A 113,955-nucleotide genomic window follows, 5' to 3' on the forward strand; every position below is an offset into this window, starting at 1 on the left:
AGATGCTGAGCACGTGCGGCGAAGACCAGCAGCAACTCGGTATCCACCGCCATCGGCTCGTCGGCCGGGGTGAGAAGCAGCTCGCGGATACGCTCGGCCAGCGGCGTCCCACCGGGCTCACGGGTCAGCACGACATCCACGCCACATGCGCGCAGGCGCTCGGCGAGATATTCACGATTGGTGCTCTTGCCGGCCCCTTCAGGGCCTTCGAGGGTCACGAAGAGTCCTTTCATTGTACGTTTCCGTTGTCCGCCGGTGCCTGCCGTGGCGGCGGGCTGGAGCGGTAGTCGGCACGGCGCTTGAGCTGATACTCGCGCACCGCACGGTTGTGCTGATTGAGCGTATCGCTGAAAACATGGCTGCCATCGCCACGGGCGACGAAGTAGAGACTGGTGCCATCCGCCGGATGCAGCGCGGCGTGGATCGCCTCGCGCCCGACCATCGCGATCGGGGTCGGCGGCAGGCCGGCATTGGTGTAGGTATTGTAGGGTGTCGGCGTGCGCAGATCGGCGCGGGTGATCCGGCCCTTGTACTTCTCACCCATGCCGTAGATAACGGTTGGGTCGGTCTGCAGCAGCATGCCCCGCGCCAGCCTGCGCACAAAGACGCCGGCAATCTCTCCACGCTCGCCGGGCACGCCGGTTTCCTTTTCGATGATCGAGGCCATGATCAGCGCCTGATAAGCGTCCTTGTACGGTAGCTCCCTGGCACGCTGCTGCCACTCCTCCTCGAGGACCTGCTCCAGCCGGGCGTAGGCACGGCGCAAGAGGTCTGCATCGGATGTGCCGCGGGTGAAACGATAGGTATCTGGGAAGAAGCGTCCTTCCGGGTGCTGGCCCGACGCACCTATGCGCGACATGATTTCGGCATCAGTCAAGCCATCCAGGGTTTGCTCCAGCTTGGGCTGATTCTGCAGGGCGCTACGCAGCTGGCGGAAGTTCCAGCCCTCGACCAGGGTCAGGCTGTATTGCACCACTTCGCCACGCTGCCAAAGCCCGATCATGTCCCGCGCCGTCATAGTGGGGGTCAGGCGATACTCGCCGGTGTGCAAGCTCTGCCCGGACAGGTTCAAACGCCAATACAAACGCAACCAGAAGGCATCCTCCAGTACGCCTTCGGCCTCCAACCGCTGAAGCACGCCACTGGGCGTATCGCCCGGACGCACGTCGAGCAGCAGGGCCTCGTCGGTAACGGCCAGAGGCTGCTCGAGCGCAGCATGCTGTTTCCAGGTGAACAGCCCGAGCGCAATCGCCGCCAACAGCAACACTGTCAGCAGCAGAACAAGAATTTTACGGATCACGAATCACTCAACAGGTCGGCGACAACGGACTGCAGTTTACGGGTCAGCGGACCGACGGGCCAGACGCACTCGGCCAAAGCTGTCACGGGCCAGATGCCGTAAAGGCTGTTGCAGAGGAATACCTCATCGGCCTGCACAAGCTCGGCATAGCTGATGTCGTCGATCACGACCGGGAGCCCGTGCTGTGCTGCGCGCGCAATGATCTCCGCACGCATGACCCCAGCGACTCCGCAACGAGTCAGCGGCGCGGTACGCAGTTTGCCGGCTTTCACGATGAACAGATTGCTGAAAACGCCCTCCACCACCCGGCCGGACATATCGCGCATCAACCCTTCCGCGTAGACCGGATCATGCCACTCGGCACGCGCCAACACCTGTTCCAGGCGATTCAGATGCTTGATGCCGGCGAGTCGCGGTTGCTCGGCAAGCCGGGTCTCGCACGGAAACAGCCTGATGCCGGTTTCAGCATGCTGTGGCGGATAAGCTGGAGAGAACGAGCCTAACAGCAGACGCTGCGGCTGACACGGCTGTGGCGTTGCATAACCACGCTGTCCGGCGCCACGCGTGACGATGAGCTTGGCGACGCCCTGCCCCAGTGCCCGGCAGAAGCGCATCAGCTCATTGCGCAGCAGATTTGCATCAATGGGAATGGCGAGGCGCTCACACCCATCTTGCAGCCGCTGCAGATGACGTTCGACCAACCGCGCCTGGCCACCTGCGACGCGAATAGTCTCGAACAGCCCATCGCCGTAGGCCAGTCCTCGATCATGAATGGGCAGCCCATCACAGGGCTCCCCGTTCAGCCAGCTCAATGTCACTCGGCGAACCGGCGGAATACCAGCGAACCGTTGGTTCCGCCAAAACCGAACGAGTTGGACACCGCCACTTCGATCGGTCGGGGCTTGGCCTCGTGCGGAACGAAATCGAGGTCGCAGCCTTCATCCGGCTCATGCAGATTGATGGTCGGCGGCGCGACCTGATCACGAATAGCCAGAACACTGAAGATCGCTTCCACCGCACCGGCAGCACCCAGCAGGTGGCCGACCATGGATTTGGTCGAACTGACCGACAGCTCATAGGCGTGATCACCAAATACGCTGCGAATAGCAGCAGCCTCGGCCTTGTCACCTGCGGGAGTCGAGGTGCCGTGTGCATTGATGTAATGCACCTGATCGACATTCAACTGGGAGTCCTTCAGCGCATTGCGGATGCAGCGCGCAGCACCGGCGCCGTCGTCGGGCGGCGAGGTCATGTGGTACGCATCGGCGCTCATGCCGAAACCGATCAGTTCGGCGTAGATGTGCGCCCCCCGGGCCTTGGCATGCTCCAGCTCCTCCAGCACCAGCGCACCGGCACCATCGGAGAGGACGAAACCGTCGCGCCCCTTGTCCCACGGCCGGCTCGCAGCCGCCGGGTCATCGTTGCGGGTGGACAGTGCGCGTGCTGCCGCAAAGCCTCCGATACCAAGCCCACTGGCAGCCATCTCGGACCCGCCGGCCACCATGACATCCGCCTCGCCATAGGCGATATTACGGGCGGCCATGCCAATGCAGTGGGTGCCCGTGGTACAGGCGGTAGCGATCGCATAGTTGGGGCCCTGCAATCCCAGATGGATCGACAGGAAACCAGACACCATGTTGATGATGGAGCCCGGCACGAAGAAGGGAGATATACGCCGCGGGCCTTGCTCGATAAGTGCCTTGCAGCTGTTTTCGATATTGGTCAGGCCGCCGATACCGGACCCCATCGCGACACCGATGCGCTCCCGATTGGCATCAGTGACCTCCAGCCCGGAATCACGCACCGCCTGGAAACTCGCGGCAAGGCCGTACTGAATGAAGAGGTCGAGCTTGCGTGCCTCTTTTGCCGGCAGATACTGCTCGACATCGAAGCTTTTGATCGACCCGCCAAAACGAGTGGAATAGGCAGAAAGATCCATGTGCTCGATCAGGCCGATACCACTGCGGCCGGCGAGAATTCCCTGCCAGCTGCTTGGCACATCGTTACCCAGTGGCGATAGCATGCCCATCCCGGTGACTACGACGCGTCTACGCGACACAGCGATTACTCCTATACCTAAACGTACTTGGCTCGGTTCCCGCCAAGACAGGAACCATCCCCGGTTGGGTGCAATGGAGCCCCCGCGACCTGGATGAATCCCTCTCAAAGAAAAGCCGCACTACCTCGTTCAAAGGCAGTGCGGCTGTTCCTGTTTCTGAAGCAGATTACAACTTACTGCGCGTGCGCGTTGATGTAATCGATGGCTTCCTGAACGGTGGTGATCTTCTCAGCTTGCTCGTCCGGGATCTCGGTCTCGAATTCCTCTTCCAGAGCCATCACCAGCTCAACGGTGTCAAGAGAGTCGGCACCCAGGTCTTCGACGAAGGAAGCGCTGTTGGTTACTTCCTCTTCTTTAACGCCAAGTTGCTCGGCAACGATTTTCTTGACGCGTTCTTCGATGGTGCTCATACCTTGTTTTCACTCCTATGGAAAAATCAGGCAGCTGGTTTGCGCGGTAGTGTATAGAAAGCGTTTTCCGCATTTCAAGCTGGAAGCAGGCAAGCATGACGCCGCCTTCAACCTTCTGTCTATAAACCAGCTGCGGTTTTATAGCTAATTTGAAGACAGCCTCTAAGACTGTCCTCCTGCGTAGGGCGTCACACTCAGCTCATGTACATGCCGCCATTCACCGGAACGGTAGCACCGGTGACGTAGGCAGCGCCGTCCGAAGCGAGAAACGCAACGACCTTTGCAATTTCTTCGGCCTGACCGAGACGTCCCAGGGGAATCTGCCCCACGAGCGCATCACGCTGGGCTTCCGGCAACTCGCGAGTCATGTCGGTATCGATGAAACCAGGCGCCACGGAATTCACCGTGATACCACGAGAACCGACCTCACGAGCCAATGCACGGCTGAAACCCTCCAGACCGGCCTTGGCTGCCGCGTAGTTTACCTGTCCGGCGTTGCCCATGGCACCAACCACCGAACCGATATTGATGATTCGACCCCAGCGAGCCTTGGTCATACCACGCAGCACGGCCTTGGAAAGGCGATACAGGCTATTCAGGTTGGTGTTGATGACGTCATGCCACTCATCATCCTTCATGCGCAGCATCAAGTTATCGCGGGTAATACCGGCATTGTTGACCAGAATTGCCGGCTGTCCGAGATGCTGCTGAATGTGCTCAAGAGTGCTGCTGACAGATTCATCGTTGCCAACATCGAGCACCAGCCCAGCGCCTTCGATACCGTTTTCCTTCAGTGTCTCGGCGATGCGCTCGGCGCCGTTTGGCGTGGTCGCAGTACCAATTACGATCGCGCCCTGGCGGCCCAACTCAAGGGCAATGGCCTGGCCAATACCGCGGCTCGCGCCGGTAACCAACGCCACCTTACCTTGCAGATTCATAGCATTCTCCTTGTTCAAGCCAATGCGGCACGAGCGGCCGCGAAGGCCTCGGGGGTATCCAGATTGTAGGTGCTGACGCCCTTGACGCAGCGTTTGTTGAGGCCCGACAGAACCTTGCCGGGGCCGCACTCGACCAGCGAGGTGACGCCACGGTCTCCCAGAGCAACCATGGACTCGACCCAGCGCACCGGACTGTAGAGCTGTGCCAGCAGATCACGCTTGAGCACTTCCAGATCCGCGACGACTGCTGCGCTGACGTTCTGCACCAACGGAATCTGCGGCGCTTGCCATTCGATCGACTCCACCGAGGAAGCGAAGCGTTCGGCAGCCGGGCGCATCAGATCGCAGTGAGAGGGGACACTCACCGGCAAAGGCATCGCACGCTTGGCACCTTTGGCCTTGCACACTTCGATCGCGCGCTCTACCGCCGCCGCACTGCCGGCAATAACCACCTGACCCGGAGCGTTGAAGTTGACCGCACTGACCACCTCACCTTGCGCGGCCTCGGCACAGGCGGCCAATACATCGGCATCTTCCAGCCCGAGAATGGCGGCCATGCCGCCCTGCCCGGCCGGCACTGCCTGCTGCATCAATTGACCGCGCAATTCAACCAGCTTGATGGCGTCAGCGAACGGCAGGCTGCCCGCCGCCACCAGAGCGGAGTACTCACCAAGGCTGTGTCCGGCAACGAATGCGGGCTGCGCGCCGCCTTCTGTCTGCCACAAACGCCAGATTGCGATGGAGGCGGCAAGAATCGCCGGCTGGGTCTTGTCGGTCTGATTCAGCTGTTCTTCCGGACCGGTCTGGGTCAACGCCCAAAGGTCGTACCCGAGCGCCGAAGATGCCTCGGCAAAAGTATCGACGACCACGCTTTGCTGGGCACCCAGCTCGGCCAGCATGCCAAGGGACTGAGACCCCTGACCGGGAAAGACGAAAGCAAGTGATGCGGACATGAAACGACTCTCTTGTGGTTCTGTTCGTCTGAAGAATACGCCAGGGACCGGCGTCGCGAATTTCAGTTGGATGGCTGGCCACCACCTGCGGTCACATCATCCACATCATCGTACGGATGAGGCGGCCGCAGAAAATGCCCCAGCCTGCTCCTCAGTTGCCCAGGGAGATCATGCTCGACATCCTGCGCCGCGCGCCGGATCGCTGCTTTGAAGCCGTCCGCGCCGGCACTACCATGACTCTTGACGACAATTCCCTGCAGCCCGAGAAAGCTCGCACCGTTGTACTGAGCCGGATTGAGATCCGCCCGCAGACGGCGCAACAACGGCAATACGACAGCACCGACAATGCGCGCGCCAAGCGAACGTTTGAAAAGCGCCTCGACTCTGGCGACCAGCATCCCAGCCAAGCCCTCGCTGGATTTGAGCAATATGTTGCCGACAAAGCCATCGCATACGACCACGTCGGCTTCACCGCGATACAGCCCATCCCCCTCGATGAAGCCCTGATAGTTGAGATCAGCGGCCTGCTGCAACAGCAGCGCGGCTTGCTTGACCTGCTGATTGCCCTTGATCTCTTCGGTACCGACATTCAGCAGCGCGACCCTAGGCTGCTGTCGCCCCAGCGATTCGGCCGCCACAGCCCCCATGACAGCAAACTGGAAAAGCTGCTCGGGCGGGCAATCGACATTTGCGCCCAGGTCCAGCAGCAGGCATGGGTCAGCCTGCGTAGGGAGCGCTGTCACCATCGCCGGCCGATCGATACCTGGCAGCGTTCTCAGAACCTGGCGCGCCAATGCCATCAGCGCGCCGGTGTTACCGGCGCTTACACAAGCATTAGCCTTACCGTCGCGAACCTGCTCGAGGGCAATACGCATGGAAGAGCGTGGCTTGCCACGCAAAGCCTGAGCCGGGCGTTCAGCCATACCAATGATTTCAGGCGCATCGACGATTTTCAGGCGCGAACGATCGACCCCAGGATGCTGGGCGACAAGCTGTTCGAGAAGGGAAGATTGGCCGACAAGGACCAGATGCAGCGAGGGGCTTTCAGCCAGACAGGACAGACTGGCCGGAACAATGCAGTGGGGACCGAAGTCCCCACCCATTGCATCGATCGCGATGACCGGAGCGGACAAGGATTACTCGTCAGCGCCCTTGTCGATCACCTTGCGACCACGGTAGAAACCGTCCGGGGACACGTGGTGACGCAGGTGAACTTCACCGGTGCTCTTTTCCACGGACAGAGCGTTCGGCTCGAGAGCGTCATGGGAACGACGCATGTCACGGGCGGAACGGGATTTTTTGTTCTGCTGAACAGCCATTTGGATCAACTCCTAAACGTTTGGGTCACGCTTTAACTGCGCCAGTACGCTGAACGGGTTGGACCGCGTTACCTCGTCCTCACTCGGTGAGGGCTCATCTGGCCCAACCGGCGGCTGGCAAATTTCAGGGTCATGGAGTGGAACAATCGGCAGAGCGAGCAACAGCTCGTCTTCGACCAGCGCCAGCAGATCCAGAGGATCCTCTCCCACTTCCAGCACGTCATACCCTTTGGGCAGGTGCTGGCTGCTCGCCCCTTCATTCACAACCGCGTAATCGCACTCGCTGTGAATCGGCAGAACAACCGGCTCCAGACAACGCTGGCAAATCATTTTGACTTCAACGTCGAGCTGACTACGGATAACCGCAGTACGCTGCTCGTCGCGCCCAAAGGCAAAACTGGCGCGCACCACACCCTGATCATCCTCAAGAGGATCGGCGAGCCGCTTCAGCTGCGACAATTGCAGCTCACCGGCTAGGGTGGCCGCTCGGTCGGCGAGCTTGCGCGGATCAACGTGCGGTGGTATCGGTCCTTTCAACATAAGCGCGGCATTCTAGGGACGCGCCCGCAGCCTGTCAAAGGAATTCCGCCCAGCTTCACGACGCAACGCATACAATCTCGCACCTATATATAAAGGAGGAATCATGCGCCGCCTGCTGCTTGCATCCAGCTCACCCTATCGACAGGAATTGCTCTCCCGGCTGGGGCTGCCGTTCGAAAGCTGCGCCCCGGATATCGATGAAACCCATCTACCCGGAGAAAGCGCCGAACAACTCGTAAACCGACTCGCCGAACAGAAGGCCAGAGCGCTTGCCGAGCGGTATCCGAATCACCTGATTATCGGCTCCGATCAGGCTGCAGTATTGGACTCGAAGATTATCGGCAAACCGCACACGTTCGAGCGGGCAAAACAGCAACTGCAATCCGCCAGCGGCAACAGCGTCCGATTTCTGACCGGACTGGCGCTCCTCGACAGCGCGACAGGCAGAATTCAGGCCGACTGCATACCGTTCACCGTACACTTCAGAGAACTAGATGAAGCCCGAATCGAGCGCTATCTGAGAATCGAAAAGCCCTACGATTGCGCGGGCAGTTTCAAAGCCGAAGGACTAGGCATCAGTCTTTTCCGCGCCACCGAAGGCGAGGACGTCACCAGCCTGGTAGGCCTTCCGCTCATCCGCCTGGTGGACATGCTACTGAACGCAGGCTACGACGTTCCGTGAGCGCGAGCCGGCTGCTATCGCAACACCGGCCCCTGCACCCCAACCAGAACAGCCAAGCGTTCGGCGACGCCAGCACCAAGTTTCTTGGTAAAACGATCCAGCGGCGACTCTTTGACAGTGAAGTCCACCAGCTCGGGCTCACCAATCACCTCGCGCGCCACATGCGCCGTACTTCCCAAACCATCGATCAGCCCGAGCTCCAATGCCTGCTCCCCAGACCAGATCAGACCTGAGAACAACTCCGGATGCTGCTCCTCCTGAAGGCGATCGCCGCGACCACGCTTGACGCTGTCGATGAACTGCTGATGGGTGGTAGCCAGCACGCCTCGCCAGAACTGGGTCTCCTCAGGTTTTTCCGGCTGGAACGGATCCAGAAAAGCCTTGTGCTCACCCGCCGTATAGACACGCCGCTCGACGCCGAGCTTTTCCATGGTATCAACGAAGCCAAAGGTGGCCGCGGTTACACCGATCGACCCCACCAGACTGGACTTGTCAGCATAAATCTCGTCCGCAGCGCTAGCGATGTAGTACGCACCCGACGCCCCCAGATCGGTAATCACCGCATAAACCTTGATGGCCGGATATTCGCCGCGCAAACGCCGGATTTCGTCATATATATAGCCCGACTGCACCGGACTGCCCCCCGGGCTGTTGATTCGCAGCACCACACCCTTGGTATTGGCGTCCTCGAAGGCCGCCCGCAAGGCACCGACGACGTTATCGGCGCTGGCAGGCTCTTCATCCGCGATCATGCCGCGCACATTGATGACCGCCGTATGACTACCCTCCGCGCCCTTGCTGGAACCAAACTGCAGCGCCGGGGAAAACAGTACCAGCGCGCCGAACAGGTAAATGAAGGTCAATAACTTGAAGAAGATACCCCAGCGCCTAGCGCGCCGCTGCTCCTGAACCCCTGCAAGCAGCGTCTTCTCCAGCAGCTTCCAGCTATTACGATCACCCTTGGACTCGTCTACCGGAGCCTTCCACTCATCCGACATTTGCATTCACCTCAGAAACCGCCAAGGAGCGCAGCCAATCACCAAGCTCCGAAAAATGATTGATCGCAGTGCGCGGCTTGCACTGTTGCAGGATGTGCAGTGGTTGTGCGCCATAAGCGACAGCTACGCCATCCACACCCGCGCGATGAGCCATCTGCAGGTCAAACACCGAATCACCGACCATCAGCGCCTGCTCCGGACGAGCACCGCAGTGAGAAAGAATCTGGTGGATCATCAGTGGATCGGGCTTGCTTGCCGTCTCGTCCGAACAACGGGTGATATCGAAGAAGTCCTCCCACCCCTGCCCAGCCAAAACGCGATCAAGGCCGCGACGCCCCTTTCCAGTCGCGACAGCGAGCATATACCCGGCGTCACGGAACTCGGATAGCGCCTTGGCGACTCCCGGATAAAGAGCCGAAGGCTGGGTCTCCAGGGACAGATAATACTCGCTATAGCAGTGACGAAAATCCTCGATCAGCGCGACATCCGCCTGATCCGGATACAACACGCCAATCGCTTCCGGCAAGGCCAACCCGATGATGCCTTTGACCGAGGCATCATCGACCTGCGGCAAACCACAATTTTGCGCCGCAACATGTATCGACTCGACAATACGCCCGATCGAGTCGACCAGCGTGCCATCCCAATCAAATATCAGAACCCGGTACTCACTCACCGAGACGCTCCAGCGTTCGCGCCCACATTTCGTCGACGGGCGCCTCCAGGGATAACTCACCGCCATCAGACAGCGGAACCTTCAGCGCGTATGCATGCAGGAACAATCGCTTGCCGCCTAGTTCGCGAATCTCGCGAGTGAACTCCTCATCACCGTACTTGCTGTCGCCGGCGATGCTGTGCCCGGCATGGCGCGCGTGCACACGAATCTGGTGCGTGCGACCGGTAACTGGCTTGGCCTCCACTAGCGTTGCGAAGTCACCGAAGCGACGAAGCACGCGAAACAATGTCAGCGCTTCCTTGCCGTCCTCGGTCACCTCGACCATTCGCTCACCAGAGCGCAACGTGTTCTTCAGCAACGGCGCATTGACCTGCTTCTTCGAGGTTTCCCAGCGACCACGCACCAGAGCCATATAACGCTTGTCTACACCGTCACCGCGCAACGCCTGATGCAGATGGCGCAACATGCTGCGCTTCTTGGCGACCATCAGCAGACCGGAGGTATCGCGATCCAGTCGATGCACCAATTCAAGCTCCTTGGCATCAGGGCGCAGCTGCCGCAAAGCCTCGATCACCCCGTAGCTGAGCCCGCTACCACCATGCACAGCTATGCCGGCCGGTTTATTCAGTACGATGAGCGCCTTGTCCTCGTGCACGATGGCCTTTTCCAGCCTTTCCAACAGCCCTTGAGCAAGCGGCTCAGGCTCGTCGCGCTCGGCCAGGCGCAGCGGCGGCACGCGCACCAGATCACCGGCTTGCAACTTGTACTCAGGCTTGATGCGCCCTTTGTTCACACGCACCTCGCCCTTGCGCAAGATGCGGTAGATCAACGTCTTGGGCACGCCTTTGAGCTGGTTGCGGAGAAAGTTATCAATGCGCTGGCCGGCAAGTTCCGGCGCGACCTCGAGTATTTGCACACCGGAGGTCTGGGAGGGGGTATTGGTCATCGCGGCATCATATCAATTTTCATGGAATTGAAGCACTTAAACATTGCTGTTATAGTCGCGAACGCCGCCAAAAGCGGTCAGGTCCAGGGATGCCAGCGATACCGCCAACCCAGACCGGCAAAAAAAATGTTCTAGGACGTGAGGCCGTCCGACGGAGCTTCCCTCAAGTAGCGGAGAAGTTGCGAAACAAGCCTTGAAGACATGATGCGTGCCCCCTATGGGAATCGCGATAATCGACAACCCGCTCCCCGGATTCTGCGAGCGGCACCCGATTTTCAAAGTATGCGTGTTGGGTGGAGATGCACAGCATCGGATTGCGTAGCAAAGGCTTTCACAGACGCTTCATTCCGTCCGCTACCGATGCCTGATTCCTCCTCCCGAACCATTGCTTCTGTTCCGACAGCAAGCAGGAGACGTCGTCGCGACGCCGGCCCATTTGGCCGCACATCGCTGGACACTGGAGTGCTTTACAACCATTCCTGACTCACCTGACACCGACCGCGAGAGTCGTGTGTGCCGAACGCCGTTTCCGGATGCCACGGAAACCGACGGTACTACATGAAAAGAATGCTAATTAACGCAACTCAGCCCGAAGAGTTGCGTGTCGCACTGGTCGACGGCCAACGTCTGTTCGATCTGGACATCGAATCAGGTGCCCGCGAGCAGAAGAAAGCCAACATCTACAAGGGCAAGATCACTCGCGTCGAGCCCAGTCTCGAAGCTGCTTTCGTCGACTTCGGCGCCGAGCGCCATGGCTTCCTCCCCCTCAAGGAAATTTCTCGCGAATACTTCAGCAAGTCGCCTGAAGGCCGCGTGAACATCAAGGACGTCCTGCGCGAAGGCCAGGAAGTCATCGTTCAGGTCGAAAAAGAAGAGCGCGGCAACAAAGGCGCTGCACTGACCACCTTCATCAGTCTGGCCGGCCGTTATCTGGTCCTGATGCCGAACAATCCGCGTGCTGGTGGCATTTCGCGCCGCATCGAAGGTGAAGAACGCAATGAATTGCGTGAAGCCCTGAACGGTCTCGATATCCCCGCTGACATGGGTCTGATCGTCCGCACGGCAGGCCTGGGCCGCTCCAGCGAAGAGCTGCAGTGCGACCTCGACTATCTGTTGCAGCTCTGGACCGCAGTCAAGGATGCGTCCCAGGATCGCCCCGCGTCATTTCTGATCTATCAGGAATCCAACGTCATCATCCGCGCCATCCGCGACTACCTGCGCCAGGACATCGGCGAAGTGCTGATCGACAGTGTCGAAGCACAGGACGAGGCATTGAGCTTCATCCAGCAGGTGATGCCGCAGTACGCCAGCAAGATCAAGCTGTACGAAGATTCCGTACCGCTGTTCAACCGCTTCCAGATCGAAAGCCAGATCGAGACGGCCTTCCAGCGTGAAGTAAAACTGCCTTCCGGCGGCTCCATCGTCATCGATCCGACCGAAGCACTGGTATCCATCGACATCAACTCGGCTCGCGCCACCAAGGGTGGCGACATCGAAGAAACCGCCCTGCAGACCAACCTGGAGGCGGCCGAGGAAATCGCCCGCCAACTGCGTTTGCGCGACATCGGCGGACTAATCGTCATCGACTTCATCGACATGACCCCGGCCAAGAACCAGCGCGCAGTCGAGGAGAAGATGCGCGAAGCACTGGAAGCCGACCGTGCACGTATCCAGGTCGGCCGTATCTCGCGCTTCGGTTTGCTGGAAATGTCCCGCCAGCGTCTGCGCCCCTCTCTGGGCGAGACCAGCGGCATCGTCTGCCCACGCTGCAACGGCCAAGGCATCATTCGTGACGTCGAATCGCTGTCGCTGGCGATTCTGCGCCTGATCGAAGAAGAAGCCCTCAAGGACCGCACCGCCGAGGTTCGCGCCCGCGTGCCGTTCCAGGTAGCAGCATTCCTGCTCAACGAGAAACGCAACGCGATCACCAAGATCGAGCTGCGCACCCGTGCGCGCATCTTCATCCTGCCGGACGATCACCTGGAAACGCCGCACTTCGAAGTTCAGCGACTGCGTGACGACAGCCCAGAAATCATGGCAGGCCAAGCCAGCTACGAAATGAGCCCGACCGAGGCCGAAGAAGCTCAGCCGGTCAGCTCCACACGCACCCTGGTTCGTCAGGAAGCGGCGGTCAAGACCGCACCGCAGCGCACCGCACCGGCGGCAGCCGCCGCAGCGCCAGCCGAAACACCCGTTGCCGCGCCGGTGCAGGAACCAAGTCTGTTCAAGGGCCTGATCAAATCCCTGGTCGGACTGTTCGCAGGCGAGACGAAAGAACCGCAGGCCACAGCCGAAGTCGAGAAGAAGCCCGCCTCGCCGCGCCCGCAGCGCAATGACGAGCGCCGCAGCGGACGCCAGCAGAACCGTCGCCGCGATTCGCGCGGTGGCCGTGATGAGGAGCGCAAGCCGCGCGAAGAACGCCAGCCCCGTGAGGAGCGCCAAGCTCGCGAGGAGCGTCAGCCCCGCGAAGAGCGCCAGCCGCGCCCACCACGCGAGGAACGCAAACCCCGTGAACAGGCCGAAGTTGCCGAAAGCCAGCCGCGCCGCGAGCGAGCCCCACGCGAGGACCGCAAGCCCCGCGAGGAGCGTAAGCGCGAACTGCGAGCACCAATCGACGAAGCTCCGATCGCTGTAGCAGCAGAAGAAGAGCAGCCCGAGCGGCAACCACGCGCCCCGCGCGAAGAGCGCAAGCCGCGCGCCGAACGGCAAGCCCCGGTAGCCGCCGATGAGCTGCTGCAGCAAACCGAGGATGCGAACGAAGCCGAGGACGCCCAAGACTCCAACGAGGGCAGCGAAGGCAACGACGGCGACCGCCCACGCCGCCGCTCCCGCGGCCAGCGTCGTCGCAGCAATCGCCGTGAGCGTCAGCGTGACGCCAACGGTAACGAAATCGACGAGGTCGACGAGAGCAACGCCCCGGTGAAAACCGAGGAAATCGCCGTCGCAGCAACAGCCGCCGCCCTGGCCGCGAACACCGCCGACACCGAAGCGGCTCCACAGGCCAAGCTCGCTGATGACGCCGTGATTCAAACCAGCACCGATGGTGTAGCGACGATTGTCGAGCATGCGCCAAGCGTGGAAAGTACGGACGAGCAGCGCACTGTGGCCGAGCAGTCGATAGCTATCGAAGCTGCAGACGAGACATCGACACACGCTGCCGAAGTTGCGCCGAGCGAAGCACCACAGGTCGTCCAAGCCAACGACACCCCACAGCCTGCCCCGGAGCCGGTGGTCGAGAAAGTCGAAGTCGCACCGACCCTGGCGCCAGTGCTGACGCCTAGCGGACGCGCGCCTAATGATCCGCGCGAGGTCCGTCGCCGTCAGCGTGAAGCCGAGCGTCTGGCCAAGGAAGCGGCAGAAGCCGACGCCAAGGCCGCAGCGGAGCAACCTCTGGCCAGCCCGGAGATCGTCGCCAGCGAGCCAGTCGTCGAAGCGCAAGTTGAACAAGTTGCGGAACCGGTGCCTGCCGACGCCCAGCCTGAGCAGTTCGCCGAGCCAGTCACCACCCTCCACGAGCAGCCGCTCGCCGAGGCTGACGAGCCCGCCGAACAAGCACAGGTGTCGACCGCTGAAGTAGACGAGCAGAAGCCAGAAGCACCGACAACTGAGGAAGTGGTTCAGCCATCACCCCAGGAGTCGGAACAAGCTGCAGAAGGTGACCAGCCAGATAACCGTGAGAAGCCGCAAGGCTAAACACCGCTGGCCTAAAAAAGGGATGCTTCGGCATCCCTTTTTTTTGCATTGTCCCGTCCTGAATAAGGTTTACACCTTCGTCTTATTCATCGAGAGAACGCTCATGGCAGAAGGGGTGCGGCGCAGTCAGCAAGGCTATTCACTGCCCCATCTCTCCCCGAAAAAGCCGTCACTGCAAGCTTGAGAAGCCGGACCGGCTGCAGGTCGAAATTGAGCTCGCTTACATCCGACGCACATCGCAGGTTCTGCTTGGTTGCCGCGCTAGCCCGCATTTCTCACAGCCCTGCGCATTGGGCCGTTTTGACGGACGCAGGTCGTCGCAGGTGGCGCAGGCTGCCGACAGCGCTGATTTCGGGCAAGCGCCTGCGAGCGCGCTTGAACAAGGCGCTTGCGGCAGGGTGGACGGGGTGTGATGTGGAGGGGGACGGTGGGTGTGCGGCTGTCAGCGCGCCGCGGCGCTCAAGACATCGAAGGCGTGATCGAACACCTCCTGCTGCGGGAAGGCCGAACTCATGGCCACTTTGACCCGGCGCACGCTCACGGTGATGACCGCGCCGATCTTGAGCAGCTTCAGGCGGATGCTACCGGCCGTGGCCTGGGCCAGTTCGGTCCCCGACAGCGCCAGCCTGCGCAGGCTTTCGAGCAGCACGTAGGCGAACGAGGACAGCCACAGCCGCAGCTGGTTGCTGCGCAGCGTCGCGGTGGAGGTGCGGTCGGCGAACAGGTCGAGCTGACACTCCTTGATGCGGTTCTCCATCTCGCCGCGCGCGCAGTAGAGATCCTCATACAGCGCCTTGTCCGGCCAGTCCCCGACCGCAAGCGTGGTCACCACGAAGCGTGGGTTGGTCTTGCCCGGCAAGGCCTCGGCCTTGGCCACCACCCGGCGCTCGGCGCTCCAGCTTTTCCTCGTGCGGTAGTGCAGTTCCTGGAACACCCGTGCCGGGACTCCCGTCGCTTCGCACTGCGCCTGGGCCTGCCGCAGGCTCGGGCCGATGGCCCGGGTCAGGCGCGCGTTGCGCGCCAGTCCGAAGACATAATCGACCGACTGTGCTTCGCACCAAGTCATCAGGTCATCCCGGCAGAACCCCGAGTCGGCGCGCAGCACGATGCGCGTGTCTGGCCAGCGGGCGCGAATCTGCTTGACGATGCGTTGCACCTCTTCCAGCGCCCCGGCGGCGCCATCGACGTTGGCCGGGCGCAACTTGGCGCACAGCAGGTGACGGCCGCAGAAGATGTACAGCGGCAGGTAACAGTAACCCCCGTAGTAGCCGTGAAAGAACCGGCCCTCCTGCTGCCCATGCAGCGGATCGTCGGTGGCATCCAGATCCAGGATGATCTCCTCTGGCGGCCTGCGGTGGGCGTCCAGAAACAGATCGACGAACAGATCCTCGATCATGCCGGCCTGCGGCCGGATCTTGTGATAGCGCGAACTGCCCTGCGCCTGGAAGCGCTCCAGCCGGTTGAGCGTGCTCTTGCCGGCCAAGGGCGCACAGCGCGCACGTCCGGACTGCAGCTTGCCGATCACCGCGCCCAGCAGCGGGTCGTGGCGCAGTTGCTCGTGATCGTTGAGATCCTCGTAGCCCAGCGCGATGCCCATCACCCGCTGCGCCACCAGCGTGCGCAGCGGAAACTCCACCGCCTCGGGCATCCGATCGTCCTGGAAACAGCCGGCCAGGCGATCGAACAACCCCACCGCTTCATCGGTTTGTTTGAGCAGCAACGCGCCGCCATCCGAACTCACCCGACCGCCATCAAATCCGGCTACCACCGCGCGCCGCCCCACCCCTGAAAACGTGTACTGCTTCGGATTACACTGTGTCTGCATCGGGCCGCTCTCCGTTGTCGCGCTAAATCGTTCTTTGCACAACAATTTTCGCGCATCCGACGGCCCGGTGCATCTCTTCCTGTGAGAAATGCGGGTTAGCTTTGAATTCGGTTGTCCTTGGTCTGTCCCGGAGCTGCGGGAGTTGGCGACGTTGTTGAGAGAATAGGAGCAATGGCGGCGGTGCCTGCCGTAGGTAGGCCACCTGACCCCGCACAGACACCTAAAATCGACCTCTCCTTGTGTTCTCTCCAAGCGCCCTGTTCCTTGCACCGGTCGGTGGTTTCCCTCGAGGCAAGCTCAAGAGTTCTCCATGGGCTGCTGCTTTGCGCGTGAAGCACGGCAGGCCGTCTATTCGGAGCTGAACGCCCGCTGAACGAGCTCGCGATTCACCGACGCGAGCTTGCCTTCGCACAGGCGGAACACTTGATCGGCAACATTGACGAGTGCCGGTCTGTGGGACACCGCAATGATGGTGATAGCCGGCGTCAGTCGTCGAAGGGTCTGGCTGATGGCTTCCTCGGATTCCGGATCGAGCGCACTGGTGGCCTCGTCCAGGATAAGCAGTCGCGGGCCGTGGGCGAGCGCACGGGCGATGGCGATCCGCTGTCGCTGGCCTCCCGAGAGCTTGCCGCCCCGCTCGCCGACGACGCTGTCCATACCGTCGGGCATTCTCTCGACGAACTCCCAGGCGCCGGCCTGCCGCAGAGCACCCTCGGCCTGCTCCCGGGTCAGTGCGGGATCACCCAGGGTGACGTTGGCCAGCACGCTGTCATGCAGGAGAAGGGTGTCCTGTGGCACGTAGCCAATGAAACGCCGCCAGCGCCGGCGGTCCAGTGTGTCTATCGGAACGCCATCGACGAGGATCCTGCCAGCTTGTGGCGCCAGCAACAGGCTGAGCAGGTCGAGGATGGTGGTCTTACCGGCGCCCGAAGGGCCAATCAGGCTGGTGAAAGTGCCCACTTGAAGCCGAAGATCGACTGTATCCAGAACCAACCGGTCGCCATAGCCGAACGACACCCCCTCGAAGACGATCGCCTGCTCCAATGTGGGCTCACGCTCGCCGCCCCGAGGCTCAGCATCAGCCGTCGCCGTGTCGATCGCGCCCTGCAGCGCCCAATAGGCGGCTTCCTGCGCGGCCATCCGGTGGTAGCGTTGCTGGGCCTTGTGCAACAGGCCGAGGACGCGCACCACAAGAAAGATCAGCACCATCACCGATGAAAGCGGCAACTCGAATACGATCAGTCCGGCGTACAGGCCACCGGCTGCCAGCATTGCCAGCATCGGTTCCTGCAAGGCCCGTAGGGCCTCCCGGCTCATCACCTCCCGCTCCATAGCGGTGTTGAGTTCCGCTGCCTCGCGGCGCAGCAGCGAGTCGGCGATGTCCTCTCGCGCCATGGCCTTGAGCGGCTTGACCGACCCCAGGGTATCGGTGAGGCGGGTGAGCAGTCCGCGCATCAGTCGGGTCTGGCTCTTGCCCGCCTTGCGCGAGGCCGTGACCAGCCGGCGCAGGGCGACCAGCAGGAACAGCCCGAGCAGCAGCGAAATCAGTGTGGCGGGCCAGGATACGAAGAGCGCGATGACCGCATAGACGAGGGCTTGAATGACCAGCGCCACCATGTTCGCCGCATGCTCGTAGCCCGTGGACGCGCGGTAGGCTTCGGTGGCCACCGCATTGGCCAGGGCTCCGGCGGGCTGGCGCAGGTAATACTCCCAGCGGCTGCCGAGCAAGGCGCGGATCAGCGCCAGCCGCAGGTCGGTGGCGACGTGCGCCACGGTGTAACCGACCTGGCGATTGCCAAGCAGCACCAGTGTGCTGCTGGCGGTCATTCCTACCACGATGATGACCAGCATGGTGACGATGGTCGGCTCCAGGCCCACCGCATGCAGCGCGTCGATCACCTTGAGCGAAAAGCCCGAATGGGTCTGGTCGCCGAGGGTGATCGACAGCAGCGGGAGCAAGGTGGTCAAGCCGACCCCTTCCGCCAGGCCGGCCAGCAGCAGGCTGACCAGCATCAGGGCCGTGCGCGTCGGATAGGCGCGGCCGAAGGCGAAGAGCATGCGCATGGTCAGGGCTCGTGGCGTTCAGGTGGCACGGCGGCGGCGGGCGACCCAGGTGCCCGGTCCTTGCCCGTCCCGGTTAACGCCTGCCTTCCGTGCGTCGAGCCCCCGGTAGCCACTGTCAAGCCAGGCCGCCCGTATGCACGCGATGATCGGTCACCGCAGCCGCTGGCGGCAGGCGATCGCGCAAGCGGGCGAATGCCTGGATGATGCGATCGATCTGCTCGCCGCTGTGGGCCGCGCTGACGCTGCAACGAACCAGCGCCTGGCCGCCTGGTGTCGCCGGCGGCAGCACCAGGTTCACGTAGACGCCCAGGTCGATCAGGCTCTGCCAGAACGCCATGCCTTCCTGGGCGGAGCCCAGCAACACGGCGATCACCGGGCTCGGCTCCGGGCCAGTGCGATAGCCAAGGCCGGCCAGCCCCTGGTAGAGGCGCTGCGCATTGGCCCACAGGCGCTGGCGCAACTCGGGGCGGGCCTGCATTACCCGCAGCGCGGCGCGCACCGAGGCGATCGACGCCGGGGACGGTGAAGCGGTGAAGATGTAGGGCCGGCTCGCATAACGCAGCAGTTCCATGTCGCCATGCTGGCTCGCGGCGAAACCGCCGATCGCCCCGAGGCTCTTGCTGAAGGTGCCGAGCACGATGTCGACATCGGCCTCGACCCCCAGCTCCTCCGCCAGGCCGCGGCCGTTGGCGCCGAGCACGCCGACCGAATGCGCCTCGTCCACCAGCAGGTACCCGCCCAGCCGCCGCTTGACCTCGGCGATCTCGCGAAGCGGCGCACGGTCGCCGAGCATGCTGTAGATGCCCTCGACCACGATCAGGCACTCGCGCGCCCGTTCGCCGAGGCGCAACAGGCGACGCTCGAGGTCGGCCGCATCGTTGTGGCGGAAACGGATGACCTGCGCGCCGCCCAGCCGGCAGGCGTCATAGATGCTGGCGTGGCAGTCCGCGTCGAGCAGAACGATGTCTGACGGCCCCGCCAGGGTGCCAATAACCCCAAGGTTGGCGAGATAGCCGGTGGAATAGACGATCACCGATCGGCGCTGCATGAACTCGGCAAGCTCGGCCTCCAACGCTATGTGGCTGCCATAGCTGCCGTTTGCCATCCGCGACCCTGTCGTGCCCGTGCCTTCTTGCGCCAGCGCCTGCTGCCCGGCCTGGATGCAACCGGGATCAAAAGTCAGCCCCAGGTAGTTGTTGGTGCCGGCGAGGATGACTTGGCGATCACCGATGCGGCCTACAGTCGGCGAAAGAATCTCGTCGATGCGAGTACCGAAGGGGTTCAATCCGCTCTGCCCCAGCGCAGCCCGTTCCTGGGCCAGCTTGCTGAACTTATCGAACAGCGCCATCTGCATGCTCCATCAGGGTAAAAACGGCTTGCGCCAGTTGGGCAGGCGTACGGACGTCGGTCAGCACATTGAGCGGTATCGAAATATCGAACTCATCCTCGAGCTCCATCAGAAGGTCCATGACCTTCATGGAGTCCAGCCCAAGCTCATCGACCAGCGCGATGTCCGGTCGAACCTCGGTCCCGGGCGGGGCAAGCCGGCGGATCTGGAACAGGAGCCGCTCCAATATTTGTTGCTCGGCGATCATCAATAACCCCTCGGCTTTCATCGGTGGCTCCTTCAGAACAGTCGTTCTTCAAGGGCCTTGTTCAGTGTTGTCTGTGGATGCCATCCAAGCGCTTCCCGCGCTGGACGGCTGTCGCAGGACCAATCAGGGTGAGCCAGTTCGCCAACCTTAGACAAGGTCAACATGGGCGAGTAGCGGCCAATACGCGCCAGCGACATATTGATGTGGGCAATCGTCTTCAGTAGCCCGATGGGAACCGCGACGCAACGGACCGGCCCATTGCGTACCCGTGCTGCAATGGCCGCAATGGCGCTCCAGTTATATCCGCCTGGGTGGCAATCATCCAGCTCATAGGTGGCCGGCGGGGCCGGCGCGGCTTCGAGCCAGCAGACCGCGGCATCGGCCAGGTCGTCCACGTGCAGGAAGCTGAGCCGGGCACTCGAACGGCCCAGCGCGAATAACCAGCCGCGCATCAGCCATTCCAGCAAGGGGCGCACGTCACGGTCGCCCGGCCCGTACACGGCGGTGGGCCGGAAGATCGTCACGGCGATGTCGCCGGCGGCCTGCCTCACCTGCGCTTCGGCCTCGTACTTAGATAGCGCGTACCAGGAGAGCTGCGGGTGTCTGGCTGCCAGCGACGAGATTAGGAGAAACCGCTCGCACTGCCCACCGCGCCGTGCCGCCTCGATCATTCGCAGGCTGCCCTCGACATTGGTTCGAAGAAAATCTTCCTTCCGCCTGCCGCGCACCGCGCCGGCACAATGGATGACCGAGTCCGCCCCGGCAACCAGCGCAGCCAGCGCACCGCGGTCCTCCAGCGTGCCGACTACCCATTCGACGCCATCAATCGGCGGCTGGTGCTGGCGGCTCAATGCGCGCACCCGTGCGCCTGTACGGACCAGCCGCTCACGGAGCACGGTTCCAATGAATCCGGTCGCCCCAGTCAATGCTACGGTTCGCGGCACAGTCAGGTGATCGCCAGGCTCAGCCCGGAATCGGCCGGGATCTGCCCGAGAAAACGTTTCCTCGCTTCTGCACGCGACGGCTTGCCGGAAGATGTTCGCGGCAAGGAATGCGGCGGCACCAGTTCGACAGTCACCGTGATGCCGATTTCGGTGGTGATCAGGCTAATCAGGGTACGGACCAGCAGATCGCGTTTTTCCGGCTCGGTGACGCGGCACTGCACCTGCACCACTACAACAGGATCCGGCTCTGCCGGAACGACAAACGCGATGGCGTCCCCAGGGCGGATCTCCGGCCGCGACTCGACCAGGTACTCGATATCCTGCGGCCAGATATTGCGACCCCTGACGATGAGGACGTCCTTTTGTCGACCGGTAACGAATAGCTCGCCCTCGCTGAGGTAGCCGAGGTCGCCCGTGTCCAGCCAGCCACCGGTATCGATCACCTTGCCGGTAGATGCCGGATCCCGATAGTAGCCGGACATGACGCTCGGCCCCTGCAGCACCACATGGCCCACATGCCGCTCAGGCAATACCTTGCCCTGCCCATCACGAATCTGCAGCCGGTGTCCGGGAAGGACCGGACCGCAATTGACAAAGCGGCTAGCCTGCTCGCCGGCAGCGGCCGCCACTGCGACTGAGCAGCGTTCCATCGCCCGACGATCCACCGTCTCCACCCGCACCCCGCTATTGCGGCGACCGAAGGTGACCCCGAGCGTGCTCTCCGCAAGCCCATAGCAGGGAAGGAACGCCTTGCGATCAAACCCCGCCAGTGCGAACTGCTCGGCGAAGCGTTCCAGCACCTCGGCTCGAATGGGCTCTGCACCGATGCCGGCGATACGCCAGCTGCTCAGGTCCAGTTGTTCGGCGTCGCTGGCCCGGGCCCTGCGCACGCAAATGTCGTAGCCAAACGGCGGGGCGAACGAAATTGTGCCTCCATTTTGGCCGATCAGGTTCAGCCACTGCCTGGGACGCATGGCGAAGTCCTGGGTCCGCAAGTAGTCGACCGAGAGTTGCGATGCCATTGGGCCAAGGACGAATCCCACCAGGCCCATGTCGTGATAGAACGGCAGCCAGGATACGCAGCGATCCAGCGGACTGACGCCCAGGCCATGCTGGATCATGCCTTGCAGGTTGGCCATCACGGCTCGCTGAGTAACAACGACCCCGCGCGGGAAACGCGTGCTGCCAGAGGTGTACTGCAGATAGGCGATCTCGTCGGGGCGCGAGGGGGTCAGCTCGACCTGCGGTACCGGCTGTGACTTGAGCTCGCCGACCGAGCCGATAAAGGCGAGCCCTGCAGGCGCCGCTTCCCGAGCCAGAGCGAGGAGTTCCTTCGGGGCGAGGACAGCGCTCGGCATGCAATTGGCGAGCATCCCGCGAAGCTTCTCCACGTACGGCGCGCGATTGCCCATTCCGGACGGGATGGGGAGCGGAACGGGTACGAAACCGGCGTACTGACAACCGAAGAACACCTCCATGAAGCCTGGTTCGGTGTCTGCGATCAGCGCCACCCTGTCACCTCGCTGAAGACCCAGCCCGCGCAGCTGTCTGGCGATCGCCTGCGCCGCCCGGCGCAACGTCGCGTACTGCACAACGGCAGTGAGACGGCATCGGCCATCGTAGAAATTCAGCCCAGTATGCCCGAGAGCGGCGTAATCGAGAGCGTTTGAAAGCGTGGGGAAATCTGCGAGTCGCTGGGGTAGCGCATGTCTAGTACAGGTTGCAGACATATAAAGTTCAGCCATCAAACGGTCCTGATAAACGCAACGGCAATCCGGCAGCGCAACTGTCGACAGGACTTGTCTCCGAAAAAAGTGAAACGAGCGGGATTGGATCGGAAAAAGGTCTGAGCCAGTTTAGCGACTGAACAAGACACCGGCACGGGTGTAGCAACCATACCCTATACAACCTGGGAAGCTAAGGCAGCCCTTTAGTTCCTTGGCTGCCGTCATGCGCAGGCTTTCGCAAGTTCGTGAATCGACGGCTCGCCGGCCGGCATGGCTGAGTCTAGACCGCAAGCAGCTTACCTTCCTATCATCGGCCGTAGAGTCTGGAGAATCGTACATGGGAATACCCACAAATGGAAATACGCCTGTCATCATCGAACCGGTATCGAACAAGAAGGACCTGAACACCTTCGTTCGACTTCCGGGCTTGCTTTACCGAGACGATCCTCACTGGATCGAGCCGTTGCACTTCGAACGCCGCATGCATCTCGCGCGCAAGAATCCCGTTTTCGCCCACGTCGACTGGCAGGGCTGGATCGCCTGGTCGCAGGGCCGTCCCGTCGGCCGCGTCTCGGCCCAGGTAGATCACCTGCACCGCGAACTGCACGGAAGCGACACCGGACACTTCGGTATGCTCGAGGCGGTCGACGATCCTGCGGTATTCCAAGGCCTGCTGAATGTGGCCGAGCACTGGCTGCGGCAGCATGGCGCGTCTCGCGTGACTGGTCCTTTCAGCCTGACCATCAACGAGGAGAGCGGCCTGCTGGTGAACGGCTTCGACAGCCCACCCAGTGCGATGATGGGTCACGGCAAGCCCTACTACGACTCACGCATCGCCGCACTCGGTTACCAGCCAGCCACAGACCTGTTGGCCTACTGGATGCGTACTGACGAGCTGAATTTTCCGCCCGCGCTACGACGCATGATGGATCGCTGGCAAGGCCGGATACGGCTGCGCACGCTCGATCGCAGCCGGTTCGGTGAGGAGATGCAGCTGCTCCGGGACATCTTCAACGATGCCTGGTCGGCCAACTGGGGCTTCGTCCCCTTCACCGAGGCGGAATTCGAAGAACTTGGCAACAACCTCAAGCTCCTGGTGCCGAAAGACCTGCTGTACATCGCCGAGGTCGACGGCGAGCCGAGCGCTTTCATCGTGGCGCTGCCAAACCTGAACGAGCTGATCGCACCGATGCGGGGGCGGCTGTTGCCCTTCGGCTGGCTGCGGCTGCTTTGGCGGCTGAAGGTACGCGGTGCGAAGACCGCGCGCGTACCGCTGATGGGAGTGCGTCGGGCGCATCAGTTCAGCCGTCTGGGCCCCACCTTGGCCTTGTGCCTGATCAAGGCGCTCAAGCCACCCTTCGTCAGGCGCGGAATAGAGGCGCTCGAAATGTCGTGGATCCTCGAGGGTAACGCGGGGATGCGCAATATTCTTGAGCACATCGGTGCGCGCGAGTACAAGCGTTATCGCGTCTATGAAAAGCAGATCTGAGATTCACGGCTAACGCTACTGTGCGATCCTCTTGCCATTGGGAATAGACGAATTGGAAGACGTTCACTACATCGCGCTCGTCCTGGCGGCTGACAGGCACGCCGGCGACGCGGTCGCCCGCGCGGCCGGCGTGCCCTGCAAGGCGCTGGCCCCGGTCGGCGGCATCCCGATGCTCCGCCGGGTCGTGAATGCATTGCAAGGCTCGTCTCATATCAGCCATACGATGCTGATCGGCCCAGATCGTGAATTGCTGCGCCTGGACCCGCAAATCGAGCAGTGGCTGCAAGCCGACGCGCTCGCCTGGCAGGCGAGCGCCAGCTCGCCCAGCGCGAGTGCCCTGAATGCGCTGGAGCGCATACCCGAGCAGCAGCCGGCTCTGATCACGACGGCGGATCATGCGTTGCTCAGCTCGGTCATGGTCGATCACTTCCTGCGGGAGGCGACCGCCAGCGAATACGACTTCGTGGTCGGCGTCGCCCGGCTGGACGCCGTCCAGGCGCGCTTCCCCGACACGCGGCGCACGCCGATACGCTTGCGCGGCGGGCCCTACTCGGGCTGCAACCTGTTCGCCGTAACCACGGAGCGCGGCCGCAGACTGGCCGATTTCTGGCGACGAATCGAGCAGGAGCGCAAGCATCCACGGCGTGTCATTTCCGGGGCGCTTGGTCCGGTGGCGGTGATGCGCTATCTGCTTGGCCGTCTCACGCTGGACGAGGCACTGGCGCGCCTGTCGCGTCGTCTTGATGTCAAGATTGGTGCGGTCGTCATGCCGTTCGCCGAAGCGGCCATCGATGTCGACTCGCCAGCGGATCTGGCGCTGGTCGAACGCATCGTGGCCGAGGTAGCCGGGACGGCTCCGATTCAGGCGTAAGACAGGGCCGGCGACTGGCTCCAGGAGCGAACCTTGGCCTTCGCCGCCTCCAGATCATGCGGAAAGTCCAGTTCTCCCCAGCTCAGGCCGGCGATGGACTGGACGAATACCTGACCGGTGGTTTGCGCCAGCTGGTCGATGATGCTCAGGTACCAGCGCTGCAACGCTTCGGGCGTGCGCATGCTGGCCTCCAGCGCCTGGCGAAAAAGTTCGGCTCCCTCCGGCTGGAAGCGCATCATTCCGATCGACTCGCCGTCGACGCTGGCCAGCGGCAGGGTCTTGCCTACCCGCATGAGCCGATCACCCTCCAGACACACTTTCATGTCGTCGCTGTCGTAGCTGCTCTTCTGGTCAACGGCGAGCGTAACGGGCCGAGACGGCGCTGCCAGCAAGCGCTCGAGCACCGGCAGATCGAACAGGGTGTCACCATTGAGCAGGAGGAACTGCCCCTCCATCACATGCCGCACCATCCAGCAACTGGCCAGGTTATCGGCCACCTCGAAGAATGGGTTGTAGTGGATGGAAATGGCGCCGTGACCGTAGCGCTGCGTTAGCAAGGCTTCGACCTGGCTGACCCCGTATCCGGCAACCACGTTGATATCGTCGAATCCGGTCGCCCGGAGTGCGTCGATCTGCCACTCGATGACGGTCTTGCCGCCTAGCTCGATCAAACATTTGGGGCTGCTTTCGGTATACGGAAGTAACCGTCTACCTTGGCCAGCAGCGAGGATTACCACACGATGAAGCCCGTTCCTCTGCGTCATGCCGTCTCCTAGTAAGGGAACCGGGACAGATCTGCCCAGTCGATAGCCCGTGCTTTTGCGCGTACAGGCCATGCTAGCCGATTGTTTCGCGTAATGGGCGAACCGGTTAGGCTAACCAGATTGGAACCACTGTAGGCCCTTGAGTTCATGCTGCTCATCGAGCGATACGTCATTGCCGAAACACGTCGACCGCTTGTGATCATGCTCGGAATCCTAATCTTCGTCTTTGCCACCTATTCGGCGCAACGTTATCTGGCACAGGCGGCCAATGGCAGCCTTGCCCTGAACGTCGTGTTCAACATCGTTTACTACAAGGTGCTTATCGCACTTGAGGTGCTGATTCCGGTCGCGGTGTATGTCTCGGTCGTGCTAGGCCTTGGCCGCTTGTATCACGACGCCGAGATGACCGCGCTCAGCGCTTCGGGCATGAGTCCGTTACGAATCTACCTTGCCGTGGCGCTTCTTGCATTACCCGTTTCGCTCCTGGTGGCAGCGATTTCCCTGGACGCGAGGCCCTGGGCCTATGCCAACGCTTTCGATCTTGAGCAGCAATCCAAGACTGATCTGGATGTCAACCATCTGCTGCCGGAGCGGTTCAACATCAACCGTGAAAACGGCCGGATGATCTGGGCGCGCACCATCGACCACGGAACAGGCAAGCTGCACGACGCCTTCATTTACGACACCAGTCAGCGCCGTACACACGTGTTTCGCGCCGACCAGGCGTGGATCGCCGACCCGAACCCGGATGACCCGGTGATAAAACTCGCCAAGGGCAACGGGTATGCCCTCGAACATCTCGGAGCGCGAGACGAGTCGGTCGCGTTCAACGCGATGACGATGCACCTGGCGCCCATCGAATCGTCGAGCGAAACCCGCCGAAAGGCCGCCCCCACGGCTCGGCTCCGGCAATCCACCGCACTACCGGACCGGGCCGAGTTGCAATGGCGCGAAACCCGCGGCCTCAGCACGCTGCTGCTTGCGCTGCTGGCGGTTCCCTTGAGCAGGACGGCGCCCCGCCGGGGGCGTTTTGCCAGCCTTCTTCCGGTGACGGCGGTCTATGCGCTGGTCTTCTTCGGCGGGGATATCTGCAAGAGCCTTGTCAGTCACGGCAGCTTGCCTGCGTTGCCAGGGCTTTGGCTGGTCCCGTCGATCATGGCGATCTCGTTGATCATCTTGTTACTGCGCGACATCGTGAGCATACGGCTGCGATGAGGCAACTCGACCGCTACCTGCTGCGCAGCCTGTGTGTTGGCTTCATAGCCGCCGCGGCCCTGCTGCTGCCCCTGTTTGGTACGCTTGATCTGGTCGAAGAACTGGACGATCTGCAGGAGGGCGGTTACCGACTGGCGCAGGCATTGACTGTCGTGCTCTTCACATTGCCCCGTCGAGCGGTGGAGCTCGGCCCCTTCATCGCCTTGCTGGGCGGAATAGCCGCCCTTGGGCAGCTGGCCGTCACTCAGGAGCTGACCGTGATGCGCGCTGCTGGGGTTTCCATGACACGCATCGGCCTCGCTGTGCTAATGGCCGGCGTGCTCCTGGCCTTGGTTCTGGCAGCGACTGACGAATGGGTGGCCTCGCCGTTGCAGCAGAAGGCCCTGCGCATACGGACGCTGGCGCTGGCAATGACCGACGACCGAGCCGGAAAGGACCACAGCATCTGGGCCATGAAGGAAAACCAGGTGGTGCGGATCGGTGGTCTGGATTCGAGCCAGTTACCCAACCAGATCGAGATATTCACCTTCGAGCCGAACCATGCGCTGAGCCAGTACATCCAGGCACAACGCGCGGAGGTCCAGGCTGGAAATCTCTGGCAACTGCATGAGGTTACAGTCAAGCGCTGGGCGGGCGATCAGGAAACGGTCGAGCGGCTCGACATTATGCGCTGGCAATCGTTCGTTCCGGCCAATCGTTTGAGCGAAGTCAGCTTGCCGCCTGAAAGCCTTTCATTCGTACAACTGAATCGCTACGTCGATTTCCTCCAGCGCACCGGCCAACCGGCAGGTCAGTACCAGGTAGCGCTCTGGCAGAAGCTCGGCAATCCGATACTGACGCTCGCGATGATTCTTTTCGCGGTACCGTTCACCTTCGGGCAGAGCCGCTCGACCGGCCTTGCCGGCAAGCTCGCGGTGGGCGCGCTGGTAGGGTTGCTGGTCTACATGGTCAACCAGATCCTGGTCAATCTGGGCATTCTGCTCAAGCTCAATCCACTCGCCGTAGGTATTCTGCCTGCCGCCGTACTGCTGGGCGCCGCCATGCTGGTGGTGGCCCGTTACGACCGGAGCGCACACGGATGAGGCAACTGGACACAGCGATACCTATTCCACAATCGAGGGTGCGACACGCATGACGACAAAAGTCCATTTGGTGGGCCAGTGTACGGTGAAATTATGGGGATTGACCTCCAGGGAGAGATTCCGGCGCGTACTGCGAAGATTGCCCGACGTGCAGCTGATGGAAGCCGAACAGCCGCTGCCCCGCGACGGCGTTGTGCTGTTGTTGCGCGAGGACTACCTGTACGACGAGCGCGTGCTGCGTGGGCTGCTGCGCAGCGAAGGGGTCGCGTTGCAGGATCCTCACAACGGGCACGTCATAGCAGCGCTACTTCCGGCCGACCGGCTCGACGAGAAAGCTGCCCGGCTCGAGGGTCCGGTCATAACCAGCTTGCCGACAACCTTGCCAGAGACCGTCGCCTCCGGCCTGCAGACCCAACTGCGCAAGCTGGACGTGCCCTGGGTCGCGCCGATCTCCGAGGCCAACCGCGCACAGCTGGAAAAGGCCCTGTTCAACGGTGCCTACAAGGGCGTTACCGACTTCATTACCCGGGGCGTGTGGCCGGTGCCGGCACGCTGGGTGACCGGCCTCTGCGTACGCTTGGGGCTGAGCCCGAACCACGTCACCGGGGCCAGCTACGTACTGGCGATCCTCGCCGGATGGTGGTTCTGGCACGGCCAGTTTGGCGCAGGTCTGCTAGCGGGCTGGGTGATGACCTTCCTTGACACGGTCGACGGCAAGCTGGCCCGGGTGACCGTCACCTCGACGCGTTTCGGCAACCTCTTCGACCACGCCCTGGACCTGGTCCACCCGCCCCTGTGGTACATCGCCTGGGGCGTCGGGCTGGCGGCGAGCTGGGACCATGCCCTGTCGCTGAGCGGCGTGTGCTGGGCGATCTTCGTCGGCTACGTGGCCGGCCGGCTGTGCGAAGGCGCGTTCAAGTTCGCCGCGCCCTTCTCGCTGTTTCTCTGGCGCCCGTTCGACTCGGTCAACCGCCTGTTCACCGCGCGGCGCAACCCCAACCTGCTGTTGCTCAGCCTAGCCTGGCTGGCACAGGCCAACGACATCGGCCTGCTGCTCGTCGCACTCTGGACGCTGATCTCGACGCTGGTACTGGCGGTGCGGGTGATCTGGGCGATCGCCCTGCGCCAGCGTGGCGCCGACCTGCAACCCTGGCTCAGCCAGGTCGACCTGAAGGCCGAGCGGCACCGGCCGGTCGTTCGTCTGTTCGCGCCACGCTCGGGGCTCAACGATGCCTGAACCAACGGGCCGTCCCCGGCACGTCGCGTTGCTGCTGAACCCGCAGAGCGGGCGCATGCAACGACGGCTGGCGACCCTGCGCGGCCTCGCTGCATCGATACCGGGCGTGTCGGTCCGCGAAGCCTCTATGCCTGCCGCGATGGCCGAGGCCGTGCGCGAGTGGCGTGCCGACCCGCCCGGGCTGATCGTGGTCATCGGCGGCGACGGCACGTTGCAGGGCTTGCTTACGGCGCTGCTGCGGCAGCCGGACGGCGCAGTGCCGGACCTGCTGGTCATCCCTGCCGGCACCACCAACATGAGCGCCGCCGACCTCGGCGCGCGGCACAAACCCGAGCCCGCGCTACGCGCGCTCGCAGCCTGGCTGGACGGCGGCGGCGATACCCCGGGCGCGACCGCGCGGCCGGTGCTGCGCATCGACGCCGGCCCAGGCTTCGAACCGCAGTTCGGCCTGTTCTTCGGCACCGGCGCCGTTCTCAACGGCGTGCGCTACTACCACGAACAGGTCCGCCCCACCGGCGTGCGCGGCGTCGTCGGCCCCGCGTTGGCCTTCGGCCGGCTGCTGCTGTCGCTGCTGCGCAACAAGCCTAGCCGCTTGCTGCCGCCGATGCCGGCGAAGCTCGAGATGGCGGACGCCTGCCGGAACGGCGACTGGCTGCTGGTGCTGGCCTCCACGCTGGACCGCCTGCTGATCGGCTGCCGGCCTTACTGGGGGACGGAACCGGCCCCGCTGCACGTCACCGCCGTCGCCCATCGCCCGCGGCGCTTGGCCTGGATGCTGCCAAGACTGCTCAGCGGGCACGGCGGCGGCGTCGCCCGGGAGCAGGACGGCTACGTCAGCCACAATGTGGAGACACTCCAGCTGACCGGCCCGCAGGAGTTCATCCTCGACGGCGAATTGTTCCGGGCGGATGCCCCGATCCGCATTGCCGCGACGCGCCCGCTGCGCTTCCTGAGCTTCTGACCGCCGATGCGCAGCCTCCGCACCTTGCCCGCCCCGCCACCTGAGCTGGTGGAGGAAATCGCCCGCCAGGCGGCCCTTCCGGTGGCCGCGGTGCTGCAGCCGTTATGCGATGCGCTTCACGCACGCTTCGGCGAGGCGCTGGTGGCGGTGCTGTTCTACGGCTCCTGCCTGCGCAACGTCGACCCGGCGGAAGGGCTGGTGGACCTCTACGCCATCGTCGACGACTACCGGCACGCCCATCCCGGCCGGGCCTTGCGCCTGGCCAACGCCTGGCTGCCGCCGAACGTCTTCCCGCTGCGGGCCGACACGGCGACCGGCCAAACCATCCAGGCCAAATGCGCCGTCCTCTCGCTGGCCGACCTCGAACACGGCACCGCGCTGTGGTTCCAGAGCTACCTGTGGGGACGCTTCGCACAGCCGTCGCGGCTGGTGTACGCCCGTGATCCCGACGTCGAGCGGCGCATCCTGCAGGCCATGGCGCGTGCGGTGGTGACCTTCCTGAACCAGGTCGTCCCCTGCCAGCCCGCACGGCTCGACAGCCAGCTCCTCTGGCAGCGCGGGCTCGCCCTCAGCTATGCGACCGAGCTGCGCCCGGAGGCCGCCGACCGGCCGGCGCAACTGGCGCAACATGACCGGGATCATTATCGCCGCATCACCCGCGCGGCCGCTTCGGCGGTCCCGGGCCTGCAGGCGGAGGCCGGCCGCGACGACGGCTACCTCAACCTGGCCACCGCAACGGTTCGCCGGCGCGCGGCACGCCGCTGGAAACTGCGGCGCCTCCAGGGCCGGACGCTGAACGTGCTGCGGCTGGTCAAGGCGGTGTTCACCTTCGAAAATGGCGTGGACTACGTCGTCTGGAAACTGCAGCGCCACCTGGGGCACCCTGTGGAGATCAGTCCGCGGATGCGACGACACCCGCTGATCTTCGGCTGGCCATTGCTCTGGCGGCTGCTGCGCGAGCGACGGCTGCGCTAGGTTTAATACGGTGGCCGCCGCAAGGCCTTCATCGCATCGCATCATCCGAAACGTCTTCCGGAGGATTCATGAGCCAAACGAACAACCAAATCGATGCAGGCCGGCCCAAGCGCAAGCGCAAGCGCAAGCATCGGCCCAGCGTGGCCGTGGGCCTGTGGCTCATCAAGCGGCTGGAAAACGCGATCCGGCGCTACTCGAAGGTGGGTGTGACGCCCTTCTTCGAGCCTGCGCAGTTCGCCTGGACGGCCCCGCTCGAAGCCCAGTGGGAGGTGATACGCCGCGAGCTGGACCAGGTGCTCACCCGCCAGGACGACATCCCCAACTTCCAGGACATCTCCCGGGACCAGCTCAACATCACTCAGGACGATCGCTGGAAGACGTTCTTTCTCTACGGCTACGGCTACAAGATGGACGGCAACTGCGCGCGCTGCCCGGAGACCACCCGGCTGGTGGAGTCCATTCCCGGCATGTTCACCGCGTTCTTCTCGATCCTGGCGCCGGGCAAGCACATTCCGCCCCACCGCGGGCCGTACAACGGCCTGCTGCGCGCCCATCTGGGCCTGATCGTGCCCGAACCGAGGGAACAGTGCCGCATCCAGGTCGGCGATCAGACGCGGCACTGGGAAGCGGGCCGGTTCCTGATCTTCGACGACACCTTCCGCCACCAGGTGTGGAACGACACCGACGGCACCCGGGTGGTGCTGTTCCTCGATGTGCGGCGGCCGCTGGCGTGGCCCGGCGCCTGGCTCAACCGGGTGGTGCTGCAGCTGATCCGCTGGTCGCCGTTCATCCAGGACGCCCGCCGTAACCACCGCGCCTGGGAGCGCGGGCTGCAACGCTGAGCGGGTCCGAAGGCTCGCGGATCAGTCGTCCAGCAGCTTGTGCGCCTGGTCCCAGGCGGCCAGGTTGCGCCGCGCCTCCTGCACGAAAGGGCTGCACCGCACCGCGCCGAGGAACAGGTCGCCGAGCAGCCGGCCGGGCAGGCGCAGCGGGCGCTTGAACTGGATCAGCAGGACCACGCGGGTCTGCTCGGTGTCGTTCCACACCTCGTGCGGGTAGGTGTCGTCGAACACCAGGCATTCCCCTTCGCACCAGTGGCGCGTTTCCGGGCCGACCTGGATACGGCAGCGCTCGCGCGCCGTCGGCGTGACCACGCCCAGGTGGCAGGTCATGATCCGCTTGGTCACCCCGGTATGCCGGGGGATGTGGGCGCCGGGCTCGAGGATGGAGAAGAACGCGCTGTTGAGGCCGGGCACCACCGCCAGCGCTTCGGCGGTGCGCGGGCAGCGACGGCAACCTTCGTCGATCCGGTAGCCGTAGCCCCAGAGGAAGAACGAGCGCCAGCTGCCTTCGGCAATGCGCCGGTGATCGGGGGATATGTCGCGCAGCGCGGGGATCGCCGTGCCCTGTCGGAGCAGCGCGTCCAGCTCCGCGCGGATGACCGGCCAGTGGCGTTCCAGCTCGGCCGTCCAGGGGAACGCGGCCTTGTCGAACACCGGCGGGTCACCCACCAGCGAATGCTTCGAGAGGAACCGGTTGAGCAGCGGCCGCAGCTTCTTGCCGGTCTGGTAGAGCATGCTGCGCTTGACCTTGTCCTTCTTGGGAACCGCACTTGCCATGTCGTTCATCCAGTACTCCTCGTGCCGCCCCGCTCGGCCGGTCTTCGGCCATCATGCGGCGGCTTCGCGCCTCAAAGGGGCCGCTCGCCTTCGATCAGCTCCCGGATCGCCGTCAGCGCCCGAGCCCGGGCCTGAGCCAGTTGCGCGGGTGACAGTCCCGGCGGCTGTTCCAGTCCTTCCGGCAGCGGTGCTACGCCCAAGGCCAGGTGGACTTCCTCGGTGCGCCGTTCACGCTTGATCCGCCCCGCCGCGACCAGCCCGTCATAGATCCGCCCGACCCGATCCTGCTGCCGCGGCGTGCCGCGACTGCCCGCCGCCCGGTCGATGATGCCCAGGCGGCGTTCGAGCGCATGGTGCAGCCGGGCTTTCATGTGGCGGCGGACGGGCAAGGGAAACACCGCCACTGGACGCCCCGTCATGCAGGCCTCGGTGAGCATGGAGACGCTCTCGCCGGTGACCACGAAGGCATCGGCCAGGGCCAGCAGGGCCCGGTAGGGATTCTCGTCGCCACTGCCAAAGCGGTAGCTGAACACCGGCGTCTCGACCGCCGCCAGCAACGCCTGGCTGGCGGCGGCCGGCGTGCGCGGGCTGGTCGACACCAGCAGCGACCCGCCGCGGGCGGCCACCGCCGCACTGGCCTGCCGGCCCAGCTCGGCGGCGACGGCGGCATCCAGCCGATAGGGCGTGCTGTCGCCCCCGACCAGCAGCGCGACCCAAGGCCGCGGCAGTTCGGCGAAGCGCTGCCGCCAGGCCTCGAGCGCCGCGTCGTCCAGCGGCCGCTCGGTGGTGAAGGGCGCCGGCATGTCCACCACGTTGCCGCGCAGCGGAAGGCCATACTGCGGCGTGGTGAGCACCAGGTCGAAGTCGCCCAGCGGCGCCCGCGGCCGCCCTACCACCACCGAGCGGGTGTGTCCGCCGGAGCGCTGGCAGATGCGCCGCGCCAACGGCGCCGTGCGCCGTCCCGCACTGATCACCAGGTCCGGCCAGGGCGGGGCCACCGCTGCCTGCGAATCCTCGTCCGCCGCGGGCTGCTTGAGTTCGTAGGGCCAGCCGAGCGCCTCGGCGATTGCCGTGATCTGGGCGTTGTCGCCGGCATGCTGGCCCAGCAGCACCCAGACCCGCGGCTGCCCGTTCTGCTCGGCCGAACGCAGCGGAAAGTCGGCGCGGAAGCGATGCACGCGGCCCTCGGCGTCCGTGCAGTCGAGCTGCCAGCAGCGCTGTGGATAGCGCAAGGCGATGCGCCGCAGCAACAGGCGCCATTCGGAGACGCTGCCGAGCTGCGACATCGGCGGCCCGAGCGCCGCCTTCACGTAGACCCACTTGCCGGCCTGCTCGAACAGCCGCGCCAGCAGCCAGGGAATGTCCTCCACCGGCAGACGCTCCAGGCCGTGCGCCGCGACCGTCTCGCAGACCGGCAGGTCGTCCCGGCGCAACTGGTCGAACGACCAGCGCACCGTCGAGTCTTCAGCCCTGCCGGCGTCCCACGACCCGACGAGCGCCAGGCGGTTGGTCGTCCCTGCCTCCCGATCGGCGCCGAGTTCGGCGGGCAGAGCCGTGAGCGAGGCTGGCGGCCCCGGCTGCCGGCAGGCCGCGGCGAAGCCCGGACTGGGACGGGCAGCCGTGTAGATGGCGTAACCCGCCGCGTCGGCCGCCTGCTCGAGCCCGAGGAAATATTCGGCGTACGGGTGGATATGGTAGGAGTACTGCTCGGGCGTAGGGCGCCATGGCTGCAGGTGCAGCGTCGTGTAATGCAGCAGCCGGGACTGGCCATGCCGGTATTCCAGATCCCGCGCGTGCCACAACGGATCGAGTGCGCCCCATAGTCCCGGCTCGGCGGCGGCCTCGGCGTGCAGCGCCTTCTTGCTCTCCCGGCAGGCCTTGGCGAAGGTCCAGCAGCGCGCCATGCGCTCGCAGTCCATCAACATGACCGCGGTGTCCTGAGTGGACAGGGCCAGGTAGGCGTGGCCGTCCATCGACTGGTCGAACAACAGCGCGGGGTCGGCGGTGTACAGCTGGTCGACGTCGTTGTAGATCGCCCGGCCGTGCCGGCCGGCCAGGTCGGGGATGGCGAACCGGTAGTTGGTGAAGCCGGTACGCCAGCCTTCCTGGCGGAAACCCGGCAGGCCGGTCATCCGGTAGACCTCGTAGCGCCGCAGCGGATCGCGCACGCGCTCCAGTGCGTAGAAGAAGATCCGTTCCGCACGGTGCTGGGCCGGCTCCGTGCCGAGGAACAGGCGCACCGGGGGCCTGGCCGGCGCTCCCGGGGCCGCCTCGAACACCACCGGCACGATGACCGGTACATCCTGCCCCGAGGCGCCGGCAGTCGCATCGGGTTTCGTGGCGGCGACCGGCTCTGCCGGTTCGCCTGTGGAGCGTGAAACGAAAGTCATGCGTCCCTCGTGTGTTCGAACATGGCGCCTGTTTGGCGGGATCGGCTGCGGAAATATATAGTCCACGGGCGCTGGCTGCGCCTGTTTGTTCGAATCCTGCACCATCGTCCGGCCTCGGTCGATGGGCCTACTGCCCGGACTGCCACCCCCCATGATCCGTCTCCTGCACATTTCCGACACCCATTTCGGCACCGAGCAGAACGCCGTTGTCGAAGCCCTGCTGTGCCATGTGCAGGAGCAGCCGGCCGACCTGCTGGTGCTGTCGGGCGACATCACCCAGCGCGCGAAGCCCGGCCAGTTCGCCGCGGCGAAGCGTTTCGTGGAGCGAGTGCAGGCGCTTGGCGTGCCGGGCAGCCTGATCATTCCCGGCAACCACGACCTGCCGCTGCACAACCTCGCAACACGCTTTCTCGCACCCTACGGTCGTTACAGCCGCGCCTTCGGCGAGGACCTCGAGCCCGTCTTCGAAAACGACGAGCTGCTGATGATCGGGCTGAACACCACCCACCCCAGGCGCCGCAAGGACGGGGCGGTCACCGCGGCGCAGGTGGCGGCGGTGAGCGAACGGCTGCGGCGCTGCGAGCCAGGCAAGGTGCGCGTGGTAGTGGCCCACCAACCCTTTGGCGCCATGGCCGCCTCGGATGTGCGCAACCTGCAGCACGGTGCCGAGGAGGCCCTCGACCACTGGGCAGACGCCGGGCTGGATTTGGTCATGGGCGGGCACATCCACCTGCCCTATGTACTGCCGCTGAGCCAGCAGTATCCTCGCCTGAAACGCGAAGTCTGGATCGTGCAGGCCGGCACGGCACTGTCCACGCGCCTGCGCGGCCATACGCCGAATTCGTTCAACCGGATCGTCATCACCGGCGGTCCGCAAAAGCAGGTGCGCGTCGAACGTTGGGATTACCAGGCGCAACTGGACCGCTTCCTGCTCGGTTCGCACTTCGACCTGCACTGGCCAGCCTGCTCAGCCGGCTGGACGGGTACAAGCCGGGCAAGCGGAGCACTGCATGGACACCGTCGAAAAGGAGGCATTTCATGAACAAGCGTGTCGACCATCCCATCTCGCCCCTCGTTGCCCCTGGCACGGTCGAAGCCCGGCTCGGCGTGCTCCGTCACAGCGATGCGGGCGCCCACAAGGCGCAACCTTTTCCGCATCTGCGGATTGACCAAGCCCTGGATACCGCAGACTACCAGGCGCTGACAGCAAGTTTTCCGCCCCTGGAGCACTTCCGGCCCGATGCGGCGACCCTGAACAACCGGGTGCTGCGCCTGTCGGCCTCGCAGGTCATCGCCGAGGAAGGCTTTTCCACGCAGTGGAAAGCCTTCATGGAATAGCACACCTCACCAGCGTTCTGGCGGGACGTGCTGACGGTCTTCGGAGCGCAGATCCGCTCGCGCTACCCCCACCTCGAGCGCAAGCGCGGCAAACCGCTGGAGCAATGGTCCGTCGTTCGCCGCGGCGAAGGGGACTCGGGCGACGTCGCGCTCGACTGCCTGCTGGTGGTCAACACGCCGGTCACGGCGAAGGCCTCGCATGTCAAGGGGCCGCACGTGGACATGCGCAAAAAACTGTGGACGGGCCTGTTCTACATGCGTCCCGAGGAGGACCCGACGCCCGGCGGCGACCTGGAGCTGTTCGCCCCGCTCGGCGCGCTGCGCTTCGACCGCCACGCCGTTCCTCGCCAGCAGGTGCGACAGGCCGGGCTGGTCGGTTATGCGCCAAACCGCTTCATAGGCTTCGTCAATGGCACCGATGCCTTGCACGCCGTCACCGCCCGACCGCCAACCCCTTGGGCACGCCGATACGTGGATTTCGTGATCGAACTGCCGGACCCGGTCTTCTCGGTGCCGCAGATGATCAATGGCTGAAGCCGCCTGTCGTCTGGCCAGAGCCCGCGGGGGTTCGCTGCTGGTGGCCACCGGCCCGCGTACAGCGCCTGACGTGGCAGACGCCTTCTTTGCCGGCATCGAGGTCCCCAGCTATCGCTATGCTTGGCACAGTGATGACGGCACCGATAATCCTTCCCGCGCTTACCTGGCGCTCTGCGATGAATTCATCGTTTCCGGCGACAGTGAGTGTATGATGCAGGCCGAAGCCATTCCTACCGGCCGGCCGGTGCATGTCTTTCCGCTCGCTACACCAGCGAAGTCACGAAGCCGTCTGGGCCACCGGCTTGAAGCGTTCATGCATGGGCGCACGCGCGAGACCGGCACCCGCGGCACCCATCGCCAGCAGGACTGGAAAGGTCGGCTGTACGATCGCGCCTTCTGCCTGGGCCTGGTGCCTGCACCGCGCAACGCCGAGCGCCTGCACAATGTGCTCGCCATGCGCAATCTGGTTGAGGATGTCCGCAATGGATCGAGCGATACATCGAACACTACCGCGCCACGCCGTCAGCGCATCGCAGTCTCCGACGAGGTGAGCGCTACGGTAGAGAGAATTCGCGAACGCGCCGGCGAGCATTACTGGCGCGAGCGAGTCAGTGCCAAGGACCACGCGAGTGACAGATGACAATGATGGATAGAACCGGAACTGACGGAGCCCTCATGAACATTATGGTATTCGCTGCTGCGCCAGGGACACGATAAGCATGGCCACAACGCCGCGCGTGACGGTCTTCATTCCGGTGCATAACCGTCAGCACTACATCACAACGGCCGTCGATAGCATACTGGCGCAGACGTTCGAGGACTTTGAACTGTTGATTGTCGACGATGGTTCGACCGACGCGACCCTCGACGTGCTGGCACGCTATCAGGACCCGCGCCTGCGTGTGGAAAGCAACCCGCGTAACCTGGGCATCCCGGCCACCCGCAATCGCGGCCTCGAGCTGGCGCGCGGCGAATATATCGCCCTGCTCGACAGCGATGACATCTCCTGGCCGAACCGGCTCGCCCGTCAGGTCGAAACGCTGGATCGCCATTCCGACCTGGCTCAGATCGGCAGTGCCTGCGATTTCATGGATGCCGAAGGCCAGCGAATCAATCGTGTACGCCGCCAGCCGTTAGCGGCCGATGACGTCGCCGCCAGCCTGGCGTTCTACTGCGCGCTGACCAATCGCACCATTATGGCGCGCACGGCCATCCTGCGTGATTATCGTTATCGCGAGGACTTTCCGCGCTGCCAGGACTACGAGCTGCATCAGCGCCTGTCGCGAACGCAACGCATGGCCAATCTCGCCGACGTGCTGGTCTGTGGCCGCGAGCATGGCGGTCGTTTCACCAAGCAGACCGATGCGTTGGGGCGCGAGCGCAAGCGTGAAATCTGCCGACGTGCGCTGATCGAGATTGGTATCACTCCAGGCGAAGAAGACCTCGATCGCCACTACGCGCTGGCGCGTCCGAAGAAGCTCGGCGCCGCGCTGAACAAGGACTATCTGGCCTGGGCCGAACAGTGGCTGGCCCGGCTCGACACCGCCAATCGGCGCAGTCAACGCCATGTGCCCGAGGCGCTGTCACGGGTCATGACCGAGCGCTGGGTAGAGCTATGCTGGCATGCACGCCGCCAGCTCGGAACAGGGGCATATCTGCACCTGATGCGTTCGCCGCTGGCCAGACGCGTACCTGCAGCGCTGTGGCGCCGCTTGCGAACGCCGCGTCCAGCGGCATCTTGATGCCAACGTGAGCGCGACAACACCATCACTGTTACGGCAGGATATGTAACCTGCTCATCGACGAGGCATAAGGGAAGGAGCACGTAATGCGCTATCTGGATTTCGAGGCGCTGGCGCGCATGGATGCCAAGGCGTTCCAGCAGCAGCATCCCTACCCGTGGGCCAATCCGGCGGGCCTGCTGACCGATGAAGGTTACGCGGCGCTGCGTGAAACCCTGCCCGCCGCCGAGCGATTCGAGAAAGTCTTCGGCAAGCAGCGCCGTCACGGTCAGCAGCCCCATGACCGTCTGGCGCTGGAGTACTCGCCGGGGCTTGAACTCTCGCCGCATTGGCAGGCGTTCATGCAGGAGCTGACCGGCCCGGACTATCGACAGTTCATGGCGCGCATGCTCGGCACGCGTGCCTTCAATCTGCGCTTTCACTGGCACTATACGCCGGCCAGCTGCTCGGTCTCGCCGCACTGCGATGCCCGCGAAAAGCTGGGATCACATATCTTCTACTTCATACCGAAGACGACTGGCAGCCGGAATGGGGCGGCCAGACCGTGGTACTCGATGACGGCGGCCGCTTCGATAGCAAAAGCGCGCCGGCATTTGAGGATTTTGAAAGCGCAACCGAGTCGCATGCAATGGGCAACTACAGCCTGCTGTTCACCCGCCGCGGCAACTCCTGGCACGGCGTGCGTGAGATCAGCTGTCCGCCGGGATATTACCGCAAGGTTTTCATCGTGGTCATCAACGAACGCCGCCCGCTCAAGCAGCTTTCCAAGACGCTCAAGAGCCTGTTCAAACCCGCCGCCTGACTACGCTCAATCAGCGCGTCGTGGTCATCATTTCATCGATGGAGGCAATCAGTCGCTGCTCCTGTCGCCTAGCAGTTCCGGACACATGCGCGGCAGGCGCTGACGGGCGGTGCTGTGACAGCTTCAGCAGGCGCTTCTCGATAGCGTCGAGCTTGAGCTTATCCGGCCCATGCCGTAGCAAGCAGCGTCTTGAGAACGGCTTTTTGGTCGAGTGGCGCACCAGCAGCGGTAACAGCCGTTCGGCGGTGGCAAAACCGGCTTCGGCGCCCACAAGCCCATACAACAGCCTGCAAGCGCCGTCCTCAAGCTGCGATGACGGCGAGGTGCACTTGCCGTTGAGTTCATGCAGAAACACGCCAAGATGAAGCGCCGCCGAGATGGCAGGGTCGGCTTCCATGCTCATCTGCCCGCAATCGATCGCCCGCAGGGGAGCCTGTAGATCGGGTGAAACCATGACATTGCCGGGATGAAGATCGAGATGACTGATGCCGGCATCGCGCAGCGACACAAGCATGTCGAAAAACTGTAACAGCAACGTCCTACGCAGCGTTGCATTATCTTCATGCAACTTCCAGACAGCATTGAACGGCTGCCAATCCACCAGATATTCCTGTAGCAGTACCTGCTGAACAGGCAGGCCACCACGGAAATATTCGCCAAAGGCAAAGGTTCTGACACCGTGCGCCGTCTGCTCGTTCAAGGCCAGGTTGTGTGACAGTTCCGCCGTGCCATGGCTATACCCTACCAAAGGGTTGCTGCGGCCCAGCAGTGCGCCCAAGCGCTTGCGCGGCGGCAATGTCATCTGCTTGGCAAAATAGTGCGGTGAATCCGGCAGGGTCGTCGGCGCGATACGATAGAAGCGACGCGATTTCGCCGCTTTCTCACGTAATAGCGTAATGCCGGACGAATCCCCGGTACGGAAATAATGATCGATCGTCCGGGCCGGTAGCGCTGCATGCCCTTCGATAAGCCACCAGCGCCATCCCGAATCGGAAAATGCCACCGGCCCGTCGCTCCGTGCAGTCAAAAACTGCGGCCGGGGCCACCGTGTCCCCTCTCGCCTTGCACCCGTTATCATTCCATCGACTCTTCGCCGGATCAGTAACGTCTTAATGTTTCCTTAATATACAGCTACCGACGGGCACAAGCACGCCGCCCTGAGGGCAGCCGCACAGGGGGTTGCATGGCACAAGAGATAACCGTTCAGCGGGAAATCATCAGCTTATGACGATTCCCCGCTGAAGGGATCACGGAAGGACATGAAGAAAAATCGACTTGAATCCGTGACTTCGCTCCGAATATGCCCGCCTGAGCACCATTTCAGCCAGACTGTGAATCATTTCTGATGGGCTCAGATGATTTTGGGCAAAAACGCGTGATTCGAACACTGATGGCCACCCACGACTGATCGGTTTGTGATCAATTTACGGGCTTCGGGCAATAGCCCATCGTCCCGACCGGGTTTGTCGGGTGTTTTCAGATGGCAGGGCTTCTCGGATGACTTATCCAGTAGAAGCAAGACCTCGATACAGGTCACGGTAAACCGCAAAGCCCGGACAATGGTGGCCAAAGCGCAGTACCCACTGCCGGCCGCTGTAAACCAGGCGGCAGGCCATGATCATCAATTCCTGCATCACGGTTCTCAGGCGTCGGCGCTTGGCCGGGTGGCGCACCGGCGCATCCGGCCCGGTGAGTCGCAGGCCCATCCAGCGCAGCAGGTTGTAACCCAGTGTGGCGAAGGCCATCACCAGGTTGTTGGTGTCGAACTTGCCAGAGGGCAAACGTTCCAGATCCAGGTCGGTCTTGAACTCGCTGTGGAATTGTTCGCTGGTGGCATGGTCGCAGTACAGGTCCATAACCTGCTGGGCGCTGGCCACGCTTGCGGGCAGGGACGTTACCCAACCTTCAAAGCTGACTTCCGGTTCCAGGTACAGCTGACCCTGAGCATCGCTGGTACGTACCGTGACTTTGACGATCCGGCGAACGCCGGGTTCGTCCGGCAGGTCTTCGGACAAGACAGCTTCCATTTTACCGTCCCGTTCCAGTGACCAGGCTTTTTGTTCCTGGGCTTTGTCTGCCCAGGTCAGTGGATCCTGCTTGCGGGGGTTCCACTTGATCAGGCAATCGATTGGGTCCTGCTGGCGCAGGAAGTCCCGGTTGGCGCGGGCATCATGGGCACTGTCCAGGCGCAACAGGATCGGCGAAGCGGTGAGCGTTCGGGCACGAGACAAGACACGCTTGAGCGTTTCCAGAAACCCGTTATTGGCGTGCTGGCTGCCGGGGCGAAGTTCACAACCCATACACCAGCCTTCCTGGCCCAGGTACGCGGCAATGGGCGCATAGCCCGCATTTCTCACAGCCCTGCGCATTGGGCCGTTTTGACGGACGCAGGTCGTCGCAGGTGGCGCAGGCTGCCGACAGCGCTGATTTCGGGCAAGCGCCTGCGAGCGCGCTTGAACAAGGCGCTTGCGGCAGGGTGGACGGGGTGTGATGTGGAGGGGGACGGTGGGTGTGCGGCTGTCAGCGCGCCGCGGCGCTCAAGACATCGAAGGCGTGATCGAACACCTCCTGCTGCGGGAAGGCCGAACTCATGGCCACTTTGACCCGGCGCACGCTCACGGTGATGACCGCGCCGATCTTGAGCAGCTTCAGGCGGATGCTACCGGCCGTGGCCTGGGCCAGTTCGGTCCCCGACAGCGCCAGCCTGCGCAGGCTTTCGAGCAGCACGTAGGCGAACGAGGACAGCCACAGCCGCAGCTGGTTGCTGCGCAGCGTCGCGGTGGAGGTGCGGTCGGCGAACAGGTCGAGCTGACACTCCTTGATGCGGTTCTCCATCTCGCCGCGCGCGCAGTAGAGATCCTCATACAGCGCCTTGTCCGGCCAGTCCCCGACCGCAAGCGTGGTCACCACGAAGCGTGGGTTGGTCTTGCCCGGCAAGGCCTCGGCCTTGGCCACCACCCGGCGCTCGGCGCTCCAGCTTTTCCTCGTGCGGTAGTGCAGTTCCTGGAACACCCGTGCCGGGACTCCCGTCGCTTCGCACTGCGCCTGGGCCTGCCGCAGGCTCGGGCCGATGGCCCGGGTCAGGCGCGCGTTGCGCGCCAGTCCGAAGACATAATCGACCGACTGTGCTTCGCACCAAGTCATCAGGTCATCCCGGCAGAACCCCGAGTCGGCGCGCAGCACGATGCGCGTGTCTGGCCAGCGGGCGCGAATCTGCTTGACGATGCGTTGCACCTCTTCCAGCGCCCCGGCGGCGCCATCGACGTTGGCCGGGCGCAACTTGGCGCACAGCAGGTGACGGCCGCAGAAGATGTACAGCGGCAGGTAACAGTAACCCCCGTAGTAGCCGTGAAAGAACCGGCCCTCCTGCTGCCCATGCAGCGGATCGTCGGTGGCATCCAGATCCAGGATGATCTCCTCTGGCGGCCTGCGGTGGGCGTCCAGAAACAGATCGACGAACAGATCCTCGATCATGCCGGCCTGCGGCCGGATCTTGTGATAGCGCGAACTGCCCTGCGCCTGGAAGCGCTCCAGCCGGTTGAGCGTGCTCTTGCCGGCCAAGGGCGCACAGCGCGCACGTCCGGACTGCAGCTTGCCGATCACCGCGCCCAGCAGCGGGTCGTGGCGCAGTTGCTCGTGATCGTTGAGATCCTCGTAGCCCAGCGCGATGCCCATCACCCGCTGCGCCACCAGCGTGCGCAGCGGAAACTCCACCGCCTCGGGCATCCGATCGTCCTGGAAACAGCCGGCCAGGCGATCGAACAACCCCACCGCTTCATCGGTTTGTTTGAGCAGCAACGCGCCGCCATCCGAACTCACCCGACCGCCATCAAATCCGGCTACCACCGCGCGCCGCCCCACCCCTGAAAACGTGTACTGCTTCGGATTACACTGTGTCTGCATCGGGCCGCTCTCCGTTGTCGCGCTAAATCGTTCTTTGCACAACAATTTTCGCGCATCCGACGGCCCGGTGCATCTCTTCCTGTGAGAAATGCGGGCTAGGCGAACCGAAGTGCGAGATCAGTACAACTCAAGCGACCGGAACCAGATATCTACACCACCGCACGGCCTGGCTTTAACGCAGCCAGAGCTGGCCGTACGAGTCGTAGTCAGAGCACATTTGGCTCGATCTCAAGGCTGACGCCGAAGCGCTCCAGCACATCGACCTGGATACGTCGCGCCAGGTCCAGCAGCTGCACCCCCGTGGCCAGGCCATGATTGACCAGCACCAACGCCTGCAGCCGATGAACCCCTGCGTCGCCGTCACGAAATCCCTTCCAGCCAGCCTTCTCGATCAGCCAGCCAGCCGCCAGTTTCACTTGACCGTCGGCTTGCGGATAACCGACCAGCTCGGGGTAACGGTCGCGCAGCGTCTGAGCAGCGGCAGCCGGCACCAGCGGATTCTTGAAGAAACTCCCAGCATTGCCCAGCTGCTGTGGATCCGGCAGCTTTTCACTGCGGATGGCACAAACAGCTCGGCTCACATCCTGCGCGGAAGGTACGGTAATCCCCTGCTCCGCCAAACGCTGGCGGATCGGCCCATACTCAAGATGCAGCGCTGCCTGGCGACGCAACGCGAAACGCACTCGCAGAATCAGAAAACGCCCTGGCTGCTGTTTGAACAGACTGTCGCGATAACCGAATGCGCAGTCGTCCTGGCTGAACTCACGGAGGATCCCAGTTTCACTATCCAGTGCAGTGAGTCCTGCAAATACGTCCTTGATCTCGACACCGTAGGCACCGATGTTCTGGATTGGTGATGCACCAACGGTACCTGGTATCAGGCTCAGATTCTCGAGGCCCGCCAAGCCTTGATCCAGCGTCCAGAGCACGAATGGGTGCCAGGGCTCGCCTGCCTCGGCCTCGACCAGAACCTGCTCGGCAGACTCATCGATGATGCGTTTGCCACGGCTGGCCATATGCAGGACAAGCGCCGGCACGTCACGAGTCAGCAGCAAGTTGCTGCCTCCACCGATCGGCAGCAGCGGAACGTCGAGCCGACGCGCCTGGGCGAGCGCGTCACGAACATCCTCATCGTTATGAGCGGCCGCGAAGTAGCGCGCACGCTGATCGACAGCGAACGTGTTGAATGCCTTGAGTGATCGGTTTGATTCGAGGGTCAGGCTCACAGTCGTCCCTTCAATTCCACGAGCAGCGCATCACAGGCCTCCTCGAGGAGATCCAGTACTTCCTCGAAGCCATCTGTCTCGCCGTAGTAAGGGTCTGGCACCACGCCACGCGCCAGGTCGTAGCGGCGTAGCAACAGATCAAGCTCCGCCCTGCTCGCTTCGGGGCGCAAGGCCTCCAGTCGAGCCAGGTTGTCGTGATCCATCGCCAGAATAAGGTCGAAACGCAGGAAGTCCTCCGGCTGCACCTGGCGCGCGCGCAGCGCTGTCAGCCGATAGCCGCGTTTGCCGGCCGCGGCGCAAGCACGCGAGTCCGGAGCCTTGCCTACATGCCAATCGCCGGTCCCAGCAGAATCGATCTCGATCCGACTGCCGAGCCCAGCCTGCTCGACGCGCTGGCGAAACACGCCTTCGGCGGTGGGCGAGCGGCAGATGTTACCCATGCAGACGAACAGGATTCTCATCTCAGCCGCCCAGCAGACGACGGACCCGCTCCAGGTCTTCCGCGGTATCCACCCCCGCAGGCGGTGCCTGTACCGCGTCTGCAACGTGAATACGCTGGCCGTGCCAGAGCGCGCGCAACTGCTCCAGACACTCGGTATCCTCGAGCCAGCAAGGACCCCAGGAAACGAAATCAGCGAGGAAACCGGCGCGATAGGCGTAGATACCAATGTGCCGGCGGTACGGCACGCCAACAGGCAGTACGCTGCGATCGGCGGCAAACGCATCTCTTGCCCAGGGAAGCGGCGCCCGGCTGAAGGTCAGCGCCAGGCCATTGGTGTCCGAGAGCACCTTTACCACGTTTGGATTGAACAGCGCTTGCACATCGCTCAATGGTTCGGCGAGCGTGGCGATGGCCGCCTCGGGGTGCGCAGCCAGATTGGCGGCAACCTGATCAATGACTGCCGGGGGAATCAGCGGCTCGTCGCCCTGCACGTTGACCACGATGGCGTCACTCGGCAGACCAAGCTGCTCGCACACCTCAGCCAGCCGGTCGGTGCCGGAGTTGTGGTCGGGGCGGGTCAAAACAACCTGCGCACCGAATGCCGAGCAGGCATCGACGATGCGCGAGTCGTCGGTGGCGATGACCGCGCGCTGAGCCGTGCTCTTGCTTGCCTGCTCCCACACGTGCTGGATCATCGGCTTGCCGGCGATGTCCTGCAACGGCTTGCCAGGCAGGCGGGTCGAGGCATAGCGGGCGGGAACCACGACAGTGTAGGCAGTGCTCATTTGTCGAGGCGCTCATCCACGTCCAGCGTACGGGCCTCGCTCTCGAGCATCACCGGGATGCCATCGCGCACGGGAAACGCCAGGGCGTCGGCCTTGCAGATCAGTTCCGACTTGTCATCGGTCAGCTTCAGCGGCCCCTTGCATAGTGGGCAGGCCAGTATGTCGAGCAGTTTGGTATCCATGCGCAGTCCTTGGAAGCGTTCGACTGCGATGGCAGTGCGAGCGGCTTAAGAGTGATCGGGCAGCAATCGCGCCAACTGGCCGTCGAACCAGGTGACGAAAGCCGCAGAAGGTACGGCGTGCACCTGAAGATATGACCAACCCGGCGGTGCGAATGCCCGGCATTTCACCGCATCCTTCTCGGTCATCACCAACGGCAGGGCTGGGCTGAACTCCAGCTGCTCCTGGCTGTAGGCGGCGTGATCGGCGAAGGGGTGCGGAATCGGACGCCAGTGTAGCGTTTCGAGCGTGGTGAAGAAACGCTGCGGGTTGCCGATGCCAGCCACCGCGTGCAGCAGCTGGCCGGCGGGAAAGTGATCGAGAGGCCAGCGCTCGCCGGAGCACAGTTCGACCAGCGCGACCGGCTTGAGGCTGAACGCATAGCCGTCGGCGGTATCCGAATCGGTGCCGTTGACCAGCACAGCATCCACGCTATTCAGGCGTTCGGCCGGTTCGCGCAAGGGGCCAGCCGGCAGGCAGCGCCTGTTGCCCAGCCCGCGTGCCGCGTCGATCAGTACGAGTTCGAGGTCCCTGGCCAGCCGATAGTGCTGCAGGCCATCATCGGAAAGGATCAGGTCAAGCGATTCGGTCTCCAGCAGGCACCGTACCGCGCGTGATCGGTCGGGATCTATCATCAGCGGTACGCCGGTACGCTGCACGATCAACAGCGGCTCGTCGCCTGATTGCTCCGCCGAGTGTTCGGGTTGAACGCGCCAGGGCAGCGCCGACGGCTTGGCACCGTAGCCGCGGCTGACGACGCCGACGCGCAGCCCGCGGCTACGGCAATGCTCGATCAGCCAGAGAATCAGTGGAGTCTTGCCTGTTCCACCTACGGTGATGTTACCCACCACGATGACCGGCACTGGTGCGCGATAGGCAGCGCTTTCACCTTTGAGAAAGCGCCGTCGCTTTGCCTCGACCACGCGCCGATAGAGTAGCTCCAGCGGAGCCAGCACACATAGGGCCGGATGCCCCTGATACCAGGCGCGTTGCAGGCGATCGGCGAATGACATCAGGGAGAGGCCTGCGCCTCGACCGTGGTGATGCGCAGTTGGCCGAAGCCCAGCTTGCCGGCGGCATCCATCGCGGTGATCACCGCCTGATGCGGGGTCTTGCCATCGGCGCTGATGACCATCGGCAGCCGATTGTCGCCGCCTGATTCCTTGCTCAACGCCGCCATCAGCGAATTGAGGTCGCTCTTCAGTAGCGCTTTGCCGTTGAGCGAATAATTGCCTGCCACGTCGATCAGCACTTCCAGCTGGCGGACCTCGGCATCCTGCGGCGGTGTACCGCTGGCGGCTTCCGGAAGATCGACCTTGAGCTGCGTTTCACGGGTGAAGGTCGTGGTGACCACGAAGAACAACAGCAGAATGAAGACCACGTCGATCAGCGGTGCCAGCCCAATCTCCACGTTCTCCCGGGGTTTGCGACGGAATTTCACGCCTTGTCCTCACCGAGATCGACATCGCGGTCGCCCTGCACCACTTCCACCAGCTTGATCGCTTCCTGCTCCATGCCAACGACCAGCTCGTCGACGCGGCGTTGCAGAAAACGATGGAAGAACAGCGCTGGGATACCGACCATCAGGCCCGCCGCGGTGGTGATCAGCGCTTTGGCGATGCCGCCGGCGAGCAGGGGCGCATTGGCCATGCCCGAGTCCATGAAGGCACTGAAGATTTCGATCATGCCCAGCACCGTACCCAGCAGGCCGAGCAAGGGCGCGATGCCGGCAATGGTGCCCAGCGCGTTGAGGTAACGCTCGAGGTCGTGAACGACCCTGGCCGCGGCTTCCTCGATGCATTCCTTCATGATCTCGCGACCACGCTTGGAGTTGCTGAGGCCGGCGGCAAGAATCTCACCCAAAGGCGAATCCGCGCGCAGTTCCTTGAGCTTCTGGTTGCTGAGTTTCTTGTCCTTGATCCACTTCCACACCTGGCCAAGCAGATGCGGCGGCGTGACACGACTCGGGCGCAGCGTCCACAGGCGCTCAGCAACGATGCCGGCGGCGGCGATGGAACACATGATGATTGGCAGCATTATCCAGCCGCCTGCTTTGACCAGCTCCCACACGAGATGAATCCCCCTCGAAAAAGTGGCGCCACTCTAGCATAGGGTCGCGGGGTCGCCGACGGCCGCCGTTCTCATTTTTCCCGCCAAAACCGACGTTCCGCACGCTGTATCTCCGCCACCGAGAAATCGCCGAGATCGATGCGGATCGCGCCGTGCAAGGCGGTGTCGTAAACGTCGATTGCGGACGCTTCGAGGCGAGCGGTCACAGTCGGATGAGGATGACCGAAAGCGTTGTGCAGGCTGCGCGAGATCAGCGCGGCGCTCGGTTCCACCGCTCGCAGGAATGGCTCCGACGATGAGCTGCGGCTGCCGTGATGAGGCAATAGCAACCACTGCGCCTTTACATCCTGTCCGCTGAGCAGCAACGCCTGCTCCGCGGCCTGATCGATATCGCCGGTAAGCAGCACCCGTTCGCCATTGGCCTCGACCAGCAGAACGCATGACGTCTGATTGCTTTCCCGGGCCGCCTGCCATTGCCAGAGACTGAAACGCACGCCGTTCCACCGCCACTCGGCACCGTTTTCACAGGGCTTGGCATTCAGATCGGTCGCATGTCGTTGCGGCTCCCCACTGACGGTCCGCGCGACCGGAAGCAGTCGACGGATCGCCTGAGCGCCACCGGAATGATCGTTATCCGCATGGCTCAGCAGCAGTATGTCCAGCCTCTTCACGCCCAGGCTTCGCAGCGACGGGAACACGACACGCTCGCCGGTATCGAAATCACCCTGTCTCGGTCCCGCATCGTAGAGCAACGCGTGCTCCCGGGTCCGCACCAGTACCGAAAGCCCCTGCCCCACATCCAGCACCGAGACCTGCGCCCGTCCTTCGGCTACTTCGGAATACGGCGGATACACCAACGGCGCCAGGAGCACCAGTCCGAGCGCACGCACCGGCACACCTGACGGCAATAACATCAACAGCACACCCAGCCCAATCATCAGCAAGGCCCAGATGGGTATACCGACCGCCAGCCAGGCGGGTTGCCAGGTAGCCATGGCGGACAGCAGCTCCAACAGCAGCGCCAGCGAGGTGCCGACCAACCAGAGTAGCGTCTCGCCGATAGCGCCCAACGGCAGAAGCAACGTACCGAGCAGCGCGAAGGGAACGGTGAGGCTTACCCAGGGTACGGCAATCAGATTGGCCAAAGGCCCGCTGGCGCTGACCGGCAGTCCCAACGTCAGTAACAGAGGCAGCAGGCCGAGGGAAGCTGCCCATTGGGCGCGCGTCAGCGTCGCCCACCACTTCCATCGGCCGAGCCGACCGGAGAACGCCAGCGCGAGCACCGCAACGGCCCCGAATGAGAGCCAAAACCCCGGCTGCAACGAGACCAGGGGATCGACCAGCAGGACACCATTCAGCGCCAGCAACAGCGGCTGCCAGACACCCAGATGACGAAAGCGCAAGCGCCAGAGCAGGACCACGGCGACCATGAGACACGCACGACGCACCGGCACATCGAACCCCGCGAGCCATCCATAGGAAAGCGCACCAGCGAGAGCCAACGCGCATGCGCATGGAAGCCAGGGCCAACGGCTGGGCCAGAAGCCCCATCGAGCTGCTAGCGCAACCAGTCCGTATAGCAAGCCAGCCAGCATGCCGATGTGCTGTCCCGATATGACCATCAGGTGCACCGTGCCGGTGTCCTGCAACACCTGCCAATCCTCACGACTCAGGCCGGAGTCATCACCGACCACCAGTGCCGCGATCGCGCCTTGTCGACCGGACGCGGAGACCTCCATCAGACGGAGCCTCAAGCGGTCGCGCCAACTATTCACGGAGTGCGGCGCGAAGAGGCGCTCTCCCGCCTTGACCGAACCGGTCGCGCCAATGCGACGCGCCAGCAACCAGGCTTCGTAGTCGAACGCATGCGGATTGACCAGGCCACGCGGACGTTTCAGTCGAGCCGCAAGCCGCCAACGCTCGCCGGCCCGCACTTGCGGGCCGCCGTACCAGGACAGACGCACCTTCGATGGCAGCCCAGCATGCCTCGACTCGATATCCTCCAACTCGAAGCGCACGACATCGCCCGTGCTGGTGGGCAATCCACTGACCGTCCCCTGGATCCAGTATGTCCGGCCATCTTGCGAAACGGGCAGGCGATCATCAATGGCACTCTGGCACTGCCAGCATGCCCAGGCGAACCCGAGGAGAAGCAACCCAGACGACGCCCAGCGCCGACGCGAAAGCAGCAAGCCCCCCAGCACGCCAAGCACGCACAAGATCCAGACAGAGGGCAACGCCGGTAAGAAACGGGGCAAGACGAGGCCTGCCGCGAGCGCCAACATCCATGTGCGCATGCTTTTTCGACTCCTGGAATCCATTCCGGGACCGCTGTGGGCGGATGGTCAATTTGTCGCGGGCGTAGACCTAATGTCACAAAACTCCTGTCAGCGCCGCATCGCGATTCGAGGCATAATCGCCGGGCTGCAGCCTGCCAGAGAACCTTCATGCCGCGTCGCTTTTTCAAACGCTACATGCCGCACCCCGATCGCATCAAGACTAACAAGTCCCTGCGTTTTCTCGGCGCGCTGATTCACGATCCCAATCTCTGGCATCTCAATAGGCACTCGGTGGCGCGAGCCATGGCTATCGGCCTGTTTTGGGCGATGATTCCGATGCCCATGCAGATGCTCGCGGCGGCCGTCTGTGCGCTTCCCGCGAGAGCCAATCTGCCCATCGCGGTAGGTTTGGTCTGGCTGACCAACCCGCTGACCATGCCTCCGGTGTTCTATTGCAATTACAAGGTCGGAACCTGGCTGCTGGATACACCGGCCTCTGACATGCCGGCAGAATTGAGCCTGGCCTGGGTAAGTCACATGCTGCAGCACAACTGGCAGCCGCTGTATCTGGGCTCGCTGGTTTCGGGCGTCGTTTTCGCCATTCTCGGCTACGTTCTAACTCAGGCCTACTGGCGCTGGTGGGTCGGGCGCAGCTGGCGCCGGCGACAGAACGGCCGGCGCTAACGGCCATCACTCGTAGCGCAGTGCCTCGGCCGGCTGGGTCTGCGCGGCTCGCCATGCCGGATAGAGCGTAGCCAAGAAGCTCAAGGTCAGCGCCGCGACCGATACCAGCACCACGTCCTCCAGACGCAGCTCCGATGGCAGGGTGCTGATGAAGTAGACGTCGGAACTAAAGATATGCTGGCCTGACACTTTTTCCAGCCAGGCCACCAGAGCACTTACGTTCAGCGCACCGAGTACGCCCAGAATCACGCCTATCACGGTGCCACTGAAGCCAATGATGCTGCCCTGAACCATGAAGATCGCCATGATCTGCCGTGGAGTCGCGCCAAGCGTGCGCAGAATCGCGATATCGGCTCGCTTGTCGGCAACGACCATGATCAGCGTCGCAATGATATTGAAGGCAGCCACCGCAACGATCAGCATCAACAACAGGCCAATCATGGTCTTTTCCATCTTCATCGCGCTGAATAGGCTGCCCTGCGTATAAGACCAGTCCTCCACGCGGTAGCCATCACCGAGCATTTCAGCCACCTGCGCTGCCACTTCCGGCGCCCGATACAGGTCGCTCAGCTTGAGCCGCACGCCCTGCACCTGCTGCGGCGCCCAACGATGGATCTGCGCAGCATCGGCGCGGTGGATCATCCCCAGGCTGCCGTCCAGGTCGGCGCCCACCTTGAAAACGCCAACCACATTCAGCCGCTGCATGCGAGGCGTGACTCCACCGGGCGAGGAGCTCACTTCCGGCACGATCAGCGTCAACTTGTCGCCCAGCTTCAGACCGAAGCGCCGGGCGGTCATCAAGCCGATGATGACGCCGAACTCACCCGGTTTCAGCGCATCCAGACTGCCCCCGACGAGGCGATCACCGACGATGGAAACATCCGCCTCAGCCTGCGGATCGATACCGCTGATCTGAATCGGCTGCATGCTGCCCTTGAATGACAGCATGCCTTCGAGCTGGGTGACGGGTGCGCTGCCGACAATCTGAGGATGCGCCGACAGGCGCGACGCAACGGCCTGCCAGTCGTCCAATGGCTGATCACCGATGACGGTGGCGTGGGACACCATCCCGAGAATGCGCGAACTCATCTCGCGCTGAAATCCGTTCATCACGGACAGGACCATGATCATCGCCAACACGCCAAGTGCCAGGCCGATCAGCGAGGTCAGGGAGATGAACGAGATGAAATGGTTGCGCCGCTTGGCACGGGTGTAGCGGCTGCCGATAAAGACACTCAGAGGCCTGAACATCATTCGACCACCAGACGTCCGTCTTCCAACCGCAGAATCTGATCCATCTGCGCGGCAAGCTGACGGTCATGGGTAACCACCAGGAAGGCGGTCTGCAACGACTTGCTGAGCTCCAGCATGAGGTCCTGGATGCCTTGCGCCGTGTGATGGTCAAGGTTTCCGGTAGGTTCGTCGAGCAGTACCAGCGCCGGCTCGTTCACCAGCGCCCGTGCAATCGCCACACGCTGGCGTTCACCGCCCGAGAGCTCCGCCGGCTTGTGCTCTAGGCGATGCCCGAGTCCGACACGCGTCAACAGCGCAGCGGCCTTCTGCCGCGCTTCCGGGATCGGCGTCCGCCCGATCAGCAACGGCATGCAGACGTTCTCCAGTGCAGTGAATTCGGCGAGCAGGTGATGGAACTGGTAAACGAAGCCCAGCGCTCGGTTACGCAATAACCCGCGATCCTTTTCGTTGAGCGCCGAAAGCTCTTCACCGGCCAGCCAGACACTGCCCTCACTGGGCGTATCCAGCCCGCCAAGCAGGTTCAACAGGGTGCTCTTGCCCGAGCCGGAACTGCCGACGATGGCAACGCGCTGCCCCGGGAACAACTCGAGTTGCAGGCCGGACAGCACTTCCACCGACTCCGGACCCTGGTCGTAGCGTTTGCCAAGATTGCGGCAGCTCAGCACCGCGTGCTTTTGCGAAGAAAGCTCGTTCATAACCTGTTCACTCATAACGTAGCGCGTCTGCCGGCTGGGTGCGCGCAGCGCGCCAGGCCGGATACAGGGTCGCGAGGAAACTCAGGACCAGCGCAGCAACACAGACCTGGATGACGTCGGCCGCCATCAGCCGTGACGGCAGATAGTCGATGAAATAGACGTCGGCGCTGAGAAACTTGTGTCCGATCAGGCGTTCCAGGGCAGCGATCCAGCTGCTGACATTGACCGCCGTGAACATGCCCAGCAGCGCCCCGACCAAGGTGCCGACGACGCCGATCACCGTACCCTGGACCATGAATATCGCCATGATCTGTTTCGGCGTCGCGCCCAGCGTGCGAAGGATGGCGATATCGCCGCGCTTGTCGGTTACTACCATCACTAGCGTCGAAATGATGTTGAACGCCGCCACCGCCACGATCAGCAGCAGCAACAGTCCGATCATGGCCTTCTCCATGCGAATCGCCTGGTACAGGTTGCCATGGGTGCGGGTCCAGTCACGGGAATAGAAATCATCGCCGAGCTGGCCGGCCAGCTCCCAGGCAATGCGCGGCGCCTGGAACAGGTCGTCGAAACGCAGACGAACCCCCTGGACCTGGTCCGGCTTCCAGCGCTGCAGCCGTGCTATGTCAGCGATGTTCGCCAGCGCAACGTAGCCATCGATCTCGCCGGCTCCGACATGAAAGATTCCGGTCACGGTAAAACGCTTCATGCGCGGGAACATCCCAGCTGGAGTCACGATGACTTCGGGCGCCACGAAGGTGATCTTGTCCCCCACGCCGACACCGAGCTTGGTCGCAGCCTTGTCACCGATGACGATGCCGAACTCGCCTGCGGCGAGATCGTCCAGCGAACCTTCACGGAAAAACTGGTCGATGATCGAAACCCGCCGTTCGGCCTCGGGGTCCACGGCGTTGATCAGGATTTTGGTCACCTGCCCCTGATGGGTCAGCAACCCCTGGCTTTGAATGAAAGGTGCCGTCGCCGCGACCTGGGAGTGCCCTTCGAGGCGCTTCCCAAGTGTCTGCCAGTCGCCGATTGGCGTCGGGCTTTCGATCGTCGCATGGGGCACCATGCCCAACACGCGGGTACGCATCTCGTGATCAAAGCCGTTCATCACGGAAAGCACGACGATCATCACCAGCACACCCAGGGCGAGCCCGATCATGGATGTCAGGGAGATGAAGGAGACGAAGAGGCTACGACGTCTGGCGCGGGTGTAACGCGCGCCGATAAAGACGGACAGCGGTCTGAACATAAGATCGACGGGTTCGCTGGCGGGGGAAAAAACAACATGCAGCTGACGTCACCGCGGGGCCTGATACACTCTGGCCATTACTGCATCCCGGGTATCGCCATGCCGACACAAGACACTGAAGAACGCCGCGAATACTACCGTATCGAGGATCGTGTGGCACTGGAAATCATCCCGGCCGACCAAGGCCAGGAGGCCGACGCAGCGCCCCTACCGCCGCTTTTCAGCCTGCTCGGCGAGCTGCATCAGCTCGATTTCGAAGCGCAGCATTTGTTGCGGCAGATTGCCGAGAGCAATCGCACACTGGCCAACTACCTGAAGGTGCAGAACAAACGAATCGAACTTCTGGGCCAGGCACTGGCGCAGGATTTGCTGAAAGATCAGGGCGCACCGCAGCCGGTGATATTGTCCGAAGGCGGTATCAGCTTCGCCAGCGAGCAGCCCAAGGCTGAAAAAGAGGGGCTCACGCTGAAGCTGATTCTGCTGCCCCAGGGGCTTGGCCTTGTGCTGGCCGCGCGGGTCATCTACTGCACGCCGATGGATGACGGGCGTTACGATATCGGCACAGAGTTCGAAGCGTTGACTGATGCACAGCGACAGTTGCTCGCACGACATATCCTGCAGAAACAGGCGCTGGAGCGGCGCCTGGCCCTGGAAAGCCTGCAAGGAGATTGACCGATGCGCCGCCTGGCGACTCTGCTGCTCGTACTGACATTCAGTCCCCCCCTGTTCGCCGAAGACATTCGGATACCTGTTGGCCAACAAGGCCTGCCGGAAATGACCATGCCGACTCGTGGCGACTCGAAGAACCAGGTTCTGGACCGCTTCGGCCTGGCCGATGAAGAGCGACCCGCCGTCGGCCAGCCGCCGATCACCCGCTGGGATTACCGGGAGTTTTCCGTGTACTTCGAAGGCGACCGGGTGATCAACAGCGTGCGCCATCATCAACGCACCCCATCACCCCCTAAGGAAGACTTGCAACCGTGACACTCATCTACGGCCATCGCGGCGCCAAGGGCGAAGCGCCAGAAAACACCCTGGTGAGCTTCGAGCAATGCCTCCAGCACGGCGTGCGCCGCTGCGAGCTGGATCTGCATCTTTCCCGCGACGGCGAATTGATGGTCATCCACGACCCGACACTCAAGCGCACCACCGGTCGCCGGGGAAAAGTCCTGCAACATGATGCCGACGAGCTTGTGAACTACGACGCCCGGGAAGGCGGGCCTGGCTGGAAGACACCCAGCCCTATTCCGAGGCTGAGCGAGCTGTTCGAAAAATGCGATTTCGAGCACTGGCAGCTTGAGGTCAAGAGTGCTTCACGGGTGCGCGCCGCGCGTACGGTCATGGCGATCAAGGAGCTGGCCGAACAGCATCGGTTGCTCGATCGCATCACCGTCACGTCGAGTTCTCGTGAAGTCCTCCGCGCGCTGAACCGGCTGGCGCCGGAGATATCACGCGGGCTGGTAGCCGAGTACAACTGGCTAGACCCACTGAAGGTCGCCCGTCAATATGGCTGCAGCCTGCTGGCATTGAAGTGGACGCTGTGCACCCCGGAGCGCCTGGAAAAAGCGCGTAAACAGGGCCTGCATGTATCGGTGTGGACAGTCAATGAACCGGCCCTGATGCGCCGCTTGGCCGACTTCGGCGTCGACAGCCTGATCACCGACTACCCCGGCCTGGCTGTCAGTACGCTATCGCGATCCTGACAGCCAACACACCGCGGCACGATCCGGCAGCGCAGGCCGCTGCCGGACTCACCCTCACCTGATCAGAAGCTCTCCCGGTTAGGCCAATGCCAATCACGGGAGTCGCCGCCCTCTCCAGCCGCCTCAGGCCAGCGGCCGGAGCTGCTCAAAAAAGCCGGTTGAGCCCGTCGAACGCAGCGACGCGGTAGGCTTCGGCCATTGTCGGGTAGTTGAACGTGGTGTTGACGAAGTACTTGATGCTGTTCGCCGGCCCCTTCTGGTTCATGATCGCCTGGCCAATGTGCACGATCTCCGAAGCCTGATAACCGAAGCAGTGCACACCGAGCACTTCCAGCGTTTCGCGGTGGAAGAGAATCTTCAACATGCCCACTGGCTCGAACGAAATCTGCGCCCGCGCCATGCTTTTGAAGAACGCCTTACCGACTTCATAGGGAATCTTCGCCTGGGTCAGTTCGCGCTCATTCTTGCCGATCGAGCTGATCTCGGGAATGGTGTAGATACCGGTCGGTACGTCATCGACGAAACGCCAGGAGTCATTCTCGACGATGCTGCCCGCTGCCGAGCGGCCTTGGTCATAAGCGGCACTGGCCAGCGACGGCCACCCGATCACATCGCCGGCAGCGTAGATATTGCCGATCTCGGTGCGGTAGTGCTCATCAACCTGGACCTGACCACGACTGTTGGCCTTGAGCCCGATGTTCTCCAGCCCGAGCTTATCGGTATTGCCGGTACGTCCGTTGCTCCAGAGGAATGCGTCTGCCTTGATCTTCTTGCCCGACTTGAGATGCAGGATGACGCCGTTCTCCAGCCCCTCGACCCGCTCGTACTCTTCGTTGTGGCGAATCAGCACGTTGTTGTTGCGCAGGTGATAGCTGAGCGCATCGGAAATCTCGTCATCGAGGAAGCTGAGCAGCTGCTCGCGGTTGTCGATCAGGTCGACCAGCACGCCCAGACCGCTGAAGATCGATGCATATTCGCAACCGATGACGCCGGCCCCGTAGATGATCATCCGGCGCGGCGTGTGACTGAGAGTAAGAATGGTGTCGCTGTCGTAGATACGCGGGTGATTGAAGTCGATATCAGCCGGTCGATACGGGCGCGAGCCGGTGGCGATGACGAACTGGCTGGCAACCAGCTTTTCCACCATGCCATTGAGGCAGACCACTTCGACGCTCTGCTCATCGGAGAAGCTGGCAGTCCCGAAGAAGGTATCGATGCGGTTACGCGCGTAGTAACTCGTGCGGGAAGTGACCTGCTTGCTGATGACCTTCTCGGCACTCTTCAGCACGTCCGGAAAGGAGAACCAGCGTGGTTCGCCGATCTGGCGGAACAGCGGGTTGGTGTTGTACTGCATGATCTGCCGTACCGAATGGCGCAAGGCCTTGGACGGGATGGTGCCCAGGTGTGTGCAGTTGCCCCCAACCAGCGGACGGTTATCTACCACGGCGACCTTGCGTCCCGCCTTGACGGCATTTATTGCCGCGCCCTCCCCGGCCGGACCGGAACCCAATACCACCAAATCGTAGTTATAGACCGCCATATACACTCCTGAAAACGCAGCGGGAGACGCCGCTGCTGTCAACGAATTCGCCGATGTCCAAAGACGCAAACCAGCCACTTCTTTCAAGCTCTGCGCGCGCAGTGCCCGTCCGCGAGCCCGGCCAGGCAAGTCCGCTCAGGGCTGCCTGGACGCGCAAAGGTTCACATCAACGCTTGGTGGCGTCGTAGGCGAGATCGGCGTTACCCGCGTTCTTCGCCTCGTTCACTTCTTCGCACTTCTCGCGGCTACCGCCACAGATGGAGCACTCCTTCTCAATGCCCAGATTGGCGATACCCCCGCAGGAACCCGCGATGGGCTTGCGGCCCATGATCACGCCGATGGCCATGCCGAATACCACAAGCAGCATCACCAGAAAAACCAGTAACCAAGTCATTGCTCTACTCCCGCACCGAACAGCTCGTCAAAAGCCTTGGTGCTCGTTGTTACGAAGCCTTGCCCCTCGCGCACGACGAAGAACGCGGCGATCGCATTACGCTCTGCCAGTGCCAGCCCCCGCTCGGGCCCCAGCACCATCAGCGCGGTAGACAACCCGTCAGCACGCAAAGTCGATTTATCGATGACCGTCACCGCAGCGAGGTGATGCTCGATCGGTCTGCCGCTTTGCGGGTCCAGGGTATGTGAATAACGCCGGCCGTCCTGCTCGAAATAGTTTCGATAGTCGCCGGAGGTGGATACGCCCAGACCATCGAGTTCGACGATCTTCTGCGCAACCCGCTGGTCATCCCTGGGCGCTTCAATGGCTATGCGCCACGGTGAATCATCGGGCTTGCGGCCCTCAGCCTTGAGCTCGCCAGTGATCTCAACGAGGTAACTCTCTACGCCGAGCGCCTTCAAACGATCGACAACGCGATCAACCGCATAACCGGCAGCAATACTGTTGAAGTCCAGCTGCAGCGCCACCGTCTTGCACAACTGATCGCCATCGATACGTAAATGCCGATGGCCGGTCAACGCCCGCGCCGCCTCGATATCCGCCGCGGATGGAACCTGTTCGGCACGACCTTGCGGACCGAAGCCCCAAAGGTTCAGCAATGGCTCGAGTGTAAGATCGAACGCGCCATCGCTGTCGGCCGATAGCTGATCGCCCGCTGCGACCAATTCGCGCACCGTATCCGGCATCGGCTCGCAGCTTCCGGCGGGCAGCGCATTGAAGCGCTCGACATCGGAATCGCTTCGGTAGGTGGACAGCTGTTTGTCGATATCGCCGAGAATGGCCTCGACTTCACCGTGCAGCTCCTCCCTGGACGGGACGTCGCCGCTGCTTACGTACTTGACGGTATAGGTACTGCCCATCGTTGGGCCGCTGATGACCTCGACCCTGTCCTGAAACAGACAGCCCGTCAGGGCTGCCGCGAGAGCGACAGCGATGACGGGCCGGAGGTACACGACAGCATGGAGAGCCTGCAGTGACGCTCGGGTCATGCTAGCCGCCGAAGTCGTCGAGCAGAATATTCTCCGGCTCGACGCCGAGGTCGGTGAGCATCTTAATCACCGATGCGTTCATCATGGGCGGGCCGCACATGTAGAACTCGCAATCTTCCGGAGCCGGATGATCCTTCAGATAGTTCTCGTACAGCACGTTGTGGATAAAGCCGGTCGGGCCATCCCAGTTATCTTCCGGCAGCGGATCGGACAGGGCCAGATGCCATTGGAAGTTCGGATTCTCCGCCTGCAACTGGTCGTACTCTTCCACGTAGAAGGCCTCGCGCATGGAGCGCGCGCCATACCAGAAGCTCATCTTGCGCTTGGACTTCAGGCGCTTGAGCTGGTCGAAGATGTGCGAGCGCATCGGTGCCATCCCCGCACCACCACCGATGAAGACCATCTCGGCGTCGGTGTCCTTGGCGAAGAACTCGCCGAACGGTCCGTAAACGGTGATCTTGTCGCCCGGCTTCAGGCTGAAGACATAGGATGACATCTTGCCCGGCGGAATATCGTCACGGCCTGGCGGCGGTGAGGCGATACGGATGTTGAACTTCACCAGGCCACGCTCTTCCGGATAGTTGGCCATGGAGTAGGCGCGAATAACGGTCTCGTCGCACTTCGACACGTACTTCCACTGGTCGAACTTGTCCCAGTCGCCGCGATACTCTTCCTGAATGTCGAAGTCCCGGTAACGCACTTCATGCGGCGGGCACTCGAGCTGCACATAACCACCAGCGCGGAAGTCGACGTTCTCGCCTTCCGGCAGCTTGAGTGTCAGTTCCTTGATGAAGGTCGCGACGTTGGGGTTGGACTCGACGGTGCATTCCCACTTCTTCACGCCGAAGACTTCTTCCGGCACTTCGATCTTCATGTCCGCCTTGACCGGAGTCTGGCAGGACAGGCGCCAGCCCTCGCCCGCCTCACGACGGGTGAAGTGCGACTCCTCGGTAGGCAGCATCTCGCCACCACCGCTCTCGACGATGCACTTGCACTGCGCGCAGGTACCGCCGCCACCACAGGCTGACGAGAGGAAGATGTTGTTGGCGGCCAGGGTCTGCAGCAACTTGCCACCGGCGGGCACGGTAATCGTACGCTCACCGTTGATTTCGATTGACACGTCACCGCTGGATACCAGCTTGGCGCGTGCAGCCAGGATGATCACCACCAGCGCAAGCACGATGGCGGTGAACATACCGATGGCGAGGAAAATTTCGTAACTCATCAGTTCGTTCCGTCCTTACAGCTGTACGCCAGAGAAAGACATGAAGCCCAGCGACATCAGTCCGATGGTGATGAAGGTGATACCCAACCCCTGCAACCCATCCGGAACATCGCTGTATTTCAGTTTCTCGCGAATACCGGCCAGCAAAGCAATGGCCAGCGCCCAGGATGCGCCGGAGCCGAACCCGTAGACGACACTCTCGCCCAGGTTGTAATCACGCTCGACCATGAACAAAGTGCCGCCCATGATGGCGCAGTTCACGGTGATCAGCGGCAGGAATACGCCCAGTGCGTTGTAGAGGCTAGGTACGTACTTATCCAGCAGCATTTCCAAGATTTGCACAATGGCCGCGATCACGCCGATATAGCTGAGCAGACCGAGAAAGCTCAGGTCCACATCTGGCAATCCTGCCCAGGACAACGCACCGGCTTTCAGCAGGTAGGTGTAGATCAGGTTGTTGGCAGGCACGGTAATGGCCTGTACCACGATGACCGCGATACCCAGGCCGATTGCGGTTTCCACCTTTTTGGAAATCGCGATGAAGGTACACATGCCGAGGAAGAACGCCAGCGCCATGTTCTCGATGAACACCGCACGGACGAACAGGCTGATGTAATGCTCCATTAGTAAGCCTCCTTGTTCGAGACTTGCGGCGCCATCTTGAAGGCAGGCTTCTCGACCTGCTCCTTCTTCCAGGTGCGAATGCCCCAGATGAACAGGCCGATCAGGAAGAACGCCGAAGGTGGCAGCAGCAGCAAGCCGTTGGGCTGATACCAACCACCGTCGTTCACAACTGGAATAATGGTGTAACCCATCAGCTTGCCAGCTCCGAACAGTTCGCGAACGATGCCGAGCGCAATGAGCATGGCGCTGTAGCCCAGACCGTTGCCGATACCGTCGAAGAACGACAGCATTGGCGGGTTCTGCATGGCGAAGGCTTCCGCACGCCCCATCACGATACAGTTGGTGATGATCAGACCGACGAACACCGACAACTGCTTGGACAACGAGAAGGCATAGGCCTTGAGGATCTGATCAACCACGATCACCAGCGAGGCGATGATCACCATCTGCACGATCATGCGGATCGAGTTGGGGATCTGACTGCGGATCATCGAGATGAACAGGTTGGAGAACGCCGTGACCAGCGTCAGCGCCACTGACATCACCAGCGCCGTGTTCAGGTTGGACGTGACCGCCAGCGCCGAGCAGATTCCGAGAATCTGCAGGCCAATGGGGTTGTTATTGAAGATCGGATTGAGCAGAACTTCTTTGACAGTGGGTTGCGACATGATCAAGCCTCCCCAGCGCGCAGATTAGCGATAAATGGACCGAAGCCGTTCTCGCCCAACCAGAAGTGCAACAGCGAATTGACACCGTTGCTGGTCAGGGTCGCACCGGCCAGGGCATCGACCTGGTGGTCGGCTTTCGGGCTCTGAGGGTCGACACCGCCCTTGACGATCTGCACCGCCAGTTTGCCGTTGTCGTCGTACAGTTCCTTGCCGGGCCACATGCCGCGCCACTTCGGATTGTCGACCTCACCGCCAAGGCCCGGGGTTTCACCGTGCTGGTAGAAGCCGAAGCCGGCAACGGTATTCAGGTCACCCTCGACTGCCATGAAGCCATAGAGCGTCGACCAGAGACCGTAGCCACGAACCGGCAGGATCAGCGTATCGATCTCGCCCTCGCCCTGCCCTTCGACGATATAAACGGTGCTGTAACGCTCGCGACGCTTGATCGAGGCAATATCCTGCTCCCCAGGCAGCGCCTGGGACAGCGCAGGGTCCTTGGCAGCGGCGAGCGGATCGAAGGTCTTGGCTTCGAATTCATCGCTGAACTTGCCGGTTTCCAGATCGACCAGACGGGCGACGATGCGCTCGTTGAACAACTGCTTGACCTGATTACCGGACATGCCCGCCTCGCCCAGACCGGCGATCGCCAGGATGCTGCGCTGCTTGTCCAGCAGACGGTTTTCCTGCTGAGTCGGGCGAAGCGCCACGGCGGCGCCAGCCACGAAGATGGAGCACACCAGGCAGACCAACAGGGCTACCGTCAGCGTGCGAACGGTGGATTCTTTCTGACTAGACATTACGTGCCAGCCTCCGCTTGATATTGGCCTGAATGACGAAATGGTCAATCAGCGGCGCACACAGGTTGGCGAACAGGATCGCCAGCATCATGCCTTCCGGGAAGGCGGGGTTGACCACACGGATCAGCACGACCATCACACCGATCAGGATGCCGAACACCCACTTGCCGGTATTGGTCATGGAGGCCGACACCGGGTCGGTCGCCATGAAGATCATGCCGAAGGCGAAGCCACCGACGACCATGTGCCAGTACCAGGGCATAGCGAACAGCGGGTTGGTGTCGGAACCGATCAGGTTGAACAGGAAGCTCAGACCGATCATGCCGAGCATCACACCGGAAACGATGCGCCAGGAGGCAATCTTGCTACCGATCAGGATCACGCCGCCGATGAAGATTGCCAGCGTGCTGGTTTCACCGATCGAGCCATGAATGGTACCGACGAAGGCGTCCATCCAGGTGATGCCGTTGTCGATCACGTTTTCGATACCGCCGACGAAGCCGAGGCTCAGCGCAGTTGCGCCGGCATAGCCATCGACCGCAGTCCAGACGCCGTCACCGGACATCTGTGCCGGGTAGGCGAAGAACAGGAACGCCCGCGCAGTAAGCGCCGGGTTCAGGAAGTTCTTGCCGGTCCCACCGAAGATTTCCTTGCCGATTACCACGCCGAAGCTGATACCCAGCGCGACCTGCCACAGCGGAATGCTCGGCGGCAGGATCAGGGCAAACAGCACGGACGTAACGAAGAAGCCCTCGTTGACCTCGTGCTTGCGGATCGAAGCGAACAGCACTTCCCAGAACCCACCGACGATGAAGGTCACCGCGTAGATCGGAAGGAAGTAGGCTGCGCCCTGGATGAAGTTATCCCAGAGACTGTTCGGATCGAAGCCCGCCAGTGCGCCGATCAGACCGAAGCGCCAGCCTTCCTGAGCTGCGAGCAGATCAGGGCTCTGCGCGAAGATCAGGTTGGCTTGGTAGCCGGTGTTCCACATCCCGAAGAACATCGCCGGGAAGGTACACATCCAGACGGTGATCATCATGCGCTTGAGGTCGATGCCGTCGCGTACGTGGGCCGTGGTCTTGGTGACGCTGCCGGGACGATAGAGGAAAGTGTCGGCCGCTTCGTAAAGCGCGTACCACTTCTCGTACTTGCCGCCTTTTTCGAAATGATGCTCGATCTTGTCGAGGAATGCGCGAATGCCCATGCCTTAACCCTCCTTCTCGATGCGGGTCAGATTGTCCCGCAGGATCGGGCCGTATTCGTATTTCCCGGCACAGACATAGCTGCACAGCGCCAGATCTTCTTCATCCAGCTCCAGGCAACCGAGTTTCTGCGCCACTTCGGTGTCACCCACGATCAGTGCACGCAGCAACTGGGTCGGCAGGACGTCCAGCGGCATGACCTCTTCGTAGTTACCTACCGGCACCATCGCCCGTGGGCTGCCGTTGGTGGAGGTAGAGAAGGCGAACTTCTTGCCGGCCATCAGCTTGGAGATATAGATATTGAGAATCGAATGCTTGTCGACGCCCGGGCGCATGTAATGGAGCATCTCGCGCTCCTTGCCCTCACGCAGGCAGGAAACCTGCTGGTGGTAGCGACCAAGGTAGGCGAACGCACCATGGGCGGTACGACCACCCAGCAGCGAGCCGGAAACGACGCGATTGGCTCCGGGTTGCAGCTCACCGGCGGTCAGTTCGTCGAGGTTGGCACCGAGACGGGCACGTACCAGACGTGGCTGCTCGACCACCGGGCCGGCCAGGGCGACAACGCGCTCCACCGACAAACGCCCACTGGTGAACAGCTTGCCCACGGCAATCACGTCCTGATAACCGATGGTCCAGACGCTTTTGCTGGCGCTTACCGGGTCGAGGAAATGGATGTGGGTACCAGCCAGCCCGGCAGGATGCGGACCGTTGAAGCTTTCGACCTGAACCTTGGCCAGGGACTCGCCTGGCAACGAGGCATTTGGCGCCTTGCACAGGAACACCTTGGCCAGATTAGTCAGGACCTTGAGTCCGGCTTCAAAGGCTTCAGGCTGTTCAGCGATGATGATCGCCGGATCGGCTGCCAGCGGATGCGTGTCGATCGCGGTCACGAAAATCGAGGCAGGCGTGGCATCGACGGCCGGCACCTTGCTGAACGGCCGCGTGCGCAGCGCGGTCCACAGGCCTGACTGCTGCAGGTTTTCACGCACCTGTTCGCCGCTCAGACCATCCAGCTGGGCTGGCGAATAGCTCGTGAAGGTGACCTCTTCATCGCCCTCGAGGTCGATGACCACCGATTGCAGCACGCGCTTTTCGCCGCGGTGAACTGCACTGACGACACCGGCGCCGGGCGCGGTGTAATGCACGCCTTCGGACTTCTTGTCGGAAAAAAGGATCTGCCCCAGCTTAACCCGATCACCGACCTGAACAGCCATGGTTGGCTTCATGGTCGGATAGTCGAAGCCGACGACGGCGACGCTGCGCACGGGCCTGCCGGCCTCGATACGCTGCGCCGGCGCACCGGCTATGGGCAAATCAAGCCCTCGTTTTATATTGATCATCGGTTTGCCTAACCACTGATTTTAGAAAGCTTTTTTTGCAGGCCCAGCGGCATGGCGCAAAGTAGGATTGCGCCGCGCGCGCCAATACGTTACTGACGCGACACCATGTCGCGGACCCAGGTAAAAAATCCGCCCGATTATAGAGGTCGCGGACCTTGACTGACCACCCAAGCATTGCGGATTTTTGACTCGAAACAAGAGAAGCAAAATTAGCGGTGCACGAAATCGAGCCGACCGCTCGGCCGCTCAACCCCGGCAGCTCGCGCTATTACTTACCGCCCAGAAACGCGAAACGGGAGCCTCGGCTCCCGTTTCGATTTCACCGTCCGCAGCGTTTAGCGCGGGAAGGCTGGCGGGTTAACCCCTGCCATGTCTTCCATCACCCGCACGACCTGACAGCTGTAGCCGAACTCGTTGTCGTACCAGACGTAAAGCACGACACGGTTGTCGTTGCAAATGGTCGCTTCGGCATCCACCACGCCGGCATGGCGCGATCCGACGAAATCAGTGGATACAACTTCCTGCGAGTTGACGAAGTCGATCTGTTTCTGCAGATCCGAGTGCATGGCCATCTGGCGCAGGTACTCGTTGATCTCTTCGCGACTGGTGGCCTTCTCCAGGTTCAGGTTGAGAATTGCCATGGACACGTTCGGCGTCGGGACGCGGATCGCGTTGCCAGTCAGCTTGCCTTTGAGCACCGGCAGCGCCTTGGCTGCAGCGGTGGCGGCACCCGTTTCGGTGATCACCATGTTCAGCGCAGCGCTGCGACCACGACGACTGCCCTTGTGGAAGTTGTCGATCAGGTTCTGGTCGTTGGTGTACGAATGCACCGTTTCCACGTGACCGTTGACGATGCCGTACTGATCGTTCACCGCCTTGAGCACCGGCACGATGGCGTTGGTGGTGCAGGATGCGGCGGAGATGATCTTGTCATCGGCGGTGATGTCGCCATGGTTGATGCCATGCACGATGTTCTTCAGCTCACCCTTGCCCGGCGCGGTCAATACGACGCGAGCAACACCCGGGCACTTGAGGTGCTGACCCAGGCCTTCGGCGTCACGCCACTTGCCAGTGTTGTCGACCAGCAGCGCGTTCTCGATGCCGTACTGGGTGTAATCCACCGAGGACGGATCGTTGGAGTAGATCACCTGAATCAGGTTGCCGTTGGCGGTGATGGTGCTGTTCTCTTCGTCGATGGTGATGGTGCCATCGAAAGGACCATGCACCGAGTCGCGACGCAGCAGGCTGGCACGCTTGACCAGATCGTTGTCCGCGCCCTTGCGCACGACGATGGCGCGCAGGCGCAGGCCGTCGCCACCACCGGTTTTCTCGATCAGGATACGCGCCAGCAGACGGCCGATACGGCCGAAACCGTAGAGAACCACGTCAGTGCCTTTGTGACCAGCTGCGGCGTGACGCTTGTCGGCCACCTCAGCCAGCTCTTCACGGACGAACTGCTCGAGATTGCGACCGTTGCCCGCTTCCTTGTACTTGGCGACCAGCTTGCCCAGGTCCACCGAAGCGGCGCCCAGGTTCATTTCGCTCATCGTCTTGAGGATCTGGAAGGTGTCGTGCACCGACAGCTCGGTTTCGTCGGCGATGCGGTGACGGGCGAAACGGTGTGCCTTGAGGATGGCGATCACCGAACGATTGATCAGGCCACGGCCGTAGATCGAAGTCACCACGTTGTTGTTGCGATACAGCTGACCAATCAGCGGAATCATCGCTTCGGCGAGCGCTTCGCGGTCAATCCATTCACCAAGACACTGGTCGGGCTTCTGAGTCACGGGCAGTTCCTTCCAACATGTAGGGGCTGAGAAAAGGGGCTACATTATGACGGCGCACCCTAGCGCCGGCAATCTGCAGCGGACGAAACACTGACAGCCAAGCGCCTCGATAGTTACAATCCCGGCGGCCTATTTTTTGATCGGAGCCACGCCCACTCGTGTCCGTCTTGCGCCTTCCCCCTCTGCCTGCCGCCAGCGGCAAGCAACATTGGGGCAATCTTCCAGGAGCTGCGCTAAGCCTGGCGATTGCCGAAGCAGCCAGCAACGCCAAACGCTTCACGCTCCTGCTCACTGCCGACAGCCAAAGCGCCGAGCGCCTGCAGGAAGAACTCGCCTTCTTCGCGCCACAGCTGGCGGTATTGCATTTTCCTGACTGGGAAACGCTGCCCTACGACATCTTCTCGCCGCACCAGGACATCGTCTCCCAGCGCATTGCCGCCCTCTACCAGCTACCGGAGCTGAGCCACGGCGTGCTGGTAGTGCCTATCACCACCGCCCTACACAGGCTGGCGCCAAAGCGCTTCCTGCTGGGTTCGAGCCTGGTGCTGGACGTCGGGCAGAAGCTGGATGTGGAGCAGATGCGCCTGCGCCTGGAAGCAGCCGGCTATCGCTGCGTGGATACCGTGTACGAGCACGGCGAGTTCGCCGTGCGCGGCGCGTTGATCGACCTGTTCCCCATGGGCAGCCCCCTGCCCTACCGCATCGACCTGTTCGATGACGAGATAGAGACGCTGCGCACCTTCGATCCGGAGAACCAGCGCTCGATCGACAAGGTCGAGTCGATCCGCCTGTTGCCAGCACGCGAGTTCCCCCTGAAGAAGGAGGCAGTCACCGGCTTCCGCGCGCGTTTTCGCGAGCGTTTCGACGTCGACTTCCGCCGCTGCCCGATCTACCAGGATCTCTCCACCGGTATCACCCCGGCGGGCATCGAGTACTACCTGCCGCTGTTCTATGAAGAAACCGCGACGTTGTTCGATTACCTGCCCGAAGACAGCCAGGTGTTCTCCCTGCCCGGCATCGAGCAGGCCGCCGAGCAGTTCTGGAGCGACGTTCGCAATCGCTACGAAGAACGCCGCGTCGACCCCGAGCGACCGCTGCTGCCGCCGGCCGAACTGTTCATGCCGGTGGAAGACTGCTTCGCTCGGCTCAAGCTCTGGCCGCGTGTGGTCGCCAGCCAACAGGATGTCGAGCCTGGCATCGGCCGCGAACGCTTCACCGCGCAGGCCCTGCCGGAACTGGCAATCGAGGCCAAGGCGAGCGAACCGCTGGGCAAGCTGCGACGCTTCCTCGACGAATATGCCGGGCGTGTGCTGTTTACTGCCGAATCAGCCGGCCGCCGCGAAGTATTGCTGGAGCTGCTCGCCCGTCTGAAGCTGCGCCCGCAAGAAGTCGAAGGCTGGGAGGAATTCCTCGCCAGCCAGGAGCGTCTGGCGATCACCATCGCCCCGCTCGACGAAGGCCTGCAACTGGACGACGTCGCACTGGTCGCGGAAAGCCCGCTGTTCGGTCAGCGCGTCATGCAGCGCCGGCGACGCGAGAAGAGCCGCGACGGCGGCGAGAACGTCATCAAGAACCTCACAGAGCTGCGCGAAGGCTCGCCGGTGGTGCACATCGATCACGGTGTCGGTCGCTACCAGGGCCTGGTCACTCTGGAGATCGAAGGCCAGGCGCAGGAATTCCTGCTGCTGCAGTACGCCGAGGACGCCAAGCTCTACGTACCGGTCGCCAGCCTGCACCTGATCGCCCGCTATACAGGCAGCGACGACGCGCTCGCGCCACTGCACCGGCTCGGCTCGGAGACCTGGCAGAAAGCCAAGCGTAAGGCGGCCGAGCAGGTCCGCGATGTCGCGGCCGAGCTGCTGGATATTTACGCCCGCCGCGCCGCACGCGAGGGTTATGCCTTCAAGGACCCGCAGGTCGACTACGAAACGTTCGCCGCAGGCTTTCCGTTCGAAGAAACGCCCGATCAGCAGGCCGCCATCGACGCGGTACGCGAGGACCTGCTGTCGGCCAAGCCGATGGATCGACTGGTCTGTGGTGACGTCGGCTTTGGCAAGACCGAGGTGGCCATGCGCGCCGCCTTCATCGCCGTCCATGGCGGCCGGCAGGTTGGCGTACTGGTGCCGACCACCCTGCTCGCTCAGCAGCACTACAACAGCTTCCGCGACCGCTTCGCCGACTGGCCGGTGCGGGTCGAGGTGATGAGCCGCTTCAAGTCCGCCAAGGAAGTGCAGAACGCTATCGCCGAGCTTGCCGAGGGCAAGATTGACATTCTCATCGGCACCCACAAGCTGCTGCAGGATGACGTCAAGTTCAGCAACCTGGGCCTGGTCATCATCGATGAGGAGCACCGCTTCGGCGTACGCCAGAAGGAACAGCTCAAGGCGCTGCGCAGCGAGGTGGACATTCTCACGCTGACCGCCACGCCGATTCCACGCACGCTGAACATGTCCATCGCCGGCATGCGCGACCTGTCGATCATCGCCACGCCGCCGGCGCGCCGGCTGTCGGTTCGCACCTTCGTCATGGAACAGCAGAACACCGTGATCAAGGAGGCGCTGCTGCGCGAGCTGTTGCGCGGCGGCCAGGTCTATTACCTGCACAACGATGTGAAGACCATCGAGAAATGCGCCGCCGACCTGCAGGCACTGGTGCCGGAGGCACGCGTCGCGATCGGCCACGGGCAAATGCGCGAGCGTGACCTTGAACAGGTCATGAGCGACTTCTACCACAAGAGGTTCAACGTGCTGGTGGCCTCGACCATCATCGAGACCGGCATCGACGTGCCCAGCGCCAACACCATCATCATCGAACGCGCCGACAAGTTCGGCCTGGCGCAGCTGCACCAGCTGCGTGGCCGGGTAGGCCGCAGCCATCACCAGGCCTATGCCTATCTGCTGACCCCGACCCGCAAGGCAATGACCGATGACGCGCAGAAGCGCCTGGAGGCCATCGCCAATGCCCAGGACCTCGGTGCAGGCTTTGTCCTCGCCACCCACGACCTGGAAATCCGCGGCGCCGGCGAGCTGCTCGGCGAGGGCCAGAGCGGGCAGATCCAGGCGGTTGGCTTCACCCTTTATATGGAAATGCTCGAGCGCGCGGTCAAGGCGATCCGCAAGGGCGAGCAGCCGAATCTGGAGCAGCCGCTCGGCGGCGGGCCGGAAATCAACCTGCGCCTGGCAGCCCTGATCCCGGAAGACTACCTGCCGGATGTGCATGCCCGCCTGATCCTCTACAAGCGCATTGCCAATGCGGCCGACGAAGACGGGCTGAAAGAACTGCAGGTGGAGATGATCGACCGCTTCGGCCTGCTACCGGAACCGACGAAGAACCTGGTGCGCCTGACACTGCTCAAGCTGCAGGCGGAAAAGCTCGGCATTACCAAGATCGACGCAGGCCCGCAGGGTGGGCGCATCGAGTTCTCGGCCGACACCTCGGTCGACCCGATGGTGCTGATCAAGCTGATCCAGAGCCAGCCGAATCGCTACAAGTTCGAAGGCGCCACGCTGTTCAAATTCCAGGTGCCGATGGAACGCCCGGAGGAACGCTTCAATACGCTGGAAGCGCTGCTCGAGCGGCTGGCGCCCAATGAGCAAGGATCGTAGATGCCACTTCGCTATCTGGTCTTGCTGCTGACGCTGCTGGCGCCTCAGGCTCACGCCGAGGCGCTATATCGCGTCGAGCTGATCCTGTTTCGCCACGCCCCGCCACTGGAAGCCAGCCAGCACGCGCCCTACGACTGGGCCGATAGTGCGCAGATGCTGGACAGGCGCGCCGAACGCCAGCCGGCCCTCGAGCATGTCGCCGCCAGGCTTACGCCGGACCAGGGCTACCAGGTACTGATGCAACGCGCCTGGCAGCAAGCAGTCAGCGAAGATGCGCCGACCATTGCACTGCACCAGGGGCAACGCCATTTCGAGCACTACCCGATTCAGGGTCTGCTGAGGGTCAGACCCGGGCGCTATATGCAGACCGACATGACCTTCTGGGTGAACCGCTTCGGCGAGTACGGCCAACTGCTCACCAGCGAGCGCCTGACGCAGCGGGTTCGCCTGATCCCTGGCCGGCTGACCTACATCGACCATGACAGCCTCGGGCTGCTGATCGAAATGAAGCCACTATGAGCACTTCGCACCGATATCCGGTCCACAGTCGGCTGACCTGCCTTGCCGCATTCCGACACAGAGGGCCTGGCAGATGAGCCCTCCGCTGGCGCCTCGCGACGAACGACTGATCGACGACCTGCCGCCCGTACCGCTGCTCAGTCTCGGCAGTCATCTAGCAATCAACTACCAGCCGGGCAACCAGCGCATGGTCAGCGACCATCAGCATCGCGCCGGCCTGTCGTTTCTCTACGGGGAGGCGTGTATCCATGGCAAACGCGACGGCGAACGTGTCCGCCATCTGGTCGGCAACGAGCTGCAGCTGATCGCACGCCACCCTCAGGCCGAACAGGCACTGCGCAGACAACTTGAACAGCTGGGCTTCCGGCCGGCGCTGCGCCAGAGCCTGGCGCTGCCGAAGGAGTCGGCGGAGATGTTCCAGCTGCCCGGCGAAGATGCCTGGCTCAGGTTCGTTCAGGAGCAACTGCCCGAACTGCGCCGACAAGGCTGGCAGATCGATATCCATCCCGGCTTCGCCTACGACCTGACCGCCATCGACAGCTGGTACGCGCAGATTGACGAGTCAGCTGATGAGGACTGGTTCGATCTCGATCTCGGCATCATCGTCAACGGGCAGCGTATCGGCATGCTGCCGATCCTGTTGCGGCTGATCCGCCAGAACCCTCAATTGCTCAGCCCTCGCGCCATCGCGCTGCGTAGCGATGAGGAGCAGCTGCGCGTGCAACTGGACCGGCCGGGACAACACGACAAGCAGGCGCTGCACGTGACGCTGCCGCTGGGGCGCATCAAGCCGATTCTGGCGACCCTCGGTGAGCTCTACATGCGCGAGCAGATGGATGGGCCATCGCTGCGTATGAGCAAGGCCGACGGCGCGCGCCTGGCCGGGCTCGACAGCCTGGCACCGCAATGGAAAGGCGGTGAACGACTGCGTGAGTTCGCCGGCCGCCTGCGCAACCCTGACATCAAGGCCTGCCCGACCCCAACCGGGCTCGCGGGCAAACTGCGGCCCTACCAGCAGCAGGGCCTGGTCTGGATGCAGACGCTGCGCGAGCTGGGCGCAGGCGGCATCCTCGGCGACGACATGGGGCTGGGCAAGACACTGCAGAGCCTCGCCCACATCCTCGCCGAAAAGCAGGCAGGACGGCTCGATCGTCCGGCGCTGGTGGTGATGCCGACCAGCCTGATTCCCAACTGGCAGGACGAGGCCAGCCGTTTCGCCCCGCAGCTACGGGTATTGACGCTCAAGGGCAGCACCCGGCAGAAACACTTCGGCGAACTTGGCGAGCACGATCTGCTGCTGACCAGCTATGCGCTGCTGACGCGCGACATAGCCGCACTGCGTGAGCAGCCGCTGCACCTACTCATTCTCGATGAGGCGCAGCACATCAAGAATCCGTCCGGCAAAGCGGCCCAGGCCGTACGCGAAATGCAGACCCGACAGCGCCTGTGCCTGACCGGCACACCGCTGGAGAATCACCTCGGCGAGCTCTGGTCGCTATTCCACTTCCTCATGCCCGGGTGGCTTGGAGACGCCAAAAGCTTCACCCAGGAGTACCGCAACCCGATCGAAAAACACGGCGACGATGCACGACTGGCGCATCTGCGCGCTCGCATTCGGCCGTTCCTGCTGCGGCGCACCAAGGAACAGGTAGCCACTGAGCTGCCGGCCAAGAACGAGTTCGTCCACTGGGTCGAACTGAATGACGTCCAGCGCGAGGTCTACGAGACCTTGCGGCTGGCAATGGATCGCAAGGTGCGCGACGAGATCGAGCGCAAGGGACTCGCGCGCAGCCAGATGGTCATCCTTGAGGCGCTGCTCAAGCTGCGTCAGGTCTGCTGCGACCTGCGCCTGCTGAAGGGTGAGTCGGCACGAGCCGCACGCGGCAGCAGCTCCGGCAAGCTCGACAGCCTGCTGGAGATGCTCGACGAGCTGATGAGCGAAGGCCGACGGGTGCTGCTGTTTTCCCAGTTCACCTCGATGCTGGCGTTGATCGAGCAGGCGCTGCACAAGCGCGGCATCGAGTACGTCAAGCTGACGGGTGAGACCGATGATCGACGCACGCCGGTCGAGCGCTTCCAGGCCGGCGAAGTGCCGCTGTTCCTGATCAGCCTGAAGGCCGGTGGCACCGGGCTCAATCTGACGGCGGCGGATACGGTGATCCACTACGATCCCTGGTGGAATCCCGCTGCGGAGAACCAGGCGACCGACCGCGCCTATCGCATCGGCCAGGACAAGCCGGTCTTCGTCTATCGTCTTATTAGCCGCGGCACCGTCGAGGAGCGCATCCGCGAGTTGCAGGCGCGCAAGGCCGAACTCGCGGCCGGTGTGCTCGAAGGTGCAGTCGACGGCAGCTTGCAGCTTGGCGAACGCGACATCGACGCCCTGTTCGCACCGCTACCCTGACGCTATGGCGGCATGCAAACTTGTGACACCGGCGAGTGCAGCAGTTTGCGCTTTGCCAGATCATCGCCACCTCGCTTACGTTTCCGTCCCGAGGCGCCCCGCCGCCTCCACGATCACTGGCATCGGTTACAAAAGGAACCGCACCATGAGTCTCTACGAGATCGCCTTTTCCGGCCAACTGCTCCCGGGCGCCAAGCTCGAGCAGGTCGAGGCCAACCTGACCAAGCTGTTCCAGGCCGACGCCCAGCGTATCGCGCTGCTGTTCTCCGGCCGGCGCATCGTGATCAAGCAGAATCTGGACTTCGCCGCGGCCGAAAAATATCGCCAGGCGATGGAGCGTGCCGGCGCGCAGGTAGAACTCAAACCGCTGCCCGTCGATGTGGAGGAAATCGAACTGGCGCCGCCTCCGGCATCGACGGCGACCAGCACGGCCAGCACCGAGAGCAGCGCAGGAAAAACGAGCGACGCCCCGGCCACACTCAAGGTGACGCCGCGTGACGAATACATGGCAGCCTTCGCCGACGTCGAGGCACCGGACTTCGGTATTGCGCCGATCGGCGTCGACCTGCAGGACGTCCGGCCCGAGCCAGAGGCGCCGCGCGTGGACCTTTCTCAGTTCAGCCTTGCCCCGGTGGGCAGCGACATGGGCGAAAAGCCGCGCGACACCACCGCCGTGGTGCCGGATATATCGCATCTGAAGCTGCAGGACTGACGGGCACACGTTCGGGAGTGAGCGCCGCAGAGACTCCTCAGGCGCTCAGCTTCAGACCAACCAGCCCAGCCAGCAACAGCAGCACGCTCACCAGCCGCGCGGGCGAGGCGCTTTCGCCGAAGATGAGAATGCCCAGCAGCACGGTACCCAATGCGCCGATACCGACCCAGATGCCGTAGGCGGTGCCCACCGGCAGAACCTGCATGGCACGCGCGAGCAGGAAAAAGCTGCCAGCCATGGCCGCTATGGTGAGCACACTGGGTAGCGGGCGGGTGAAGCCTTCGGAAGCCTTGAGGCCAATGGCCCAACCCACTTCCAGAAGGCCGGCTACGATCAGCATGATCCAGGCCGAATGCATGACGATGACTCCATCAACTGCAGGGTCGTCCCCGCACGAGTCGACATGCCAGCGGGTCGTCCCGCGGCGGACGCGACCCTAGCACAGCGGCGCACTGTTTTGGACCACTCGCAGCGCCCGTCGATCGCAGGTTTACTGATTGCTGAACGGAGATCGATGTTGGTCCCATGCTCCAGCGTGGAACCATCAGCAGCTCCCGTGTCCGCGCCGGAGCGTGGGTATGGTCATCAAAGATGTAGCCGATGCGGTCCCATCGCGAATGCCACGCGGTGGATGGGTGAAGCGTCATCCACCCTACGAACCACCCCGTAGGGTGGAAAACTGCGAAGCATTTTCCACCTTGGATAGCGGACAGATGAGCCCCTGCCTACGCCACCTCATGCCCGCGGGCCGCTTCGCTCAGGTAGAACCAGGCGGGGCGGTCCAGCGCTAATTCAGCGCCCAGCAGCGCCTCCTCGATCCGTCCCCAGCGCAGGCTGCCGAGGATCGGCAACGGGCGGCCGGGCAATTCCCGAAGCCAGGCCAGCGCCACCTGATTGGCCGTTGCGCCCAGCTCGGCGGCGACCTCACTGAGTGCGCTGCACAAGCGCTCACCGAAGCGTCCTCCGCCCATGGGCGACCAGGCCAGTACCTGCAGGCCGGCAGCCTGCAGCGCATGCAGGCTGCCATCCCATACCCAGTGCTGGGCCTGCAGCGAGAGCTCGATCTGGTTGCAGCGCAGCGGCACGCGTTGCGCCAATGCCTGGCAATGCAACACCTCGGCGTTTGACAGCCCTACCCAGCCGACCTTGCCGCTGGCGATCAGGTCGTTCAGCGTGTCCGCCACCTCGTCGACCTGCAACAGCGGGTCCGGCCGGTGCAGCAGAAAACCGTCGAGCCGCTCGACACCCAGACGCGCCAGGCTGCCGTCCACCGCCTCGCGCAGATAACGGGCACTGGTGTCGTAGTGCTTGACCTGCCAGCGCGAGCAATCCTGCTCCGCCGGCACGATATCGACCTTGCCGATGATCTGCAGACGCTGGCGCAGCGCCGGCGCCAGGCGCAGCGCCGCGCCGAAGTGCGCCTCGCAGCGCCCGCCAGCATAGAGATCGGCATGGTCGAAACCGTTCAGCCCGCGCTCGACACAGCGTTCGATGAACGCCAGCAGTGCCTGGGGTTCACCCAGCTCGGGGTATTCCAGCAGGCGCATCATGCCCAGCAACAGCGGCTGGGCGAGCACGGGCGACGCCATGGCACGGCTCCGTCAGAAGATGTAATCGGTGGTCAGGAAGCTCGACTGGCGGTCACGAATGATCTGGTCGACCAGTTGCTTGTTGGCCTCGTTGAAGCGGGTCGCCACCAGAGTGCGGATGGAGAACACGCGCAGGGCGTCATGTACCGACAGCGTGCCTTCGGCGGAATTCTTGCGACCATTGAACGGATAGCTGTCCGGTCCGCGCTGGCACTGGGCGTTGATGTTGATGCGGCCGACCTGGTTGACGAAAGCATCGACCAGCTCGCCGACCTGCGCCGGGTCGTTGCCGAAGATCGACAGCTGCTGGCCGTAGTCGGAGGCGGTGACGTAGTCGATCACCTCCTGCAGCTCGCGATACGGCACCACCGGCACCAGCGGACCGAACTGCTCTTCGTGGTAGACACGCATGGACGAATCCACCGGGCTCAGCACGGCCGGCTGGAAGAAGGTCTGGTGCGACTCGCCACCGCCGGCGTTGATCACCCGCGCGCCCTTGGCCACGGCGTCTTCCAGCACCGCATGCAGGTAATCGGTCTTGCCCGGCTCCGGCAGCGGCGTCAGCGCCACGCCCGGCTCCCAGGGCATGCCCGGCTTGAGGGCGTTGACCCGCGCAGCAAGGCGTTCGAGGAAGCCATCGAGCACCGCCTCATGCACGAAGAGAATCTTCAGCGCAGTGCAGCGCTGGCCATTGAACGACAGCGCGCCGGTCACCGCCTCTTCCACCGCATTGTCCAGATCGACCTGCGGCAGGACGATGCCCGGATTCTTCGCGTCCAGCCCCAGCGCGGCGCGCAGGCGGTGCGGGCGCGGGTGAAGTTTCTTCAGATCGGCGGCGCCCTTGTGCGTGCCGATAAAGGCGAACACGTCGATCTTGCCGCTGGCCATCAGTGCGCTGACCGTCTCGCGACCACGGCCGTAGATGACGTTGATGACGCCGGCCGGGAAGCTGTCGCGGAAGGCTTCGAGCAGCGGATGTACCAACAGCACGCCGAACTTGGCCGGTTTGAACACCACCGTGTTGCCCATGATCAGCGCCGGGATCAGCGTGGTGAAGGTTTCGTTGAGTGGATAGTTGTACGGCCCCATGCACAGCGCCACGCCCATCGGCACCCGACGGATCTGCCCCAACGTACCCTGCTCCAGTTCGAAGCGGCTGGAGCTACGGTCCAGCTCCTTCAGTGCGTGAATGGTGTCGACGATGTAATCGCAGGTGCGATCGAACTCCTTCTCGGAGTCCTTGAGGTTCTTGCCGATCTCCCACATCAGCAGCTTGACCACCGCGTCGCGCTGTTCGCGCATGCGCGCCAGAAAGCTCTCGACATGGGCAATGCGCTCGGCCACGCGCATGGTCGGCCAGGCACCGCGACCGTAGTCATAGGCGGCGACAGCGGCGTCCAGCGCACGCAGCGCGGCGTCGGCATCCAGCAGCGGCGTACTGCCCAGGACTACCTGGCGCTCGCTGCCGTCCGCCTCACGCAGGAACACCGGGCTGCGTACCTCGGCCAAAGGACCGTCCCAGTTCATCAGCTCGCCATCGACCAGATAATCGCGCTGCGTAACCGGTGCATCCGGACGATAGGCTTCGGGAATCTCATCCAGACGGGGGAAAAGCTCGGAAAGCGGGCGCGCGTTGCTCATGCAACCTCCAGGTAGCGAGAAGATGGTGAAAGAGGCGGCGGCCCTTCGCCCGCCGCAGGGGATGGGACTGTTACAGCTCGCGCTGCTCGGCACGCTCGGCGCGCAGGTCGAAGTCACGTGGCAGCTCGGCCGCCGGCGCACTGTCCAGCGCCTGCAGGGCCTGGCGCGTGGCGCTTTCGATGGCGGCCCAGTCGCCGGCACGCACGGCCTTGGCATCGACCATCCAGGTGCCGCCGACACACATCACATTGGTCAGGGCGAGGTAGTCCCGCGCGTTGCGCGCATTGACGCCACCGGTCGGGCAGAAGCGGATGTCACCGAACGGCCCGCCCAGCGCCTTGAGTGCTGCCACGCCGCCGCAGATCTCGGCGGGGAACAGCTTGAAGCGGCGATAGCCCATGGCGTAGCCGAGCATGATTTCCGAAGCACTGGCGACGCCCGGCAGCAGCGGCAGCGGCCCTTGCAACGCGGCCTCGAGCAGCGCCGGGGTGCTGCCGGGCGAGACGATGAACTGCGCCCCGGCGGCCTCGGCCTGCTCCAGCATGTTGGCGTCGAGCACGGTGCCGGCGCCGACCATCAGCTCCGGGCGCTGCTCGCGCAGCAGGCGAATCGCGCCAAGGCCCAGCGCCGAACGCAGGGTGATTTCCAGCACGCGCAGGCCGCCGGCGGCCAGAGCATCGGCCAGCGGCAGGATGTCCGCCTCACGTTCGATGGTGATCACCGGCAGGATGCGCGCGGCGCTGCACCACTGGTCGATCAGGGCGATCTTGTCGGTCATGGCGTCGACGCTGGTTTGGATAGATGTCATGGAAAATTCCTTGCGGCCTCAGGGGCACCAGTAGATTTCGAGGGGACGGGCGAGGAAGGCGCGAATCGGCATCGCTTCGTAGGGCTCGCCAGCCAAGGCCTGATTGAGCGTGGCCAGCTTGCCGCGACCATGCAGGGCGAGCAGCGTCAGCCGCGCGCTGGCCAGCAGCGCCAGGGTCATGCTCAGGCGCTGGCGCGGCACAGTCGGCGCCTGCATCGGCAGGCAGCGCCGCGTGCCACGCGGGTCGAGCGCCTGCTGCAGATTCGGGCTGTCGGGGAACAGCGAGGCGGTGTGGCCGTCTTCACCCATGCCCAGCACCAGCACGTCGATTGGCGGCAGTTCAGCCAATACGGCATCGGCACGATCAGCGGCCTGCTCGAGGCTTGTCGCGCTCTGGTAGAGGCCGACCAGGCGCGCCGCGGCGGCCGGCCCCTGCAGCAGGTGGCGACGCAGCAGGCCTTCATTGCTGTCGGGATGGCTGACCGGCACCCAGCGCTCGTCGGCGAGGCTGACGGTGACCTTGGCCCAGTCCAGTTCCTGCTGCGCGAGGCGCTCGAAGAAGGCGATCGGGCTGCGGCCGCCGGAAAGCACCAGCGTCGCCGCGCCACGTTCGGCAATCGCGCTGCGCAGGGCGTTGCTCACGGTCAGCGCCAGTTCGCCGGCCAGCTGCTCGGCGTCACCAAGGCTGAAACCCAGGGTCTGCACCGGCAGATCGAGATTAGAGATCGTCATACCAACTCCTGCCATCACGGCTGATCAGGGCAATCGAAGCAGCCGGTCCCCAGCTGCCTGCTGCGTACGGTTTGGGTGGGGCGCCGACGCGCTGCCAGCCGTCGATCAGCTGGTCGCACCACTTCCAGGCGTATTCGATTTCGTCCTTGCGCACGAAGAGGTTCTGGTTGCCCTTCATCACTTCCAGCAACAGCCGCTCGTAGGCGTCGGGGATGCGCGGGCTCTTGTAGGTTTCCGAGAAATTCAGCTGCAACGGGCCGCTGCGCAGCTGCATGCCCTTGTCCAGGCCCTGGTCCTTGGTCATCACCAGCAGCGAGATGCCCTCCTGCGGCTGCAGGCGGATGATCAGTTTGTTGCCGATAAGCTGGCGCTGTTCCGGGGCGAAGATGTAGTGCGGCGGCGCCTTGAAGTGGATAACGATCTGCGAGAGCTTCTGCGGCATTCGCTTGCCGGTACGCAGGTAGAACGGCACGCCCGCCCAGCGCCAGTTACAGATTTCCGCCCGCAGCGCGACGAAGGTTTCGGTGTCGCTCTGGGTGTTGGAGTTTTCTTCCTCCAGATAGCCCGGTACGTGGCGGCCGAGGATGCTGCCGGCGACGTACTGGCCGCGCACCAGCTGCTGGCCGAGCTGTTCCGGTGCAATCGGCGCCAGCGCCTTGAGCACCTTGACCTTCTCGTCGCGGATGCTGTCGGCCGAGAGGTCGCTGGGCGGGTCCATGGCGATCAGGCAGAGCAGCTGCAGCAGGTGATTCTGAATCATGTCGCGCAACTGGCCGGCCTGATCGAAGTAGCCCCAGCGGCCTTCGATACCGACGGTTTCGGCAACGGTGATCTCCACGTGGGAGATGTGGTTCTGGTTCCACTGGGTTTCGAACAAGCTGTTGGCGAAACGCAGGGCGATCAGGTTCTGCACCGTGTCCTTGCCCAGGTAATGGTCGATGCGATAGGTGCGGTCTTCCGGGAAGAAGCGCGCCACCGCGTCGTTCACTTCGCGGGACGACTCCAGGTCGTGGCCGATGGGCTTTTCCAGCACTACGCGGGTGCGCTCGGCCAGGCCCGCCTCGGCCAGCCCGGCGCAGATCGCACCGTAGACAGATGCAGGCGTGGCAAAGAAGGCGACGATGCTATCCGCGTTGCCGGCCTTGTCCGCCAGCGCGGCAAAATCCTCGGCGCGGCGGAAATCCATGCTCAGGTAGTCCAGGCGCGCCATGAAGCGCTGCAGCACGGCTTCATCGAGGTCGCGTTCGCCGACATGGCGGCGCAGATGTTCTTCGATCATCGCCAGATGGCTTGCCGCCTCGCCGCTCTCACGAGCCAGCGCGAGCAGACGCGTTTCGGTTGGCAGCAGACCGGCGCGATCGAGCTGATAGAGCGCGGGGAACAGCTTGCGCAGGGCCAGATCACCGAGGGCGCCGAACAGCGCCAGGGTGCAGGGTTCGACAGATAGTGGCGTCATGATGTTTGTTCTTCTACTAAAACTGCACTATGAATACACGGCGATGCCCTGTTATTCAAGTTCAATGTAGTAATAAAAACAACATTTACTGCAAAACAAGATTCCTATGGTCGCTCCGCATCTCGCTCAGTAGCATAGGCCACCCCTTTGGCAAGCCGCATCAGGACCGACATGGACCGCGTACACAACCTGCTCGAGCAGATCCAGCGCCGCATCGAAGACCTCAACAAGGCCGAGCGCAAGGTCGCCGAGGTGATCCTGCGCAATCCGCAGCAGGCGACCCGCTTCAGCATCGCCACCCTGGCGCAGACCGCGCAGGTCAGCGAACCGACAGTGAATCGCTTCTGTCGCTCGTTCGGCGTCAGCGGCTATCCGGAACTGAAGATGCAACTGGCGCAGAGCCTGGCCAGCGGCGCCGCCTACGTCAGCCAGGCAGTGGAGCCCGACGACGGCCCGGCGGAATACACGCGCAAGATTTTCGGCTCGGCCATCGCCTCGCTGGACAGCGCCTGCCAGAGCCTCGATCCGCAGCTGGTCAGCCGAGCCGTCGACCTGATGATCCAGGCCCGGCAGATCCACTTCTTCGGCCTCGGTGCCTCAGCCTCGGTGGCACTGGATGCGCAGCACAAATTCTTCCGCTTCAACCTGGCAGTGACCGCGCATTCGGACGTGCTGATGCAGCGTATGCTGGCCTCGGTGGCGCATACCGGCGAGCTGTTCGTGATCATTTCCTACACCGGGCGCACCCGCGAACTGGTGGAGGTGGCGCGTATCGCGCGGCAGAACGGCGCCTCGGTACTCGGCCTGACTGCCGCCGGCTCACCACTGGCGCAGGCCAGCACGCTGAGCCTGAACATTCCGCTGCCCGAGGACACCGACATCTACATGCCGATGACCTCACGCATCATCCAGCTCACCGTGCTCGACGTGCTCGCCACCGGCATGACCCTGCGCCGCGGCGTGGACTTCCAGCCGCACCTGCGCAAGGTAAAGGAAAGCCTCAATGCCAGCCGCTACCCGGCGGATGAAGAGCCGAGCTAAGGCAACCGCGCCGGCGCGAGATGCCGGATGTTGCTATAACAACATCCCGCCATCACCACGCCCAATACCGCCACGTCAGCATGCCAGCGCCTGCTCCAGCGCCACCCCGGCGCCCTCCAGCCCCGGATAGTCAGCGGTGACCAGCCACACCGGTACATCGCCGAGATAGCTGCTCATGGAACCCTTGCTGGCGAAGCCTCGGGCGAAACCACTGGCCGCGAAAAAATCGGCGAAACGCGGCACCACACCACCGACGATATACACCCCACCGCGCGCGCCGAGCGTGAGCACGTTGTTGCCGGCGACCCGCCCGAGCCACACGCAGAACTGCTCCAGGGTCGCCACCGCGACATGATCACCAGCGAGCGCAGCCGCCGTGACCTCAGCCGGCGACGCCAGTCGCGGCATCAAACCGGCCAGGGCACAGACCGCACGATAGAGCAGCAACAGGCCACCGCCACTGAGCACGTCTTCGGCACGCACATGGCCAAGCTGGGCGAACAGCATCTGCCACAGCGCCGCCTCGTGCGCATCCGCTACGGGCAGATCGACGTGTCCGCCCTCCCCCGGCAGCGCGCGCCAGCTGCCACCACCCAAGGGCAGCAACGCGGCGACGCCAAGCCCCGTGCCCGGCCCGATGACCAGTGCCGGCGCATCGGGCTCGGCCTCGCCAGCACAGATCATGCGCCGCCCCGCTTCGCCTACCCGCGTCATGCCCAGCGCCATCGCGGCGAAGTCATTGATCAGCAGCAGCTCGTCCAACTGCAGGGCACCACAGAAGTCGCGGCGCGTCAGCCGCCAGTGATTGTTGGTGAAAGTGAACTGCTCGCCCTTGACCGGCCCGGCGCAGGCCAGGCACATGGCGCGAATGCTGCCCGGCGCCAGGCCGAGCGTTGACAGGTAATGTTCGACTGCCTGTTCCGGGGTTTCGAAATCCGCCGCAGCCAGCACTTGCACCGCCTCCAACTGCGAGTCGCGCCACAGCGCGAAGCGCGCATTGGTTCCGCCGATATCTCCGACCAGCGCCAGTGTCATCGCAGCGCCTCCAGCCCGGCCGTGAACACACTGGCGCCCTGCTCGGCGGAGCTGAACGCCGAGCGCATAAAGCCGAACAGCTCGCGCCCGCAGCCCTGCACCTGTGCCGCAGGCGCTGCTGCCGGGGAACGATCGGCCAGCTCGGCGGCATCGACCAGCACCTCAAGCACGCCGCTCTGCCCATCCACACGCAGCAGATCGCCGTCACGCACGCGCGCCAGCGGGCCGCCATCGATTGCCTCGGGGCACACATGGATCGCCGCCGGCACCTTGCCCGACGCACCGGACATGCGCCCGTCGGTGACCAGCGCGACCTTGAAACCGCGGTCCTGCAGCAGACCGAGATAGGGCGTCAGCTTGTGCAACTCGGGCATACCGTTGGCACGCGGCCCCTGGAAGCGCACCACTGCAACGACGTCGCGCTCCAGCTCGCCCGCCTTGAACGCCTCGACCAGCTCCAGCTGATCGGCAAAGACCCGCGCCGGCGCTTCCACGACGCGATGCTCGGGCGCCACGGCGGACACCTTCATCACGCCACGACCGAGATTGCCGCTCATCACCCGCAGCCCGCCTTCAGCCGAGAACGGCCGCGCGACCGGCCGCAGGATGCTTTCGTCCAGGCTCGCCGCAGCGCCTTCACGCCAAGTCAGCCGACCGTCTTCGAGGAAGGGCTCCTGGGTGTAGCGATTGAGGCCGCGACCCATCACGGTATGCACATCCTCGTGCAGCAGGCCGGCCGCGAGCAGCTCGCGCACCAGCAGCGCGACGCCGCCCGCGGCATGGAAGTGATTGATGTCGGCTGAACCATTGGGATAGACCCGCGCCAGCGTCGGCACCACTGCGGAAAGGTCGGCCATGTCCTGCCAGGTCAGCTGGATGCCCGCCGCCTGGGCGATGGCCGGCATGTGCAGGGTGTGATTGGTCGAGCCGCCGGTGGCATGCAGCGCGACGATGGCGTTGACCAATACGCGCTCGTCGACGAGCTCACCGAGCGGCGTGAAGCTGCCGCCCTGTGGCGTCAGTCGAGTGACCTGCCGCGCGGCCTCGGCGGTCAGCGCATCGCGCAATAGCGTGCCCGGGTTGACGAAGGAAGAGCCCGGCAAGTGCAGGCCCATGACCTCCATCAGCATCTGGTTGGTATTGGCGGTGCCGTAGAAGGTACAGGTACCGGGACTGTGATAGGCCTGCATTTCCGCCGCCAGCAGCTCGTCGCGACCTGCCTTGCCTTCGGCGTAGCGCTGGCGCACCGCGGCCTTGTCCTTGTTGGCCAGGCCGGACGGCATCGGCCCGGCCGGCACGAACACAGCGGGCAGATGCCCGAAGCGCAGCGCACCGATCAGCAACCCGGGAACGATCTTGTCGCAGATGCCGAGCAGCAGCGCCCCATCGAACAGGTTGTGCGACAGCGCCACCGCGGTGCTCATGGCGATCACCTCGCGACTGGCAATGGCCAGCTCCATGCCCGGCTCGCCCTGGGTGACACCGTCACACATCGCCGGCACACCGCCGGCCACCTGCCCCACCGAGCCGATATCGCGCAGCGCCTGGCGCAGGCGCTCGGGGTAGTCCTCATAGGGCTGATGCGCCGAGAGCATGTCGTTGTAGGCCGTGACGATGGCGATGTTGGCCGCATCCGGCAGCCGCAGGCGCTGCTTGTCCTGCGCGCCGCAACCGGCAACGCCATGGGCGAAGTTCGCGCATTGCGCGCCGTTGCGAGCAGGCCCGGCACTGGCAGCGCCGCGAACCATGGCGAGATAGGCTTCGCGCGTAGGCCGGCTACGCTCGATCAGGCGCTCGGTAACTTCGACCACTACGGGATGCATGAAAACCTCCTGATTTGTAGTTTTTATAAACAATCAGGCGGCATCATAACGACGAGCGGGACGATTTCGAAGAAATATGTTTATTAAAACAACAAACTCACCACCCTCAACGACGTAGCAGTTCTAGCTGACGACGTAGCTGGGCGGCTTGCGCCTTTTCCGCCCGCAGCCCGGAAGTCAACTCAGCCTTGTCCTGCTCCAGGCGCACGATCACCTGACCGAGGCCATCCAGCAGTTCGCGTAGCACTTCCAGTTCTCGGCATTGGCTCTGCCGGCCCATCCATAGCAGCCAGAGCAGTACCAGTAGCACCATCACGCCGCACAGCGAGGTGCCGATCAGCAGCCAGGCGAGGCTCATTGCACTCATCGTTTCGCTCCTTTGCTTGCGGCGCAATGCCGCTTCCAGAGGCTCAACGATATGTAGCTTATGACGACAGGTCGATAATGTTTACTTGCACAGGTAAACATTTGCAGCAGGTCATTGCCGCCATCTGCTAGTGAAGGACGGCTATGGACCACGCAGGCCGCCCGGCGATGTGCCAGCATGACGCAGCGCCACTGCGACCACCTGTCGTGATTCCTTACAGGTCGACAGAGGATTACTCGCCGACGTCCACCGGTCGCCGCACATCGTCGTCATGGCCAGGGTCGCGATGTTCCAGCTGCAGGAACAATGCGGCAGCGAGCATCGCCATACCGCCGACGCAGAGAAACGTCAGCTGAAATGCCCGCAGCACCTCGCTGCCCTGCGCGTCGTCCACGGTGAAGCCTCCCAGCAGCGCACCGGCGGTGGCGACGCCAAGGCTCATTGATAGCTGCACCACCACCGACAGCAGGCTGTTGCCGCTACTGGCGTCGGCATGACTAAGGCCGACCAGGGTGACGGTGTTCATCGCGGTGAACTGCATCGAGTTGACCATGCCGATCAGGCCCAGATGCACCAGCAGCAGCCACGTCGGCGTTTGTCCATCGATGGTCGCCAGACTGGCGATCAGGCAGCCGAGCAGCAGCGTGTTGCCGATCAGCAGACGGCGATAACCGAGACGATCGATGATCGGCTTGGCCAGGGATTTGACCGCCATCGCACCCAAGGCCAGCGGAATCATGCTCATCCCGGCCTGCGCTGGCGAATAGCCAAGCGCCACCTGCAGCAGCAATGGCAACAGGAACGGCAGCGCGCCACCACCCAGCCGGGCAAACAGGTTGCCGAAGATGCCCACCGCAAAGCTGCGCGTATGGAACAGCTTGGGGCTGAACAGCGGCGCATCGATGCGCCCGGCGCGCAGCCAGTAGGCCGCCATGCAAGCTGCGCCGCCGAACAGCAGCAGCATCACGCGGGCATGCGACATGTGCATCTGGCCGAGCCCCTCGAGCGCGATGGTGACCAGCACCATCGCTGCGCCGAACAGCAGGAAGCCGAGCGTATCGAAGCGTACCCGCTCGGGCCCTTTGAGATCGGGCATGAAGCGCAGCGCGGCGATGCAGCCAATCACGCCCACCGGCAGATTGATCAGGAATATCCAGTGCCAGGAGGCGTACTCCACCAGCCAGCCACCCAGGGTTGGCCCGAGCAACGGGCCGACCAGTCCTGGCAGCGCGATAAAGGCCATGATCCGCACGAAGTCGCTGCGCGGAAATGCCCGCAGCACCACCAGCCGCCCCACCGGCAGCATCAGCGCTCCGCCCAGCGCCTGCAGCACGCGGGAAGCCACCAGCTGGTTGAAGCTGGTAGACAACGCGCACAACAGCGAGCCCACGGAAAACAGCACGATGGCGGTCACGAAGATGCGCCGGCTACCGAAGCGGTCAGCAATCCAGCCGGATGCCGGAATCAGCAACGCCACCGTGAGCATGTAGGCGATCACAACGCCCTGCATACGCAGCGGGTTTTCCGCCAGATCGCGCGCCATGGCGGGCAGCGCGGTATTGAGAATGGTGCCGTCCAGCGTCTGCATGAAGAAGGCGATGGCCACCAGCCACGGCAAAATCCGCGCGGTACGGGCGTCGAGTGAGACGGGCGGTTGCATGAAGTCCCCGGATACGAAAGGTGCACCATCTTAGAGGATTCGTTCGGCGCCGGTTCGGGTCGCTGCTCCCCGCACACCCACACCAAGCGCCACTGTGACGACCTGTCGCAGTTAGCCTGCAGCGCCCGCAAACAGCCGTCTGCAGCGGCATACAGCTTTGCATTCAGACACCGGTAACAAAATATTTCTTGGGAAATTGACGCGAATCATTATCATTCGGAAGCGCAAGTGCAATCTTCGCTCCGTCCTTTTCTGTTTCCGGAGAATTCCCAATGCGCATCCCCGCCACACTGGCCATCACCACTCTGCTGCTCACCCCGCTCGCCCCGCTCGCCCAGGCGAAGGAATACCCCATCGGCGAACCGCAGCAGTGCGGCGGCATGGAGGTCGGCGCGGTGTATCTACAGCCGGTCGAAATGGACCCACCGGGCATGATGCGTGCCGCGGCCGAGTCCGACGTGCATCTCGAGGCCGATATCAGCGCCACCGAAGACAACCGCAACGGCTGGCAGGAAGGCAGCTTCGTGCCATATCTGAGCATCCACTACACGCTGCGCAAGAAGGGTTCCGACGAAGTCGTCGAAGGCGATTTCCATCCGATGGTGGCAAACGACGGCCCGCACTACGGTGACAACGTCAAGCTGCTCGGCCCAGGCAAGTACCAGTTGACCTACAAGATCCTGCCGCCAGGCTCGGGGCACAACATGTTCGGTCGCCACACCGACAAGGAAACCGGCGTCGCCCCCTGGTTCGAAGGCTGCGAGCTGACGTACGAGTTCACCTACGCCGGCATCGGCAAGAAAGGGGGCTACTGATGCGTCGCGCCGGGCAATCGCTGCTCGGCGTGCTGCCGCTACTGGTCGGGCTCGCGAGCCCGGCGCAGGCCGCGCTGCCGACGTACGAGCTGACCATACGTGACGGCCACTTCGAACCAGCGACCATCGAAGTCCCTGCCCGCCAGCGCTTCAAGATCATCGTGCACAACGCCGGTAGCGGGCCGACCGAGTTCGAGAGCACCCCGCTACGCGTCGAGAAGGTGCTGTCACCCGGGGTGACCTCCTTCGTCGTGATCCACCCGCTGAAGCCGGGCCGCTACCCATTCTTCGACGAATTCCATATGGATCTTCCCGAAGGCGAGATCGTCGCCAAGTAGTTGCTTTTCTGAGGAGAGTCCCATGGGCCAATCCATGTTCATCGTCTGGCGCGAAAGCGTCGAGGCTCTGCTGGTCATCGGCATCCTGCATGCCTGGCTGCGCCAGCAACCAGGCGCGGGCAATGCGTTGCGCATGCTCTGGGCCGGTGTCGCCGCCGGTCTCGGTCTGGCCGCTGCGCTGGGCTGGGGCGTACTGCAGGCCGGCGACTGGCTGGCGGGCAGCGGTGGCGAATGGTTCCAGTGCGCGATGTTGCTGGTAGCCAGCCTGCTGATCCTGCACATGGTCGGCTGGATGCATCAGCATGGCCGCACGCTGAAGACCAGCCTGCAGAACAGCGCCGCGGAAAAGCTCAGCCAGGGCAGCGGCATCGGCCTGTTGCTGCTGGCCATGCTCGCCGTGGGCCGTGAAGGCAGCGAGACAGTGGTGTTCCTCTACGGCATCGGTAACCAGCAGGCGGGTATGGACCTCACCCGCTTCGTCATCGGCGGTGTACTCGGTTTCGTCCTCGCAGTGCTCAGTTATGCAGCCCTGCAGGCCGGCAGCCGCTACTTCAGCTGGCGGCGTTTCTTCCAGGTCAGCGAGGTGATTTTGCTGCTGCTCGGTGGCGCCCTGCTGATGGCCGCGCTGGATCGCTTCAGCGGCCAGCTGATGGGCATGGACGTGCCGGAAGTGTTCTATACGGTGTTCGGCGATCCGCTCTGGGACACCTCCGCCCTGCTGGATGACGGCAGCGCGTTGGGCGGCACCCTCGCCGGCCTCACCGGCTACCGCGCCATGCCGTCACTGGCCGCGGTGGTGACACTTGCCCTGTACTGGCTCGCCGCATGGGCCTGGCTCAAACCGCGGGCGCAGGTGCAGCTCGCTGCGAGGCCAGCATGATCACCCAGGCGCCGTGGCTGGCGCGACTCGGTGACCTGCTGCGCCAGCATGCGAAAGCCATTCGCGCGCTGCAGTGGCTGGTGGTGGGGTTCTACCTGACGCTGCTGGTGATCCCCGCCTTTCTTGATCTGCCGCCGGCCCAGGCCGGCATGCTCGATAACCTGACGGTACTGGCGCAGTTCATCTTCTGGGGCCTGTGGTGGCCCTTCGTGCTGCTGTCGATGATCTTCTTCGGTCGCCTGTGGTGCGGCGTGCTCTGCCCCGAAGGCTCGCTCAGCGAATGGATCAGCTGGCGCGGGCTGAACAAACGCACGCCGCGCTGGGTGCGCTGGAGCGGCTGGCCGACCATCGCCTTTATCCTCACCACCGTCTACGGCCAGCTGATCAGCGTCTATGACTACGCCCAGGCGGCACTGCTGATCCTCGGCGGCTCCACCGTCGCGGCGATGCTGGTGGGCTTTCTCTACGGCCGCGGCAAGCGGGTCTGGTGCCGCCATCTGTGCCCGGTCAGCGGCGTGTTCGCCCTCCTCGCCCGCTTGGCGCCGGTGCACTACAAGGTCGACGAACAGCGCTGGCTGGAAAATCGCGAACCGCACCTGCCGACACCCAACTGCGCCCCGCTGATCGACATCCGTCGCATGCAGGGTAATGCCGATTGCCATGCCTGTGGCCGCTGCAGCAGCCAGCGGGGCGCAGTGCAGCTGAGCGCCCGTTCGCCCAATTCTGAAATCCTCATCGTCGGCGGTCAGCAGCAAAGCGATCACTGGGACAGCACCCTGTTGCTGTTCGGCATGATCGGTCTGGCGATGGGCGCCTTCCAGTGGACGGTCAGTCCCTGGTTCATCACCCTCAAGCAGGCCGCGGCGGAATGGCTGGTGGATCGCGACATCTTCTGGCCGCTGGAAGCCAATGCGCCCTGGTGGCTGCTGACCCATTATCCGCAGGCCAACGACGCCTTCACCTGGCTCGATGGCGCCGTGATCCTCACCTACATCTTCGGTGCCTCGTTGCTCGTTGGCGGCGCGCTGTGGCTGCTGCTGCGTGCGGCCGTGCGGGTGATGCGCCGTGGCGACAATGTGTTCCAGCACCTCGCATTGGCACTGGTGCCGCTGGGTGGCGCCGGGCTGTTTCTCGGCCTGTCCGCCACCACGGTCAAGCTGCTGCGCTACGAGGGCTTCCTGCTGGCCTGGGCGCAACCGGCTCGCGCCGCGCTGCTGATCGGCGCCGTGGCGTGGAGTCTGTACCTGGCCTGGAACGTGATCAGCCGTCACGGCGGCAACGGCCTGCGCCGGCTGCTGGCGTTCGCCTGCGTCAACGCCGGTTGCGCGCTGGTGGGCTATGGCTGGTGGCTGCAGTTCTGGGGCTGGAGCTGAGGTCGATGAGGCATTGAGTGGGCCGCCCGCTGCGGCCCACATACACCTAACCTCGCAAAACGAACGAAGGGAACAGCTGGTCCAGCCGTTCCCACAGGCGCTGCTGATCGTAGGGTGCGCGGCTCTCGGCGAGGCTGTCGTCGAGCATGCGCGCGGTGCGCACGCACTGCACGGCGAAGCGTTCGACACCCAGCCGGCGCAGGCGCTGAGCCATGTCCCACAGCATGTCGGCGTCGAACAGTTGCCAGTGCACGGTGGTCCGGCACTCATGCTCGACGCCGCTTTCCAGCAGGTGTTCGAGACTCTTCCAGTTGGCCTTGCCGCTGCCATCCACGCCGGTGATCGCGCTGCTGTGCTCGGGTAGCGCCTTGATGTCGAAACCGACCCAATCCACCAGCGGCAGGATGTTGGCGAACAGCTTCGGCTTGATGCCGGCGCTGTGCAGGCCGACCTTGTAGCCCAGCGCCCGCACCTGGGCGATGGCCTCGGGCAGCGCGGTCTGCAGGGTCGGCTCGCCACCGCTGAACACCACCGCCTCGAGCAGGCCGACGCGCTGTTCGAGAAAGGCGAGAATCTCCGGCCAGGGCTTTTCCTCACTGCCACAGGCGGGGATCAGCTGCGGGTTGTGGCAGTAGCGGCAGCGCCAGCCGCAACCCTGGCAGAACAGCACGCAGGCCAGATGGTCTGGGAAATCCAGCGTGGTCAGGGGGACCAGCCCCCCGACGCGAAGTGCTGCGGTCACCGCGCCGCTGCTTCAGTGAAATGCAGGCGCTCGCGATGCTCGGACTGCTTGCCCGGGTTGAAAGCGGTAACCGGGCGGTGATAGCCCATCACGCGGGTCCAGACTTCGCAACGTTGGCGCTGGTCCTGGGGCAGTTGGCTGGCTGGGTTCATGGTGACGCTCCTTTTGCTTAGGGTTGATTATGCGGCGCCGCACCTATTGGAGCGGCGTGACACGGGATCGCAGATCAGACCGCCAGGGCCGCTTCGGCTTGCTGCTTGTGCAGCAGCGCCTCATCGCACTTCGGGCAGAACTCGTGCTCGCCAGCGAGATAACCGTGCACCGGGCAGATCGAGAAGGTGGGCGTTACCGTCAGGTAAGGCAGGCGGTAACGCGACAGCGCATTGCGTACCAGCTTCTTGCAGGCCTCAGCCGACGAAATCTGCTCGGCCATGTACAGGTGCAGCACGGTGCCGCCGGTGTACTTGCACTGCAGCTCGTCCTGCAGCTCCAGGGCCTCGAAGGGGTCGTCGGTGAAGCCGACCGGCAGTTGCGAGGAGTTGGTGTAGTACGGCGCCTCGGCCGAACCCGCCTGGAGGATGTCGGGGAAGCGCTTGCGGTCTTCCTTGGCGAAACGATAGGTGGTGCCTTCGGCCGGCGTCGCCTCGAGGTTGTAGAGGTGCCCAGTGTCTTCTTGGAACTGCACCAGCCGCGCCCGCACGTGGTCGAGCACCTCGATCGCCAGGGCGCGACCGCCAGCGGTCTGCAGCCCCTCGGTGTCGTCGGTGAAGTTGCGCACCATCTCGTGCAAGCCGTTCACCCCGATGGTGGAGAAGTGATTGCGCAGCGTGCCCAGATAACGCTTGGTGTAGGGGTAGAGCCCGGCATCCATATGGTGCTGGATGACCTTGCGCTTGACCTCCAGACTCTGCCGCGCCATGTCCAGCAGCGCATCCAGCTGTTCGAGCAGCGCCGCCTTGTCACCACGGTAGAGATAGCCCAGCCGCGCACAGTTGACCGTCACCACGCCCAGCGAACCGGTCTGCTCGGCAGAGCCGAACAGCCCGCCACCGCGCTTGAGCAGCTCGCGCACGTCCAGCTGCAGGCGGCAGCACATCGAACGCACCTGGTTCGGCTGCATGTCCGAATTAAGGAAGTTCTGGAAGTACGGCAGCCCGTAGCGCGCCGTCATCTCGAACAGGCGCTCGGCGTTCTCGCTGTCCCAGGGGAAGTCGTGGGTGATGTTGTAGGTCGGGATCGGGAAGGTGAAAACCCGGCCGAGGCCGTCACCGGCCTGCATCACTTCTATATAGGCACGGTTGATCAGCTCCATCTCGGCCTGCAGCTCGCCGTAGGCGAAGGGCATCTCCTCGCCGCCGATGTAGGGGATCTGTTCGCGCAGATCTTCGGGGCAGACCCAGTCGAAGGTCAGGTTGGTGAACGGGGTCTGCGTGCCCCAGCGCGACGGCACGTTGAGGTTGTAGATGAACTCCTGAATGGCCTGGCGGATTTCGGCGAAGCCAAGGTTGTCCTTGCGCACGAACGGTGCGAGGTAGGTATCGAAGCTGCTGAACGCCTGCGCGCCGGCCCACTCGTTCTGCAGCGTGCCGAGAAAATTGACCATCTGCCCCAGCGCGCTGGACAGGTGCTTGGGCGGGCCGGCCTCAACCCGCCCCGGAATCCCGTTGAAGCCCTCATTGAGCAGGGTCCGCAGTGACCAGCCAGCGCAATAGCCGGCGAGCATGTCCAGGTCATGGATATGCAGATCGCCTTCGCGATGCGCCGTGCCGATCTCCGGGCTGTAGACCTCGTCCAGCCAGTAGTTGGCGGTGACCTTGCCAGACACGTTGAGGATCAGCCCGCCGAGTGAGTAGCCCTGGTTGGCGTTGGCGCGCACCCGCCAGTCTTCGCGGGAGAGGTATTCGTTCATCGAGGCGGCGACGTCGACCACCACCTTGCGATCTCGGCGCAGACGCGCATGGCGTTCGCGGTAGACGATGTAGGCCCGGGCGGTATCGAAGTAGCCGGCTGCCATCAGGGCACGCTCGACGCCGTCCTGCACCTGCTCCACCTCCACCGCCGTGCGATGGGCCAGTTGCTGACGAACGGCCTGGGCCAATGCCTGCGCCACTGCCAACTCGAACTCGCCGGTCGCCGCGCCCGCCGCCGCGATGGCGCGCTCGATCTTGTCCACTTCGAACGCCGCCAGTCGGCCATCGCGCTTGCGCAGTGAAACCGGTTTCGCCACCTCTGCCTGCCTGGGCATCAACGCCTCCATAACCATATGTAGTGAATTTATTCGCAAGAAACACAATATGGTGTGACTTTAGAGGTGGAACCTCATTACCGAATTGATCATCGTCAAGCACAGGCAAGTGATCGCCCGACGGCGCCGACGGCTCATGGCCGACACTCTTGTCCGTGATCAAGGAAGCGGCGGACACCGGACTCCTAGGATGCAGGCTGATAAACCCGGTTCAATCCGGGGGAGGACACATGCTCACTGAAAAAACCCTGGTCGCGGAATTGCGCCGCCACCATCTGTTCAGCCGACTGCCCGAGGCGGCGTTACAGGAGGTGTGCACCTCTGCCAACCTGAAGCGCCTGCCTGCGGGGGCCTCGCTGTTTCATCAGGGCGATAAGGCCGACCGCTTCTATTTCCTCTTCAGCGGCCAGATCAAGCTGCACCGCGTAGTCTGCGACGGGCAGGAGAAGCTGGTGGAAGTGATGCGTGCCGGTGAATCGTTCGCCGAAGCGCTGTTGTTCAAGGGCACGCCGAGCTATCCGGTCAGCGCCACCGCGCTAAAGGCCAGCCTGGTGGCGAGCCTGAACGGGCCGCATTACCGGCGAATTCTCGAGCAGCACCCGGATATCTGCCTAGACATCCTCGCCACCCTGAGCATTCGTCTGCACCAGCGTATGACCGAGATCGACACCCTCACCCTGGCCAACGCCAGCCATCGCGTGGTGCGCTTTCTCGCGCAATCGCAGCAGGACGACAGCGGCGTGGTGGTGCTCGATGTGCCGAAACGCTTGATCGCGTCGAAACTGGGCATTCAGCCGGAAACCTTCTCGCGCATCCTGCATCGGCTGATCGACGCCGGAACCATATCGGTCCAGCGGCGACGCATCGAGATTCTCGACAACCGCAAGCTCGCCGCCTATGACGAGTGACCTGCGGCAGAACGCCCCAGTGTTCTTGATTGCTGTCAAAGCCAGTCGCCGGCGCGCCTTGGAAAATGACCCGCGCCACGCCACCGTCAGGAAAACGCGATGATCACCACAACGCCTGCGCCCCTGGTCTATTCATGCTCCGGTTGTTCGAATGTCGCGCAGCTGGCCAACACCCTGGCGGTGCGTCTCGATCGCGCCGGGCTGGCGGAAATGTCCTGCATCGCCGGCGTCGGCGGGCGCGTTGCAGCGCTGGTGAAGAAAGCCAACTCCGGCCGCCCCATTCTCGCCATCGACGGCTGCCCGATGCATTGCGCCCGCGCCTGCCTCGCGCAGCACGGCGTGACACCCGACGTGCACATCACCCTCAGCAGCTACGGCTTGCGCAAGCGCTATCGGGAAGACTGCAGCGAGGAGGAGATCAGCGCGCTGTTCGATGACATGAAAGACATTATCGCCAGTGACCGGATGCAGTTGCGCACGGCCTGAAACCCACGGACTGAGCGTGTCGCTGGAATCGCGGAACAGTTCGTTCCAGCGGGTAGCGCGCCCTGCGCCCCCCGCACTGCTGCGCCGCGCCGGGGCGGTCCGCCAGCCTGAGCCTTGCAGGCGCAGGCAGTTTGCGACGGCTGCGGGCGGAACAATCGGTCAGGCTCTGGCCGCCTGTGCCCGGCCGGCCGCCGCCACCTCCTCGCCGGCACCCTGCAGCAGTTTCCACAGCCAGCTCGGCAGCGTGTCGGGGTCGAGACTGTCGATCAGATTCTTGATCGCCAGGCCCAGCTCGGTATCACCCTCGATAACCAGCCGGCGGCGGAAGAACAGCGTATCCGGGTCTTCCTGACGGCTGGCCAACAGCAGGAACTCGCGCCAGTTGCCGCGAATGGTCACCTCCACCGGTGCCTGCGCCGCAATGCGCAGCTGCTCGCGCTCGCAGGTCAGGCACCAGGCAAGGCCGAGGTCGGCGACTTCGAGCTTCATCCAGTGGCCGTCAAGCACGTCAAAGGCGCCGTCGCTCAGTGCTTCGGCGAATACCTGATTGAGGCTGCGCTCCAGCGCAAGGCGCTGGAGCAGGAATGGCGTCTTGGCCGCAAGCGGCAACAGCCGCCCGCCGAGATTCACCAGATGGGCACGTGGATTCAGCATAATCCGGCCTCCTCGGCGCGCAGCATGCCCGGCTGGCCATGCCAATACCCATTGCAACCGTCCACCGCCAGCGGCGGCAGCGCGCCCTTGCGCACCGCATCGAAGGCAGCGACCACCTCGTCCATACCGGCAGCGCGCGGGCTCAGGCGCAGCAGATCGGCACCGCTGTCGACCAGACCCGCGTAGTCGGCGAGCAGGTTGCTGACCGCTGCAGACATGGTCTGGATACCGTTGATCGTGAACAGCGCCTCACCCTCCTGGCTCAGCAGCGGAATGCCCTCGGGATAGTTCTGGCAGCAGAACTGGCAGTCGTCCTTCGGCCGGTTCTCGGCACGGGCGGTGAAGCAGCGCGCCGAATAGGCCAGTGGCAGATGACCATAGGCGAATATCTCGATTTCCGGCAGTGCCACGCCCAGCTCCTGCAGTTGCGCGCGGGCACTCTTGATCAGCTTGCCGGAGGCTTCCACCGGCGGCACCCAGCGGGTCATGCCGCTGGCCACCAGCTCGGCCAGGGCGTGGCCGTTGTATAGGTTCAGCGCCGGGCCGCCAACGAAGGGCAGCTTGCGCTCGGACATCAGCTGCACCGCGCCCATGTCATTGGCTTCCACCAGCAGCTCGCCGTTGTCACACAGGCGGCGCAGGCTGGATAGCTCGGAAGCGGCTTCGACCAGGGTCAGGCCGGACAGCACCAGCTGCGCCGAGGAGGCTTCAGCCAGATCGCGGGCCAGACCAAGCCAGTCGTCGAGCATCAGCGCGCGGCGCTTGGAGCAAACGGTTTCGCCGAGGTAGATAACATCCAGCGGCTGGCTGGCCATGTTGGCGTAGAAGTCCAGCGTCTGCTGGCGATCCCAGTAGAACAGCACCGGGCCCAGAGAAAGTTTCATGGGTGACTCCTCGTTCATTGCCAGGCCCGATGGTAGGCACCCAGGGTGGTTTGCGAGCCTTCGGAGAGACCGTCCAGCACCTGCCGCCAGCCGGGTTCGACCGCGTAGCGCTGCGGCGCCTTGAGATAGCTGTCCAGCGCCGCGCGCCAGACCCGAGTGACCTGCTCGACATAGGCCGGGCTGCGCTGGCGGCCCTCGATCTTCATCGCGGTGACGCCGATGGCGGAAAGCTCGGGGATCAGATCCAGGGTGTTCAGGCTGGTGGGTTCTTCGAGCGCGTGGAAGCGCTGACCATTGACCATGAAGCGCCCTTTGCACAGCGTCGGGTAACCAGCCGATTCGCCTTCGGCGTAGCGGTCGATCAGTACGTTGTTGAGGCGCGAGGTCAGCCCTTCCGGCTCCTCGCTCCAGCGCACCGCCTTGGCCGGCGAGCAGACGCCACAGAGATTGGGTGATTCGCCGGTAAGGTACGAAGACAGATGGCAACGACCCTCGGCCATGATGCACAGGCTGCCAAAGGCGAACACTTCGATCGGCACCGGGCTGCTCGCCGCGACCTGCTTGACCTGCTTGAGCGAAAGCACCCGCGGCAGCACAGCGCGGCTGATGCCGTAGCGCTGCTGATAGAAGCCCAGCGCGGCGGCATTGGTAGCCGACCCCTGCACCGACAGATGCAGATTGAGTTTGGGATGGCGCTTGCTGGCATAGCCGAGCACGCCGGGGTCGGCCGCGATCAGCGCATCCACGCCCATGTCGGCGGCCTGATCCACGGCGCGCTGCCAGCGATTCCAGCCGTCCGGCTGGGCATAGGTGTTGACGGCGATATACAGCTGCCGGCCCTTCTCGCGGATCAGCTGCAGACCCTTGTCGAGCTGCTTTTCATCGAGATTGAGGCCGGCGAAATGGCGGGCGTTGGTGTCGTCGCGAAATCCGACATAAATGGCATCGGCGCCCTGCTGGACGGCGGCCTTGAGCGCGGGCAGGCTTCCTGCCGGGCAGACCAGGTGCATGACAACTCCTAGACATTCGGGTACATGCGCGCCACGCACCGATGGCGTGGCGGTCGTTCGGCTGAACGGAAAACAGCCGGCAGTCTAGGCAGCTGACCATTGGCCAGCATTGATAGGGGTCAAGTTTGCTCGGACGTCGCGACTGCGACGAAATGCAGCGGAAGGTGCGCGCCAGCTGTGCCATGGCTGGCGAGCAATTGCCTCAAATGCCCTCGTCGCCCTCGAATTCCTCGGTGGCACGGGCGACCATCTGCCGCCACGCGCCGGACTCCTCACCAAGCAGGCGTATGGCCTTCAGGCTCGCAGCGAAGGCGTCGCGATAGTGCAGCGGATTGTTTTCGCTGGCGGCGCGTTCGGCGAAGGCCTGCGCCTCGCTCAACAGCGCTTCGAATTCGTTCTGGTCCAGTGCCATGGAGCTCTCCTCGGTTGTGTTATGAGGTTAGACCATGGCAGGTCGTCTGCGACTCTCGCCGGCCGACGGGCGCTACTTGAGCTTCAGCCGTCGCGCCAGCTTGTGCAGGTTGCTCGGGTCGACATCCAGCAGACGGGCGGCTTGCGCCCAGTTCTCGCCGCTGGCCTCCAGCGCCCGGACGATGGCCTGGCGCTGGGCAGCATCGACGGTGTAGCGCAGCGGCAGCACCTCGTCGGCGACTACCGGCTCATCGGCTACCTGCGCCGCGACCGCACCGACAGCATGGCTGTCCAGGTCCAGCAGATCGGGCTCCAGCGTCAGGATCTCGCTGCGCGACGCGCCACGGCTGAGCAGGCGCAGCGCCGCGCGGCTGACCACATGCTCCAGCTCGCGCACGTTGCCCGGCCAGGAATAGGCCAGCAGAGCGCGCTCGGCGGCCGGCGACAGTCGCATGCTGCGCAGCCCCAGCCGCGCGCGATTGAGTTCGAGGAAGTGCCCGGCGAGGATCAGCACGTCGTTGCCACGCTCGCGCAAGGGTGGAATCGGCGCCGGATAGACCGACAGCCGGTGATAGAGATCGGCGCGAAAATGCCCGTCACGCACGCTTTCGCGCAGGTTGCGGTTGGTCGCGGCGATGATGCGCACATCGACCTGGCGCGGTTTGTCCGCACCGAGGCGCTGGATCTCGCCATTCTGCAAGGTGCGCAGCAGCTTGGCCTGCACCGTCAGCGGCAGCTCGCCAACCTCGTCGAGCAGCAGCGTGCCGCCATTGGCGGCGTCGAAACGACCGGGCCGATCGGTGGTGGCACCGGAGAACGCGCCTTTGACGTGGCCGAACAGTTCGCTCTCGGCCAGGGATTCCGGCAGTGCCGCGCAGTTGACGTGCACCAGCGGCTTGTTGCGCCGCCGCGAATGCCGATGCAGCCAGCGCGCGAACAGCTCCTTGCCGACACCGGTCTCGCCCAGCAGCAGCACTGGCAATTCGGAATCGGCCACCACCTGCAATTCGCGCAGCAGTTCGCGGATCACATCGCTCTGACCGAGAATTTCGCCATCACCATGATCGAGTGCGGCTTCCATTACGTCGCTACGCGCCAGGCGCAGACCGCGATTCTCATGCTCCAGCCGGGTAACCCGCACCGCGGCCTCGATCACCAGTGTGTAGCGCTGCAGGTCGCAGCGGGCGTCATCGCCAAAGGTGCCGGCATGCAGCGCATCCAGCGTCAGCGCACCCCACAGCTTGCCTTCGACGTAGAGGCTGACGCCCATGCAGTCATGCACCGGCAACGGCTCGCCGATGTGCTCGTCGAGCAAACCGTCATAGGGGTCCGGCAGGCGGCTGTCGGGCTCGAACCAGGTCGGCTCGCGCTGGGAGAGGATCGCCGCCAGACGCGGATGCTGCGCTACGACGAAGCGCCGGCCCAGCGCCTCCTGCACCAGCCCTACCGCCGCCAGTGGCCGCAGGCTGTCCTCGTCGAGGCGCAACAGCACGACGGCACCGCAGCGAAAGTGCTGGTGCAGGGTGTGCACCAGACGTTGCAGGCGCACCGCGTTGGGCAGTTCGGTGGTCAGGTCGGCAAGCAGTGCGTCAGCCATCATGGTGCTGGATACCCTCATGGTTTTTCGAACCATAACCGCTTCGGGTAATTTCCACCAGCAGCGTGTCGCAGCCGCCAGTTTCCGCGGTGTCGGCGCCTGGCACGGCTGTTGCGATGGACGGGTCATATCCATCAGGACCACTGCCATGACCACCGACCTAATCGACCAGACCCTCGGCAATCTCGCATGTTCGGTGCCGGGTGCCACCCGGGTATTCCGCCAGTTCCGCCTGGACTTCTGCTGCGGTGGCGACCTGCCGCTGAGCGAGGCCGCGGCGCGAATCGATGTCGATCCGCACATCATCGCCGACGCACTGCTCGCCCTCGAGCCGGAAGAGTCCGAGAAGGACTGGCGCGCCGAGCCCGCTGGCCAGCTGATCGAATACATCCTGGCGCGCTTCCATGAGCGGCATCGCGACCAGTTCCCGGAGCTGATTCGCCTGGCCAGCCGGGTCGAGCAGGTCCATGGCAGCCGCCCCGAATGCCCCAACGGTCTCGCCGAACACCTGTGGCACATGCAGCAGGAGCTGGAAAGCCACATGCTGAAGGAGGAACAGATTCTCTTCCCGATGCTGCAGCGCGGCATGCGCTTCCCGCAGGCACAGGGGCCGATCTCGGTAATGCGCTACGAGCATCAGGAGCACGGCAATGCCCTGGAACAGTTGGCAGCGCTGACCAACGACATCACCCCGCCGGCCAACGCATGCAATACCTGGCGCGCGTTGTATCGCGGGCTGGAGGAGATGCGCAGCGACCTGATGCAGCACATCCACCTGGAGAACAACGTGCTGTTCCGTAACGCGGAAATGACCGCGCCGACAGCGAGCGATGAAGGCGTACAACGTATTGAGGTGGCTCAACCATGAAACAGTATCTGCAACCTATCGCCTGGGGCGTGGCAATGGCCTCGGTCGTCGCCCTGGCCAGCAGCTTCGCCCTGAGCATGGCCGTCGGCACGGCGCAGGCGGCCACTGCACACGATCACAGCCACCCAACGCCCGTCGCCGCCCAAGCTACGCCAGGCGAGCGCTGGGCCACCGACGCCGCTCTGCGCGAAGGCATGACCCGTATCCACGAAGTCGTACAACGCAGCATGCCAAGTGCCCCCGGCCAGCCGGTCAGTGACGAGTCGGCGGCCGCGCTGCAACGCGACATCGAAGCGGCGACCAGCTATCTCATCGCCAACTGCAAGTTGCCGGAAGCCGCTGACAATGCGCTGCATGGCCTGTTGATCGACCTGCTCAAGGGCGCCGAGGCGCTGTCCGACGCCGAGCAGCGTGAACAGGGCCTGCAGCGCATTTTCGAGGCACTGGAACGTTATCCGCAGCTGTTTGCCGAGCCGGTATGGCGTGAAGGATTCGTCGCGCATCTGCACTGATCGCCTACGCGGTACTGAGCCGCGTATGGCCAGATCATGACCGTCATCAACTTCTAACCTGCGTCATCGCCCATCACATGCGCTAGGCTGAAGGCCGACGTTTGTTGTTGTTCAATTGAAACAGGACGCCTTGCATGGTGCTTCACCGCGTACACCACCAGATTCTCCGCAGCCACCACCTGTTCGAACCGTTGAATGAAGAGCAGATGGAAGAACTGCTCAATGCCAGCCAACTGCTCAACCTCGACAAGGGTGACAACCTGTTCCACCAGGGCGAGCCGGCACACAACTTCTACTTCGTCATCTCCGGTGCGGTTAAGGTCTACCGCCTGACGCCCGACGGCCAGGAGAAGGTCTTCGAGGTCATCGGCAACCGCCAGACCTTTGCCGAAGCCATGATGCTGATGGACACGCCCAACTACGTGGCCTCGGCCCAGGCGGTCTGCCCGTCGCAGGTCTACCGGTTCTCCAACGCGGCCTACATGCGCCTGCTGGAAGCGAACCAGCGCCTCACCTTCGCCCTGCTCGGCAAGCTCTGCGTGCGCCTGCACCAGCGCATCAACGAGATCGAAACGCTGTCGCTGAAGAACGCCACCCACCGCGTGGTGCGCTATCTGCTGACGCAACTGGCGCGAGTGAAGGACGGCAGCAACAGCTTCGAACTACCGATGGCCAAGCAGCTGGTGGCCGGGCACCTGTCGATCCAGCCGGAGACGTTCTCGCGGATCATTCGTCGACTGATCGACGAGAGCATCATCACCCAGGAAGGCCGGCAGATCGCCATCCTCGATCGCCAGCGACTCGAGCAGTTCGAGTGAGTTGATCGTCGTCAAAGCCCGCGGATTTTCCGCCGTGTCAGGCTTTACCGACCGAGAGGAGCGCCGCCATGCCCAGATGCCTGTACTGCCAGCAGGACAACCCGCCGAAGCAAGCCGAATGCGGCAACTGCGGCATGCCGCTGCCGGAACACGCCGACAGCGCCCCGGAGCGCCGGCAGCGGCGCTTCCTGTGGTTCTGCATTGGTCTCAGCATCTTCTGCGCGGTGATGATCGTCTGGCTGCCGCGCCATCTGTTCTGATGGCGCCCCACCCAATGATGTCTACAGCGGATAGTCGCTTCGCAGTGAAACGCCGCCCCGTGCTGAAGCGGATGTGCCGCGAAACAGCTCAGCGACCACCCGCAGCAATCCTTCAGCGTGGCCCCATGATCTGCGCCAGCGCATCCGGCTGCGGCGCACCCTGGTGCTGCTGCAGGCGGTCGTTGTCGTCGAGATAGAAGATCGCCGGAGTCGCCTGGGCGCCCAGTTCGCTCATCAGCATCAGGTTGTCGGTGAGCTGTTTCTCCAGAGCTGCCGGGATCTTCTGCAACGGCTTCAGCTTGCTCGCCTTGCCGGCCGCCTCGTGCTCGTTGAGCGCTGCCTGCGGATCCTTGGCGCTGAGCAACGCGGCGGACTTGCCGGCACTGTCGGCGCGCAGCATGCCGACCATGATGTGTCGCAACTGCACCTTGCCGGACTCGACCCAGGGCCGGGCCTGCTTCCAGAACATGTTGCAGTACGGACAGTTCGGGTCGCTGAACATGTAGATGACGCGCGGCGCGTCGGCCTTGCCGTCGGCGATCCAGGTGCTGTTCTCCATGCGCGTCCACATTTCCTTGCCCAGCGGTTCGTAGACCAGCTTCTCCAGGTGCGCGCGGGTCAGGTCCTCACCCTTGGCATCGAGCAGGCTGCCGATCAGCACGTGCTCGCCATCCGGGGTGAGATACAGCGCCATGCCCTGTCCGTTGTAACGCGCGGCATAGCCCTTGAGCCCGCCGGGTGCCGCGAAACTGCCGACGACCTCGGCGCCACGCGCCTCGACGGCCTTGATCGCCTCCGGCAATTCCTCGGCCTGCGCCATGGGCAGGGCCAGCAGGCTGACGCCGGCCAGCAGGTAGGGTAACGGCTTGAATCGAATCACTGCGCAGCTTCCTCTTTCAGTTTTTCCAGCGCGCGCGCCAGGCTGGCGTGCGAGAGTTCGCCGAGATGGCTGCTGACCTGGCGGCCATCGGCGTTGTAGAACAGCGTGGTCGGCAGCGCCGTGGAGCCCACGTGCTGGCCGAGGCGCCCGCCACTGTCGAGCAGGACGTTATCGAGACTCAGCCCCGCGGTTTCCAGGAAGCGATTGATCTCCCCCTCCCCCTCGCCCTGATTGACGAACAGGAACAGGGTGTCGCTTTCCCGGGCTTGGGCGTCGGCGAGCACCGGCATCTCGCGCCGGCACGGCGGGCACCAGGTCGCCCAGAGATTGATCACCAGCGGCTGGCCGGAGTAATCCTCCAGCGCCACCGGGCGACCCTGGTTGTCGCGCAGGGCCATTTCCGGCAGCCGCGTGCCCTGCTCGAAGGAGTGCCAGGCCAGGTTACTGAAGCCCCAGCTGAGGATTCCCACCGTCAGCGCGATACCCAGCGGCTTGCGCAGTTCGCGGTCGCGCCAGCCCCACCAGATGCCCAACGCCAGCGCAGCGACCAGCCCGGGCCAGGCGATGAAGCCACCGTCACGGATATCGATGACGCTTAGCCAGTCATCCCGGTAGTACGCCCAGTACAGCGTGACAAAGGCCAGGCGAGCCACCAGCAGCGCCACCAGCAGCAGGCGAAACAGCTGCCGCTCCGGGTTGCGCTCGCTGCGGCGGCCGACCCACCAGCCGGTCAGGGTCGCCAGCAGCAGGCTGCCCAGCAGCAATACATGGGGCACCGCCAGGGCCAGCGGCCCGATATTCACAGTCAGCATCAACCTCGCTCCCGGGTCTGGTTCCAGTTCTGCAGAAAGTCCCCGGCACCGACCTCGCCGGTGATACGGCGTTCGCGGCGCTCGACGCCATCCGGGCCGATCCACAGCAGCGTCGGCGGGCCGAGCACCTGGTAACGGTCCAGCAATTCGCGGCTGGCGGCGTCGCTGCGGGTCACGTCGGGGCGCAGCACGCGCACGCCGTCCAGGCTCGCCTGCACCTCGGCATTGCCGAAGACCTCCTTCTCCATGACCTTACAGGAGACGCACCAGTCGGCGTAGTAATCGATCAGCACCCACTGGCCCTGCGCTTTGGCCGCTGCCAGCTCACGATCCAGCACCGCCGGATCGCTGAAACCGAGCGCGTGAGCTTCGGCGGAGATGGCACCCGTTCCACCGCCGGCATAGATCGCCAGCGGCCGACGCGGATCATCCGCGCCGCCGGCGGCACCGAGCAGCATCGCTGCGCCCCACAGGCCCAGCAGAATGCCGCTGGCCTGACAGAGCACGCGCTGGCGTTGCACTGCCTGCGCCACATGCAGCAAGGCGGTGGCGAGCACCACCAACAGTGCGCCCCACAGGCCCAGCCACAGCCAGTCGGCCAGCAACGGACGCGCAACGAACAGCGCTGCCGCGAGGAAGAGAAAGCCGAATACCACCTTGACCCGGTCCATCCAGGCGCCCGGCTTGGGCAGAAAACGCTGGCCGACCGTCACCAGCAACAGCAACGGCGTGCCGATGCCCAGGCCCAGCGCGAACAGCACCAAGCCACCCTGCAGCGCACTGCCGCTCTGTGCGATGAACAGCAGCGCGGCGGCCAGCGGTGCGGTCATGCAGGGGCCGACCAGCAGGCCGGAGAGCACGCCCAGCGCGCCAGCCCCGGCGAGGCTGCCCCCGCGCTGGCGATCACCGACACGCTGCAGGCGATCACGCAGCGTCACCGGCAATTGCAGCTCGAACAAACCGAACATCGGCAGCGCCAGCAACACGAACAGCACGGCGAAACTGGTCAGCAGCCAGGGCTGCTGCAGCGCCGCCTGCAGGTTGGCGCCGAGCAGCGCCGCCAGTACACCGAGCCCGGCGTAGACCAGCGCCATGCTGACTACGTAGGTCGCCGCCAGGGCAAAACCACGGCGCGAGGTGGCACCGCTGCCGACCACGATGCCCGCCAGGATCGGCAACATCGGCAGCGAACAGGGAGTGAAGGCCAGCAGCAGACCGAGGCCGAAGAACACCAGCAGGCTCCAGGCCAGTGCCTGGCTTTCGAGGCCGCTGACCAGCGCCTGATCTTCGGCCAGCCCAGGCGCTGCCGCCGTGCCGTTGCCAGTCAACGACACCTCGCGGGTCTGCGGCGGATAGCAGAGTCCTGCATCGGCGCAGCCCTGCCAGCCGAGACGCACACTATTCTCCGCGCCCGGCGGGATCAGCAGTTCGAGGCTGTCGCGGTAGATCTGCGAATTGCCGAAGAACTCGTCGCTGTAGGGCTCGCCCTCGGGCAGCGGCGGCTGGCGCTCCGGCGGCAGGCCGTCGAACTGCAGGCGCTGCTGATAGAGGTAATAGCCCGGTGCGATCCGCCAGTGCAGCAGCGTCGCGCCGTTCTCCTGCGGGCTGACCGTCAGCGCGAACGCCTCTTCCACCGGCAGAAAATCATCCTGCGAGCCGCCGCCAAACAGCCCACCGGCCGGCAGCGCCAATCCGGGCGCCAACAGAAACAGCAGAAGAACCAATATGCGCATGAGAGTCCTGGCCGAGAAATGACTGCCGCGCAGCATGCCGCGACGGGATTAACGCGCCATTAACAGGCCGTTGAAAAACGTAGGCGAGGCCGCCAGCGCGAGGCAAAACAGGCGAAAAAGCGCAGTTTACGAACGGTAAATGAGCATTTTGAGCCTGTTTTTAACGCTGCGATGGCAACGCAGGTAGTTTTTCAACGGCCTGCTAACGCCAGCGCACGGCTGCATAACGTTGCCTTAATCGCTAAGGTCCATCCTTGAGCTTTTTCTGCGGACCCTCCCATGCACGTGCTGCTTGCCGAAGACGACGCGCTGATCGCCAGCGGTATCGTCGCCGGGCTCAATGCCCAGGGCCTGATCGTCGACCACGCCGCGACTGCGGCGGATGCCGAAGCCCTGCTGCGTACGGCGCACTTCGATGTGCTGATCCTCGACCTCGGCCTGCCCGACGAAGACGGCATCGTCCTGCTGCGACGCCTGCGCCAACAGGGCCTGGAACTACCGGTGCTGGTGCTCACCGCACGCGATGCGGTCAGCGACCGGGTCACCGGCCTGCAGGCGGGTGCCGACGACTACCTGCTCAAGCCGTTCGATCTGCGCGAGCTGGCCGCGCGCCTGCACACGCTGATGCGGCGCATGTCCGGCCGCAGCGTCAACCTCATCGAACATGGCCGGTTGAGCTACGACCCGAGCCGCTGCGAAGCACGCCTGGACGGCCGCCTCGTCGACCTGTCGCGCCGCGAACAGGCACTGCTGCAGGCGCTGCTCAACAACCAGGGCCGGGTGCTCAGCAGCGAGCAGCTCAAGGACGCGGTCTACGGTTTTGCCGACGACGTCGAGAGCAACGCCCTGAACGTGCATATCCACCATCTGCGCCGCAAGCTCGGCAGCGGCATCGTCGAAACCGTGCGGGGCCTCGGCTACCGTCTCGGCCTCGCAGGCGACGAGGACGCGCCATGAGCCTGCGTCTGCGCCTGACCGTGATGCTCGGTTCGGCCTTCGTGCTGCTCTGGACGTTGGCTGCGACCTGGATGCTGGTCGATCTTCGCAGCCAGATGATGCTCTCGCTCGATCAGCGCTTGGCCGCCTCGGCGCGCATGGTCGCCGGTCTGCTGGTGCAGTTGCCGCAGCCGGTGCCCGGCGACGGCCCGCCGCAGCGTCTGAGCGCCGAGCAACTGGGCATCCCCAACGGCCTGGCCTGCCAGGTCAGCTCGCTGCGTGGCGAGGTGCTGGCGCGCAGCCACAGTGCGCCCGACCAGCAGCTGGACGCCGAGCAGAACGGCTTTCGCGACCAGTTGATCGACGGCGTGCCCTGGCGCAGCTTCACCCTGGTGCAAGGCGAGCTGCGCATCACCACGGCCGACCGCCTGGATGAGCGTGCCGCGCTGAAGCGCTCGGTGTTGCTGGCGGCGGCGCTGCCCGTGGCGGTCGCCCTGCTCGGCAGCCTGGGTCTGCTCTGGCTTGGCCTGGGCCGAGGGCTGGCGCCCGTGCGGCGGATTCGCGAGGCACTGACCCGACGCAGCGCCGACTCCCTCGAACCCTTGCCGGTCGAAGGCCTGCCGCCGGAGCTGCTGCCGCTGGTGCAGACGCAGAACCAGCTGTTCCAGCGCATCGCCCAGGCCATCGAACGCGAACGCCGGCTGACCGGCGACGCCGCCCACGAACTGCGCAGCCCGCTGACAGCGATCAAGACCCACCTGCAGGTAGCACGCATGACAGAAGGCGCCACCGCCGAACAGGCGCTGGCGAACGCCGAGGCCGGCGCCGACCGCCTGCAGCGCACACTGGAACAGCTATTGTTGCTGGCCCGGGTGGAAGGCAGTCTGGATTTCGACGATGGCCTGCAGTGCACGGCCGCCGAGGTCGCGCGACTGGCGATTCAGGACGCCAGTGGCGGTGACGGCGCGCCAATCCTGTTGCAGGTCCCGGCGGACCTGCCCGACACGCCGCTGGCCATGCCGCCGGTGCTGGCCATCGCCGCGCTGCGCAACCTGCTGGAAAATGCCCAGCGCCACACCGCGCCGGGCAGCGCCGTCACGCTGACCCTGCAGCCTGAAGCCGAGCGAGTACGCTTCGAAGTACGCGACCAGGGCCCGGGCATCGCCGCCGAGCATCTCGAGCACCTGACCCGCCGCTTCTGGCGACACGCCGCCAGCAGTGGCAGCGGCCTGGGCCTGGCCATTGTCCAGGCGATCGCGCAACGCTGCGACTGCACCCTCACCTTCGAGAGCCAGGCCGGCGGCCTACGCGTATTGCTGACGGTGCCGCTGCAGCGCTGAGCACGCGCTTAGCCAGGGAATTCCAGGTGGAAGGTCGTCCAGCCCTTCTGCGACGTACAACCGATCGCACCCTGATGGGCCTGAACGATCGAACGGGTGATCGCCAGGCCCAGCCCGGCATTGCTCGGGCTGCCTTCGCGGCGCGCCGGGTCGACCCGGTAGAAGCGGTCGAACAGTCGCTCCAGATGCTCGGGCGCTATGGTCGCCCCGGGATTGCTCACCTCAAGCGTCACGTGACCTGAGCCTCGCTCGATGGTCACCCGGATCCGCTCGCCGTCGGGCGTGTAACGCAGCGCATTGGACAGCAGGTTCGACAGCGCCCGGCGCAGCATCAACAGATCGCCCTGAATGGTGCCGGCACCGGAAAGCTCGAAACGCACCCCGCGCTCGTCCGCCGAGAGCTGGTAATAGTCCAGCAGCTGCGCGCACAACGCATCCAGCGCGACGGGCTTGGCGTCCGGCACGATCAGCCCGTTATCCGCCTTGGCGAGGAACAGCATGTCGTCGATCATCCGGGACATGCGCTGCAGCTCCTCCAGATTCGAATGCAGGTTGTCCTGGTACTGATCCAGCGTACGCGCGCGGGTCAGCGCCACCTCGGTGTGGGTCATCAGGTTGCTCAGCGGTGTGCGCAGCTCGTGGGCGATGTCGGCGGAAAAGTTCGACAGCCGCACGAAGGCGTCCTCCAGTCGCGCCAGCATGGCGTTGAACGCCTGCACCAGCTGCTGCAGCTCGGCCGGTGTCGACTCGTCGGGGATGCGCTCGCGCAGCGACTTGGCCGAGACGGACGCGGCCACCTGGGTCACATCGCGCAACGGTCGCAAGCCGCTGCGCACCAGCAGCCAGCCGAGCAGCCCGCTGAGCAAGGCACAGAGCACCAGCGCCGACCATAGCCAGCCGCTGAACGTATGGAAGAAGGCCTTGTGCGCGGTGACATCGAGCAGGATCAGCAAGGTCAGCCGCTGTGCGCCGATCGCGAGATGCCCGGCCTCGCCACGCCAGACGTGGCCGTCCAGTGTCAGCTCTCCCGCCTCCCGGCCGATCAGCCCGAGTAGCGGCGGTTCCGCTTCATCAACGCCCGGCTGAGGAAACAGCTGTGCACCGCGTTCATCGAAAATGAAACCGCGCATCTCGCTGTGCCCGCCGAGCAGCGCCTGCAGCTGTGGGCGAACGCGCTCGAAGTTCTGCAGGTCGTCCAGCTCCCCCAGCAGGCGTCGGCTTGCCTCGAGCTTTTCGTGCAGCGTATGGCGGTCCAGTTCGTCGAAGTGATGTTCGCTGAGCTGGCTGAAGAAGTAACCGGCGGCGGCCAACACGCCGGTCACCGCCAGCATGAACATCAGGCTCAGCCGCGCGGTCAGCGACAGCCGCTTCATGGCGCGTCCGGCTCGTCGAGCATGTAACCCATGCCCCGTGCGGTGTGGATCAGCTTGGGCTCGAAGCCATCGTCGATCTTCACACGCAAGCGACGGATCGCCACCTCGATGACGTTGGTGTCACTGTCGAAATTCATGTCCCACACCTGGGAAGCGATCAGCGACTTGGGCAGCACCTCGCCGCGCCGACGCAGCAGCAGTTCCAGCAGGGCGAATTCCTTGGCAGTCAGGTCAATACGCTGGCCAGCCCGCACCGCGCGGCGCTTGAGCAGATCGACCTCCAGATCGGCGATCTTCAACTGGGTCTGCAAGGCCGCCGCGTTGCCTCGTCGCAGCAGGGTGCGCACGCGCGCCAGCAGTTCGGAGAAAGCGAACGGCTTGACCAGATAATCGTCGGCGCCCAGCTCCAGCCCCTTGACGCGATCCTCGACGCGATCGCGCGCGGTCAGAAACAGCACCGGCACCTCGTTGCCCGACGCCCGCACCAGGCGCAACACTTCCCAGCCATCAAGGCCCGGCATCATCACGTCGAGAATCAGCAGGTCATAGGGCGTACTCAGCACATGCTGCAGCGCGTCGGTGCCGCTGGTAACACGGTCGACGGTGAAGCCGGCCTCGCTCAGCCCCTGCTGCAGGTACATGCCGGTTTTCGGTTCGTCTTCAGCGACCAGCAATTTCATGGCGGCGAGTTCCTTCGGTGGCGACGCCGCAAGTGTGGCAGTGCCCGCAGCTGGGACGCCACGAAGCTGACAAAAAAGTAATCTTCCGATCAGCCTCTTGTCAGGCCGCCGGGGTTAGCGTGGTACTCAGAAAAATGATGCTTGACCTTGCCATCGCGTCAAGGTTGAGCATCAAGCCAGTGCTACCAGACTGGCTAACCGAGGACCATCCCATGACCAGCATTCAACTCAAGGTATCCGGCATGACCTGCGGCGCGTGCGTCCGGCATGTAACCGCGGCACTACAGCCCTTGGCGGGTGTCGAGCGCGTCGAGGTCGATCTGGCCGCCGGGGTCGCCCGGATAGACGGCACGGCCGATAGCGCGGAGCTGATCGCCGCACTCGACGAAGCCGGTTACCCTGCCGAGGTCACCACCGACTCGCCTGCCCCGACGCCCCGCAAAACCGGATGCGGTTGCGGCTGCAACTGAACATCGCTCTGGAGAAGCCCATGAAACTCTACCTCACCGCACTCGCCGCTCTGCTGATGTCCGGCATGGCCCACGCCGCGGACGTCATCGATGTGCATCGCGATGCCAACTGCGGCTGCTGCAAGGACTGGATCAAGTACCTGGAGGCCAACGGTTTCGAGGTGCGCGATCACGTCGAAAGCAACATGTCGGCGGTCAAGCAGAAGCTGGGTGTCGCGCCTCGCCTGGGCTCATGCCACACCGGTGTGATTGACGGCAAGTTCGTCGAAGGCCACGTTCCGGTTGCGGCGATTCATGAGCTGAAGAAGCGCGACGATCTCGCCGGTGTTGCCGTACCGGGCATGCCGGCGGGCTCGCCGGGCATGGATTATGGCCAGCCGCACCAGCAGTACCAGGTGATCGGCCTGACCACCAAGGGCCGCGATCTGGTGCTCGGCGACTACCTCGGCGCGCAACCGGTTCGCTAAGCCGCGCTGCCATCAGGACAGGCGATGCCGTTCGGCATCTCCGGCAGGGCCAGCCCGATTGGGGCTGGCCACGCTGCCAGCTGACAAAATCGTAATTTTCGCTTCAGGTCGCTGACAGATGCACCGCGCTATGGTGCTTGTCACAAGCGTTGCAACGTCGCGCCTGCGCGGCGGCAAACCAACAATTCGATCGACCGAACAGGACCCGCATGCAATTGACCAGTTCTCGGCGCACCTTCGTCAAAAGCCTGGCTGCCGGCGGCGCCGTCGCTGGCCTCGGGCTGTGGCAACAGCCCGTCTGGGCGCTGACCAGCCCAGGTCAGCCGACGGTGCTCAGCGGCACCGAGTTCGACCTCACCATTGATTCCATGAGCGTGGACTTCACCGGCAAGCGCCGCACTGCCATGGCCATCAACGGCAGCATCCCCGGCCCATTGTTGCGCTGGCGCGAGGGCGACACCGTGACCCTGCGCGTGCGCAACCGGCTACCCCACGACACTTCCATCCATTGGCACGGCATCCTGCTGCCGGCCAACATGGACGGCTTACCGGCTTCAGCTTCGCCGGCATCGCGCCGGATGGCATGTACGAATACCGCTTCAAGGTCGTCCAGAGCGGCACCTACTGGTACCACAGCCACTCCGGTTTTCAGGAACAGCTGGGCGTCTATGGCGCGCTGATCATCGATCCCAAGGAGCCGGAGCCTTTCAGCTACGATCGCGACTATGTGGTGTTCCTTTCCGACTGGACCGACGAAAGCCCGGCACGGGTGCTGGCCAAGCTGAAGAAGCGCTCGGACTACTACAACCGGGGCCGCCGCACGCTTGGCGATTTCATCAATGACGTCGCCGACAACGGCTGGAGTGACACCGTCAGCAAGCGCTGGGCCTGGGCGAAGATGAACATGTCGCCGACCGATCTGGCCGATATCAGCGGTGCCACCTACACCTACCTGCTCAACGGCCAGGCGCCGGACGGCAACTGGACCGGCCTGTTTCAGCCAGGCGAGCGCATCCGCCTGCGCCTGATCAACGGCTCGGCGATGAGTTATTTCGACTTCCGCATCCCCGGTCTCAAGCTCACCGTGGTCGCCGCCGACGGGCAGAACGTCGAACCGGTGCAGGTGGACGAAGTGCGCCTGGCCGTGGCGGAAACCCTCGACGTGATCGTCGAGCCGGACGGCAGCCAGGACGCCTATACCCTGTTCGCCCAAGCCATGGACCGCAGCGGCTATGCCCGCGGCACGCTGGCAGTGCGCGATGGCTTGCAGGCGTCGGTGCCCGAGCCCGATCCGCGCCCAGAACTGAGCATGGAGGACATGGGCCACGGTGATCATGCCGCCCACGGCCAGGCTGCTGCGCCTGCGCCGAGCGACGATCCTCACGCCGGGCATGGCGACATGGATCACGGCGCGATGAATCAGAATGAGATGAATGGCCAGATGGACCACGCGACCATGGGCCACGGCTCGTCCGGCGGCGGCATGCAGACGCATCCGGCAAGCGAAACCGACAACCCGCTGGTGTACATGCAGACCATGATGCCGGTGTCCAAGCTGGACGATCCCGGCATCGGCCTGCGCGACAACGGCCGGCGCGTGCTGACCTACGCCGACCTGCGCAGCACCTTCGCCGATCCGGACGGCCGTGAGCCGACGCGCACCATCGAACTGCACCTGACCGGACACATGGAGCGCTTCGCCTGGTCGTTCGACGGCATCCCCTTCGCCGACGCCGAGCCGATCCGCCTCAGATACGGCGAGCGGGTGCGCTTCGTGCTGGTCAACGACACCATGATGCACCACCCCATCCACCTGCACGGGCTGTGGAGCGATCTGGAGGACGAACACGGCAATTTCCAGGTGCGCAAGCACACCATCGACATGCCACCGGGTTCGAAACGCAGCTATCGCGTCACCGCCGACGCCCTCGGGCGCTGGGCCTATCACTGCCACATGCTGATGCACATGGACCTCGGGATGTTCCGCGAAGTCCGCGTAGAAGAATGACGGAGAAAACCATGAAAACAATCAAGCGCACCGCCCTGCTCGCCTTCGGCCTGGCCGCCGCTCTCAGCCTCAACGCCGCCTACGCGCAAAGCGAGCAGGACGGTCATCATCCCGCCAACGCGCCAGCCGAACAGGCCGCGCCGCAGGCCAGCCAGCCCAAGCCCGGACAAAAGCAGGGCGACATGATGCAGGGCATGGACCACGACAAGATGCAGGACATGCACGACCAGCACATGGGTTCCGACCACATGGACCACGGCAGCATGGGCAACGGAAAGATGCAGAACGACCTGCCAAAGGGCGCCGAACAAGGCAAGCCGCATGATCATTAAGACACTGCCGGTCGCCATCGCCCTCGCACTGGCTGCGACGGCGAGCCAGGCGCAGCAGGCCATGGATCATTCCGGACACGCCGGGCACGCTGCGCCAGCGGACCACAGCCAGATGGATCCTGGGCAGATGGGTCACAGCCAGATGAACCATGAGCCTGTGAACCAAGGCGGCATGGATCATCGCGATCACAGCAGCATGGATCACAGTTCAATGGCTCACCCGCCAGTCACCGGCGTCGGCACCGGACAGGAGCCGCGCACGCCAATTCCTACGATCAGCGATGCTGACCGCGCCGCGGCATTTCCCGACCTGCCGCCTCATTCTATGCATCAGGGCGGCAGCAATTTTCTGTTCCTCGCCGATCAGCTGGAATGGCAGGACGCCGATGAAGGCAGCACGCTGGCCTGGGACCTTTCCGGCTGGTATGGCGGCGATATCGACCGCCTCGCCTTCCGCTCCGAGGGTGAGCGCACCAATGGCCACACCGAGGAGGCCGAACTGCAGCTGCTCTGGAGCCACGCCATCGGCCCCTGGTGGGAAACCGTCGCCGGCGTGCGCCAGGACTTCAAGCCTGGTTCGCCACAGACCTGGGCCGCCTTTGGCGTGCAGGGCATGCCACTGTTCGGTCTGGAAACAGAAGCCACGGCTTTCCTTGGCGAGGGGCCAGAGCGCGCTGCGCCTGGAGGCTGAATACGACATCCTGCTGACCCAGCGCTGGGTACTGCAGCCCACCGCGGAGCTGAACCTGCACGGGCGCAACGACCAGGCGCGCGGCGTCGGTTCCGGTCTCAGCGACGCCAGTGTCGGTCTGCGCCTGCGTTACGAGATAAGTCGTCAGTTCGCGCCTTATGTCGGCGTCAGCTGGGGCCGTGCCTACGGCAATACCGCTGACCTGCTGCGTGCCGATGACGAAGACGTCAGCGAGGCGAAGCTGGTAGCCGGTATTCGCTTCTGGTTCTGAGGCCCCACGTATGAAGACTGTCCTGGCGACACTGGCACTGAGCACCCTGCTGGTTGCAATCGGCGGCGCGCTGGTGGTGTATTCCGGCATCATCGATGTCGGCGCGGACGCCCCGCACAGCGCGCCACTGCACGCCGTGCTGGAGACCACCCGTGAACGCGCCGTGGCCGTGCGCGCCCGCGACCTCGAAGTGCCGACGCTGGGGTCTGCGGAGCAGATTCGTTCCGGGGCGGGCAACTACGCGGCCATGTGCGTCGGTTGCCACCTGGCGCCCGGCGTCGAGCCGACCGAACTGAGCCAGGGCCTCTACCCCGCGCCCCCAACGCTTGCCGAGGACTCCCACGACAACGACCCGGCCGCGACTTTCTGGGTCATCAAGCATGGACTCAAGTCCACCGGCATGCCGGCGTGGGGCAAGTTCATGGAGGACCGCTACATCTGGTCGCTGGTCGCCTTCGTCGAACAACTGCCCTCACTCACCCCGCTGGAATACCAGACGCTAGTGGACTCTAGTGACGGCCACCAGCACGGTGGCGGTGAATCGGACATGCACGATCACAGCGGCCAGCACCCCGCTCCTGCCGCCGATCAGCAGCCGGCAGGCGCGGACCATCATCAAGGTGCGCACGACGGCCATGCGCCGGCGCAATCAGAAGCAGCACCGGAAGCCGATGTACACCACCACCCGGACGGTAGCCGCCACGTGCATTGATGCGTAGCACGGGACAATTCGCCTTCAGACCGCGCGCCTCAGCGCTTCGCCTCGATCTGTCCGACTCGCTCCAGCCAACCCGACTCCAGGCGTGGCTGGTCGGTATCCATGCTCCGCGCCTCCATCGCCTCGCGATGACGATCGATCTCGGCGACCGAATCGCTGAGGCCGGTGAGGTTGCCATCGAGCTGGTGCATCTGCGTCAGCCCCAGGTGATAGAAG

Annotated in this window: 110 protein-coding genes and 3 pseudogenes (2 of these 113 running past the window's edge); 43 read left to right on the forward strand and 70 right to left on the reverse strand. The window is 63.7% G+C overall.

Annotation, left to right across the window (positions count from 1 at the left end):
- The 10 genes from tmk to LW136_RS14755 all read right to left on the reverse strand — a co-directional run.
- On the reverse strand, nt 1-233 hold the 5' portion of the coding sequence (gene tmk, locus LW136_RS14710; RefSeq protein WP_041014478.1) for a dTMP kinase. The gene continues 400 nt to the left of window position 1, outside the view; 233 of the gene's 633 nt are visible here — the first part of the coding sequence; its start codon is at nt 231-233; its stop codon lies off the left edge, out of view.
- The gene (gene mltG, locus LW136_RS14715) at nt 230-1,300 is read right to left on the reverse strand and encodes an endolytic transglycosylase MltG (protein WP_090521256.1); all 1,071 of its coding nucleotides are present in this window, start codon (nt 1,298-1,300) and stop codon (nt 230-232) included. Before mltG ends, tmk begins: the two co-directional genes overlap by 4 nt.
- Nucleotides 1,297-2,112 (reverse strand): aminodeoxychorismate lyase, encoded by an 816-nt coding sequence (gene pabC / locus LW136_RS14720; protein ID WP_090521258.1) that lies wholly within the window; start codon nt 2,110-2,112, stop codon nt 1,297-1,299. Before pabC ends, mltG begins: the two co-directional genes overlap by 4 nt.
- Nucleotides 2,113-2,114: 2 nt before the next feature.
- On the reverse strand, nt 2,115-3,359 hold the full coding sequence (fabF, locus tag LW136_RS14725) for a beta-ketoacyl-ACP synthase II (protein WP_031298320.1): 1,245 nt from the start codon (nt 3,357-3,359) through the stop codon (nt 2,115-2,117).
- A 173-nt stretch (nt 3,360-3,532) separates the two neighbouring features.
- Entirely contained in the window at nt 3,533-3,769 is a 237-nt protein-coding gene (gene acpP, locus LW136_RS14730; protein ID WP_003283670.1) for an acyl carrier protein, read from the reverse strand.
- A 194-nt stretch (nt 3,770-3,963) separates the two neighbouring features.
- Complete coding sequence (fabG, locus tag LW136_RS14735; protein ID WP_023446717.1) at nt 3,964-4,707, reverse strand: 3-oxoacyl-ACP reductase FabG; 744 nt, start codon at nt 4,705-4,707, stop codon at nt 3,964-3,966.
- 14 nt (nt 4,708-4,721) lie between these two features.
- Entirely contained in the window at nt 4,722-5,660 is a 939-nt protein-coding gene (fabD, locus tag LW136_RS14740) for an ACP S-malonyltransferase (RefSeq protein ID WP_041014481.1), read from the reverse strand.
- A 62-nt stretch (nt 5,661-5,722) separates the two neighbouring features.
- Nucleotides 5,723-6,793 carry a phosphate acyltransferase PlsX gene (gene plsX, locus LW136_RS14745; protein ID WP_014820896.1) on the reverse strand — a complete coding sequence of 357 codons (1,071 nt, stop codon included), beginning with the start codon at nt 6,791-6,793 and terminating at the stop codon, nt 5,723-5,725.
- Nucleotides 6,794-6,796: 3 nt separating this feature from the next.
- The gene (gene rpmF, locus LW136_RS14750) at nt 6,797-6,979 is read right to left on the reverse strand and encodes a 50S ribosomal protein L32 (protein WP_003293518.1); all 183 of its coding nucleotides are present in this window, start codon (nt 6,977-6,979) and stop codon (nt 6,797-6,799) included.
- Between the two features lie 12 nt (nt 6,980-6,991).
- Nucleotides 6,992-7,519, reverse strand: coding sequence for a YceD family protein (locus LW136_RS14755; RefSeq protein WP_045665735.1), 528 nt, complete (start codon nt 7,517-7,519; stop codon nt 6,992-6,994).
- A gap of 103 nt (nt 7,520-7,622) precedes the next feature.
- Here LW136_RS14755 and LW136_RS14760 point away from each other — a divergent pair, with 103 nt between their 5' ends.
- A complete protein-coding gene (locus LW136_RS14760) occupies nt 7,623-8,201 on the forward strand; it encodes a Maf family protein (RefSeq protein ID WP_023446721.1) in 579 nt (192 codons plus the stop codon).
- A 14-nt stretch (nt 8,202-8,215) separates the two neighbouring features.
- Here LW136_RS14760 and sppA read toward each other — a convergent pair whose 3' ends face one another.
- Genes sppA through rluC form a run of 3 tightly spaced genes read right to left on the reverse strand, consistent with a single transcriptional unit; the run spans nt 8,216 to nt 10,821 of the window.
- Nucleotides 8,216-9,199: a signal peptide peptidase SppA gene (gene sppA, locus LW136_RS14765; RefSeq protein ID WP_041014482.1), complete on the reverse strand. Its 984-nt coding sequence runs from the start codon at nt 9,197-9,199 to the stop codon at nt 8,216-8,218.
- Complete coding sequence (locus tag LW136_RS14770; protein ID WP_023446723.1) at nt 9,189-9,875, reverse strand: HAD-IA family hydrolase; 687 nt, start codon at nt 9,873-9,875, stop codon at nt 9,189-9,191. Before LW136_RS14770 ends, sppA begins: the two co-directional genes overlap by 11 nt.
- Entirely contained in the window at nt 9,868-10,821 is a 954-nt protein-coding gene (gene rluC, locus LW136_RS14775) for a 23S rRNA pseudouridine(955/2504/2580) synthase RluC (RefSeq protein ID WP_041014483.1), read from the reverse strand. The genes LW136_RS14770 and rluC overlap by 8 nt, the downstream gene beginning before the upstream one ends.
- A 558-nt stretch (nt 10,822-11,379) precedes the next feature.
- On the opposite strand from rluC, the gene rne reads away from it, so the two are divergent.
- On the forward strand, nt 11,380-14,514 hold the full coding sequence (gene rne, locus LW136_RS14780; protein ID WP_192871754.1) for a ribonuclease E: 3,135 nt from the start codon (nt 11,380-11,382) through the stop codon (nt 14,512-14,514).
- Between the two features lie 442 nt (nt 14,515-14,956).
- Here rne and LW136_RS14785 read toward each other — a convergent pair whose 3' ends face one another.
- From LW136_RS14785 to LW136_RS14810, 6 genes are all read right to left on the reverse strand, one after another.
- Nucleotides 14,957-16,339 carry an IS1380 family transposase gene (locus tag LW136_RS14785; protein WP_034018616.1) on the reverse strand — a complete coding sequence of 461 codons (1,383 nt, stop codon included), beginning with the start codon at nt 16,337-16,339 and terminating at the stop codon, nt 14,957-14,959.
- Nucleotides 16,340-16,687: 348 nt separating this feature from the next.
- Complete coding sequence (locus LW136_RS14790) at nt 16,688-18,397, reverse strand: ABC transporter ATP-binding protein (RefSeq protein ID WP_234173167.1); 1,710 nt, start codon at nt 18,395-18,397, stop codon at nt 16,688-16,690.
- 121 nt (nt 18,398-18,518) lie between these two features.
- Nucleotides 18,519-19,751 carry a serine palmitoyltransferase gene (gene spt, locus LW136_RS14795; protein WP_207858642.1) on the reverse strand — a complete coding sequence of 411 codons (1,233 nt, stop codon included), beginning with the start codon at nt 19,749-19,751 and terminating at the stop codon, nt 18,519-18,521.
- A complete protein-coding gene (locus tag LW136_RS14800; protein ID WP_230697866.1) occupies nt 19,735-20,019 on the reverse strand; it encodes an acyl carrier protein in 285 nt (94 codons plus the stop codon). The genes spt and LW136_RS14800 overlap by 17 nt, the downstream gene beginning before the upstream one ends.
- Before the next feature lie 11 nt (nt 20,020-20,030).
- Nucleotides 20,031-20,942 carry an NAD-dependent epimerase/dehydratase family protein gene (locus LW136_RS14805; RefSeq protein WP_207858641.1) on the reverse strand — a complete coding sequence of 304 codons (912 nt, stop codon included), beginning with the start codon at nt 20,940-20,942 and terminating at the stop codon, nt 20,031-20,033.
- Nucleotides 20,943-20,944: 2 nt separating this feature from the next.
- Nucleotides 20,945-22,687, reverse strand: coding sequence for a fatty acyl-AMP ligase (locus LW136_RS14810; protein ID WP_207858640.1), 1,743 nt, complete (start codon nt 22,685-22,687; stop codon nt 20,945-20,947).
- A 205-nt stretch (nt 22,688-22,892) separates the two neighbouring features.
- Here LW136_RS14810 and LW136_RS14815 point away from each other — a divergent pair, with 205 nt between their 5' ends.
- Nucleotides 22,893-24,158 carry an N-acetyltransferase gene (locus LW136_RS14815; RefSeq protein ID WP_234173168.1) on the forward strand — a complete coding sequence of 422 codons (1,266 nt, stop codon included), beginning with the start codon at nt 22,893-22,895 and terminating at the stop codon, nt 24,156-24,158.
- A 52-nt stretch (nt 24,159-24,210) separates the two neighbouring features.
- Nucleotides 24,211-25,029, forward strand: coding sequence for an NTP transferase domain-containing protein (locus LW136_RS14820; RefSeq protein ID WP_230697867.1), 819 nt, complete (start codon nt 24,211-24,213; stop codon nt 25,027-25,029).
- Here the strand turns inward: LW136_RS14820 and LW136_RS14825 are convergent.
- Nucleotides 25,020-25,793, reverse strand: a complete 774-nt coding sequence (locus tag LW136_RS14825) for a phosphocholine cytidylyltransferase family protein (protein WP_230697868.1) — start codon at nt 25,791-25,793, stop codon at nt 25,020-25,022. The genes LW136_RS14820 and LW136_RS14825 overlap by 10 nt on opposite strands.
- 147 nt (nt 25,794-25,940) lie before the next feature.
- On the opposite strand from LW136_RS14825, the gene lptF reads away from it, so the two are divergent.
- From lptF to LW136_RS14855, 6 genes are all read left to right on the forward strand, one after another.
- A complete protein-coding gene (lptF, locus tag LW136_RS14830) occupies nt 25,941-27,008 on the forward strand; it encodes an LPS export ABC transporter permease LptF (RefSeq protein ID WP_207858636.1) in 1,068 nt (355 codons plus the stop codon).
- A complete protein-coding gene (gene lptG, locus LW136_RS14835) occupies nt 27,005-28,090 on the forward strand; it encodes an LPS export ABC transporter permease LptG (RefSeq protein ID WP_207858632.1) in 1,086 nt (361 codons plus the stop codon). The genes lptF and lptG overlap by 4 nt, the downstream gene beginning before the upstream one ends.
- Before the next feature lie 157 nt (nt 28,091-28,247).
- On the forward strand, nt 28,248-29,327 hold the full coding sequence (locus tag LW136_RS14840) for a CDP-alcohol phosphatidyltransferase family protein (protein WP_230697869.1): 1,080 nt from the start codon (nt 28,248-28,250) through the stop codon (nt 29,325-29,327).
- A 55-nt stretch (nt 29,328-29,382) separates the two neighbouring features.
- Nucleotides 29,383-30,288 (forward strand): diacylglycerol/lipid kinase family protein, encoded by a 906-nt coding sequence (locus LW136_RS14845; RefSeq protein ID WP_230697870.1) that lies wholly within the window; start codon nt 29,383-29,385, stop codon nt 30,286-30,288.
- Nucleotides 30,289-30,294: 6 nt separating this feature from the next.
- Nucleotides 30,295-31,263 carry a hypothetical protein gene (locus tag LW136_RS14850; protein ID WP_207858626.1) on the forward strand — a complete coding sequence of 323 codons (969 nt, stop codon included), beginning with the start codon at nt 30,295-30,297 and terminating at the stop codon, nt 31,261-31,263.
- A gap of 68 nt (nt 31,264-31,331) precedes the next feature.
- Nucleotides 31,332-32,105 carry an aspartyl/asparaginyl beta-hydroxylase domain-containing protein gene (locus LW136_RS14855; RefSeq protein WP_207858623.1) on the forward strand — a complete coding sequence of 258 codons (774 nt, stop codon included), beginning with the start codon at nt 31,332-31,334 and terminating at the stop codon, nt 32,103-32,105.
- A 21-nt stretch (nt 32,106-32,126) separates the two neighbouring features.
- Here LW136_RS14855 and LW136_RS14860 read toward each other — a convergent pair whose 3' ends face one another.
- A complete protein-coding gene (locus LW136_RS14860; protein WP_207858621.1) occupies nt 32,127-32,891 on the reverse strand; it encodes an aspartyl/asparaginyl beta-hydroxylase domain-containing protein in 765 nt (254 codons plus the stop codon).
- A 62-nt stretch (nt 32,892-32,953) separates the two neighbouring features.
- Nucleotides 32,954-35,272: a mitochondrial fission ELM1 family protein gene (locus tag LW136_RS14865; protein ID WP_207858620.1), complete on the reverse strand. Its 2,319-nt coding sequence runs from the start codon at nt 35,270-35,272 to the stop codon at nt 32,954-32,956.
- 151 nt (nt 35,273-35,423) lie between these two features.
- On the opposite strand from LW136_RS14865, the gene LW136_RS14870 reads away from it, so the two are divergent.
- The 6 genes from LW136_RS14870 to LW136_RS14895 all read left to right on the forward strand — a co-directional run bounded on the left by LW136_RS14870 (nt 35,424) and on the right by LW136_RS14895 (nt 39,794).
- Nucleotides 35,424-36,314: a metallophosphoesterase family protein gene (locus tag LW136_RS14870; RefSeq protein WP_210146831.1), complete on the forward strand. Its 891-nt coding sequence runs from the start codon at nt 35,424-35,426 to the stop codon at nt 36,312-36,314.
- Nucleotides 36,311-36,610, forward strand: a complete 300-nt coding sequence (locus tag LW136_RS14875; RefSeq protein ID WP_207858617.1) for a hypothetical protein — start codon at nt 36,311-36,313, stop codon at nt 36,608-36,610. The genes LW136_RS14870 and LW136_RS14875 overlap by 4 nt, the downstream gene beginning before the upstream one ends.
- 27 nt (nt 36,611-36,637) lie before the next feature.
- Nucleotides 36,638-37,144, forward strand: a complete 507-nt coding sequence (locus tag LW136_RS14880; RefSeq protein ID WP_207858616.1) for a hypothetical protein — start codon at nt 36,638-36,640, stop codon at nt 37,142-37,144.
- A complete protein-coding gene (locus tag LW136_RS14885; RefSeq protein ID WP_207858615.1) occupies nt 37,137-37,787 on the forward strand; it encodes an ELM1/GtrOC1 family putative glycosyltransferase in 651 nt (216 codons plus the stop codon). Before LW136_RS14880 ends, LW136_RS14885 begins: the two co-directional genes overlap by 8 nt.
- Nucleotides 37,788-37,866: 79 nt before the next feature.
- Complete coding sequence (locus tag LW136_RS14890; RefSeq protein WP_207858614.1) at nt 37,867-38,889, forward strand: glycosyltransferase family 2 protein; 1,023 nt, start codon at nt 37,867-37,869, stop codon at nt 38,887-38,889.
- An 86-nt stretch (nt 38,890-38,975) separates the two neighbouring features.
- Entirely contained in the window at nt 38,976-39,794 is an 819-nt protein-coding gene (locus tag LW136_RS14895) for a hypothetical protein (protein WP_230697871.1), read from the forward strand.
- Here LW136_RS14895 and LW136_RS14900 read toward each other — a convergent pair.
- The 11 genes and pseudogenes from LW136_RS14900 to LW136_RS14950 all read right to left on the reverse strand — a co-directional run bounded on the left by LW136_RS14900 (nt 39,702) and on the right by LW136_RS14950 (nt 50,633).
- Nucleotides 39,702-40,694, reverse strand: a complete 993-nt coding sequence (locus LW136_RS14900) for a protein kinase family protein (RefSeq protein ID WP_234173169.1) — start codon at nt 40,692-40,694, stop codon at nt 39,702-39,704. The genes LW136_RS14895 and LW136_RS14900 overlap by 93 nt on opposite strands.
- Nucleotides 40,695-41,193: 499 nt before the next feature.
- Nucleotides 41,194-42,036 (reverse strand): annotated as a pseudogene (locus tag LW136_RS14905) (IS1380 family transposase); the annotation flags it as partial.
- 175 nt (nt 42,037-42,211) lie between these two features.
- Nucleotides 42,212-43,594: an IS1380 family transposase gene (locus tag LW136_RS14910; RefSeq protein WP_034018616.1), complete on the reverse strand. Its 1,383-nt coding sequence runs from the start codon at nt 43,592-43,594 to the stop codon at nt 42,212-42,214.
- A 206-nt stretch (nt 43,595-43,800) separates the two neighbouring features.
- Nucleotides 43,801-44,820, reverse strand: a complete 1,020-nt coding sequence (gene murB / locus LW136_RS14915; RefSeq protein WP_041014485.1) for a UDP-N-acetylmuramate dehydrogenase — start codon at nt 44,818-44,820, stop codon at nt 43,801-43,803.
- A complete protein-coding gene (locus LW136_RS14920; RefSeq protein ID WP_023446727.1) occupies nt 44,817-45,281 on the reverse strand; it encodes a low molecular weight protein-tyrosine-phosphatase in 465 nt (154 codons plus the stop codon). The genes murB and LW136_RS14920 overlap by 4 nt, the downstream gene beginning before the upstream one ends.
- Nucleotide 45,282: 1 nt before the next feature.
- Nucleotides 45,283-46,047 carry a 3-deoxy-manno-octulosonate cytidylyltransferase gene (gene kdsB / locus LW136_RS14925; RefSeq protein WP_041014486.1) on the reverse strand — a complete coding sequence of 255 codons (765 nt, stop codon included), beginning with the start codon at nt 46,045-46,047 and terminating at the stop codon, nt 45,283-45,285.
- A complete protein-coding gene (locus LW136_RS14930) occupies nt 46,044-46,229 on the reverse strand; it encodes a Trm112 family protein (RefSeq protein WP_003299639.1) in 186 nt (61 codons plus the stop codon). The genes kdsB and LW136_RS14930 overlap by 4 nt, the downstream gene beginning before the upstream one ends.
- Nucleotides 46,230-46,274: 45 nt before the next feature.
- The gene (gene lpxK / locus LW136_RS14935; protein WP_041014487.1) at nt 46,275-47,279 is read right to left on the reverse strand and encodes a tetraacyldisaccharide 4'-kinase; all 1,005 of its coding nucleotides are present in this window, start codon (nt 47,277-47,279) and stop codon (nt 46,275-46,277) included.
- Complete coding sequence (locus LW136_RS14940; RefSeq protein ID WP_014820907.1) at nt 47,279-47,707, reverse strand: ExbD/TolR family protein; 429 nt, start codon at nt 47,705-47,707, stop codon at nt 47,279-47,281. The genes lpxK and LW136_RS14940 overlap by 1 nt, the downstream gene beginning before the upstream one ends.
- Nucleotides 47,704-48,336: a MotA/TolQ/ExbB proton channel family protein gene (locus LW136_RS14945; RefSeq protein WP_234173170.1), complete on the reverse strand. Its 633-nt coding sequence runs from the start codon at nt 48,334-48,336 to the stop codon at nt 47,704-47,706. The genes LW136_RS14940 and LW136_RS14945 overlap by 4 nt, the downstream gene beginning before the upstream one ends.
- A gap of 71 nt (nt 48,337-48,407) precedes the next feature.
- Nucleotides 48,408-50,633: a DNA internalization-related competence protein ComEC/Rec2 gene (locus tag LW136_RS14950; protein ID WP_031298329.1), complete on the reverse strand. Its 2,226-nt coding sequence runs from the start codon at nt 50,631-50,633 to the stop codon at nt 48,408-48,410.
- Nucleotides 50,634-50,783: 150 nt separating this feature from the next.
- Here LW136_RS14950 and LW136_RS14955 point away from each other — a divergent pair, with 150 nt between their 5' ends.
- On the forward strand, nt 50,784-51,299 hold the full coding sequence (locus LW136_RS14955) for a DUF2062 domain-containing protein (protein ID WP_003299644.1): 516 nt from the start codon (nt 50,784-50,786) through the stop codon (nt 51,297-51,299).
- A 6-nt stretch (nt 51,300-51,305) separates the two neighbouring features.
- Here LW136_RS14955 and LW136_RS14960 read toward each other — a convergent pair whose 3' ends face one another.
- The 3 genes from LW136_RS14960 to LW136_RS14970 are packed head-to-tail and all read right to left on the reverse strand — an operon-like array spanning nt 51,306 to nt 54,503.
- The gene (locus tag LW136_RS14960) at nt 51,306-52,550 is read right to left on the reverse strand and encodes a lipoprotein-releasing ABC transporter permease subunit (RefSeq protein WP_041014588.1); all 1,245 of its coding nucleotides are present in this window, start codon (nt 52,548-52,550) and stop codon (nt 51,306-51,308) included.
- Nucleotides 52,550-53,248 (reverse strand): lipoprotein-releasing ABC transporter ATP-binding protein LolD, encoded by a 699-nt coding sequence (lolD, locus tag LW136_RS14965; protein WP_041014488.1) that lies wholly within the window; start codon nt 53,246-53,248, stop codon nt 52,550-52,552. Before lolD ends, LW136_RS14960 begins: the two co-directional genes overlap by 1 nt.
- Nucleotides 53,249-53,255: 7 nt before the next feature.
- On the reverse strand, nt 53,256-54,503 hold the full coding sequence (locus tag LW136_RS14970) for a lipoprotein-releasing ABC transporter permease subunit (RefSeq protein ID WP_041014489.1): 1,248 nt from the start codon (nt 54,501-54,503) through the stop codon (nt 53,256-53,258).
- 36 nt (nt 54,504-54,539) lie between these two features.
- On the opposite strand from LW136_RS14970, the gene LW136_RS14975 reads away from it, so the two are divergent.
- From LW136_RS14975 to LW136_RS14985, 3 genes are read left to right on the forward strand one after another with little or no spacing between them, the layout of a single operon-like run.
- Nucleotides 54,540-55,175, forward strand: coding sequence for a PilZ domain-containing protein (locus tag LW136_RS14975; RefSeq protein WP_082041321.1), 636 nt, complete (start codon nt 54,540-54,542; stop codon nt 55,173-55,175).
- Between the two features lie 3 nt (nt 55,176-55,178).
- Nucleotides 55,179-55,487, forward strand: coding sequence for a hypothetical protein (locus LW136_RS14980; protein WP_014820912.1), 309 nt, complete (start codon nt 55,179-55,181; stop codon nt 55,485-55,487).
- Nucleotides 55,484-56,206 carry a glycerophosphodiester phosphodiesterase gene (locus LW136_RS14985; RefSeq protein ID WP_041014490.1) on the forward strand — a complete coding sequence of 241 codons (723 nt, stop codon included), beginning with the start codon at nt 55,484-55,486 and terminating at the stop codon, nt 56,204-56,206. Before LW136_RS14980 ends, LW136_RS14985 begins: the two co-directional genes overlap by 4 nt.
- Nucleotides 56,207-56,351: 145 nt before the next feature.
- On the opposite strand, the gene sthA is transcribed toward LW136_RS14985, so the two are convergent.
- From sthA to LW136_RS15035, 10 genes are all read right to left on the reverse strand, one after another.
- Nucleotides 56,352-57,746, reverse strand: a complete 1,395-nt coding sequence (sthA, locus tag LW136_RS14990) for a Si-specific NAD(P)(+) transhydrogenase (RefSeq protein ID WP_003299651.1) — start codon at nt 57,744-57,746, stop codon at nt 56,352-56,354.
- A 166-nt stretch (nt 57,747-57,912) separates the two neighbouring features.
- Nucleotides 57,913-58,140 (reverse strand): (Na+)-NQR maturation NqrM, encoded by a 228-nt coding sequence (nqrM, locus tag LW136_RS14995; RefSeq protein ID WP_003283705.1) that lies wholly within the window; start codon nt 58,138-58,140, stop codon nt 57,913-57,915.
- Nucleotides 58,137-59,060 (reverse strand): FAD:protein FMN transferase, encoded by a 924-nt coding sequence (locus LW136_RS15000; protein ID WP_041014590.1) that lies wholly within the window; start codon nt 59,058-59,060, stop codon nt 58,137-58,139. Before LW136_RS15000 ends, nqrM begins: the two co-directional genes overlap by 4 nt.
- Before the next feature lie 130 nt (nt 59,061-59,190).
- A complete protein-coding gene (nqrF, locus tag LW136_RS15005) occupies nt 59,191-60,417 on the reverse strand; it encodes an NADH:ubiquinone reductase (Na(+)-transporting) subunit F (protein WP_172602804.1) in 1,227 nt (408 codons plus the stop codon).
- Between the two features lie 12 nt (nt 60,418-60,429).
- On the reverse strand, nt 60,430-61,038 hold the full coding sequence (gene nqrE / locus LW136_RS15010; protein WP_003283709.1) for an NADH:ubiquinone reductase (Na(+)-transporting) subunit E: 609 nt from the start codon (nt 61,036-61,038) through the stop codon (nt 60,430-60,432).
- Nucleotides 61,038-61,712, reverse strand: coding sequence for an NADH:ubiquinone reductase (Na(+)-transporting) subunit D (locus LW136_RS15015; protein WP_173425604.1), 675 nt, complete (start codon nt 61,710-61,712; stop codon nt 61,038-61,040). Before LW136_RS15015 ends, nqrE begins: the two co-directional genes overlap by 1 nt.
- Nucleotides 61,709-62,503, reverse strand: coding sequence for a Na(+)-translocating NADH-quinone reductase subunit C (locus LW136_RS15020; RefSeq protein WP_014820917.1), 795 nt, complete (start codon nt 62,501-62,503; stop codon nt 61,709-61,711). The genes LW136_RS15015 and LW136_RS15020 overlap by 4 nt, the downstream gene beginning before the upstream one ends.
- A complete protein-coding gene (locus LW136_RS15025) occupies nt 62,496-63,707 on the reverse strand; it encodes an NADH:ubiquinone reductase (Na(+)-transporting) subunit B (RefSeq protein ID WP_014820918.1) in 1,212 nt (403 codons plus the stop codon). Before LW136_RS15025 ends, LW136_RS15020 begins: the two co-directional genes overlap by 8 nt.
- A gap of 3 nt (nt 63,708-63,710) precedes the next feature.
- The gene (locus LW136_RS15030; protein ID WP_003299658.1) at nt 63,711-65,048 is read right to left on the reverse strand and encodes a Na(+)-translocating NADH-quinone reductase subunit A; all 1,338 of its coding nucleotides are present in this window, start codon (nt 65,046-65,048) and stop codon (nt 63,711-63,713) included.
- Nucleotides 65,049-65,383: 335 nt separating this feature from the next.
- Nucleotides 65,384-66,835, reverse strand: a complete 1,452-nt coding sequence (locus tag LW136_RS15035) for a glyceraldehyde-3-phosphate dehydrogenase (protein ID WP_014820920.1) — start codon at nt 66,833-66,835, stop codon at nt 65,384-65,386.
- Between the two features lie 158 nt (nt 66,836-66,993).
- On the opposite strand from LW136_RS15035, the gene mfd reads away from it, so the two are divergent.
- The 4 genes from mfd (at nt 66,994) to LW136_RS15055 (ending at nt 74,075) form a co-directional block, all read left to right on the forward strand.
- The gene (mfd, locus tag LW136_RS15040; RefSeq protein WP_014820921.1) at nt 66,994-70,440 is read left to right on the forward strand and encodes a transcription-repair coupling factor; all 3,447 of its coding nucleotides are present in this window, start codon (nt 66,994-66,996) and stop codon (nt 70,438-70,440) included.
- Nucleotides 70,441-70,959, forward strand: coding sequence for a CsiV family protein (locus LW136_RS15045; protein ID WP_041014492.1), 519 nt, complete (start codon nt 70,441-70,443; stop codon nt 70,957-70,959).
- 73 nt (nt 70,960-71,032) lie between these two features.
- On the forward strand, nt 71,033-73,363 hold the full coding sequence (locus tag LW136_RS15050; protein WP_041014493.1) for a DEAD/DEAH box helicase: 2,331 nt from the start codon (nt 71,033-71,035) through the stop codon (nt 73,361-73,363).
- A 145-nt stretch (nt 73,364-73,508) separates the two neighbouring features.
- Nucleotides 73,509-74,075 carry a hypothetical protein gene (locus tag LW136_RS15055; RefSeq protein ID WP_044316176.1) on the forward strand — a complete coding sequence of 189 codons (567 nt, stop codon included), beginning with the start codon at nt 73,509-73,511 and terminating at the stop codon, nt 74,073-74,075.
- A gap of 37 nt (nt 74,076-74,112) precedes the next feature.
- On the opposite strand, the gene sugE is transcribed toward LW136_RS15055, so the two are convergent.
- From sugE to zwf, 6 genes are all read right to left on the reverse strand, one after another.
- Entirely contained in the window at nt 74,113-74,433 is a 321-nt protein-coding gene (sugE, locus tag LW136_RS15060) for a quaternary ammonium compound efflux SMR transporter SugE (RefSeq protein ID WP_014820923.1), read from the reverse strand.
- Between the two features lie 367 nt (nt 74,434-74,800).
- Nucleotides 74,801-75,664, reverse strand: a complete 864-nt coding sequence (locus LW136_RS15065) for an aldo/keto reductase (RefSeq protein ID WP_234173171.1) — start codon at nt 75,662-75,664, stop codon at nt 74,801-74,803.
- Between the two features lie 12 nt (nt 75,665-75,676).
- Nucleotides 75,677-77,305, reverse strand: a complete 1,629-nt coding sequence (locus LW136_RS15070) for an NADP-dependent glyceraldehyde-3-phosphate dehydrogenase (RefSeq protein ID WP_044316174.1) — start codon at nt 77,303-77,305, stop codon at nt 75,677-75,679.
- 70 nt (nt 77,306-77,375) lie between these two features.
- Entirely contained in the window at nt 77,376-78,113 is a 738-nt protein-coding gene (locus LW136_RS15075; protein ID WP_044316173.1) for a bifunctional 4-hydroxy-2-oxoglutarate aldolase/2-dehydro-3-deoxy-phosphogluconate aldolase, read from the reverse strand.
- A gap of 18 nt (nt 78,114-78,131) precedes the next feature.
- Nucleotides 78,132-78,845, reverse strand: a complete 714-nt coding sequence (gene pgl, locus LW136_RS15080) for a 6-phosphogluconolactonase (protein WP_044316172.1) — start codon at nt 78,843-78,845, stop codon at nt 78,132-78,134.
- Nucleotides 78,832-80,301 (reverse strand): glucose-6-phosphate dehydrogenase, encoded by a 1,470-nt coding sequence (zwf, locus tag LW136_RS15085; RefSeq protein ID WP_044316171.1) that lies wholly within the window; start codon nt 80,299-80,301, stop codon nt 78,832-78,834. The genes pgl and zwf overlap by 14 nt, the downstream gene beginning before the upstream one ends.
- A 171-nt stretch (nt 80,302-80,472) precedes the next feature.
- On the opposite strand from zwf, the gene LW136_RS15090 reads away from it, so the two are divergent.
- Nucleotides 80,473-81,342: a MurR/RpiR family transcriptional regulator gene (locus tag LW136_RS15090; protein WP_014820929.1), complete on the forward strand. Its 870-nt coding sequence runs from the start codon at nt 80,473-80,475 to the stop codon at nt 81,340-81,342.
- A gap of 75 nt (nt 81,343-81,417) precedes the next feature.
- On the opposite strand, the gene LW136_RS15095 is transcribed toward LW136_RS15090, so the two are convergent.
- The 4 genes from LW136_RS15095 to mdtD form a co-directional block, all read right to left on the reverse strand.
- Entirely contained in the window at nt 81,418-82,377 is a 960-nt protein-coding gene (locus LW136_RS15095; protein ID WP_221103941.1) for a glucokinase, read from the reverse strand.
- A complete protein-coding gene (gene edd / locus LW136_RS15100) occupies nt 82,374-84,200 on the reverse strand; it encodes a phosphogluconate dehydratase (RefSeq protein WP_044316169.1) in 1,827 nt (608 codons plus the stop codon). Before edd ends, LW136_RS15095 begins: the two co-directional genes overlap by 4 nt.
- Before the next feature lie 106 nt (nt 84,201-84,306).
- A complete protein-coding gene (locus LW136_RS15105) occupies nt 84,307-84,567 on the reverse strand; it encodes a hypothetical protein (RefSeq protein WP_003299674.1) in 261 nt (86 codons plus the stop codon).
- A 232-nt stretch (nt 84,568-84,799) separates the two neighbouring features.
- Nucleotides 84,800-86,227 (reverse strand): multidrug transporter subunit MdtD, encoded by a 1,428-nt coding sequence (mdtD, locus tag LW136_RS15110; RefSeq protein WP_041014500.1) that lies wholly within the window; start codon nt 86,225-86,227, stop codon nt 84,800-84,802.
- Nucleotides 86,228-86,499: 272 nt separating this feature from the next.
- Here mdtD and LW136_RS15115 point away from each other — a divergent pair, with 272 nt between their 5' ends.
- Genes LW136_RS15115 through LW136_RS15130 form a run of 4 tightly spaced genes read left to right on the forward strand, consistent with a single transcriptional unit; the run spans nt 86,500 to nt 89,633 of the window.
- Entirely contained in the window at nt 86,500-87,042 is a 543-nt protein-coding gene (locus tag LW136_RS15115; protein ID WP_044316168.1) for an iron transporter, read from the forward strand.
- Nucleotides 87,042-87,380, forward strand: coding sequence for a cupredoxin domain-containing protein (locus tag LW136_RS15120; RefSeq protein ID WP_003299677.1), 339 nt, complete (start codon nt 87,042-87,044; stop codon nt 87,378-87,380). Before LW136_RS15115 ends, LW136_RS15120 begins: the two co-directional genes overlap by 1 nt.
- Before the next feature lie 22 nt (nt 87,381-87,402).
- Nucleotides 87,403-88,260, forward strand: a complete 858-nt coding sequence (locus LW136_RS15125) for an FTR1 family iron permease (RefSeq protein ID WP_044316167.1) — start codon at nt 87,403-87,405, stop codon at nt 88,258-88,260.
- The gene (locus tag LW136_RS15130; protein ID WP_044316202.1) at nt 88,257-89,633 is read left to right on the forward strand and encodes a 4Fe-4S binding protein; all 1,377 of its coding nucleotides are present in this window, start codon (nt 88,257-88,259) and stop codon (nt 89,631-89,633) included. The genes LW136_RS15125 and LW136_RS15130 overlap by 4 nt, the downstream gene beginning before the upstream one ends.
- 46 nt (nt 89,634-89,679) lie before the next feature.
- Here LW136_RS15130 and LW136_RS15135 read toward each other — a convergent pair whose 3' ends face one another.
- The 3 genes from LW136_RS15135 to LW136_RS15145 all read right to left on the reverse strand — a co-directional run bounded on the left by LW136_RS15135 (nt 89,680) and on the right by LW136_RS15145 (nt 92,620).
- Nucleotides 89,680-90,375: an anaerobic ribonucleoside-triphosphate reductase activating protein gene (locus tag LW136_RS15135; protein WP_042926192.1), complete on the reverse strand. Its 696-nt coding sequence runs from the start codon at nt 90,373-90,375 to the stop codon at nt 89,680-89,682.
- A complete protein-coding gene (gene nrdD / locus LW136_RS15140; protein ID WP_003279708.1) occupies nt 90,372-90,527 on the reverse strand; it encodes an anaerobic ribonucleoside-triphosphate reductase in 156 nt (51 codons plus the stop codon). The genes LW136_RS15135 and nrdD overlap by 4 nt, the downstream gene beginning before the upstream one ends.
- Before the next feature lie 74 nt (nt 90,528-90,601).
- Nucleotides 90,602-92,620, reverse strand: coding sequence for a ribonucleoside triphosphate reductase (locus LW136_RS15145; protein WP_044316166.1), 2,019 nt, complete (start codon nt 92,618-92,620; stop codon nt 90,602-90,604).
- Nucleotides 92,621-92,850: 230 nt separating this feature from the next.
- On the opposite strand from LW136_RS15145, the gene LW136_RS15150 reads away from it, so the two are divergent.
- Together LW136_RS15150 and LW136_RS15155 are read left to right on the forward strand one after the other, a co-directional pair.
- Nucleotides 92,851-93,528, forward strand: a complete 678-nt coding sequence (locus tag LW136_RS15150; protein WP_003299686.1) for a Crp/Fnr family transcriptional regulator — start codon at nt 92,851-92,853, stop codon at nt 93,526-93,528.
- A gap of 99 nt (nt 93,529-93,627) precedes the next feature.
- Nucleotides 93,628-94,014 (forward strand): putative zinc-binding protein, encoded by a 387-nt coding sequence (locus LW136_RS15155; RefSeq protein WP_003299688.1) that lies wholly within the window; start codon nt 93,628-93,630, stop codon nt 94,012-94,014.
- Between the two features lie 159 nt (nt 94,015-94,173).
- Here the strand turns inward: LW136_RS15155 and ubiT are convergent, their stop codons facing one another.
- The 5 genes from ubiT to norR form a co-directional block, all read right to left on the reverse strand.
- A complete protein-coding gene (ubiT, locus tag LW136_RS15160) occupies nt 94,174-94,668 on the reverse strand; it encodes a ubiquinone anaerobic biosynthesis accessory factor UbiT (protein WP_003279700.1) in 495 nt (164 codons plus the stop codon).
- Nucleotides 94,662-95,552 carry a U32 family peptidase gene (locus LW136_RS15165; protein WP_041014507.1) on the reverse strand — a complete coding sequence of 297 codons (891 nt, stop codon included), beginning with the start codon at nt 95,550-95,552 and terminating at the stop codon, nt 94,662-94,664. The genes ubiT and LW136_RS15165 overlap by 7 nt, the downstream gene beginning before the upstream one ends.
- Before the next feature lie 14 nt (nt 95,553-95,566).
- Entirely contained in the window at nt 95,567-96,562 is a 996-nt protein-coding gene (ubiU, locus tag LW136_RS15170) for a ubiquinone anaerobic biosynthesis protein UbiU (protein WP_003299693.1), read from the reverse strand.
- 202 nt (nt 96,563-96,764) lie between these two features.
- On the reverse strand, nt 96,765-96,974 hold the full coding sequence (locus LW136_RS15175) for a hypothetical protein (protein ID WP_003299695.1): 210 nt from the start codon (nt 96,972-96,974) through the stop codon (nt 96,765-96,767).
- 72 nt (nt 96,975-97,046) lie between these two features.
- Nucleotides 97,047-98,573: a nitric oxide reductase transcriptional regulator NorR gene (gene norR, locus LW136_RS15180; RefSeq protein ID WP_041014508.1), complete on the reverse strand. Its 1,527-nt coding sequence runs from the start codon at nt 98,571-98,573 to the stop codon at nt 97,047-97,049.
- A 145-nt stretch (nt 98,574-98,718) separates the two neighbouring features.
- On the opposite strand from norR, the gene ytfE reads away from it, so the two are divergent.
- From ytfE to LW136_RS15200, 4 genes are all read left to right on the forward strand, one after another.
- Nucleotides 98,719-99,438 (forward strand): iron-sulfur cluster repair protein YtfE, encoded by a 720-nt coding sequence (ytfE, locus tag LW136_RS15185; protein ID WP_041014509.1) that lies wholly within the window; start codon nt 98,719-98,721, stop codon nt 99,436-99,438.
- Nucleotides 99,435-99,950, forward strand: a complete 516-nt coding sequence (locus tag LW136_RS15190) for a hypothetical protein (RefSeq protein WP_041014510.1) — start codon at nt 99,435-99,437, stop codon at nt 99,948-99,950. Before ytfE ends, LW136_RS15190 begins: the two co-directional genes overlap by 4 nt.
- Before the next feature lie 134 nt (nt 99,951-100,084).
- The gene (locus LW136_RS15195; RefSeq protein ID WP_003299699.1) at nt 100,085-100,768 is read left to right on the forward strand and encodes a Crp/Fnr family transcriptional regulator; all 684 of its coding nucleotides are present in this window, start codon (nt 100,085-100,087) and stop codon (nt 100,766-100,768) included.
- A gap of 68 nt (nt 100,769-100,836) precedes the next feature.
- Entirely contained in the window at nt 100,837-101,028 is a 192-nt protein-coding gene (locus LW136_RS15200; protein WP_041014511.1) for a hypothetical protein, read from the forward strand.
- Nucleotides 101,029-101,140: 112 nt separating this feature from the next.
- Here the strand turns inward: LW136_RS15200 and dsbG are convergent, their stop codons facing one another.
- The 3 genes from dsbG to dsbD are packed head-to-tail and all read right to left on the reverse strand — an operon-like array spanning nt 101,141 to nt 104,453.
- Complete coding sequence (gene dsbG, locus LW136_RS15205; RefSeq protein ID WP_041014512.1) at nt 101,141-101,908, reverse strand: thiol:disulfide interchange protein DsbG; 768 nt, start codon at nt 101,906-101,908, stop codon at nt 101,141-101,143.
- Nucleotides 101,905-102,720 (reverse strand): TlpA family protein disulfide reductase, encoded by an 816-nt coding sequence (locus LW136_RS15210; RefSeq protein WP_041014513.1) that lies wholly within the window; start codon nt 102,718-102,720, stop codon nt 101,905-101,907. The genes dsbG and LW136_RS15210 overlap by 4 nt, the downstream gene beginning before the upstream one ends.
- Nucleotides 102,720-104,453: a protein-disulfide reductase DsbD gene (dsbD, locus tag LW136_RS15215; protein WP_041014514.1), complete on the reverse strand. Its 1,734-nt coding sequence runs from the start codon at nt 104,451-104,453 to the stop codon at nt 102,720-102,722. Before dsbD ends, LW136_RS15210 begins: the two co-directional genes overlap by 1 nt.
- Before the next feature lie 279 nt (nt 104,454-104,732).
- Between dsbD and LW136_RS15220 the strand changes: the two genes are divergently transcribed.
- Nucleotides 104,733-105,410: a response regulator gene (locus tag LW136_RS15220; protein WP_041014515.1), complete on the forward strand. Its 678-nt coding sequence runs from the start codon at nt 104,733-104,735 to the stop codon at nt 105,408-105,410.
- Complete coding sequence (locus LW136_RS15225; protein WP_041014516.1) at nt 105,407-106,729, forward strand: sensor histidine kinase; 1,323 nt, start codon at nt 105,407-105,409, stop codon at nt 106,727-106,729. The genes LW136_RS15220 and LW136_RS15225 overlap by 4 nt, the downstream gene beginning before the upstream one ends.
- 8 nt (nt 106,730-106,737) lie before the next feature.
- On the opposite strand, the gene LW136_RS15230 is transcribed toward LW136_RS15225, so the two are convergent.
- Entirely contained in the window at nt 106,738-108,102 is a 1,365-nt protein-coding gene (locus tag LW136_RS15230; protein ID WP_041014517.1) for a heavy metal sensor histidine kinase, read from the reverse strand.
- Entirely contained in the window at nt 108,099-108,782 is a 684-nt protein-coding gene (locus LW136_RS15235) for a heavy metal response regulator transcription factor (RefSeq protein WP_014820951.1), read from the reverse strand. Before LW136_RS15235 ends, LW136_RS15230 begins: the two co-directional genes overlap by 4 nt.
- 212 nt (nt 108,783-108,994) lie before the next feature.
- Here LW136_RS15235 and LW136_RS15240 point away from each other — a divergent pair, with 212 nt between their 5' ends.
- The 6 genes and pseudogenes from LW136_RS15240 (at nt 108,995) to LW136_RS15265 (ending at nt 113,733) form a co-directional block, all read left to right on the forward strand.
- A complete protein-coding gene (locus LW136_RS15240) occupies nt 108,995-109,252 on the forward strand; it encodes a heavy-metal-associated domain-containing protein (protein WP_044315680.1) in 258 nt (85 codons plus the stop codon).
- A 20-nt stretch (nt 109,253-109,272) separates the two neighbouring features.
- Nucleotides 109,273-109,719, forward strand: coding sequence for a DUF411 domain-containing protein (locus LW136_RS15245; RefSeq protein ID WP_044315681.1), 447 nt, complete (start codon nt 109,273-109,275; stop codon nt 109,717-109,719).
- A 209-nt stretch (nt 109,720-109,928) separates the two neighbouring features.
- Nucleotides 109,929-111,727 (forward strand): annotated as a pseudogene (locus tag LW136_RS15250) (copper resistance system multicopper oxidase).
- Nucleotides 111,728-111,738: 11 nt separating this feature from the next.
- Nucleotides 111,739-112,059: a hypothetical protein gene (locus tag LW136_RS15255; RefSeq protein ID WP_044314887.1), complete on the forward strand. Its 321-nt coding sequence runs from the start codon at nt 111,739-111,741 to the stop codon at nt 112,057-112,059.
- Nucleotides 112,049-113,021, forward strand: a pseudogene (locus tag LW136_RS15260) (copper resistance protein B). The gene LW136_RS15255 and the pseudogene LW136_RS15260 overlap by 11 nt, the downstream one beginning before the upstream one ends.
- Nucleotides 113,022-113,031: 10 nt before the next feature.
- On the forward strand, nt 113,032-113,733 hold the full coding sequence (locus tag LW136_RS15265) for a c-type cytochrome (RefSeq protein WP_041014521.1): 702 nt from the start codon (nt 113,032-113,034) through the stop codon (nt 113,731-113,733).
- Nucleotides 113,734-113,771: 38 nt separating this feature from the next.
- On the opposite strand, the gene LW136_RS15270 is transcribed toward LW136_RS15265, so the two are convergent.
- Nucleotides 113,772-113,955: the 3' end of a DUF3087 domain-containing protein gene (locus LW136_RS15270; RefSeq protein ID WP_041014522.1), read on the reverse strand. It continues 356 nt past the right edge of the window; the window shows 184 of its 540 coding nt (coding positions 357-540); the start codon falls outside the window, past its right edge — the gene reads right to left on this strand; its stop codon occupies nt 113,772-113,774.

The organism is Stutzerimonas kunmingensis (assembly GCF_021432085.1).
In the GTDB taxonomy this organism is placed as follows: Bacteria; Pseudomonadota; Gammaproteobacteria; order Pseudomonadales; family Pseudomonadaceae; genus Stutzerimonas.

Bases quoted from the DNA above. Each gene is read 5' to 3' on its own strand.
- acpP (WP_003283670.1), bottom strand. From the start codon at position 3,769: ATGAGCACCATCGAAGAACGCGTCAAGAAAATCGTTGCCGAGCAACTT.
- fabG (WP_023446717.1), bottom strand. From the start codon at position 4,707: ATGAATCTGCAAGGTAAGGTGGCGTTGGTTACCGGCGCGAGCCGCGGT.
- fabD (WP_041014481.1), bottom strand. From the start codon at position 5,660: ATGTCCGCATCACTTGCTTTCGTCTTTCCCGGTCAGGGGTCTCAGTCC.
- rpmF (WP_003293518.1), bottom strand. From the start codon at position 6,979: ATGGCTGTTCAGCAGAACAAAAAATCCCGTTCCGCCCGTGACATGCGT.
- LW136_RS14755 (WP_045665735.1), bottom strand. From the start codon at position 7,519: ATGTTGAAAGGACCGATACCACCGCACGTTGATCCGCGCAAGCTCGCC.
- LW136_RS14760 (WP_023446721.1), top strand. From the start codon at position 7,623: ATGCGCCGCCTGCTGCTTGCATCCAGCTCACCCTATCGACAGGAATTG.
- sppA (WP_041014482.1), bottom strand. From the start codon at position 9,199: ATGTCGGATGAGTGGAAGGCTCCGGTAGACGAGTCCAAGGGTGATCGT.
- rluC (WP_041014483.1), bottom strand. From the start codon at position 10,821: ATGACCAATACCCCCTCCCAGACCTCCGGTGTGCAAATACTCGAGGTC.
- rne (WP_192871754.1), top strand. From the start codon at position 11,380: ATGAAAAGAATGCTAATTAACGCAACTCAGCCCGAAGAGTTGCGTGTC.
- LW136_RS14785 (WP_034018616.1), bottom strand. From the start codon at position 16,339: ATGCAGACACAGTGTAATCCGAAGCAGTACACGTTTTCAGGGGTGGGG.
- LW136_RS14790 (WP_234173167.1), bottom strand. From the start codon at position 18,397: ATGCTCTTCGCCTTCGGCCGCGCCTATCCGACGCGCACGGCCCTGATG.
- spt (WP_207858642.1), bottom strand. From the start codon at position 19,751: ATGGCGCTGTTCGATAAGTTCAGCAAGCTGGCCCAGGAACGGGCTGCG.
- LW136_RS14800 (WP_230697866.1), bottom strand. From the start codon at position 20,019: ATGAAAGCCGAGGGGTTATTGATGATCGCCGAGCAACAAATATTGGAG.
- LW136_RS14810 (WP_207858640.1), bottom strand. From the start codon at position 22,687: ATGGCTGAACTTTATATGTCTGCAACCTGTACTAGACATGCGCTACCC.
- LW136_RS14815 (WP_234173168.1), top strand. From the start codon at position 22,893: ATGCGCAGGCTTTCGCAAGTTCGTGAATCGACGGCTCGCCGGCCGGCA.
- LW136_RS14825 (WP_230697868.1), bottom strand. From the start codon at position 25,793: ATGACGCAGAGGAACGGGCTTCATCGTGTGGTAATCCTCGCTGCTGGC.
- lptF (WP_207858636.1), top strand. From the start codon at position 25,941: ATGCTGCTCATCGAGCGATACGTCATTGCCGAAACACGTCGACCGCTT.
- lptG (WP_207858632.1), top strand. From the start codon at position 27,005: ATGAGGCAACTCGACCGCTACCTGCTGCGCAGCCTGTGTGTTGGCTTC.
- LW136_RS14840 (WP_230697869.1), top strand. From the start codon at position 28,248: ATGGAAGCCGAACAGCCGCTGCCCCGCGACGGCGTTGTGCTGTTGTTG.
- LW136_RS14845 (WP_230697870.1), top strand. From the start codon at position 29,383: ATGCAACGACGGCTGGCGACCCTGCGCGGCCTCGCTGCATCGATACCG.
- LW136_RS14850 (WP_207858626.1), top strand. From the start codon at position 30,295: ATGCGCAGCCTCCGCACCTTGCCCGCCCCGCCACCTGAGCTGGTGGAG.
- LW136_RS14855 (WP_207858623.1), top strand. From the start codon at position 31,332: ATGAGCCAAACGAACAACCAAATCGATGCAGGCCGGCCCAAGCGCAAG.
- LW136_RS14860 (WP_207858621.1), bottom strand. From the start codon at position 32,891: ATGAACGACATGGCAAGTGCGGTTCCCAAGAAGGACAAGGTCAAGCGC.
- LW136_RS14865 (WP_207858620.1), bottom strand. From the start codon at position 35,272: ATGACTTTCGTTTCACGCTCCACAGGCGAACCGGCAGAGCCGGTCGCC.
- LW136_RS14870 (WP_210146831.1), top strand. From the start codon at position 35,424: ATGATCCGTCTCCTGCACATTTCCGACACCCATTTCGGCACCGAGCAG.
- LW136_RS14875 (WP_207858617.1), top strand. From the start codon at position 36,311: ATGAACAAGCGTGTCGACCATCCCATCTCGCCCCTCGTTGCCCCTGGC.
- LW136_RS14885 (WP_207858615.1), top strand. From the start codon at position 37,137: ATGGCTGAAGCCGCCTGTCGTCTGGCCAGAGCCCGCGGGGGTTCGCTG.
- LW136_RS14890 (WP_207858614.1), top strand. From the start codon at position 37,867: ATGGCCACAACGCCGCGCGTGACGGTCTTCATTCCGGTGCATAACCGT.
- LW136_RS14895 (WP_230697871.1), top strand. From the start codon at position 38,976: ATGCGCTATCTGGATTTCGAGGCGCTGGCGCGCATGGATGCCAAGGCG.
- LW136_RS14910 (WP_034018616.1), bottom strand. From the start codon at position 43,594: ATGCAGACACAGTGTAATCCGAAGCAGTACACGTTTTCAGGGGTGGGG.
- LW136_RS14920 (WP_023446727.1), bottom strand. From the start codon at position 45,281: ATGAGAATCCTGTTCGTCTGCATGGGTAACATCTGCCGCTCGCCCACC.
- kdsB (WP_041014486.1), bottom strand. From the start codon at position 46,047: ATGAGCACTGCCTACACTGTCGTGGTTCCCGCCCGCTATGCCTCGACC.
- LW136_RS14930 (WP_003299639.1), bottom strand. From the start codon at position 46,229: ATGGATACCAAACTGCTCGACATACTGGCCTGCCCACTATGCAAGGGG.
- lpxK (WP_041014487.1), bottom strand. From the start codon at position 47,279: ATGTCATTCGCCGATCGCCTGCAACGCGCCTGGTATCAGGGGCATCCG.
- LW136_RS14950 (WP_031298329.1), bottom strand. From the start codon at position 50,633: ATGCGCACATGGATGTTGGCGCTCGCGGCAGGCCTCGTCTTGCCCCGT.
- LW136_RS14955 (WP_003299644.1), top strand. From the start codon at position 50,784: ATGCCGCGTCGCTTTTTCAAACGCTACATGCCGCACCCCGATCGCATC.
- LW136_RS14960 (WP_041014588.1), bottom strand. From the start codon at position 52,550: ATGTTCAGGCCTCTGAGTGTCTTTATCGGCAGCCGCTACACCCGTGCC.
- lolD (WP_041014488.1), bottom strand. From the start codon at position 53,248: ATGAACGAGCTTTCTTCGCAAAAGCACGCGGTGCTGAGCTGCCGCAAT.
- LW136_RS14970 (WP_041014489.1), bottom strand. From the start codon at position 54,503: ATGTTCAGACCGCTGTCCGTCTTTATCGGCGCGCGTTACACCCGCGCC.
- LW136_RS14975 (WP_082041321.1), top strand. From the start codon at position 54,540: ATGCAGCTGACGTCACCGCGGGGCCTGATACACTCTGGCCATTACTGC.
- LW136_RS14980 (WP_014820912.1), top strand. From the start codon at position 55,179: ATGCGCCGCCTGGCGACTCTGCTGCTCGTACTGACATTCAGTCCCCCC.
- sthA (WP_003299651.1), bottom strand. From the start codon at position 57,746: ATGGCGGTCTATAACTACGATTTGGTGGTATTGGGTTCCGGTCCGGCC.
- nqrM (WP_003283705.1), bottom strand. From the start codon at position 58,140: ATGACTTGGTTACTGGTTTTTCTGGTGATGCTGCTTGTGGTATTCGGC.
- LW136_RS15000 (WP_041014590.1), bottom strand. From the start codon at position 59,060: ATGGGCAGTACCTATACCGTCAAGTACGTAAGCAGCGGCGACGTCCCG.
- nqrE (WP_003283709.1), bottom strand. From the start codon at position 61,038: ATGGAGCATTACATCAGCCTGTTCGTCCGTGCGGTGTTCATCGAGAAC.
- LW136_RS15020 (WP_014820917.1), bottom strand. From the start codon at position 62,503: ATGTCTAGTCAGAAAGAATCCACCGTTCGCACGCTGACGGTAGCCCTG.
- LW136_RS15025 (WP_014820918.1), bottom strand. From the start codon at position 63,707: ATGGGCATTCGCGCATTCCTCGACAAGATCGAGCATCATTTCGAAAAA.
- LW136_RS15030 (WP_003299658.1), bottom strand. From the start codon at position 65,048: ATGATCAATATAAAACGAGGGCTTGATTTGCCCATAGCCGGTGCGCCG.
- LW136_RS15045 (WP_041014492.1), top strand. From the start codon at position 70,441: ATGCCACTTCGCTATCTGGTCTTGCTGCTGACGCTGCTGGCGCCTCAG.
- LW136_RS15050 (WP_041014493.1), top strand. From the start codon at position 71,033: ATGAGCCCTCCGCTGGCGCCTCGCGACGAACGACTGATCGACGACCTG.
- LW136_RS15055 (WP_044316176.1), top strand. From the start codon at position 73,509: ATGAGTCTCTACGAGATCGCCTTTTCCGGCCAACTGCTCCCGGGCGCC.
- sugE (WP_014820923.1), bottom strand. From the start codon at position 74,433: ATGCATTCGGCCTGGATCATGCTGATCGTAGCCGGCCTTCTGGAAGTG.
- LW136_RS15065 (WP_234173171.1), bottom strand. From the start codon at position 75,664: ATGGCGTCGCCCGTGCTCGCCCAGCCGCTGTTGCTGGGCATGATGCGC.
- LW136_RS15070 (WP_044316174.1), bottom strand. From the start codon at position 77,305: ATGAGCAACGCGCGCCCGCTTTCCGAGCTTTTCCCCCGTCTGGATGAG.
- LW136_RS15075 (WP_044316173.1), bottom strand. From the start codon at position 78,113: ATGACATCTATCCAAACCAGCGTCGACGCCATGACCGACAAGATCGCC.
- pgl (WP_044316172.1), bottom strand. From the start codon at position 78,845: ATGACGATCTCTAATCTCGATCTGCCGGTGCAGACCCTGGGTTTCAGC.
- zwf (WP_044316171.1), bottom strand. From the start codon at position 80,301: ATGACGCCACTATCTGTCGAACCCTGCACCCTGGCGCTGTTCGGCGCC.
- LW136_RS15090 (WP_014820929.1), top strand. From the start codon at position 80,473: ATGGACCGCGTACACAACCTGCTCGAGCAGATCCAGCGCCGCATCGAA.
- LW136_RS15095 (WP_221103941.1), bottom strand. From the start codon at position 82,377: ATGACACTGGCGCTGGTCGGAGATATCGGCGGAACCAATGCGCGCTTC.
- edd (WP_044316169.1), bottom strand. From the start codon at position 84,200: ATGCATCCCGTAGTGGTCGAAGTTACCGAGCGCCTGATCGAGCGTAGC.
- LW136_RS15105 (WP_003299674.1), bottom strand. From the start codon at position 84,567: ATGAGTGCAATGAGCCTCGCCTGGCTGCTGATCGGCACCTCGCTGTGC.
- mdtD (WP_041014500.1), bottom strand. From the start codon at position 86,227: ATGCAACCGCCCGTCTCACTCGACGCCCGTACCGCGCGGATTTTGCCG.
- LW136_RS15115 (WP_044316168.1), top strand. From the start codon at position 86,500: ATGCGCATCCCCGCCACACTGGCCATCACCACTCTGCTGCTCACCCCG.
- LW136_RS15120 (WP_003299677.1), top strand. From the start codon at position 87,042: ATGCGTCGCGCCGGGCAATCGCTGCTCGGCGTGCTGCCGCTACTGGTC.
- LW136_RS15125 (WP_044316167.1), top strand. From the start codon at position 87,403: ATGGGCCAATCCATGTTCATCGTCTGGCGCGAAAGCGTCGAGGCTCTG.
- LW136_RS15130 (WP_044316202.1), top strand. From the start codon at position 88,257: ATGATCACCCAGGCGCCGTGGCTGGCGCGACTCGGTGACCTGCTGCGC.
- nrdD (WP_003279708.1), bottom strand. From the start codon at position 90,527: ATGAACCCAGCCAGCCAACTGCCCCAGGACCAGCGCCAACGTTGCGAA.
- LW136_RS15145 (WP_044316166.1), bottom strand. From the start codon at position 92,620: ATGCCCAGGCAGGCAGAGGTGGCGAAACCGGTTTCACTGCGCAAGCGC.
- LW136_RS15150 (WP_003299686.1), top strand. From the start codon at position 92,851: ATGCTCACTGAAAAAACCCTGGTCGCGGAATTGCGCCGCCACCATCTG.
- LW136_RS15155 (WP_003299688.1), top strand. From the start codon at position 93,628: ATGATCACCACAACGCCTGCGCCCCTGGTCTATTCATGCTCCGGTTGT.
- ubiT (WP_003279700.1), bottom strand. From the start codon at position 94,668: ATGCTGAATCCACGTGCCCATCTGGTGAATCTCGGCGGGCGGCTGTTG.
- LW136_RS15165 (WP_041014507.1), bottom strand. From the start codon at position 95,552: ATGAAACTTTCTCTGGGCCCGGTGCTGTTCTACTGGGATCGCCAGCAG.
- ubiU (WP_003299693.1), bottom strand. From the start codon at position 96,562: ATGCACCTGGTCTGCCCGGCAGGAAGCCTGCCCGCGCTCAAGGCCGCC.
- LW136_RS15175 (WP_003299695.1), bottom strand. From the start codon at position 96,974: ATGGCACTGGACCAGAACGAATTCGAAGCGCTGTTGAGCGAGGCGCAG.
- norR (WP_041014508.1), bottom strand. From the start codon at position 98,573: ATGATGGCTGACGCACTGCTTGCCGACCTGACCACCGAACTGCCCAAC.
- ytfE (WP_041014509.1), top strand. From the start codon at position 98,719: ATGACCACCGACCTAATCGACCAGACCCTCGGCAATCTCGCATGTTCG.
- LW136_RS15190 (WP_041014510.1), top strand. From the start codon at position 99,435: ATGAAACAGTATCTGCAACCTATCGCCTGGGGCGTGGCAATGGCCTCG.
- LW136_RS15195 (WP_003299699.1), top strand. From the start codon at position 100,085: ATGGTGCTTCACCGCGTACACCACCAGATTCTCCGCAGCCACCACCTG.
- LW136_RS15200 (WP_041014511.1), top strand. From the start codon at position 100,837: ATGCCCAGATGCCTGTACTGCCAGCAGGACAACCCGCCGAAGCAAGCC.
- LW136_RS15210 (WP_041014513.1), bottom strand. From the start codon at position 102,720: ATGCTGACTGTGAATATCGGGCCGCTGGCCCTGGCGGTGCCCCATGTA.
- dsbD (WP_041014514.1), bottom strand. From the start codon at position 104,453: ATGCGCATATTGGTTCTTCTGCTGTTTCTGTTGGCGCCCGGATTGGCG.
- LW136_RS15220 (WP_041014515.1), top strand. From the start codon at position 104,733: ATGCACGTGCTGCTTGCCGAAGACGACGCGCTGATCGCCAGCGGTATC.
- LW136_RS15225 (WP_041014516.1), top strand. From the start codon at position 105,407: ATGAGCCTGCGTCTGCGCCTGACCGTGATGCTCGGTTCGGCCTTCGTG.
- LW136_RS15230 (WP_041014517.1), bottom strand. From the start codon at position 108,102: ATGAAGCGGCTGTCGCTGACCGCGCGGCTGAGCCTGATGTTCATGCTG.
- LW136_RS15235 (WP_014820951.1), bottom strand. From the start codon at position 108,782: ATGAAATTGCTGGTCGCTGAAGACGAACCGAAAACCGGCATGTACCTG.
- LW136_RS15240 (WP_044315680.1), top strand. From the start codon at position 108,995: ATGACCAGCATTCAACTCAAGGTATCCGGCATGACCTGCGGCGCGTGC.
- LW136_RS15245 (WP_044315681.1), top strand. From the start codon at position 109,273: ATGAAACTCTACCTCACCGCACTCGCCGCTCTGCTGATGTCCGGCATG.
- LW136_RS15255 (WP_044314887.1), top strand. From the start codon at position 111,739: ATGAAAACAATCAAGCGCACCGCCCTGCTCGCCTTCGGCCTGGCCGCC.
- LW136_RS15265 (WP_041014521.1), top strand. From the start codon at position 113,032: ATGAAGACTGTCCTGGCGACACTGGCACTGAGCACCCTGCTGGTTGCA.